Below are 115,343 nucleotides of genomic sequence, written 5' to 3' on the forward strand. Positions count from 1 at the left end.
AAAAAAAAAAAAAAATGGATAAAATAATACAACGTATTATTTACAGAGTAAGGGTCTGAATATATAATCGGAGAATTACGTTAGCGTTAACTCTAATTGGTACAATCATGACCCACTCCGACAAAAAACATACGGCAATATCCAAACTCATCCTCACAGCAGCAGCCACAGGAATCGGCATATCCGCCGTGCCATACGCTCAGGCTGACGACAATAAGGTAACGACGGTTGGAAAGCTGGTTATAAACCCAATAACTGATGCTGACAATAAAAAAAATGTTGGCAATTGGAATTCGGGTACATATAAAATTGAGGAGACCATCATCGGCTATGACGGCGGTGGCACCTTGATTACCGAGATTGCAAATGGTGAGATTGGTTTTGAATCGACTGATGCGGTTACCGGAGGTCAACTGTATTCCTACGTACCTGAAAAGATTGAGGAAAAGCTTAAGGAATTTATTCAAGGTTTACCTGATAAAGTTGAGTCTGGATCAGACGTTAAAATTAAATATTCAGATGAACGACTAACCCTAACCCTTTCCGAAGATTTGAAAGAGAAAATCAACAATATGTCCAACTCCGGAGGGAAAGGCGAAAACGGCAAATCCGCCTACGAAATCTGGAAAGAACAGAACACAACCCTCGCCGACACATCCGAAGCCGCCTTCCTGAAATCCCTTAAAGGCGAAAAAGGTGAGGCAGGTGCACAAGGTGAAAAAGGTGAGAAAGGCGATAAAGGCGAAAACGGCAAATCCGCCTACGAAATTTGGAAATCTCTAGATACTGGAAAACGTGCTAATAAAACAGAACGAGACTTTATCGACTTCCTCAAAGCGGAAGCCGATACTGCATTTACCCGAACCGAAGAATCGGACGGTACTATGCTGACCGCCAAAGGTAAAATTACTAATGAACGCCCCAATGGCGAAGTCCGTATAAGCGGCTTGGCGGCAGGCAGGATTTCTCCATCAAGCTCAGACGCAGTCAACGGCGCACAGTTGTTTGAGGTGCATGAACGGATTTCCTCTATAGAGCAAAAAGTCGACAAGTTGGATAAATCAATGAACGGCGGTATCGCCAAAGCAGGAGCGATCGCACTCCTTCCTCAACCGACTTATGCGGGACACTCGATGGTATCCGCCTCTACGGCACACTACAACGGTGAACAGGCTCTTGCAATCGGTTACTCCAGCCTCTCAGATAACGGCAAAGTAATCCTGAAGGCAGGTGCTTCGTTCAATTTCTCCGGCAACAATACCAAAAAACCGTTATTTGGAGCGGCTGTCGGCTATCAATGGTGATCTTCCGCCATTAATACGGCTGTGTTTTATTGATTCCGGCTGTTTGTAACGGAAACCGATTATTTTTTATTTAGATAGAAATCTATTCTTTTGAATAAAAGCTATCTCTTAACCGATAAGACGTTGCATCAATACCTATTGGAACACAGCCTATAGTAAAAATGCCGCACTTGCAGATAAGTGCGGCATTTTGGATTTTGTATGCAGGCCATATCCTAAAGTTGCCCATCTGCATACTTCGCCTTTTACAACAAATTAAGGATTCAGATGTACTCCAACGATAAAGCAACCTCCGATAATCTACCCAGTATCAGCTTCATCCTGCCCGTCTATAATGTTGCATCCTATATCCCCCGCGCGCTCGAAAGCATATTGCGTCAAACGGTTCGCAAAGAAATTATTCTGATAGATGACGGTTCGACAGATGGCAGTGCGGAAATCTTGGCGAAATATATGCACCAATATCCCTTTATTACCGTTGTCAGCAGCCAAAACAGGGGCGTGGCGGCGGCACGCAATGCCGGATTAAAACTTGCAACGGGGGATTTCATTATGTTCTTAGACCCCGATGACGAACTTTACCCCATAGATTTCGGTTTGTGGGCAAGACTTGCTCAAGATAACGGACTTCAAGCGATTAAAGGCGTATATCTCCGTCCTCCTTATGAAGAGGGGAAAAATATGTTGAGGTGTAAGCCCGTTTTTCAATTTAAAGAACAGCACAATGGGAAAATCTCATCTATGCCGGGGATATTGATGCAGAGTCTGCCTCATCACTGGCCTCTACACAATATGTGCTTTATGATTGACCGTCGCCACCTTGTCGCTACGGGTGTTACCTATCGCAACGGTATGCGTTTTGGGGAAGATATGGTTTTCATCTCTGAATTTCTGATTGCAGGCGGAAAAGTCTTGGAGGTTGACATTCCCTTTTTTATTTACCACCGCAGAGAAGGAAGTCTGACAACCGCCCTAGCCGACCACAGGCTGACCGATTACCTTCACAATCTGCTTACCTACCTCGTACCGCTGATGGAAAGGCAGACCGATTCAAGATACGCAGAAACTGTCCGTCAAATCCTACTGATTGAATTCGATAAAATTGGCAGAATTGTCAAAAATATCCCTGAACTGAAGAAAGAATATGACTGCCTCTTTGCACAACTGCCGGATAAAAAATATCTCTGACCATATGAGGGCAAATGCCGTCTGAATGCCTGAGAAGCTATTTCAGACGGCATTGTTTTATTTGGTAAGCGACTGTCTGCGTTGTATAATTGCCCGCTTTAGAATCGATAATAAACAATAGGAACCGCTATGACCGAATCCATCACCCGCGACAGTATGCAATACGATGTCGTGATTGTCGGCGCAGGCCCGTCGGGTTTGTCCGCCGCCATCAAACTCAAGCAGCTTGCCGAACAAAACGGGCGCGAAATCAGCGTTTGCGTGGTGGAGAAAGGTTCTGAAGCGGGGGCGCATTCGCTGGCGGGTGCGGTTATCGATCCGATTGCGCTGAATGAGTTGATTCCCGACTGGAAAGAAAAAGGCGCACCGCTGACGCGTGCGGTAACACAGGACAAAGTGTTGTTCCTGACTAAGAAAAAGGCGTTTAATCTGCCCGTTACCCCCAATTTCGACAATCACGGCAACTACATCGCCAGCTTGGGCGAAGTCGTGCGCTGGTTGGCGGAGCAGGCGGAAAATATGGGTGTGGAAATCTATCCGGGCTTTGCCGCCGCCGAAGTGCTGTATCACGAAGACGGTTCGGTCAAAGGCATTGCGACCGGCAATATGGGCGTGGGCAAAGACGGCGAGCCGACCGATTCATTCCAGCCCGGCATGGAGCTTTGGGCGCGGCAAACCCTGTTTGCCGAAGGTTGTCGCGGTTCGCTTTCCAAGCAAATCATCGAACACTTCAAACTCGACCAAAACAGCCAGCCGCAAACTTACGGCTTGGGCATTAAAGAAGTTTGGGAAGTGCCGTCTGAACAGTATCAGCCCGGTTTGGTGGTGCATAGCGCAGGCTGGCCGCTGGACAGCAAAACCTACGGCGGTGCGTTTGTTTACCATTTCGACGACAACAAAGTCGCCGTCGGCTTCGTGGTCGGTTTGGACTATCAAAACCCGTATCTGTCGCCGTTTGAAGAGTTCCAACGCTTCAAAACCCATCCCGAAATCCGCAAAACCTTTGAAGGCGGCCGCCGCATTGCTTACGGCGCGCGTTCGCTGATTGAAGGCGGTCTGCAAAGTTTGCCGAAGCTCTCGTTCAAGGGGGGCGTTTTAATCGGCGACGCGGCGGGTTTCCTGAATATGCCGCGCATCAAAGGCATCCATACCGCGATGAAATCCGCTATGATTGCCGCCGAAGCCGTGTTCCCCTTGTTGGAAAACCTTGAAGAAGTGGAGGGTTTCGACAGCGGCAAAGAGGCGGAGGATTATCAGCAACGTTTTGAACAAAGCTGGCTGTATCAAGAGCTTTATGCCGCGCGCAATGTCCGTCCGTCATTCAAATGGGGCGTTTACCTCGGCTCACTTTATACCGGCATCGATCAGATGATTTTCAAAGGCAAAGCCCCGTGGACCTTGAAACATCACGGTAAAGACAACGAGCAGCTCAAAAAAGCCGCCGCGTGCAAACCGATTGATTATCCGAAACCCGACGGCGTGTTGACCTTCGACCGCTTAAGCAGCGTCTTTCTCGCCAATCTCGCGCACGAAGAAAACCAGCCCGACCATTTGGTGCTGAAAAATCCGCAAACGATGATAGACGTGAACTACAAAGAATACGCCTCGCCCGAAACGCGCTATTGTCCGGCCGGCGTGTATGAAATCGTCGAAGAAAACGGCAGCCCGCGCCTGCAAATCAACGCGGCAAACTGCGTGCACTGCAAAACGTGCGACATCAAAGACCCGACGCAAAACATCACTTGGATTTGTCCCGAAGGCGCGAGCGGGCCGAATTACGGCGGGATGTGAACCTTATTCCGCCGTTACGCCCGGTCAGGAATAAGGAATGGGGCCGTTGTTCAAACCTGCCCCGTTTGAACCCGTAACAAAAAAATGCCGTCTGAACCTTGGCTTCAACGTTCAGACGGCATTTTTGTTTGGATTTACTTGAAAATGTAAGCATCGGGCATATCGTCGAAACCGACGACCTTTCCACCTTTATCCTTTGCAAATTTTTCAGCCTGCTCCTTGTTGCCGAACGGCAGCGCGTCTTCCGCACCCATACCGCCGATAAAGCCGCTGTCAATGACATAAAAGGCTTTTTTCGCATCTATCCACTCCGTGTCGGCATTGGGATTCGTCCAATCGGTAACATTGCCCATATCGGTAACGTAAATCACGCGGATGCCTTTGGGTTCTTCGGGCAGCTTGGTATAGCCGAACATCTGCTTGATGGTGGAGAACCAAACGGGCTGATCGGGTTTGCCGTTCAAAAAAATCTGGGCTTTGGGGCCGTTGTGTTCGGTCAGATTCATACTGCAATAGTGTCCGACCGAACGGTCGCTAATCTGCTGGGGTAAAGGCGGCGGTCCCTCTTCCGCCTGCCGGCAGGCACTTAAGGCAAAAACGGCAACAATTGCCAACAGGGTTTTTTTCATATTTGTCGCTTTCTAAAAATTCCGGCTGCCAAAACAAGCGGAATGATAACCCATAAAACCTGCGCGGTCAGCAAAACGGGGACAGTCAGGCTGATTTGTCCGCTCAAACCCGCCATACCCGCATACATAGCCGTATTTTCGTAACCGGTCAGGTTGAGCAGGCGGTAAATATCGGTGGGATTGAACAGCAGCACCGTTTCAACAACGGGCGCGGTGATAACCTGTTTCGAGTCGGCAACCAGAATACCCAAAAGCGCCATATCGAAGATGACGACGAAAAACAACCACACGCCGATGGAAATACCGGCCGCCGTACCCCGTTCTTTGACTTTTGCACTGATTAAGTAACCCATAGACAGAAAAGCCGCACCGAGGATGACGCTGGCGGCAATCAACAGCGCAAAGGGTTTCCAAGCGGCGATGTCGAAACTGCCGTTGGCAAGTTGCAGCGTAATGCCTGCCAATCCGTAACCTGCCGTGGTGGCGAGGGCGAGGATGATGAGGTGTCCGACAAACTTGCCGGCAAGTATTTGATTGCGCGAAATGGGATAACTCAACAGCAACGCCATCGTACCGCGTTCGATTTCGCCGATCAGTGCGTCATAAGAAAGCAGCATCGCAATCAGCGGAATCAGGAAAATAGACAGGCTCGACAGGCTGACGACGGTAACGGTCAGCGGGTCGACCTTGACCGAACCGGTGGGCGAGCTGCCGAGAAAACCCAAAGAAAGGGCGAGTGCGGCAAGCAGGAGGGCGGCGGCAAGCACCCAGCGGTTACGCAGGCTGTCGCGGACTTCTTTACCGGTAATAATCCAAACAGGGTTCATACGTCCTCCCTTTTCAAGAACTGTGCATACATTTCGTCAAGCGTCGGGGTGTGGATATCGAGATAGGCAAGGTCGGACAGGCTGCCCAACTCGCCCAAAAGGTTCATACGTTCTTCCGCCTGACATTGTGCCCGGTAAGAAATGCCGTCTGAAAGCGGCTGCCAGCGGCTGCTCAAGGTGCGCGGTGCATTGAGGCGGATATTGACGGTCAGCGGCAGTCCGCTTTGAACGTGCAATTCGTCCATACTACCATCGGCAACCTTAACGCCGTTTTTCATCACGATAATGCGGTCGGCGTGTCCGTCCAACTCGGCAAGGGCGTGGGTACTGAGCAATACGGTCGCGCCGCGCCCGTTGAGTTCGCGCACGACTTCGTAAAACATTTGTCGTGATGCAGGGTCAAGACCGGTTGTCGGTTCGTCAAACAGCAGGACTTTGGGCTCGCCCAGCAGGGCTTGTGCCAAGGCAAGGCGTTGGCGCATCCCTTTAGAATAAGTGCCGACGCGGCGGTGTGCCGCCTGTGAAATACCGACGCGCTCAAGCAGTCCCCGGTTCTGGGTAAGCGGCTGTTTCTTAAGTTTCGCGTAAAAGTCCAGCGTTTCGATGCCGGTCAGCGAAGGGTGCAGCGCAACAGTTTCGGGCAGGTAGCCGATTTGACTGCGCAGCTGCGCCCCCGCTTTGCTGCCGGTACGTTCGCCCAAAAGCATCACTTCGCCTTCGGTCGGGGTAATCAGCCCGAGTATCAGCTTCATAATGGTGGACTTGCCCGCACCGTTGTGTCCGGCAAGCCCGACGCTTTCTCCTGCCTTCAAAACCAAATCGACTTGGTTGACCGCTTTTTGCGCCCCGAACCGTTTGGTTACCTTCCTCAATTCGACATGATGTGTGGTCATGGTTGTTCCTTTTGTGTTTTCAGACGGCATTTGGATCCGGATGCCGTCTGAAGCAGACTAGTTCAAAGAACCGTTTTCCGCCCTGCCCCATTCCGACTGCCGCGTTTCGGCTTCTTTGAGCAGTTCGTCCTTCATCGCCTGATAACGGGTTTGAATTTTGGGGGCATAAGGCTTCATCAGCGGTTTGCTGTCCACCACGCCGCCGGGCAGAACGGCGGGAAACTGCGCCTGCGCCCATTTGACGATGCTGATTGCAGGACTGTTCATCAGAAGGCGTGCAACCGGTGCGCGCCAGATGATTTGGTCGATAATGCCGTTGGGGCGGTACGCGCTGTCGCCAAAGCCGTCGCCGTCAAGATCAAATGCGCTATTGTCGCTCCAGTAGTTGCCGTGTCCGCCCTCGCTCCAGTCGAGAAAACGCGTGCTGACATATTTGACCTGGCTTTCGTTGTTGATGAAGGAATTGTCATGCAGGATCGTACCTTCGATGGCGGCGGTAAAGTGTATGCCGATTTGACAGTTTTCAAAATGATTGGCGAAAAGTTTATCGTAGTTGGCATTGTAGGCGAATACGCACTTGCCCGCCTTGTTGATAATGTTGTCGTGAATATCGGAATAGTTGACATAGTTGAGCATGATGCCCTGGTCGCGGCTGCCGACGGCAATATTGTCGAATACTTTGAGCCGCTCGGAAAACATCAGCACATAGCCCATATTGTTGCCCACGGAAATATTGCCGCTGACTTCGCTGTCGTTGGTGTACATATAGTGGACGGCGAAACGCAAATCGCTGAAGCGGTTGTTTTTATAGGTGTTGTGCGTGCTGGTGTTGGAAAAAATGCCGTCCCGCCCTTTGGAAATGTCGTTGCCGACGACCTGCGCGCCGGGCGCGTTCCAAACGGTAACGCCGTTGCCGCGCTCGTTCACGCGCAAAGTCGCATCGCCGACAATTTTGTTCTCGCGCACCATCGCATCGGCAGAACCGTGCAGATAGACGCCGACCGAATTATCCAAAATATTGTTGTGTTCAATCAGGGCGCGCGGGGCGGTTTCTTCGAGATAAATACCAGCATCCATTGCAGGCAGACTCATACCGGAACGGGTAACGGTCAGGTTGCGGAGCGTTACGTCCGGCGCGTGTATGGCTATGGTACGCCCGCTCCTGTCCCCTTCGATGGTTGCAGAACGGTCGGCAGGTCCTTCAATCGTAATCGGTTTGTCGATATAAAGTTTGGTTTGATATACGCCGGAAGCCAGTTTGAGCGTATCGCCCGCCTGGGCGCGGGCAAAAATTTCGGCAAGGTTGTCTTGCGGGGAAACGTGGACGACGGCTGCCGATGCCGTCTGAAAAATGCTGCCGGCGGCAAGTATCAGCACGGCCTTCAGCCATATACGGAGCGCGGATGTGTGCATAGTGTCCCTCTGTTTCGTTCGGTATGGCCGAACAAAATAAAGCATCATTCAAATGTGCCTGTTTTTATAGCGAAACCGCCTGAAACGGTACGGCAAGCGGTTTGGCTATAAATGCCGTCTGAAGACCTGTTGCCTTCAGACGGCATTCTCAATATTCAGCCGTCAGGCCGCATTATTTGGGATGAACAATCATCTGACCGGACATTTCCATATGCAATGCGTGGCAGAACCATTGGCAGTAGTACCAGTGCACGCCCGGACGGACGGCTTTGAAGGTTACGGAAGAAGTGGCTTGCGGGCCGATTTCCATAGCGATGCCGTAGCCTTCCAAAGTGAAGCCGTGGGTCAGGTCCTCGATGGTTTCGACGTTGGTAACGTAAACGGTTACTTCGTCGCCTTGGTTCACTTCAAACTGCGGAATGCTGAATGCAGGCGCAACGGCAGTCATGTACACGCGTACTTTGTTGCCTTCGCGTACGACTTTGGCGGCTTTTTCCAGCTCGACACCGTCTTTTTTCGCCTGTTCCAAAGCATCCTGCCAGAACCAAGGGTCTTTACGGTCCCAAGTTTTGCCCGGGTTCAGTTTGGACGCGGCAACCAAACACAAGTCGTGCGGTTCAGCAAAAGTCGGGTTGTCGTGTACCAGACGCATTTCGTCGCCGGAGATGTCGATCAATTGGTCGCACTCGGGTTTCAACGGGCCGGCATTCAAGAAGCGGTCTTTGGAGAATTTGTTCAAAGACACCAGCCATTGACCGTCGGCTTCTTTGGTTTCGCCCATGGTCGTATGGTTGTGGCCCGGTTGGTAGTGAACGTCGAGTTTTTGTTTGATCGGATCGACTTTATCGCCTTTGTAGGCTTTGATTGCGTCGTCGATGTTCCATTTCACCATTTGGCTGTCGATAAACAATGTCGTATAAGCATTGCCGCGACCGTCAAATGCAGTGTGTAAGGGACCGAGACCCAGTTGCGGTTCGGCTACGACCACATCGCGCTCTTTGATTTTGCCGGCGAACAAATCGTCCAGCTTGCTGACATCCAATACGGTAACGGTCGGAGACAGCTTGCCGTTGAGCATAATGTATTTGCCGTCGGGAGAAGCATTACAGCCGTGCGGAGAGTTCGGCACGGGGATATAACGCGTGTATTTGGATTTGGCTTCAGCGCGGCCGTCCAGCATTTTCACGCCGTTCACTTCTTTGAAGTCGCCCGCTTTGATGCCTTCCTCGATGGCTTTCAGGTCGAAAACGACGCACCAGTCCTGCTCGTTGGAAGACGCACCTTGCACGGTCAGCGCGCGCTCGGAGTTGTAGCAGGTGGAAAAAGAATATTTGCCTTGGTAATCGGCATCGCCGTTGTCCAAGTTGCCGTCAACCAATACCTGCCATGCGATTTCCATGGTTTCGCCGTCGATGGCGGTATAAACGGCATTCCAGGTTTTCGCATCATCCAGTTTGCCTACGCCGCTGACGGGGGTGATGTGTTCGCCGTTGGCAAAGATATAACCGGTTTTCGGATAACGTTGCGGACGCAGACCGTGAATACCCGAGGCATTGGGGATGTCGATGATTTTGTCGGCCTTCATCACATCCAAACGCACGCGGCAGACGCGGTTGTTTGCCTTGTCGTTGGCATAGGCATAGCGGCCGTCATAAGTTTGGTCGGTAAACGACAAGTGCGGGTGGTGAAGGTCGCCGTTGGGGTAGCAGCGCAGGCCGCTGTCTTTTAAGAATTTACGGGTTTCTTCAGTAATATTGCCGTTGAGGACTTTCAAGCTCTCATTGGTACGTCCCCAACCGGTCGCACTGTCCATATTGAACACGGGGATACGCATCAGTTCGCGCATGGAAGGCAGACCAATCAGGCGCATCTCGCCGGACTGACCGCCGGAAAGGAAGCCGTAATATTGGTCGAGTTCGCCCGGACCGACTTCGGAAGACAGTTGACCTGGTTTGGCTTCACCATGCTCCTTGGCGACAGGGGCGGCGCCAGAAGCAGCAGCCTGTTCGCCGTCTTTAGAGCAACCCGCCAAACCCAACAGGCCCGCACCGGCAATACCTGCACCGGAAGCGGCGGCCGTACCTAAGAATGAACGACGGCTCAAGCCGTTTTGTTCTAATTTTTCGTCTGACATACAACACTCCTTGGATAAAATACGGCAAACCGGTTTTCAGACGGCAAGCCGATGGGAAAAAATTTTATTATCCTTCCGGGGAAACCCTGCCTGCCTGACACTTTGGCTTCAGACTTCCCCCGTATGCTTATTTTTCAGATTGCGCCGTTTCGGGTTTGACAAAACGGACGACCTGTTCCTGCGGCTGCTTGGAGACACTCTCCAATTCCCCTGATTTTGCAGCAGCCTGTTTTTGTTTTTTCTTATTCACTGCCACAACTTGCGGACAGCGCGTATCGTGGTGGTACATGACTTGGCAGTGCAGGCACTGGATACATTCGTTCGGATGGATGTCGCCCTCGGGCGCGATTGCCTGAACGGGGCATTCGTGCGTACAGATTTGGCAGGGGTTGCCGCACATTTTGTAGCGGCGCAGCCAGTCGAACACGCGGAATCTGCCCGGCAGCGCGATGCCCGCACCCAAAGGACACAGATAACGGCAGAAGAAGCGTTCGATAAACAGCCCCGCAATCAAAAGTGCCACGGCAAAGGCGACAAACCACCAATCGCGCATGAATTTCAAAATAATTGCGGTTTTGAACGGTTCGACTTCGGCAAATTTTTCCGCCGTACCCAAATCATACAGCGAAATTGCCAAAAGTCCGAAGAAAATCAGATATTTGATAACGCTCAAACGGGTATGCAGCATATGCGGCACGATAATCTGTTTCACACCCAGTTTTTTGGCAATCCTGTTGGTCAATTCCTGTAATGAGCCGAACGGACACAGCCAACCGCAAAACGTCCCCCTGTTCCACAACAGCATAGTCGCGGCGGTAAACAGCCAAAGGATGAACACAATCGGATCCATCAGGAAGAATTCCCAATGAAATTCGGTAAGGATGGCGGAAAACAGCGTCAACGTATTGACAACCGAAAGCTGCGCCTGTGCATACCAGCCGATATAGAAGAGCGTGAAGGTCAAAAAGGCGAGGCGGAAGCGGTCGTACCATTTTTCGTAACGCACAATCCAGTCTTGGAACAAAAACACCAGTAACAATATGGTCAGCGCAATGCCGACGACGACAATCTGCCCCTGTTTCGCTTTCCAAATCTGTTTCCATAATTGGTCGGATACACCGTTTTCAGCTGACGCATCTTCGGCAATGCCGTCTGAAGCAGTATCGGATGCCGCGGCAGGTACGGCTTCGACAGGCGCGCTGATTTCTACGGGCGGTGCTTTGGGATCGTCGACGTAATAAGCTTGGGGCAGTTCGTAATCCAAATCGGCGGTAACGAAGGCTTTATCGTTCACGCTCAAGACGCGCTGAACCATTAATTGCAGCCGCCACGGCTCCGCACCGTCAAACTCTACGCCTTCAGGGATGGTAAACCAAGAAACTTCTTTAAAGCGCGGCGCACCGGCGGCGGACAGCGCGACGACGCGTTCGTGTTGGGCATCGGTAAAACGGAAGCTGTTCTCTCCCTGAATCATCTCGATACGGTCGAAAATACCGCCGCGCACATAACCCGAACCTTTCCAAGAATAACGACCCTCCCCGGCAACCAAAACCGCCTGCTGCCCGGGTTTCAGCCGTTTTTGCAGATGTACCCAGCCGTCCTCTCCCAGCAGGCTTTTACCGATGGAGGGCTGGCTGACCAAAGCAACATATAAATCGATAAAGGTATCGTCAGGATCGCCCTGTTCGGCGTGTTCGGCCACGCCGACCTTGCCGCCTTTCTCAAACAGTTTGTTGATTTGATCCAGCGTGATATGCAGATGGCCGACGGCCTTTTGTTTCAAAAGTTCGTCCCAAGACAAAATATCCTGCTTGTCGGGATTTGCCATACGGCGCGGACGGGTTTTTACCGCAGGCGCGGCTTCCTGAACATCGGAAGCGGATGCCGTCTGAAGAGCCTTATCCGAACCCAAACGGTATTGGTTGGCAATGACCTTGTACGAACGCTGGATACTGTCGTTAATCACCATCAGCGTAACAGTCGCACCGCTGATAATGTCGCCCGGCGCCACGCCCGGAGTCGGCGGATTTTTAATAAAGTTCAGACCGATATATTTGTCGATGAATTTATCGACACGCGACTGCGGGATACCGATCAGCATAATCGGCTCGTGATGATCGACCAGTTTCGCCCCTGCTATCGTGCCGTCGTTTGCCAACGCCATCAGCGTATCAATCGGCTTGCTCGAATAACCGCGCGTATTGACCACATCGGTTGTGATATAGACCAAACCGAGCTGCTCATCGCCTTTGTAAACGCGGGCGACCATAGGCTTGCCTTCCGGCTTGCCGTAACGATCCGCTCCCGGGAAGATTTCCGAAGGTTGGATTTTCGCCAAAAAATCAGGCAGACGCTCCGCATAGGCGGGCAATGCCGCCGTCAAAAAGACAAAGGCGGCAAAAAACGCCGTTATCCGCGCCCGAAACACGGACATACGCCGGATTGAAAAACAGGACATAGCCATCACCGATATACCGATACTCTTTAATATGGATATTATATGAATCATCTATCGGCGATTTTTTGATGCAAATCAAATTTACAAATCTTAAAACCAATCTGCATACGGGATAATACTTTGTAATTACATCGATATATAGTGGATTAACAAAAATCAGGACAAGGCGACGAAGCCGCAGACAGTACAAACAGTACGGAACCGATTCACTTGGTGCTTCAGCACCTTAGAGAATCGTTCTCTTTGAGCTAAGGCGAGGCAACGCCGTACTGGTTTTTGTTAATCCACTATAATGTGGGATTTCACGATGTTGTCAGACAGCACAAAAATATGCCGTCTGAAACCCCTTCAGACGGCATCCTTTTCCGGCGCACCGTTATTTGTCCAAATGATAAATCTGCGCGACAGCATGAACCAAATCTTTATCTTCTTCCCCCGCCTTATTCAAGGTTTGAGTTGGAGAATGCAGCAGCTTGTTGGTCAGTTGGACGGACAGCCGTTCCAAAACCTCTTCTGCCGTTGCGCCTTTGGCAAGCTGTTTCATCGCATTTTCCAACACCTGTTTGCGCGCTTTCTCGCCCTCGTCCCGCAAGGCTTTAATCAAGGGGACACTCTGCCTGCCCTGCTGCTGCCGGACAAATTCGGCAACTTTCTCGGACACCAGCGTTTCGGCGGCGGCGGCGGCCTTCTGCCTTGCCTCCTTACCGCTTTGGACGATATTGACCATATCGTCCACCGTATAAAGATAGGCATCATTCAAATCGCCGACTTCCGCTTCAATATCGCGCGGCACTGCCAAATCAAGCATAAACAACGGCATACTCTGCCTTTGCTTCAATGCGCGCTCCACCATGCCTTTGCCGACTATCGGAAGCTGGCTCGCCGTTGAAGAAACCACCACGTCGTAATCGTGCAGAATGGCAGGCAGATCGGACAGCAGACACGGTTCGGCGTTAACACCGAGTTTGTCGCACAACTCCTGTGCACGCGCCAGCGTCCGGTTGGCAACCGTCATCAATCTGGGGTTTTTAGCAGCAAAATAAGTAGCAACCAGCTCAATCATCTCACCCGCACCGATGAATAAAACATTAAGGTCGCCTATATCGGGGAAAATCTGCTCTGCCAATTTGACGGAAGCTGAAGCCATGGAAACCGAGTTTTCGCCGACAGCGGTATCGGTACGGACCTCTTTAGCAACAGAAAAGGTTTTTTGGAACAGGGCATTGAGTTTCTTACCCATACTTTCCTGCTCTTGAGCAACTCTGACCGCATCCTTAATCTGTCCTAAAATCTGCGGCTCGCCCAACACCATCGAATCCAGCCCGCAGGCAACGCGGAAAGCATGGCGCACGGTTTCCTGCATATCCAGCGTGTACAGATACGGACGGATTTCTTCAATCGGCAAACTGTGGTAATCGGCAAGCCATCGGATAATTTCTTCCGAATCGCCGACACAGTAAAGCTCGGTGCGGTTGCAGGTAGAAAGGATTACCGCCTCCGTTGCCGCATTGCTTCGGGCAAGATTGCGGACGGCTTCGGGCAGGCAGGCAGCGGCAAACGCCAGCTTTTCCCGTATGCTTAAAGGTGCGGTTTGATGATTGAGTCCGACAGCGGTAAGTTGCATGAAAAAATCGGTGAAGATGGATATAGACCGTTATTATAGCCTAACTACTTCCTTAAAACACGGACAAAAAACTGCACCTCCGACCGCAGAAATGCCGTCTGAAAGTGCAGTTCCTTAAATAAGGCATCCTATTATCAGGATAGGAATTTAATCTACTTCGCCTGCGTATTGTTCAGCAGTCAAAAGACCGTCGTAGTCGGCAGGATTGGCAGGTTTGATTTTGAAGAACCAGCCTGCGCCGTAAGGGGCGCTGTTGGCAGTTTCCGGTGCGCTGGGCAAGTCATCGTTGACGGCAACGACTTCGCCCGCAATCGGGGCATACACGTCGGATGCGGCTTTTACAGACTCAACCACACCGGCTTGTTCTTCGGCGGCAAGGTTCGCGCCGACTTCGGGCAGCTCGACAAACACGATGTCGCCCAACAGCTCTTGCGCGTGGTGGGTAATGCCGACGGTGATGGTACCGTCTTCTTCAAGGCGCAGCCATTCATGGCTGGCAACGTATTTCAGTTCGGCTGGGATGTTGTTGCTCATGGTTTGATACTCCATTGATAGGGGTTATTTTCAGACGGCATCTGCATGAATCAATATCCACAGATACCTTGTTCAAGGCTTTCCACAAACGTCCGTATCGGACAACAATTAAAACCTGCTTTCAGACGGCATATGAAATGAAAATGCCGTCTGAACCGATATTAATCAAACTGTTTTTGACCGTTGCGGACGAACGGCAGCTTCAATACGCGCACGTCCGCTTCTTTGCCGCGAATCAGGACTTTGGCGGTATCGCCGTCAAAATCTTTCGGTACGCGGGCAATGGCGATGGATTGTTTCAGGCTTGGAGAGAATACGCCGCTGGTGGTTTCGCCTTTGCCTTTGTCGGTCAACACTTCCATATGCGCGCGCAGGATGCCGCCTTTGTCGAGCAGCAAACCGACTTGTTTGACGGCAACGCCTTTTTCTTTCAATGCCAGCAAGGCGGCTTTACCGACGAAATCGCGGCTTTCGTCTTTCAAATCGACCGTCCAACCCATGCCTGCTTCGAGCGGGCTGGTGTCGTCGTCCATATCGTTGCCGTAGAGGTTCATACCGGCTTCCATGCGCAGGGTGTCGCGTGCGCCGAGGCCGCAAGGCTGTACGCCGGCTTGTTGCAGGGCTTTGAAGAATGCGACGGCTTCAGTGCCCGGCAGAATCACTTCGACGCCGTCTTCGCCGGTATAGCCGGTGCGGGCGACAAACCAGTCGTTGCCCAAATCTGCACCTTGGAACGGTTTGAGGTTGTGGACGACATCCGCCCATTCGGGTTTGACGGTCAGGAGTTTTTCGATGGCTTTAGGACCTTGCACGGCAAGCATACCGAGGTCGTAGCGCGGGTTGAAGGCAACGCCGAACTCTCGTCCGACTTTGTGGAATTGCGCCGTGTCTTTTTCGCGGGTCGCGCCGTTGGACACGATGCGGTATTGGGTTTCGGCTTCATTGGTGCGGTAAACGATCAAGTCGTCAATCACGCCGCCGTTGTCGTTGAGCAGCGCGGAATAAAGGGCTTTGCCGACGAAGGCGAGTTTGGCAACGTCGTTGGCAATCAGTTTGCGGAAAAAGGCTTTGGCATTTGCGCCTGCTACGTCGGTAACGAGCATATGGGATACGTCAAACATACCGGCATCGGTGCGCACGGCTTCGTGTTCGGCGATTTGTGAACCATAATGGATGGGCAGCTCCCAGCCGGCAAAATCGACCAGCTTCGCGCCTGCATCTTGATGGGCTTGATGAAACGGGGTGGTTTTCAGAGCAGTCATTCTCAAGTTTCTCCGGATTTTTTGTTCAGATGCCGCCCGCGCACCTATGCGCGGATGACCCTATCTGTCCTTGAACCTGAGATTTTCGGCCGTATCCGCTTGACGGCAAACCAGTCTGCTCACTGCTTTGCGCGGTTGTCTGAATGGTGGTTCAGACGGCCTTCTCCCCTTCGGTGGGTGCGATTGCACCACTCTCCAGATGTTTTATTTCAATGTGCAGTCCCTGTTGCCTGAGCGATTTAAGGGCATCTGCGCCTTCGGCGGCTACGCGTAATCGGGTGTAGCTCTCTCCTGCACATGGCGCGATTATGGCTTGAAAAGGCAGTTTGGGCAAGCCGTCTTAAAGAGATGCAAACCGACCGCCTCTGTTTCCACATGATTTTCCGAAAACAAAATTTGTCCCGGATGACGGTATAACTTTTTATATGTTAATATGGCCTCCATCTGTGCGGATTGCCGCAAACATACGGACAGACAATCCGAATTCCTTAAAACGGAACGCAAATATGCCCCAACTCACTTTAGACAAAACCGATATTAAAATCTTACAGGTTCTCCAGGAAAACGGCAGGCTGACCAATGTCGAACTGTCCGAACGTGTCGCACTTTCTCCTTCTCCGTGCCTGCGCCGTCTGAAGCAGTTGGAAGATGCCGGCATCGTCCGCCAATATGCCGCGCTGCTGTCTCCGGAATCCGTCAACTTGGGGCTTCAGGCATTTATCCGCGTTTCCATCAGCAAAGCAAAAGACGCGCGGGAAGATTTTGCCGCATCGGTTCGAAAATGGCCGGAAGTCTTGAGCTGCTTCGCCCTGACAGGGGAAACCGACTACCTGCTTCAAGCATTTTTTACCGACATGAGCGCGTTCTCCCATTTCGTTCTTGACACTCTTTTATCCCACCACGGCGTACAGGATGCCCAATCAAGTTTCGTTTTAAAAGAAATCAAACATACCACATCCCTACCACTCAACCATCTGTTGTAGGAATAAGACCTTCCTCCCCATTTTCCCTACCGGCACGGCGGATAGAAACGGGCGGGATTCTTACAATACCTGTTTGTCTCCGATAAAGACCGGATTGGAAAATGATACGTTATCTATTGATTATTTGCGGCTGCATTTCCCTGCTGTTGGGTATCATCGGCATTTTTTTGCCGCTGTTGCCGACCACGCCGTTCGTACTGCTCTCCGCCGCCTGCTGGGCAAAGGCATCCCCGCGTTTTCACCGCTGGCTGCACCGGCACCGCTATTTCGGTCCGATGGTTCATAACTGGGAACAAAACGGCGCAGTGCCGCGCAAAGCCAAGATTTTCGCCATCAGTATGATGACCGCATCCTGTCTGATGATGTTTTGGCAGTTTCCCCAACGCTGGTGGGTCGGGGCGGTTTCATCGGTTTTTTGTTCCCTTGTCGCCATATGGATGTGGCGCAGGCCCGAATCTTGAATGCCGTCTGAAAGGGATAAGGGCAAACAAACGGGTGGGGCAAACCTGTTTCATTGCAAATATATGTTAAAATAAATTCATTTTTCGTTTTCGATAGATTATTTATTAAAGACATATATTTATTTGTTTTAAATAAAATTATTTATCAAAAAGAACATATATTCCCAAGCACGGCAATCCGCCTTCCCGCCGCCTTCCAGTTTGGGAAACTGGTTTATCCTGATTATTTACTTTACAATCAATCGGAAAACTTTTTTCAAAAACAAACAGGCAGCACAGTCCGCCTATGTCCGGGCGGCACGAAGCCTGTATCACTCCCGCGCGCCGCGCAAGGCAGCGCTTGAATCGAGGAAACACGATGCGCCACCTACCCCTGTTTTCACTAATGCTTTTCCCGGCATCGGTTTACGCCGCAGATTTGGACGGCGCAAACCTAAACCTGCTGTGGGGTCTGCCCTTTGCCCTGATTTTGCTGTCTATCGCATTGGGTCCCTTGTTTTTTTCGCATACCTGGCATCACCATTACGGCAAAATCACCGCCTTTTGGACATTGCTGTTCCTCATCCCGTTCAGTTTGGTTTTTGGCGCGTCCGCCGGTATCCATACCGTCGCACACGCACTCGTTGAAGAATACATCCCCTTCATCCTGCTGCTGCTTGCCCTGTACACCATTTCAGGCGGCATTTTGGTTTGGGGCGACTTGAACGGCACACCCAAGCTCAACACCGCCCTGCTTGCCGTCGGCACGGCACTTGCCTCTATCATGGGAACGACTGGCGCGGCAATGCTGATGATTCGTCCGCTGCTGAAAGCCAACCAAAACCGTGTCCACCGCGTGCACATCGTCATCTTCTTCATTTTCTTGGTTGCAAACATCGGCGGCGGTCTGACCCCTTTGGGCGACCCCCCACTCTTCCTCGGCTTCCTCAAAGGCGTAGATTTCATGTGGACGGTCAAACATATGTTCGCCCCTGTCCTGATCAGCACCGCTGTCCTGTTGACCGCCTTCTATTTCATCGACAACCGTTTCTTCAAACAGGAAAGCATTGCACAAGATACTCCGGCGCAACAGGAAAAACCCGAAAAAATCGCCATCTTCGGCAAATGGAACTTCCTCCTGCTGGCGGGCGTGGTTAGCGCGGTTCTAATGTCCGGCCTTTGGAAACCCGAACACCCGGGATTTGAAATCCTCGGCAGCCGTTACGCCCTGCAAAACCTCGTCCGCGATGTCATCCTGATTGCATTGACCGCCGTATCTATGGCAATCACGCCCAAACAAGTCCGCGCAGGCAACGAATTCAACTTTGAACCCATCGCCGAAGTGGGTAAACTCTTCCTCGGCATCTTCATCACCATCTTCCCCGTCCTGAGCATTCTGAAAGCAGGCGAGGCAGGCGCGCTGGGTGGGGTGGTATCGCTGGTTCACGATACGGCAGGTCATCCGATTAATACGATGTATTTTTGGATGAGCGGCATATTGTCGGCATTCTTGGATAACGCGCCCACTTATCTCGTGTTTTTCAATATGGCGGGCGGCGATGCCCAAGCCTTGATGACGGGGCCCCTGTTCCATACCCTGCTGGCGGTTTCTATGGGTTCGGTATTTATGGGCGCACTGACCTATATCGGCAACGCGCCGAACTTCATGGTCAAAGCCATTGCCGAACAGCGCGGCGTACCAATGCCGACTTTCTTCGGCTATATGATGTGGTCGGTCGCCTTCCTGATACCCGTCTTCATCGTACATACCCTTATCTTTTTCGTTTTCAAACTGCTGTAAACGCTATGCCGTCTGAACATTCAGACGGCATTTTAAATTTCAGCATAATCAAATCGATATTTTCCCCTTCCGACAATTAAAAACGGCTTCCGCAAGGAAAAAAGCGGCGAATCTGACAAACAGGTACAATTCCTGATAAAATCTAACACTTTGCTACATTAATTTATTCAATGCTTTTGATGCCTCGCGACACCGTATCAAAACACGCCGTTTTTACCTTAACCATCACAAGTAATGCAAATCTATGATTAAAATCAAAAAAGGCCTAAACCTGCCCATCGCGGGCAGACCGGAGCAAGTCATTTATGACGGCCCGGCCATTACCGAAGTCGCGTTGCTTGGCGAAGAATATGCCGGCATGCGCCCCTCGATGAAAATCAAGGAAGGCGAAGCCGTCAAAAAAGGCCAAGTGCTGTTTGAAGACAAAAAGAATCCGGGCGTAGTATTTACTGCTCCGGCTTCAGGCAAAATCGCCGCCATCCATCGTGGTGAAAAGCGCGTACTTCAGTCAGTCGTGATTGCCGTAGAAGGCAACGACGAAATCGAGTTTGAACGCTACGCACCTGAAGCACTGGCAAAATTGAGCAGCGAAGAAGTGCGCCGCAATCTGATTCAATCCGGTTTGTGGACTGCGCTGCGTACCCGTCCGTTCAGCAAAATCCCTGCCGTCGATGCCGAGCCGTTCGCCATTTTCGTCAATGCGATGGATACCAATCCGCTGGCGGCAGACCCTGTGGTCGTCATCAAAGAAGCCGCTGAGGATTTCAGACGAGGTTTGCTGGTGTTGAGCCGTCTGACCGAACGCAAAATCCATGTTTGTAAGGCAGCTGGTGCGGACGTGCCGTCTGAAAACGCCGCCAACATTGAAACACACGAATTCGGCGGCCCTCATCCCGCGGGTTTGAGCGGCACGCACATTCATTTCATCGAGCCGGTCGGTGCAAACAAAACTGTTTGGACCATCAATTATCAAGATGTAATTGCCATTGGCCGTTTGTTTGCAACAGGCCGTCTGAACACCGAGCGCGTGATTGCCTTGGGTGGCTCCCAAGTCAACAAACCCCGCCTCTTGCGTACCGTTTTGGGTGCGAAGGTGTCGCAAATTACTGCGGGCGAATTGGTTGATGCAGACAACCGCGTGATTTCCGGTTCGGTATTGAACGGCGCGATTGCACAAGGCGCGCATGATTATTTGGGACGCTACCACAATCAGATTTCCGTTATCGAAGAAGGCCGCAGTAAAGAGCTGTTCGGCTGGGTTGCGCCGCAGCCGGACAAATACTCGATCACGCGTACGACCCTCGGTCATTTCCTGAAAAACAAACTCTTCAAGTTCACGACAGCCGTCAACGGCGGTGACCGCGCCATGGTACCGATCGGCACTTACGAGCGCGTAATGCCCTTGGATATCCTGCCTACCTTGCTTTTGCGCGATTTAATCGTCGGCGATACCGACAGCGCGCAGGCCTTGGGTTGCTTGGAATTGGACGAAGAAGACCTCGCTTTGTGTAGCTTCGTCTGCCCGGGCAAATACGAATACGGCCCGCTGTTGCGCAAGGTGCTGGAAACCATTGAGAAGGAAGGCTGATTATGGGCTTGAAACATTTTCTGGAAAAAATCGAACCGCACTTCCTGCCGGGCGGCAAACATGAAAAATGGTATGCCCTCTACGAAGCTGCGGCGACGATTTTCTATACATCCGGCGCGGTAACGCGCAAAGCGGCGCACGTCCGCGACGCGCTCGACTCCAAACGCATGATGATTTTGGTGTGGCTGGCTTTGTTCCCCGCCATGTTTTACGGCATGTACAACGTCGGCGCGCAGGCATTTGGTGCCTTAACGCCCGATTTGCTGCAACAAAGCATCGCCAACGACTGGCATTACGCCCTTGCCAACGCTTTGGGCATCAATATGTCGTCTGAAGCGGGCGTGTTGGGCAAAATGCTGTTCGGCGCGATTTACTTCCTGCCGATTTACGCGACCGTATTTATTGTCGGCGGTTTCTGGGAAGTTTTGTTCGCCACCGTGCGCAAACATGAAATCAACGAAGGTTTCTTTGTTACCTCGATTCTGTTTGCCTTAATCGTTCCGCCCACGCTGCCGCTGTGGCAGGCGGCTTTGGGTATTTCTTTCGGCGTTGTGGTTGCGAAAGAAGTATTCGGCGGTACAGGTAAAAACTTCATGAACCCTGCGCTGGCAGGCCGTGCGTTTCTGTTCTTCGCCTACCCAGCCAACATTACCGGCGACACCGTTTGGACTGCGGTTGACGGCTATTCCGGTGCCACTGCTTTGGCGCAATGGGCGGCACACGGTGCAGACGGCCTGAAAAACGCTGTAACCGGTCAAACCATTTCTTGGATGGATGCATTTATCGGTAACGTGCCCGGCTCAATCGGAGAAGTATCCACTTTGGCGCTCTTAATCGGCGGCGCGTTTATCGTGTTCACCCGCATTGCCTCTTGGCGCATTATTGCCGGCGTGATGATCGGTATGATTGCGATGTCTTCGCTGTTCAACTTCATCGGTTCGGACACCAACGCTATGTTTGCTATGCCTTGGTACTGGCATTTGGTCGTCGGCGGCTTCGCCATCGGTATGCTGTTTATGGCGACCGACCCTGTTTCCGCTTCCTTTACCAATGTCGGCAAATGGTGGTACGGCGCGCTGATCGGCGTGATGTGCGTGTTGATCCGCGTGGTCAATCCGGCTTACCCCGAAGGCATGATGTTGGCGATTCTGTTTGCCAACCTGTTTGCCCCGATTTTCGACTATTTCGTCGCACAAGCGAACATCAAACGCAGAAAGGCGCGCAGCAATGGCTAAGAAATTCGATAAAGACAGCTTCAGCGGCACGCTGATTGTGGTATTGGCGGTCAGCCTGATTTGCTCGGTCATCGTTGCCGGTGCGGTCGTCGGCTTGAAACCCATCCAAGAAAAACAAAAACTCCAAGATAAACAAGGCTATATTTTGAGCGTGGCCGGTTTGATGGATAAAAACACCGACATCAGCAAAACCTTTGCCGAGCGTATCGAGCAACGCGTGGTCGATTTGGCGACCGGCGAATATGTGAAAGACGCGCCTAAAGACTTCAGCGCGCGCATCGCAGGCAAAGACCCCACGCAAAGCATCCGCATCAAACCCGAAGACGATTTGGCAGGCATCAAAAGCCGTGCCAAATACACTGAGGTTTACTTGGTAAAAGGTGAAGACGGCAAAATCGGGCAAATCATCCTGCCTATGCACGGCAACGGTTTGTGGTCGGTCATGTACGGCTTTGTCGCCATCCAACCCGACGGCAACACCATCAACGGCATTACCTACTACGAACAAGGCGAAACCCCGGGCTTGGGCGGCGAAATCGGCAATCCTTTGTGGCAGCAAAAATTCGTCGGCAAAAAACTGTTTGACGGACAAGGCAAACTCGCCCTGCACGTCGGCAAAGGCGCGGGTTCGGACAAAGAACACGGCGTAGATGCCCTCTCCGGCGCGTCACTGACATCCAAAGGCGTGCAAGGTTCGTTCGCCTACTGGTTTGGCGAAAACGGCTATATCCCCTACCTGAACAAATTGAAATCAGCAGGAGCGCAATAATGGCTGATATGAAACGCTTGAAACACTTAATGTTTTCACCCTTTATCGACAACAACCCGATTGCCTTGCAGGTTTTGGGTATTTGTTCGGCTTTGGCGGTTACCACCAAACTTCAGACGGCCATCGTGATGGGTATTTCCGTAGCTTTGGTAACCGGTTTTTCCAGCTTCTTCATTTCGCTGGTACGCAACTACATCCCCAACAGCATCCGCATCATCGTGCAAATGGCGATTATCGCGTCGCTGGTTACGCTGGTCGACCAACTCTTGCAGGCATTTGCCTACGAATTGTCCAAACAGCTTTCCGTATTCGTCGGTCTGATTATTACCAACTGTATCGTGATGGGCCGCGCCGAAGCATTTGCGATGAAAGAGCCGCCGCTGGAAAGCCTGATCGACGGCATCGGCAACGGCGCGGGCTACGGGATGATGCTGCTTGTCGTCGCCACCGTCCGCGAACTGATCGGCTCGGGCAAACTCTTGGGCTACACCGTTTTCCAAACCGTGCAGGACGGCGGCTGGTATCAGACCAACGGCTTGTTCCTGCTTGCCCCCAGCGCGTTCTTCATCATCGGCTTTTTGATTTGGGGGCTGCGTACTTGGAAACCCGAACAGGCGGAGGAATAAGCTATGGAACACTATTTGAGCCTCTTTATCAAATCCGTCTTCATTGAAAATATGGCGCTATCCTTCTTTTTGGGTATGTGCACGTTTTTAGCGGTATCCAAAAAAGTATCCACCGCATTCGGTTTGGGTGTGGCGGTAATTTTCGTACTCGGGCTGTCCGTCCCTGCCAACCAACTCGTTTACTCGCTGCTCAAAGACGGCGCGATTGTCGAAGGCGTGGATTTGACCTTTTTGAAATTCATCACCTTCATCGGCGTGATTGCCGCTTTGGTGCAGATTTTGGAAATGTTCTTGGACAAATTCGTCCCCGCCCTCTACAACGCATTGGGTATCTATCTGCCGCTGATTACCGTAAACTGCGCGATTTTCGGTGCCGTATCGTTTATGGCGCAACGCGAATACAACTTCGGCGAGTCCGTCGTGTACGGCTTCGGCGCAGGCCTGGGCTGGATGTTGGCGATTGTCGCTTTGGCGGGCATTACCGAAAAAATGAAATATTCGGACGCTCCCAAAGGCCTCAAAGGCTTGGGCATTACCTTTATCGCCGCCGGCCTGATGGCGATGGCGTTTATGTCGTTCTCCGGCATCCAGTTATAAGAAAGGGACCGGTATGGAGATTATTTTAGGTATCGTGATGTTTACCGTCATCGTTTTAGCTTTGGCACTGATGATTCTGTTTGCCAAATCCAAGTTGGTAAGCGAAGGCGACATCACCATCAAAGTCAATGATGAAAAAGAACTGACGATGCCCGCCGGCGGCAAACTCTTGGGCGCGCTTGCCAGCCAAGGCATCTTTGTTCCCTCCGCCTGCGGTGGCGGCGGTTCGTGCGGACAATGCCGCGTTGTCGTGAAAAGCGGCGGCGGCGACATTCTGCCGACCGAGTTGTCCCACATCAACAAACGCGAAGCACGCGAAGGCTGCCGTTTGTCTTGTCAGGTCAACGTCAAAACCGACATGGACATCGAAGTACCAGAAGAAGTGTTCGGCGTGAAAAAATGGGAATGCACCGTCATCTCCAATGACAACAAAGCAACGTTCATTAAAGAACTCAAGCTGGCCATTCCCGAAGGCGAAGAAGTTCCTTTCCGCGCCGGCGGCTACATTCAAATTGAAGCTCCTCCTCACACTGTTGCCTACAAAGACTTCGACATTCCTAAGGAATATCACGAAGACTGGGACAAATACAATCTGTGGCAATACGTTTCCAAAGTGGACGAGCCGATTTTGCGCGCTTACTCCATGGCTTCGTATCCTGAGGAAAAAGGCATCATTATGCTGAACGTGCGTATCGCTACACCGCCTCCGCGCGTACCCGATGCGCCTCCGGGACAAATGTCGTCTTACATCTGGTCGCTCAAACCCGGCGATAAAGTAACCATCTCCGGCCCGTTCGGCGAATTCTTCGCTAAAGACACCGATGCCGAAATGGTATTCATCGGCGGCGGTGCAGGTATGGCTCCGATGCGTTCCCATATTTTCGACCAGTTGAAACGTTTGAACTCCAAACGCAAAATCACCTTCTGGTACGGCGCACGTTCCAAACGCGAGATGTTCTATGTCGAAGACTTCGACCAACTCGCGGCAGAATTCCCGAACTTCACGTGGCACGTCGCCCTGTCCGACCCGTTGCCCGAAGACAACTGGGACGGTTACACAGGCTTCATTCACAACGTGGTTTACGAAAACCATCTGAAAAACCACGAAGCACCGGAAGACTGCGAATTTTATATGTGCGGCCCGCCAATCATGAACCAGTCCGTCATCAAAATGCTCAAAGACTTGGGCGTGGAAGACGAAAACATCCTCTTGGACGATTTCGGCGGTTAAATATTCGGCTTCAAATACAAAAGGAAGAAACCTCGGTTTCTTCCTTTTTCTATCCGATGCCGTCTGAAATCCTTCAGACGGCATCCGCCCATGCCCGTATCAATATCGTTGAACTTCCATTTTTACCCTGCGGCGGATGTGCGGTTAAATATTTTGGCGGAAAAGCAAAGAAGTATACTTCTTTTTAGTTATGGTTGATTCCATAACTAAAAAAGTATCGATAAACTCATTTTGCGAGGTACGGATAATGTCTGACAGCTTTGAAAACAGCCCCGAATACGATGATTGGATTGAATCGGGCGGTCGTGATGAAGATTACGAATACTACTACAACAAATGGCAACGCAGGACACGCTGACCATTAAACCCTGACAAACCGGTTTGTAAAACACCGGTTTGTTTTTTATTACCGCCCCTTAAACAACGGGCGATGCCGTCCGAACACCCTTCAGACGGCATCGGCATAGAAACATACCGGCCGTTTTGCGATATAATTCAAGCCATTTGCCAAAACCGTCAAACACTATGCCGTCTGAAACACGCCTGCCGAACTTTATCCGCGCCTTGATATTTGCCCTGAGTTTCATCTTCCTGAACGCCTGTTCGGAACAAACCGCGCAAACCGTTACCCTGCAAGGCGAAACAATGGGTACGACCTATACCGTCAAATACCTTTCAAATAATCGGGACAAACTCCCCTCCCCTGCCGAAATACAAAAGCGCATCGATGACGCGCTTAAAGAAGTCAATCGGCAGATGTCCACCTATCAGCCTGATTCCGAAATCAGCCGGTTCAACCAACACACAGCCGGCAAGCCCCTCCGCATTTCAAGCGACTTCGCACACGTTACCGCCGAAGCCTTCCGCCTGAACCGCCTGACACACGGCGCGCTGGACGTAACCGTCGGCCCTTTGGTCAACCTTTGGGGATTCGGCCCCGACAAATCCGTTACCCGAGAACCGTCGCCGGAACAAATCAAACAGGCGGCATCTTATACAGGCATAGACAAAATCATTTTGAAACAAGGCAAAGATTACGCTTCCTTAAGCAAAACCCACCCCAAGGCCTATTTGGATTTATCTTCGATTGCCAAAGGCTTCGGCGTTGATAAAGTTGCGGGCGAACTGGAAAAATACGGCATTCAAAATTATCTGGTCGAAATCGGCGGCGAGTTGCACGGCAAAGGCAAAAACGCGCGCGGCGAACCGTGGCGCATCGGTATCGAGCAGCCCAATATCATCCAAGGCGGCAATACGCAGATTATCGTCCCGCTGAACAACCGTTCGCTTGCCACTTCCGGCGATTACCGTATTTTCCACGTCGATAAAAACGGCAAACGCCTCTCCCACATCATCAATCCCAACAACAAACGCCCCATCAGCCACAATCTCGCCTCCATCAGTGTTGTCGCAGACAGCGCGATGACGGCGGACGGCTTGTCCACAGGCTTATTCGTATTGGGCGAAACCGAAGCCTTAAAGCTGGCAGAACAAGAAAAACTCGCTGTTTTCCTGATTGTCCGGGATAAGGACGGCTACCGCACCGCCATGTCTTCCGAATTTGAAAAACTGCTCCGCTAAACATACAAACCGATTAGGAAACACCATGAAAACCCTGCTCCTCACCTTCGGCATCTTCCTGACCGTCATCATCGGTATGGCGGTCGGCTATATTTTCTCCAAACGCACCATCAAAGGCAGTTGCGGCGGCATTACCGCCTTGGGTATGAAAAAAATGTGCGACTGCGACACGCCTTGCGACACCCTGCAAAAGAAACTGGATGAAGAAAAACAGGCAGGCGGCATACGGGTTGACCGTTAACGCCGAAATATAGTGGATTAAATTTAAACCAGTACGGCGTTGCCTCGCCTTGCCGTACTATTTGTACTGTCTGCGGCTTCGTCGCCTTGTCCTGATTTTTGTTAATCCACTATAAAATGCCGTCTGAAGCCCGACAGGCGGGTTCAGACGGCATTGCCGTTTTACTTCGATCGGTTTATACGCAAAACGCGCTTCAGGAAATAAATCAGATTATTCCCCAGACGCCTTCAGGCTTCCTTCTGCGCCACCGTAACCATAGCCGGGCGCAACACACGGTCGGACAGGGTATAGCCCTTCTTCATCACACCAACCACGGTATTGGGTTCCTGCTCGCTGGCCACCGCCTGCATTGCCTGATGAATATTGGGATCAAGCTTATCGCCCGCTTTAGGATTGATTTCCTTGATTTGCGTGGCATCAAACGCCTTCTGCAACTCGTTCAAAGTCATCTGCACGCCCATTTTCAGCGCATCGAAATTGCCGCTCTGATCCAAAAGCGCCATTTCCAGATAATCCTTGACCGGCAACATTTCCACGGCAAACTTCTGTCCGGCGAACTTGTGCGTATCGGCAATTTCCTGCTGGTGGCGGCGGCGCAGGTTTTGCTCGTTTGCCAAAGCGCGCAGTTGTTCGTCTTTCAACTGCGCCTCCAGCTCGGCAATCCTCGCCTGCAAATCCTCATAAGTCGGCCCAGCGGCAGCCTGTTCCTGCACACCGTCCGCATTTCCTACTGTCTCGACGGTTTCCACCGCCTCCACATTTTCAACCGCTTCTTCACTGTTTTGCTGTTGCTGCGTCTGTTCGCTCATATCGTATCCCTTAAAACAAATTGGAAATCAAAATCCGGTTATTACCCGCGCAAGATAAGGACATTTTCAAGAAACTTCAAGCAAAGGCAGGAAATTTCACATCCGCCGCCGAATACCCTACCGCAAAAACCATATAAACGGTAAGATACCGCCGACCTTATGCTTTTCAGACGGCATCCATTATGAAAAAAAACCATTTGAACACAAACGGTTTCGACCTCTGGCACACCATCCGCGAAGAAACCGCGGCCGCAGCCGCCGCCGAACCGATGCTGGCAAGTTTTTTGCACCAAACCGTGTTGCGCCACGAGTCCCTCGGCTCCGTCCTTGCCTACCACCTTTCCAGCAAACTCGGCAGCCCGATTATGGACGTGCGCGCGCTGTTTGAAATCTACCAGCAGGCGTTGGGCAGCGACACCCAAATCGGCAAATGTGTCGAAGCAGACTTGAAAGCCATCTACGAACGCGATCCCGCCTGCGACGAATATTCGCTGCCGCTTTTATATTTCAAAGGATTCCACGCGATTCAGGCACACCGCATCAACCACCGGCTGTATCTTGACGGGCGCAAAACGCTGGCGTATTTCCTGCAAAACCGTATGTCCGAAGTATTCGGCGTGGACATCCATCCCGCCGCCCGTTTCGGATACGGGCTGATGCTCGACCACGCCACAGGCTTTGTTGCCGGCGAAACCGCCGTGTTGGGCAACAATATTTCGATTTTGCACGGTGTAACGCTCGGCGGCTCGGGCAAAGAAGGCGGCGACCGCCACCCCAAAATCGGCGACGGCGTGATGATCGGCGCAAACGCCTCGATATTGGGCAATATCCGCATCGGCAGCAATGCCAAAATCGGCGCGGGCAGCGTCGTGGTTTCAGACGTGCCGCCGTCCATCACGGTTGTCGGCGTACCCGCCAAACCCGTGGCGCGATCGCTCAAAACCCCGTCGGCGGATATGGATCAAAATATCCAGTTTGCCGAAATCGACTTTATGATTTGAATATCCGCACCAATGCCGTCTGAAACGCCAAACGGGCTTCAGACGGCATTGCCCGCTTCAAGCTTGTGCCTTGATATGCCGCCGATACCGGCACTTGCCAGTCGGACAAAATGCCTTTTATTCGATACACCCGATTCCCACGCAACCGGAAATATAGTGGATTAACAAAAATCAGGACAAGGCGACGAAGCCGCAGACAGTACAGATAGTACGGAACCGATTCACTTGGTGCTTCAGCACCTTAGAGAATCGTTCTCTTTGAGCTAAGGCGAGGCAACGCCGTACTGGTTTTTGTTAATCCACTATAACCGGTTTCCTTGTAAATGGGCGGAGTCGGGCGATGATTCGGACAAAGCCTATTTCAAAAGCAAAATCAGCAGCAAAACAACCGCTATCGCCGCCAGCCACAGGCTTTGCCGCTGCTGCACTTTGACCAAATGAATATAGGCATCGCGCATTTCCTGCCGGCGCGCCTCATCGACCAAGGCATTGATTTTGCGTGGCAATGAAGGAATGATTTGCGCCCAGTCGGGGGCTTCGTTTTTAAGGTTGCGCCAAAGGGCTTTGGGGCCGACCTGCCCGCTCATCCATTTCACCAAAAACGGTTTGGCGGTTTTCCACAAGTCCAAATCGGGATCGAGTTGGCGGCCCAGACCTTCGATGTTGAGCAGCGTTTTTTGCAGCAATACAAGCTGCGGTTGGATTTCGACATTGAAGCGGCGGCTGACTTCAAACAGGCGCATCAGCACCAAGCCGAAGGAAATCTGCGAAATCGGCTTGTTGAACACCGGTTCGCACACGGCGCGGACGGCGGCTTCCAATTCTTCCGCACGCGTGTCGGCAGGCACCCATCCCGATTCGATGTGGGCGGTGGCGACACGGTGGTAATCGCGGTTGAAAAAAGCGAGGAAGTTGATGGCGAGATAACGTTTGTCGTAATCGGTCAGCGTGCCGACGATGCCGAAATCGAGGGCGATGTAGCGGTTGTCGGCGGCAACCAAAATATTGCCGGGGTGCATATCCGCGTGGAAAAAGCCGTCGCGGAAAACTTGCATGAAAAAGATTTCCACGCCGTAATCGGCGAGTTTGTGCAAATCGATGCCGTCTGCTTTGAGTTTGGCGATGTCGGCAACCGGCGTGCCGTCCATCCATTCAATCGTCAGCACGTCGCTTGTGCAGTAGTCGTAAAACACCTTGGGCACAATCAGCATATTGCTGTTTTGGAAATTGCGACCGAGCTGTCCGGCATTGGCGGCTTCGCGCATCAAATCCAACTCGTCGTGCAGATATTTGTCGAACTCCGCCACCACTTCGCGCGGCTTCAGACGCTTGCCGTCTGAAAACAAGCGTTCGACCCAAGCCGCGCCGAAACGCATCAGCGACAAGTCCTGTTCGATAAGGGGCAAGAGGTTGGGGCGCAAAACTTTGACCGCCACTCGTTCGCCCGAATGCAGGCGGGCTTTGTGTACTTGGGCGATGGACGCGCTGGCGACGGGCTCGGTTTCAAATTCCGCATACAGCTTTTCGATGGGCTGACCCAACGATTTTTCGATTTGTTCACGCGAAAGCCGCGCATCAAAAGGCGGCACTTTGTCTTGCAGCTTTGCCAGTTCGACGGCGTAATCGTGCGGAATCAAATCGGGGCGTGTGGACAAAACCTGCCCGAACTTGATGAAAATCGGCCCCAGGCTTTCCAAGGCAAGGCGCAGGCGGACGGCAGGCGGTTCGTTTTTCAATTTGGACGACTGCGGCATCATTTTCAGCAGAGCGCATATCCAACCGCTACCCATCAGCGAAGCGCACAGGCCTGCCAGCCGATAGCGGTAAAAAGTCCCGACAATGACCGTCAGGCGTTTCAACCATTTCATATATAAAATCCCGAATACAGCATTTATCGGACAATCAAAAAATCTTACCGAGCAGATAGCCCAAAAAGGCAATCAGCAGCCCAAAAACCAGCGGTTTGATATTGCGGGGCGGAGGTTCGGGTTGCGAAGGTGTGGGAATATCATCTTCCCGCCCGCCGTGAAGTTCAAGATATTCGGGTATTTCCCCATCCGCGCCTTCTCCTTTGCCCTCCCCTTCCTCTGGAGGCACAACCGTTTCCAACTCCATATATCTCCGGGTAATAATATCCAAACCCAAATAGCTGAAATAATCGTGCAACTCTTCCCGTTTCTCCCAAGTGCATTTTTCCTCAACCAGCACTTGCGGTTTGGAATCGAGGGACGCAATCAACCCTTCCGCCTTTTCTTCGCCGAGATTCTCCTTAAGGCACTCCCGGATAAGCCCGCGATCCACTTGGGGCGGGTAGGAAACATATACATCGTACAAATCGTTTCGGTAATCTTTACTCATCTCAATCATAAGGGAACAAATACGCCTGATACCGTTCCGCCCGTTCCTTCCGGGAAACCCGATTCATCTTCAAACAATCGGATTATATGTGAATTCATCCCGATAATATATTTTCCAAAAGTAAAAATGCCGTCTGAACGTTCAGACGGCATCACACGAACCAAGCGGTCATACGGAAAACGACGATCCGCAACCGCAGGTCGTTTCCGCATTGGGATTGCGGATGACAAATTGCGAACCCTGCAAACTTTCCGTATAGTCGATTTCCGCACCGACCAGATATTGATAGCTCATCGGATCGACCAAAAAGACCAAACCGTTTTTCTCAATTTCAAAATCGTCGTCGTTTTTGATTTCGTCAAAAGTAAATCCGTACTGGAAACCAGAGCAACCGCCGCCGTTGACAAAAACCCGCAATTTCAAATCGGGATTGTTTTCTTCGGCAATCAAATCGGCAACTTTGGCACAGCAGCTGTCAGTAAAAATAATGGGGCTTTCATCCGACATGGTGTTATTCCTTAATATAGTATTTTCTGCATTCTCTCTCAAACCCCCTTCAAAGGCAAGCAGGCTTCGCCTTTGAAAAAGGAATTGTTCCAATAGATAAGTTTGACCGCCTGCAATTTCAAGCCCCAAACTCAAATCGTCCTGCCGAACCACTCGACACGCCCGATAATCTCCACATCATCGGTTAAGTCGTTCAAATTGATTTCAAAAGCAGGGTAAGCCTCGTTGGCGGAAATGACATTGATAATCCCGCCGGGGACGATTTGCAGGCGTTTGACCAACAGGTTTTCATTAATCCGCAACACATACAGTCCGTCCTTCGGCGTATTCTCGCTATGGTTGACCAAAATTGAATCCCCGTCATTCAAAACCCCCTCCATCGAATCCCCCTTGACGGAAATTACGGACAGGTTTTTCACATCACGGGTAACATAATTCTCAATCCAATGCCGTCTGAACGCCATTGTAAATACCGGTTCCTCATGATCGACAAACTGCCCGTATCCTGCAGCCGCCCGAATATCATATCTCGGCACGAAGACAAACTCGTCCGTATCAACTTCATTGCCCAAGGTATCGTAAGCAAGGGATTTTTTTGGGGCTTCATCCGGAAACGGATTACCCTCCCCCGTCAGCAGCCAATCGATACTACACCCCTTCAACTGCTTGATTTTTTTCAATGTTTCAGACTTCGGCAGACCGCCTTCATTCCATATCCTGCTGAAGCCCGCAATCGTCATTTCAATATCGGATGCGATTTTTGCCTGCTTCGCTTCGCTTTTCCATAAAAAAACCAGTCTGTCTTTAAAGGTTTCCATAAATATCCTTCCGCTCCCCTTCATTCAATCATCTAAAGTAAACATAAAATATATTTTACCTTAGCTATCCAAAAAACGGAATAACTATGATAAACTAAATTTAAGTTATGATTTTTCTTACTCAATGCATAATTTTTCAGATTTTCCATAGGTTTGATCCTGAATTGACAGAAAAAGGATAAAAAAATGAAGAAAACCGGCAAATATCTTATCTATACTGCGGCATTTACCGCATTCTGCTTTGCCTTCCAAGAAAACCGTTCTGAAGCCAAACAGCCCGACATCACTTTATCCGCATCCCTGTGCGAACAATTCAATATGCTGAACGCCAAAGATATGGATGCAGAACAAGTCTCCCTTTCCAAAGAATGCGACATCATCGAGTCTTCACACGACTGGGAAAAAGAGTACGGCAACTTGAACGAACAGGAAATGCTCGCCGGCATCGTCTATGAATAAACCTGCCTGCCATTTGAAATACTATGCTGGAATGCATTGGAGCCAAATGTATTAAATCAAATATAAAACCAATATATTCATAAAGTTACATACTTACACCCGTACTGCGGCTTGAAACAGCCCGCCGCCCGCCCTATTTACAGCCCATCGGGACAAAATGTTCCAACATATTTCGCAAAATAAGCAAAATCAAATAGGAGTATCCACATGGCAAAAGTAATCGGTATCGACTTAGGTACAACCAACTCTTGTGTATCCATTTCTGAAAACGGTCAAACCAAAGTCATTGAAAACGCAGAAGGCGCACGCACCACGCCGTCCGTTATCGCTTATTTGGACGGCGGTGAAATCCTCGTCGGCGCACCGGCAAAACGCCAAGCCGTAACCAACGCTAAAAACACTATTTACGCCGCCAAACGTTTGATTGGTCACAAATTTGAAGACAAAGAAGTCCAACGCGACATCGAATCTATGCCTTTTGAAATCATCAAAGCCAACAACGGCGATGCGTGGGTGAAAGCACAAGGCAAAGAGCTGTCTCCTCCCCAAATTTCCGCAGAAGTCCTGCGTAAAATGAAAGAAGCCGCCGAAGCTTACTTGGGCGAAAAAGTAACCGAAGCCGTGATTACCGTTCCGGCCTACTTCAACGACAGCCAACGTCAAGCGACTAAAGACGCAGGCCGCATCGCCGGTTTGGACGTAAAACGTATCATCAACGAACCGACCGCAGCCGCTTTGGCATTCGGTATGGACAAAGGCGACAACAAAGACCGCAAAGTAGCCGTATATGACTTGGGCGGCGGTACTTTCGATATCTCCATCATCGAAATCGCCAACCTTGACGGCGACAAACAATTTGAAGTTTTGGCAACCAACGGCGACACCTTCTTGGGCGGCGAAGACTTCGACCAACGCTTGATTGACCACATCATCGCCGAGTTCAAAAAAGAACAAGGCATTGATTTGAAACAAGACGTGATGGCATTGCAACGCCTGAAAGAAGCTGCCGAAAAAGCCAAAATCGAATTGTCCAGCGGTCAGCAAACCGAAATCAACCTGCCGTACATCACCATGGACGCAACCGGTCCGAAACACTTGGCGATGAAAATTACCCGCGCCAAATTCGAGAGCTTGGTTGAAGACCTGATTGCCCGCTCTATCGAGCCTTGCCGCACCGCATTGAAAGATGCCGGCTTGAGCACCGGCGACATCGACGACGTGATTTTGGTTGGCGGTCAAAGCCGTATGCCGAAAGTACAAGAAGCCGTGAGAGACTTCTTCGGCAAAGAACCGCGCAAAGACGTGAACCCTGACGAAGCCGTTGCCGTAGGCGCAGCGATCCAAGGCGAAGTATTGAGCGGCGGCCGCAGCGACGTATTGCTGCTGGACGTAACCCCTCTGTCCTTGGGTATCGAAACCATGGGCGGCGTGATGACCAAGCTGATTCAAAAGAACACGACTATTCCGACTAAAGCGTCTCAAGTGTTCTCTACCGCCGAAGACAACCAAAGTGCAGTAACCATCCACGTACTGCAAGGCGAACGCGAACGTGCTTCTGCCAACAAATCTTTGGGTCAGTTCAACTTGGGCGACATTGCACCCGCACCGCGCGGCATGCCGCAAATTGAAGTTACTTTCGACATCGACGCCAACGGTATCTTGCACGTTTCTGCCAAAGACAAAGGTACTGGCAAAGCGGCCAACATTACCATCCAAGGTTCTTCAGGTTTGAGCGAAGAAGAAATCGAACGCATGGTAAAAGATGCCGAAGCCAATGCTGAGGAAGATAAAAAACTGCATGAGCTGGTACAAAGCCGCAACCAAGCCGAAGCCCTGATTCACTCCGTGAAAAAATCTTTGGCGGACTACGGCGACAAACTCGACGCTGCCGAGAAAGAAAAAATCGAAGCCGCGCTGAAAGAAGCCGAAGAAGCCGTTAAAGGCGACGACAAAGCAGCTATCGATGCCAAAGCCGAAGCTTTGGGTGCAGCCAGCCAAAAACTGGGCGAAATGGTTTACGCGCAAGCGCAAGCCGAAGCCCAAGCCAGCGAGGGTCCACAAGCGGACGCATCATCCCAAAAAGACGATGACGTGGTCGATGCGGACTTTACCGAAGTAAAAGACGACAAAAAATAATTGATGCCGTCTGAAAAAAGCGCGAACCGTTTGGTTCGCGCTTTTTTAGGCTGTGTTTTAATATAGTGCCGACAGGCATACTCGGCTTCAAGGTATTTAATAGGATAGGTTTCTACCCAACCGAAAAAATAATTTTCTTTTCCCTGACAAATAGTTGTAATCAACGGATTATTAAAATACAGCCTTTTTTATCAGCCGCTGCAAAAACGATAGTATGGCAACAGTTCCAAATCAATCTGCCGAAACGCTCCAAAAATCAAGTTTCAACCGATGTATCATGCTCTAGGCGTTTTTATATCATTTTCTTGTTTACTTAAAATATTTTTAATAGGATAATAAATAATAATTATTATCAAAGGATGGAAAATGAAACCGAATCCGCTCCTATGGGCCTTAATGACCGTTCTTTCCGTTGCTCCATCTTGGGCAGAACAACTGGCAAATACTGAAGAAATACAATCCGTCAAAACCTTCTCCCCTCCCAAACCGATTGCACCGACCGCAGCGCAAGGCTATTTCCCCGAAAACCAATTCGACCGCACCGACCGCAGCGATTATTACTTTGTTACCGAAAACATAGACCAAGCCTTCCGTCCGCTGAAAGCAAACAGCGGCTTCTACGGCAAAAGCTTTTACAACTCCATTACCGCGCAAGCGCGTGGGGCAAAGGTATACGGCGTAGCCAACCTCAATCACACCAAGGCAAACGGCTACAAAGATGGCGGCGGGCGCGACACCGATTGGAAATACAGCCGCTTCAATCAGGCTTTGGTACTCGGTTTCGTGCCGTCTGAAAATCAAGAATACCGCCTCACTTATCTGCACGACGACATCAACAACGACCGCCAACCACAGTTCGTCAACGACGCATTGGACACCGAACGCCACATCTCCAAATTCAACGCACGTTGGGGCAATGCCGATTTAAGCAATACGGTCAGCGCGGAAGCAGCCGTAATCAAACTCAGACGCCGCGCCGACAATTACTCCCTGCGTCAAAACAATACGCAACAGAAAATGTTCGTAGAACTTGACCGCAAAGTGTACGACTTCTCGCTCAAACACGATGCGGACTTCGGCAAATTCCACAACACCGCCGCCGTCAGCTACCGCAACGACAGCCAAAACGGTGAGCGCAACGCCCACACCGCCATGCGCGATTTCCTCAACGGCTACCGTTTCGCTGATGTACACCTCGACCGCTGGCGCATAGCCGATACCCTGTCTTACAAGTTTGATGACCAACACAAACTGGGCTTGGGCTTAAGCTACGAGCTCAACGAAGCGGACGTACGCAAAAATACGGCACAGCCTGAAAACCCAATAAAACCCGGTTTCCCCTTCGCCTCATCACAACAAATCTGGAAAACCCATTACGGCTACGACTTCAACGGCAAAGTGCGCCGTCATGCTTTGTCGGGCGAATTCAAATACGATTTCACGCCGTCTGAAACACAAAAATACAGCGTCTCCCTTGCTCACTTAGAACGAATCGGCGACAACACCGAACGCTTCAACTCGCTTGCCGCCATCATGCAAAACCGTACGAACGGCGCGTTAACAGATTCCAAACCGGCCGCCGCTATCGTGGGCAATCCCCTGCTGAAAAACGAAAAACACAACCGCATCAAGCTCACCGCCGACAGCCGCAACGACTACTACAACGGCTATATGAACTCGCTCGCAGGCGCGGGATGGAACGTGGGCGGCACGCTTGTGGCGGACAAAGTCAAAGACCTGATTATTTTTGACCGCGCACACGGACAAAGCGGTATTTCATCCAACGGCGGCGGCATTATCACACGCAACGTGGACGCACGCCTCATTACCGCGCAGGCCTACGCGCGTTACAACTTCAATCCGCATTGGGCCGCAGGCATCAAAGCCACCTACAACTACGGACACAACGAAACCGATGGCAGGCCGCTCTATCAAATCCGTCCGTTTGAAGCCGCCGTCCAAGCCGACTACAAAAACTACTTTGTCCACGGCAGCTACAACATCGGCGCGGCAACACGCTTTGTCGCCAAACAAACGCGCGGCGATTTTGACGCGGCAAGCGGTCTGGGCATAGACAAACGCGAAGCCGCCAAAGGCTTTACCGTTGCCGACGTGTACGCAGGCGTAAACTTCAAAGACAAATACGGCTTGCGCCTGGGCGTAAACAACGTGTTCAACAAAAAATACACCGAACACATCAGCGGCGACCACGTCCTCGCCCTATCCCCCGGTGTCGTGTATGCACCGGGCAGGACATATTGGTTGAGTTTACACGCGGCTTTTTAAAATCAGGCCGTCTGAAAGAATGCCTGCATTGGCTTATTAAGAATTAGGAGATAAAAAATGGAACTGAAAAGACGCGATTTCTTAAAAATGACCGCCGCGCTGGCAGCCGCAGGCGTTTCGCCTTCATTGTTGGCAGCCGGTAAAGAACAATTTACCGTGTACGGCGCACCGGCAATGCCCAGCGTAACCATTGCCGTAGCAGCGTTGCAAGGCAAGCTGGCGAAGCAGGCGGATGTGTCGCTCAAGGTTTGGCGTTCGCCCGACCAGCTTCGCGCGGGCGTGGCGAGCGGGCAATTTAAAGTGATGATGAGTCCGAGCAATGTCGGCGTAAACCTGCGCAACCAAGGGCAGAAAGTCGGCATGGTGAATATTTTGACCAACGGCATCACGCAGTTGGTCTGCAAAGGCAGCGCGATTGCCTCGCCGCAGGATTTGGTCGGCAAAAAAATCCTTGTGCCGTTTAAAAACGACATGCCCGACATCGTGCTGCAAGCCTTGTTGAAAAAACTGAAAATCGACGCGCACAAAGTCGGCATCACCTACACCGCCACGCCACCCGAAGCGGTGGGACTGTTTTTGAGCAAGGACTACCACGCTGCCATCCTGCCCGAACCGATGGCGAGCGCGGGTATGCTCAAAGGCAAAACTATGGGTGTGAACGTCGTGCGCGGTTTTGATTTGGTGAAAGCATGGGGGCAGGCGTTTGACACCAAACCGCTGATTCCGATGGCAGGCATCATCGCCAACGAAGAATATTTCCACGTGCACAAAGCGCAGTTCGACCTCTTCCATCAGGATTTGAAAAACGCGCTCAACTGGATACTCGCCAACCGCCAAAGCGCGGCGAAAATCGGCAAAAACTACCTCCCCGCCCCAGAACCCGCCCTAGTCATGGGCTTGGACGGCGCGCGGCTGACGGTAAGCAAAGGCAGCGAAGTGAAGAACGAGATTTTGAAGTTTTACGAAATCCTAATGCAGTTCAACCCGAAACTTCTAGGAGGCAAGCTGCCGGATAACGGGTTCTTCTTGGCTTAAACGAGGAGGGAGGCCGTCTGAAAAGGGTAGGGTGGTCGTGAATACCTGATTTATCATTTTTCAGACGACTTGTTAGGACATTATCAGCAGCGTGGGTCGGATTCTTGAATCCGACATTTCGGCTCTTTTCAGACGACCTATCAGATAACAGTCAGAACAGTACACAAAAAGCCGTCATTCCCGCGCAGGCGGGAATCCAGTCTCTGATATTGCAGGAATGTTTTAAAATTGTAGCGACATCAAATCTCTGGATTCCCACCTACGCGGGAATGACGGCGGGTGGGTTTCTATTTGCACCAAGAGCTTTGTTTGAAAAAATAACGGATAAACCATCCGCAAGAACGCGTCGTGGTTATAGTGGCGTAGGTCGGATTCTTGAATCCGACATTTCGGTTAAACGGGGCTGTCGGATACGAGTATCCGACCTTGTATATCGGAACTCCCGTATCATAGCAACAAACCGCCCTGCCGCCACCCGCATCTGACCAAGGCAGTAGCTACTTTTTTCAGACGACCTATCAGATAACAGTCGGAACAATACACCAAAAGCAGTCATTCCCGCGTAGGCAGGAATCCAGAGGTTTAATGTTGCTGCAATTTAAAACATTCCTGCAGTATCTACGACTGGATTCCCGCCTGCGCGGGAATGACGGCGGGTGGTAACCGTGGGTCAGACTCCGGCATCCGACTTTACGGCATAGCTGAACAAACTGTCGGATACAAATATCCTGATAACTGATTTTTCAGACGGCCTATCATTTCCAAACCATCCCCATCAACCAACACCCCAAACCATGATTAAAACCGACAAAATCCGCAAACCGCAGCCTGCGGTGTTTTACATCATCGACTACCTTTGGAGCGGCTTTGCCGGTCTGAGCGTGGCGATGGTTGTGGTGGCGTTGTGGGCGTGGGGCAGTGCCGTGTTCGGCGGGTTTATGCTGCCCGCGCCGGTGGAGGTGTTTCAAAAGTCTTTGGATTTATTGAAACATTTTCAGGAAAACGAAATCGGGATTTCGCTGTGGCGGTCGGTAGTGGGTATTTCGGTTGCGCTGACGGCGGGATTGGCGGCGGGGCTGGTAGCGGGCAGTTTTAAGACGGCGATGGCGTTGCTTAAGCCTGTGATTACGGTTTTGTTGGCGATGCCGCCGATTATTTGGGTGGTAATGGCTCTGTTTTGGTTCGGTTTCGGCAATCCGAGCGTGTTGTTTACCATCATTGTGTTGGTTGCACCGCTGACGTTTGCGAGTGCGGCAGTCGGGATGGCGAGCGTGAACAGGCAGCATGAGGAGTTGTTTGACGCTTACAAATTAGGCCGTCTGAAAAAAATCCGTTATCTGTATATCCCGCATCTGACGGGCTATGTGATTTCCAGCATCGGCGTGGCGGTGGCGATGGGGGTAAAGGTGGTGATTATGGCGGAACTCTTGGGCGCGAGCGAAGGCGTGGGTGCGCGGATTGCGGACGCGAGGGCGATGCTGGAGACTTCGACGGTGATGGCTTATGTGGTGTTGGTCATCGTGTTTGTGTCACTGTTTGAATACCTGATTACCAAGCCTTTGGAAATTTTGTTTATGCCGTGGAGAAGATGATGCTCTGTCTTGAAAACGTGCGTTTTGAAATTCTCCGCGACCCCATCGTGCGCGATTTCAGTTTGAACCTGCAACATGGCGAAGTGAAAGCCTTGTTCGGGCCGAGCGGCTGCGGCAAGACGACGGTTTTGCGGCTGATTGCGGGCTTGGAAACGCCAAAATCGGGCACGATACGCAATACTTTCCGCAAAACGGGTTTTCTGTTTCAGGAAAACCGCCTGCCGGAAAACTTGACCGCGATGCAGAATATCGCCATTTTTATGGACAAACCCGATGAAGGCAAAATCGTCGCGCTGGCGGCGAAAGTCGGGCTGACTGCGGGCGATTTGAACAAATATCCGACCGAATTGTCCGGCGGTATGGCGAAACGGGTGGCGTTTTTGCGCCTGCTGCTGTGCGGCTGCGACCTTGCTTTACTGGACGAGCCGTTTGTCGGTTTGGACCGCGATTTGCGCGATATTTTGGTTGCCATGCTGGTGGAGAAAATCGAGCGGCAGGGCATGGCTTGTATGCTGGTAACGCACGACCGCTTCGAAGCCGCGCGCCTGAGCCGCGAGATTATGTTGCTCTCCCCGAAAGGCATGAACGTGCAAAACGTGATAACCCTGCCCACGCCGCTGTCCGAACGCGATTCGGCTTTTGAAGAAGGCGTGGTGGCAAGGGAGTTTCGGGGGATTCATTATTATGAGTGATGGGATTTGAGTATCTGACGAACCTTGCGGTTCGTTACCCTCTCCCTAACCCTCTCCCACAGGGAGAGGGAATCAGGTTGCTGAAAATCAGAGGGCGCGTAGGATTGGGAATCAGATGGCAGGTAAACCGGAGAATGTTCGGGCTCGACAGCCTAATTTCCTCTCCCCGTGGGAGAGGGCTAGGGAGAGGGCAGGCAAACCGCAGGCTTGCCTCTTTAGCGAAAGATACGAATCTGTTATCCGAACGCGATTCGGTTTTTGAAAAAGCCGTGGTGCCAAGGGGGCAGGGGATTCATTATGAGGTGCTTTATGTTTTCGACTGTGATTACTGCTGCTGTTTTATATATTGCTACAGCAGTAGATTTGTTGGTAATACTATTAATATTTTTTGCTAGAGCAAATACTAGAAAAGAATATCGAGATATTTATATCGGACAATATTTAGGTTCTGTAATTTTAATATTAGTTAGTTTATTTCTAGCTTTTGTTTTGAATTATGTTCCGGAAAAATGGGTGTTGGGTTTATTAGGTTTAATACCGATTTACTTAGGTATTAAAGTTGCTATTTACGACGATTGTGAGGGCGAAAAAAGAGCTAAAAAAGAATTGGATGAAAAAGGGTTGTCAAAATTAGTCGGTATTGTTGCTTTGGTTACAGTTGCTAGTTGTGGTGCAGATAATATTGGACTTTTTGTTCCTTACTTTGTGACTTTAGATCTTGTCGACTTATTAGTTACTCTTCTTGTATTTTTAATATTGATTTTTGTTTTAGTATATACAGCACAAAGATTGGCTAATATTTCAGGTGTTGGTGAACTCGTAGAGAAGTTTAGTCGTTGGATAATGGCTGTTATTTATATTGGTTTAGGGTTATTTATTATTATTGAAAATAATACAATTCGAACAATAATATCAATAATATGAATGATACGGGCATTTGAGTATCTGACGAACCTTGCGGTTCGTTGCCCTCTCCCTAACTCTCTCCCACAGGGAGAGGGGAGCAGGTTGCTGAAAATCAGAGGGTGCAGGATTGGGAATCAGATGGAAGGTAAACCTGAAAATGTTCGGGCTCGACAGCCCGATTCCCTCTCCCCGTGGGAGAGGGTTAGGGAGAGGGCAAGCAAACCGCAGGCTTGCCTCTTCAACAAAAGATACAGTCCTGTCCGCCCAATAAATCCATACCCGAAAGCATCTTCATACAGAATCAAGCCAAGCCATGAATAAATTTTTTACCCACCCCATGCGGCCGTTTTTCGTCGGCGCGGCGGTGCTTGCCGTACTCGGCGCGTTGGTGTTTTTCATCAGCCCTGCCGCCGTTGTCCTGCACCGCCAAATTTTCTTGGAACTTATGCTGCCGGCGGCATACGGAGGTTTTTTGACTGCGGCTTTGTTGGACTGGACGGGTTTTTCGGGCAACCTGAAACCTGCCGCTACTTTGATGGCGGTGTTGTTGCTTGTTGCGGCTGTTTTATTGCCGTTTTTACCGCAACTTGCCGCATTCTTTGTAGCGGCTTATTGGCTGGTTTTATTGCTGTTCTGCGCTTGGTTGATTTGGCTGGCCCGCAACACCGACAACTTCGCCCTGCTGATGCTGCTTGCCGCGTTCACAGTTTTTCAGACGGCCTATGCCGTCAGCGGCGATTTGAACCTGTTGCGTGCACAAGTACATCTGAATATGGCGGCGGTGATGTTTGTTTCCATACGCGTGAGTGTTTTGCTGGGTGCAGAAGCTCTCAAAGAATGCCGTCTGAAAGACCCCGTATTCATCCCTAACGTCGTCTATAAAAACATCGCCATCACCTTCCTGCTGCTGCACGCCGCCGCCGAACTTTGGTTGCCCGCGCAGACCGCCGGTTTTACCGCGCTTGCCGTCGGCTTCATCCTGCTCGCTAAGCTGCGCGAACTGCATCATCACGAACTCCTGCGCAAACACTACGTCCGCACTTATTACCTGCTCCAACTCTTTGCCGCCGCAGGCTATTTGTGGACAGGCGCGGCGAAACTGCAAAACCTGCCCGCCTCCGCGCCCCTGCACCTGATTACCCTCGGCGGCATAATGGGCGGCGTGATGATGGTGTGGCTGACTGCCGGACTGTGGCACAGCGGCTTTACCAAGCTCGACTACCCGAAACTCTGCCGCATTGCCGTCCCCATCCTTTTCGCCGCCGCCGTTTCGCGCGCTGTTTTAATGAACGTGAACCCGATATTCTTCATCACCGTCCCCGCGATTCTGACCGTCGCCGTGTTTGTGCTTTATCTCTTTACGTTCGTACCGATCTTTCGGGCGAATGCGTTTACGGGCGACCCAGAATAAAAATGCCGTCTGAAACGGTTTTCAGACGGCATCAGATTGCCAATAATCAAGCCTCCTGCGGATCGACATCCACCGACCATCGGATTTTGCCGTCCCTGTTTTGCTGCAACACCTGCACCCACAAACTCACGGCGCGGTGCAAATCCTGTCGGGATGTTGATTCGAGGAAGATTTGCGCGCGTTCGCGTTCGGCGAGGCGCACCATCAGCATCGGGGCGGCGCCGAACTGTGAAACGCTTTCGGGCAAAAGCGGGGCGAGGGTTTCTTTGGCGGCGTTGAGAAATTCCATCGCATCGGCAACACGCGGCGCGTCCGCGCGGACGGCCGTCTGAAAACCGAAGGGCGGCATGGCGAACATTTGCCGCTCGTTCAATTCGTTTTCGGCAAACACGGCGTAGTCCTGCGCTTTGACGGCGGCGAAGACGGGATGTTCGGGCAGCTGGGTCTGTATCAGCACCTTGCCGGGCTTGTCGGCGCGCCCAGCCCTGCCTGACACTTGCATCAGCTCGGCAAACAGCCTTTCCGGCGCGCGAAAGTCCGCGCTGTACAGGCTGCCGTCGGCGTTCAACACGATAACGAGGTTGAGCCGCGCGAAATCATGGCCTTTGGCGAGCATCTGCGTGCCGACCAGAATGTCGATTTCGTTGTCGGCAATGCGGCGGTACAAATCCGCCCAGTCGTTTTTGTGCGCCGTGCTGTCCCTGTCGACGCGGACGACGGCAGCCTTGGGCAGGAAGGCGCGCAGGGTTTCTTCGACGCGCTGCGTGCCGTGTCCGACGGCGGTCAGGTCTTGATTGCCACAGTCGGGGCATTTGAACGGGACGGGTTCGCGGTGGTCGCAGTGGTGGCAGCGCAATTGGCGGGCGCGTTGGTGCAGCACCATTTTGGCGGAGCAGTTCGGGCAGCCGAAGGTATGGCCGCAGTCGCCGCAAAACAGCGCGGGCGCGAAGCCGCGCCGGTTGAGGTACACCAGCGACATGCCGCCCGCTTCAAAATTCTGTTTCAAAAGCTGCAAGGCTTGCGGTGAGAAGCCGTTGTCGAGTTTCAGACGGCCTACGTTGAGGATGTCCACTTGAGGCAGTTGCGCGGCGGTATGGGCGCGTTCGGTCAGTTGCAGCAGGCGGTACGCGCCGCTTTGCGCCTTGTGCCAGCTTTCCAAACTCGGGGTCGCGCTGCCCAACACGACGGGGCAGCCGCTCTGCTTCGCCCGCCACACCGCCAAATCGCGGGCGTGGTAGCGCAATTCGTTGTCTTGTTTGAACGAGCCGTCGTGTTCCTCATCAACCACAATCAGCCCGACATCATCCATCGGCGTGAACACCGCCAGCCGCGTACCGATGACCAATTTCGCCTGCCCCAACATCGCGCGCAAATAATCCTGCGTGCGCTTGCCTGCCGCCATCTGGCTGTGCAACACGGCGGTCGGTACGTCGGCAAAACGGTTTTCCACCCGTTTCAAAAGCTGCGGCGTGAGGTTGATTTCAGGCAACAAAAACAACACTTGCCGCCCCTGCGCCAACACTTTCGCCATCGCATCGAAATACACCTCGGTCTTGCCGCTGCCGGTAATGCCGTACAGCAGAAACGGCTGAAAGCTGCCGAAGGCCGTCTGAATTTCATCGGAAGCTTGTTGCTGGTTGGCGTTGAGCTGAAATTCAGACGGCCTTAAGATAGGCTTCTCCGCTTCCGTCGTTTCAATCCAACCCTGTTCCGCCCAATCCTCAATTAATTTCGCCGCCTGCGCGTTCACCTGCTTCAACGCCGCCATCGTCATCCCGTCCGACAGCAGCGCGTCCCACAAAGCCGCTTTTTTATTGAACCGCGCCGGCGGCGGCGTTTGCGCCCTGCCCGCTTCGTTCAGCGCGTAAAACAACGGCGGCTGCGGCATTTCCACCGCGCGCGTTTCCTTCAAACCCTGCGGCAGTGCGGCAAACACCGCCTGCCCCGTCGGATAGTGGTAATAACGCGACGTAAACGCCAACAAATCACGCCAGCTTTGAGGCAACGGCGGTTCATCCGAAAAGGCCGTCTGAACACTCAAAATCCGCGCCGCATCCATATCCGGCGCAATATCCGTTTCCCACACAATCCCGACCACGGTTTTATTGCGGAAAGGCACAAGCACCCGCGTTCCCTGCGGCAACGGCTCGGAATGGGAATAAGTCAAAAGGCCGTCTGAAAGCGGCACGTTTACGGCGATACGGTGGTAGATCATGGTGTGTAAAAAATGTTTGGGCCCGTCTGAAAAACGGAAGCTATTTGCACAAATACAAACAGTCTTTACCTAAAGTAAAGCCGTAACCCTGTTTCCACAAATCGAAATAAGGACGGAGAAAATCGCTGTCAGGCTTGTTGCGGTAAAGCGGATATTGCAGATAGGCGGACAGGTAATAATCACAACTTACGGAATAATAGGCTTCTGCCAACACTTGTTCGGGGCTGTTGTCATCTGTATTGCCCATCTGCCATTCGCCAAATACCTCTCCCAACAAGTCCCGAGTATCGTCAAACTCTTCCGCAGGCTCGCCCAAACGTATCTGTTTAATCGCTGCCAAGGCTGCAATCAGCTCTTCGTCTTCAACAAAGCGGGCAAATTCGCGCAACCCTTCCAACAAACGCTCACCCGTCTCTCTCACTTCTGCCTCATCTTGCACAGGCGGGCAGAAATAGCCGGGAATATAGCCGCCGTCGAGGATTTCTTGGTGGTGTTCGGCAGTGTTTTGATACACAGGCATAATGCGCGCCAGCAATTCCTGTCCCTTTTCCAAAGGTTCAAACACCGCAGCCACGCCTTCTCCGTCGGGCATAAAACCTTGAAACAAACCGTAGAAATAATCTTCCCAGCCATTATATTTATCTGCTGCCTGCGGCTCTTCGCCCAGCAGCTTAAACAGATATTCAGCGTATTCTTGTTGGTTCATCATTTTTCTCAAAGTGTCGGTAAAATCTTTCAGTTGCCCGCAGCAAATCTTTCAGACGACCTCAAGCGGCACTAAAGTCCGCTCAGCCATCTGTTTACGGCGATGCGGTGGTAGATCATACAGGCAGGCAAATCATTTTTTGCGTATTTTAACAGCCGGAAGCTATTTTCAGACGATAAATTGAGCCTCGGCGCAATGCAGGCGCAACAGAGGTTTGATACAATGCCCTCTTTTCCAACACGCGCAATCATCTTTATATGAAAACCAAGTTAATCAAAATCTTAACCCCCTTTACCGTCCTCCCGCTGCTGGCGTGCGGGCAAACGCCCGTTTCCAACGCCAACGCCGAACCCGCCGTCAAAGCCGAGTCCGCCGCCCCCGTACAAGGAAAAGTCGGCGAAGCCTTGAAAGCACGCCTCGAAAAAATTTACGAATCCCAAGACCTGAAAGTCATCAGCGTCAGCGAAACACCGGTCAGAGGCATTTACGAAGTCGTCATCAGCGGAAGGCAGATTATCTACACCGATGCAAACGCCGATTATCTATTTTCCGGCGAACTTCTTGACATCAACAACCGGAAAAACCTCACCGAACAGCGTATGGCAGATTTGAACAAAATCGACTTCGCCTCCCTGCCTTTGGACAAAGCCATCAAAGAAGTACGCGGCAACGGCAAGCTGAAAGTCGCCGTCTTCTCCGACCCGGATTGTCCGTTCTGCAAACGCTTGGAACACGAGTTTGAAAAAATGACCGACGTGACGGTTTACAGCTTTATGATGCCCATTGCCGGCCTGCACCCCGATGCCGCACGCAAAGCGCAAATCTTATGGTGCCAGCACGACCGCGCCAAAGCGTGGACGGAATGGATGCGTAAAGGCAAATTCCCGGCCGGCGGCAGCATCTGCGACAACCCCGTCGCGGAAACCACTTCCTTGGGCGAACAGTTCGGATTCAACGGCACACCGACCCTCGTCTTCCCCAACGGGCGCACCCAAAGCGGCTACAGCCCGATGCCCCAACTGGAGGAAATCATCCGCAAAAATCAATAATCCATCCGCAAAACAAAAGGCTTGGAACCGTGTTCCAAGCCTTTTTCAAATGCCGTCTGAAGCCTGCCCGGCAGCTTCAGACGGCATCTTTGTGCCAACCTCAATCCTGCGCCAATGCGTCTATCGGATTGAGTTTGGCTGCTTTATTGGCGGGCATAAAGCCGAACGCGATGCCGATTCCGGTCGAACAGGCGACCGCGCCGATGACGGACATGGCGGAAATGTCCATCGGGAAGTCGGTTACAAAATGATTGAACACGAGGCTGACGGCGGCGGACAAACCTACGCCGACCAAGCCTCCGATGATGCAGATTAACACTGCTTCAATCAAAAACTGCTGCAAAATATTGCCACGCCGCGCGCCGATTGCCATCCGTATGCCGATTTCTTTGGTGCGCTCGGTAACGGACACCAGCATAATGTTCATCACGCCGATGCCGCCGACTACCAATGAAATCAGGGCGATAGAAGAAATCAGCAGCTTCATCGTACCGGTGGTGCTTTCGACCATCTGCCTGATGCTGTCGCTGTTGTTCATAAAGAAATCTTCCGTGCCGTGCCGCGCTTTGAGCAGCTCGGTCAACCCTTTTTCGGCAACCTGGGTATTGGCATTGTCTTTGATTTTCACGGTAATGGAATTGGTATGGCTCTCTCCGGTAATTTGATGCATCACCGTCGTATAGGGCGACCAAAGCATCAGCACATCGGAATTTCCGAAAGCGTTTTCGTCTTTTTTCATCACGCCGATGACGGTCAAGGGGCGTTTCCTGAACAAAATGGTTTTACCCAACGGATCCGAATCCGCAAAGAGTTTGTCTTTGACATTTTGGTCGATGACGACGACTTGCGCGTCTTCTTTCACATCGTTCTCATCAAACAGCCGCCCCGTTTCCAGCTTCAGCCCGCGCACGTCGAAATATTGTTCGCCCACGCCGTAAAGCGAGGCGGTCAGGTCGGTGTTGCGGTAGGTCAGCGTGCCGCCGCTCGAAGTCATCGGCGTGGCGGAAGCAACGTAGCTTTGTTTGGCGATGATTTTTGCGTCGTCTATGGTCAGGGTTTTGATTTTGCCGCTGCGCCTGTCGCCGAAGCCGCGCCCGGGGAAGATGCTGATGGTGTTCGTCCCCATCGAACTGATGTCTTCAAGGATTTTTTTCTGCGAACCGTTTCCCAATGCAACGACGGAGACAACCGAAGCGATACCGATAATGATGCCCAGCATCGTCAGCAGCGAACGCATTTTGTGCGCCAATACTGCTTGCACCGACATTCTGAAGGCTTCGACAAACTGGTCGTAATAAAACGACCACGAGGCTTTTTCCTGAATCCTCCCGACCTTGCTTGTGGGGATTTCGGGATTTTTCGAGGTGTCGGAAATGATTTCGCCGTCCCGGATTTCGATGACGCGGTTGGCGTTGGCAGCGATGCCGGGGTCGTGCGTTACCATAATGACGGTATGCCCAGCTTCGTGCAGCCTGCGGATGATTTCCATCACGTTTTTGCCGCTGGCAGTATCGAGTGCGCCGGTCGGCTCGTCGGCGAAAATGATTTCGCCGCCGTTCATCAGGGCGCGGGCGATGGAGACGCGCTGCTGCTGTCCGCCCGAGAGTTCGCCGGGCTTGTTGCCCTCTTTGCTTGCCAAACCCAAATCCTGCAAGAGTTTGTCCGCCCGCGCGGAACGCTCTTTGCCGCCCATACCCATATACACGGCTGGCAGCGCGACGTTGTCCCTTGCGGTCAGCGAGCTTAAGAGGTTGTAGCGTTGGAAGATGAAACCGAAGCGTTCGCGGCGCAATGCCGCCAGTTCGTCAGGCTGCATTTTGGCAGTTTCGATGCCGTCGATTCGGTACGAACCGGAACCGGCGGTATCCAAACAACCGAGTATGTTCATCAGCGTGGACTTGCCCGAACCGGACTGCCCGATGATGGCGACAAAATCGCCCTTCTCTATCGACAGGCTGATGTCTTTCAAAATATGGACGCGGTTCTCGCCGCTGCCGAAATAGCGGTTGATGTTTTTACATTCGATCAAGCTCATAATATTCCGTAAATCAATAACAAATGCCGTCTGAAACCGTTTCCGTGTTCAGACGGCATATTCGTTTATCGGCGCGGCGGGCCGCCTAGGGCGCGTTCGCTGCTTTCCTGTTGCTCGGCGGCGGTCATTTCGGAGATGACCACTTTGTCCCCCTCTTTCAAACCGCTTTTCACTTCGATATTCATACTGTCTTTCATACCGGTTCGGATTTCGCGTTCCACTGCTTTGCCGTCTGCACCCAACACGCGCACAAACGCCTTGCCGCCGCGATTTTTCACCGTCAGCGACGGAATAAGCAGCACATTTTTCACACCGTCGATTTCAATCGTATTCTGCGTCGTCATCCCCGTGGCGAGTTTGCCGTCCGGATTCGGCACAAACGAACGGGCATAATAATAGACCGCATTGGAAGCCGTATCCGTACTGCTGTTGTAGCCGCCCGACGACATCGTGGTCAGCCCGGGGTCGACGCTGTCGAGCTTCGCCTTAATCGGCGTATCCGGTTCGGACAAAATCGTAAACGAAATATCCTGCCCCGCCTTCACCTTGGTAATATCGCCCTCGGCAATCTGCATTTTGTTCAACATCATATCCAGATTCGCCAATTGGACAATCGTCGGCGTAGACTGCGCCGCGTTCACGGTTTGCCCTTCTTCCACGGGAATCGCCACCACCGTGCCGTCCATCGTTGCGGTAATGCGCGTGTAGCCCAATTCCGACTCGGCGGTATTGATGGAAATTTTGCTCTGTCTGATTAGAGCCTTCAGCTCGGCAACATTGGCTTTGGCGGCGGCAAGCGCATCCTGCGCGCTTTCCAAATCTTCTTTAGAGGTTGCATCATCTTTCCACAACGCCGCCTGGCGTTTGTATTTCTTCTCCGCGCTGCCCAATGCAATCTGTGCCGACACCAGCTTCGCCTGATACGTTTCCAATTTGGATTTTTCCGTATTGAGCGTATTGGTCTGCGTGGTCGAATTGATTTCCGCAATCAAATCGCCCTTTTTGACCTGTTGCCCGAGTTTGACATAAAGCTTCTTAATCTGCCCCGAAGCCTGCGCGCCGACCGATACCAGATTCGACGGCGAAATCTCACCTGTTGCAGAAACCGTCCGGCTGATGTCGCCGCGCCTGACCGTTTCCGTAATATAAGAAGCCTGCGGCTCGGGCTTCAGATAAGACCATCCGCCCCAAACCGCTGCTGCCGCGACTGCCGCAACAGCCGCCCATTTCATCATTTTTGCCATATTTTCAATTCTCTGTATGCGCCAATCCCATAAACCGGAAGCGGATTCTACCGCAAGTCCCTGCCCCATCCAAGGCGGCAAACCGCCGACAATAAAAATAACCATTTGTTTTAAATGGCTTATACTATCTGCTTTCCCGAAAATTTCAATCCGTTTACATATTCCGCCATTTCCGATACGGCGTTATAATGCCGCCCACAAACAACCAAATGGAAACACATTGCTATGAAAAACGTTCAAAAAGGCTTCACGCTGACCGAGCTGCTGATTGCCGTCGCCATCCTCAGCATCCTGACGCTCATCGCCTACCCTTCCTATAAAACCTACACCCGCCGCATCCGCCTGTCGGAAGTCAAATCCACCCTGCTGATGAACGCGCAAAACTTGGAGCGTTACTACCGCCAAAAAGGGACGTTTGACAACTACAACAAAACCAAACTGAAACAAAACAAATATTTCGACATTACCTTAAGCAAAGTCAGCCCCGACCACTTTACCCTTCAGGCCGCCCCCAATCCGGCGACCAACGAAGGCGAAACCTGCATCGTTACGCTCAACGACGGCGGCACACTTTCCGCCGCCGGCAGCGGGCAGGACTGCCCGGACTTCGACTGATCCTCCGCCGAAGTCCCCAAACCCGTAAAAATGCCGTCCGGACACAGCTTCAGACGGCATTTTTACGGGTTTGCCCATCCGTTTTTTTCAAACTTGAAACCTGCCGCCCCGCATCCGGCAACCGCCACGATGCCGCGCCTCCCTAACTGTTATAATATAACATATAACCCATATTTTTCAACAACATACCGTTTGACCCGCAAGATGCGGAAGCGTATGCTTACCCTTATATCGGACAACATTCCGTTTACAGGTTTTTTACCGTAACTAAGGAGCGCAATCATGAAAATGCAGGCAGTTGTTGTGAATAAAAATGTAGCGGGCGATGTGGAAGTAATCGAACGCGAGGTTCGCCCGTTGGAATACGGCGAGGCATTGGTCGAAGTCGAATATTGCGGCGTGTGCCACACCGACCTGCACGTTGCGGCAGGCGACTACGGCGAAAAACCGGGCCGCGTGTTGGGACACGAGGGCATCGGTTTGGTTAAAGAAGTTGCCGACGGTGTGAAAAATCTGAAAGTCGGCGACCGCGTCAGCATCGCCTGGCTGTTCCAAAGCTGCGGCTCGTGCGAATACTGCAATACCGGTCGCGAAACCCTGTGCCGTTCCGTATTGAACGCGGGCTACACCGCCGACGGCGGTATGGCGACCCACTGCATCGTCAATGCGGATTATGCGGTCAAAGTCCCCGACGGTCTCGACCCCGCCCAAGCGTCCAGCATCACTTGCGCCGGCGTTACCTGTTACAAAGCCGTGAAAGTGTCCGGCGTGCGTCCGGGACAGTGGATTGCCATCTACGGCGCGGGCGGTTTGGGCAACTTGGGTGTCCAATACGCGAAAAAAGTATTCGGCGCGCACGTTGTCGCCATCGACATCAACGATGAAAAACTGGCGTTTGCCAAAGAAACCGGCGCGGATTTGGTTGTCAACGCCGCCAAAGAAGACGCTGCCAAAGTGATTCAGGAAAAAACCGGCGGCGCACACGCTGCGGTCGTAACCGCCGTATCTGCTGCCGCATTCAACTCTGCCGTGGATTGCGTCCGCGCGGGCGGACGTGTGGTTGCCGTCGGGCTGCCGCCGGAATCGATGGATTTGTCCATCCCGCGTTTGGTTTTGGACGGCATCGAAGTGGTCGGCTCTTTGGTCGGCACGCGCAAAGATTTGGAAGAAGCCTTCCAATTCGGCGCGGAAGGTTTGGTTGTTCCGAAAGTCCAACTGCGTGCTTTGGATGAAGCACCCGCCATTTTCCAAGAAATGCGCGAAGGCAAAATCACCGGCCGTATGGTGATCGATATGAAAAAAGAATGCGGCTGCGGTCATCACCACTGATTTGACGTGGCAGTACACATCGAAATGCCGTCTGAACGCTGTTCAGACGGCATTTTTTATGGATTTGGATTTGATTTTAATCTGTTCTGTTTGAAATATAGTAAATTAACAAAAATCAGGACAAGGCGGCGAGCCGCAGACAGTACAAATAGTACGAAACCGATTCACTTGGTGCTTCAGCACCTTAGAGAATCGTTCTCTTTGAGCTAAGGCGAGCCAACGCTGTACCGGTTTAAATTTAATTCACTATACCGTCTGAAAACCCGTATCGCAACACGTCATTAAAAACGGCAAGATTCAGCCGTTCTGCAACCCGTTCAAACGGCTTCCGCCATTTCCAACGCCTGTTTGATGTCCACAGCAACAACGCGTGATACGCCTTTTTCCTGCATGGTTACGCCGACGAGCTGCTCTGCCATTTCCATGGTCAGGCGGTTGTGGGAGATGTAGAGAAACTGGGTTTGCGCCGACATTTCTTTGACCAGCTTGCAGAAACGCGAGGTGTTGGCGTCGTCCAGCGGGGCGTCGACTTCGTCCAAAAGGCAGAACGGAGCGGGGTTGAGGCTGAACAGGGCGAACACGAGACTCATGGCGGTGAGGGCTTTTTCGCCGCCGGAGAGAAGGTGGATGGTGCTGTTTTTCTTGCCAGGCGGGCGCGCCATGATGGACACACCGGCGGTCAGTAGGTCGTCGCCTATCATTTTGAGGGTGGCTTCGCCGCCGCCGAACAGGGTCGGGAAGAAGGTTTGGACTTTGCCGTTGACGGCGTCGAAGGTTTCTTTGAACCGCGCTTTGGTTTTGTCGTCGATTTGGGCGATGGCTTCTTCCAAAAGTGCGATGGCGGCCTGCACGTCTTCGCTTTGGCTGCGGTAGTAGCCGTCGCGTTCGCGCGCTTCTTCGAGTTCTTGCAGGGCGGCGAGGTTGACGGCGCCGAGGGCTTCGATTTGTTGCGAGAGGATGCCTATGCTGCTGTTCAATACTTTTGGCGATTCTTTCGCCAAGGCTTCGAGCGCGTCCAAATCGGCGGCACGTTCGGTCAGGTTTTGATGGTAGCGTTTGGCGTTAATCAAGGCTTCCTGCTGCTGCAACAGGGCGGTTTGGGTGGCTGCCTGAAGCTGCGGCAGCTTGGTTTGCAGGGTTTGTACGCGGGTGTATTGCTCCCTGCCCTGCTCCTGAATCTGCGCGAGTTTTTCCTGCGCGGCGATGTATTCTTCGTCCAGCGTGTGCACGGCTTCGGTCAATTCGTCGAGCTTGATGTGCTGCTCGTCGTTTTGGAACTCGGTTTCATAGGCAAGGGCAAGCTCTTGCTGGCGTTCCTGCCAATCGAGGGTTTGCTGTTCGAGCCGGGCGATTTGCTGCCGGTAGTTTTGTTTTTGCTGGTTGAGTTTGTGGACGGCGACTTCGGCAAGCCCGTATTGGCGGTTGGCTTCCAACAGGGCAAGCTGCGCCTGTTTCAGACGGCCTTGCTGCTCTTGGCGGCTGTGTGCGGTGGTTTGCTGCTGGTGTTCGAGTTCGGCGGCGGCTTCCTGCAAAGTGGCGATGTCGTCTGAAAGCCCATCGGACGTGTGTTGCAACACGGTCTGTTCTTCCGCCAACTGCGCCAGTTCGCGCTCGATGTGTTCGCGGCGGATTTGTCCTTGGTTGGTGCGCGCCAAGAGTTCGGCGGCGCGTTGCTGCGCCTGGCTGTATTGGCGCGTGTGCTGCTGTTGCTGCTGCATCAGGTTTTTATGTTGCACTTCGGACGAGCGCGCGGCAACCTCCGCCTGTTTGAACGCGGCTTCGGCGGCGGAGAGTTCGGGGGCGAGGTTTTCCAGTTTGGACGCAATGCCGTCAAGGCGCGCTTTTTGGGCAATCAGGCTTTCCTGCGCGGGCTTGGCATAGAGTAGGACGCTGACTTTATCGACCTGATGACCTTCGGGCGTGAGCCAGATTTGGTGTGCGCCCAAATCGCTTTGATGCGCGAGGGCGTAGCTCAAATCGGGCGCGCACAATACGCCGTCGAGCCAGTGGTGCAATGCCGTCTGAAACGGCGGCTGCGCTTGGATTTGGTTCAGCAATGCCTGTACGGGCAGCGATTTTTTGATGCCGCCGGAGAGGTCGTCTGAAAGCCATGCTGCCTGCCCCTGCGGCAACGGCACGGGGGGAACGAAGCCGTTCGATACGGCGCGGGCGTGCAGGCGTTCGGCCAGGATGACGGACAAGGCGTGCTGCCACTCGGCGGGGGCGGTGATGCGTTGCCACAGTTGCGGCGCGGCGGCGTGGTCGGTTGCCTGCCAGAAGTCGGCGGCTTCCTGCTGTTGCGACAGGATTTGCGACAACGCCTGCTGCTGCGCCTGCAAGGTAATGTGTTGCTGCTTCAGGCTTTGGAAGCGGTTTGAGGCCGTCTGAAACGCCTCGCGGGCGGTGTGTAAGGCTTCTTCGGCGGCAATGATTTGTTCTTCGTAATGCTCTTGCTGGCTTTGCAACAAGGCAGCTGCTTCCTGCGCGGCGGCGGTTTCGGCTTCGTCAGGCAGGTTCAGGGCTTGGTTTTCCTGTTTCAGACGACCTTTGCGCTCTTCGTGCTTGGCAACGGTTTGTTCGGCATGGGCAAGCTGCTGCTGCTTCAACGCCAGTTCGCGGCGGATGCGGTTTGCCTCGTCCTGCTGGGTTTGGAAGGCGGCGTTGAGCGTGGCTTGGGCTTCTTCCAATTCGGGCAGACGCTCTTCGTGTTCAGCAACCTGCATCGCCCACTCTGCCAGCTCGGTTTGCTTTTCTTCGGCCTGCAACTCGTTTTCTTCAAGCTGCACGCGGATTTGCTGCTGCTCTTGATGAATGCGTTGCATCTGCGCCTGCGCTGCCTGCTTGTCGCGTTCGATGCGTTGATGCAGGTTTTGCCGGTGGCGGATTTGTTCTTCCAAACGGGCAATCTGCTCGCGCAACACGCCGCGTTTGTTGCCCAATTCGTGTACTGCCTGCTGCTGCGACTGTTCGGCGGTCTGCAAGGCGTGTACTTCGTCATTTAACGCCTGAACCTGCGCGGCGGTTTCATCCTGCTGCGCCTGCAAAGACTGATGCTGCGCGGTCGCCTTGTCGGCGGCGGCAAGCGATTGCTGCCATTGGGCGTAATCGAGCAAATCCTGCTGGCGGTTCAACTGCGCAGTCAGGAATTTGTAGCGTTCGGCAGTTTCCGCCTGTTTCTCCAGCTTTTCCACCTGACGCGCCAATTCGTTCTGCAAATCGCCCAAACGCTGCAAATGCTCGCGCGTGTCTTTCAGACGGCCTTCCGTCTCCTTGCGGCGTTCCTTATATTTGGACACGCCCGCCGCCTCCTCAATATAGGCGCGCAACTCCTCCGGCCGCGCTTCGATGATGCGCGAAATCATCCCCTGTTCGATAACGGCATAACCGCGCGCGCCCACGCCCGTACCCAGAAACAAATCAGTAATGTCACGGCGGCGCACGGTCTGATTGTTGATGAAATAAGTCGATTCGCCCTGACGCGTCAGCTGCCGCTTGATGCTCACCTCGGCATACTGTCCCCACGCCCCCTGCAAACCGTGGTCGCTGTTGTCAAACACCAGCTCCACCGAAGCCCTCGGCGCAGGACGGCGCGTCGCCGCACCGTTAAAAATCACGTCCTGCATACTCTCGCCGCGAAGCTGCTTCGCCGAAGCCTCGCCCAACACCCAGCGCACCGCGTCAATCACATTCGACTTGCCGCAGCCGTTCGGCCCGATAACCGCAACAAGCTGCCCCGGCACATGAATCGTGGTCGGGTCGGTAAAAGATTTGAAGCCGGAGAGTTTGATGTGGGTCAGGCGCATAATGGTCGGGAAAAATAAAAAAGAAGCGTATTTTAACGGAAATCTCGCCGCCACACCCCATATCTTTCCGGCAAAACCTTACCGCATCCCGCCCCCGCGATGCCGTCTGAAGCCTTCAGACGGCATTTTTAACGCGCTCGAACCCCAGTTCCGCCAATGCCCGATGCTTGGCGCGGCATTTGCCGTATTGCCCCGCCGCCGGGCGCGTTATAATCCGCCACGACATCCGCCCGATTGGAAACCTGCCTATGCGACCCTCCTATTTCATTTCCGACCTGCATTTGAGCGAAAAGCATCCCGAACTGACCGCGCTGTTGCTGCTTTTTTTACGTTCTTCCGCCGCCGGACAGGCGCGGGCGGTTTATATTTTGGGCGATTTGTTTGATTTTTGGGTGGGCGATGACGAAGTTTCCGAGTTGAATACTTCGGTTGCGCGTGAAATCAGGAAATTGTCCGACAAAGGCGTTGCCGTGTTCTTTGTCAGGGGTAACCGCGACTTCCTAATCGGTCAGGATTTTTGCCGGCGTGCGGGCATGACGCTACTGCCGGATTACTCGGTTTTGGACTTGTTCGGCTGCAAAACCCTCATCTGCCACGGCGACACTCTGTGTACGGATGACAGGGCATACCAACGTTTCCGCAAAATCGTGCATCGGAAGCGGCTGCAAAAACTGTTCCTAATGCTGCCTCTGAAGTGGCGCACACGCCTTGCCGCCAAAATCAGGCGTGTCAGCAAAATGGAAAAACAGGTCAAGCCCGCCGATATTATGGATGTCAATGCCGCCTTTACCGCGCGGCAGGTTCGCGCCTTTAACGCGGAAAGGCTGATACACGGACACACCCACCGCGAGCATATCCATCACGAAAACGGCTTTACCCGCATCGTTTTGGGCGACTGGCATAACGACTATGCTTCAATCCTCCGCGTGGACGGGGACGGCGCGGTATTCGTGCCGCTGGAAAAATGCTGAAAATGCCGTCTGAAGCCTTTCGGGCGGCTTTTTTTACACGCCCCTTTCCCACACTCCCTCCGCCGCATCATCACCATCCTTAACCCGCATTAAGGGGCGTTATCGATAAAATGCTTGACCGATTACATAAGATTACGTAAAGTGTGCAAACGCATAATAATTGGTCTTACCAATTTATCTTTTAACCAAAATATCGGGTGTGCGGGATTTGAACGTCTTTCCAAACCTCAACGCGCCTTATGATGCAAATGCCTAAAAAGGATTCGTTATGGCACTTTTCCTCAGCATATTCCCCATCGTCCTGCTGATTTGGCTGATGGTGAAAAAAAACAGTATGCCTTCCTACGTCGCGCTGCCGATTACCGCAGTGCTGATTTACGCCATCAAACTTTTCTACTTCGGCGATGCGGGAATGCTGCTCAACGCCACCGCCGCTTCCGGCCTCGTCAAAACGCTCACGCCGATTACCGTGATTTTCGGCGCGATTATGTTCAACCGTATGATGGAAACCACGGGCTGCATCGATGTCATCCGCAAATGGCTGGCGACCATCAGCCCGAACCCCGTAGCGCAACTGATGATTATCGGCTGGTCGTTTGCCTTTATGATTGAAGGCGCGTCCGGCTTCGGTACGCCTGCCGCGATTGCCGCGCCGATTCTGATGAGCTTGGGCTTCAACCCGTTGAAAGTGGCGATTTTCACTTTGGTGATGAACTCCGTGCCGGTATCATTCGGCGCGGTCGGTACGCCGACCTGGTTCGGTTTCGCACCGCTGAACCTGAGTGCCGAAGACATCCTCGCCATCGGCAGACAGACCGGCGTGATGCACTTCTTCGCGGGTTTCATCATCCCCGTCATCGGCTTGAGTTTTATCGTGCCTTGGTCTGAAATCCGCAAAAACTTGGGCTTCGTCGCCATTGCCGTTTTCTCCTGTACCCTTCCCTATGTCGCATTGGCAATGGTCAACGAAGAATTTCCTTCTTTGGTTGCCGGCGCAATCGGCCTGATGTTTTCCGTATTTGCAGCTAATAAAGGCTGGGGCTTGAGCAAAGACCACGCCAAAGACCCGAATGCCGAAAAAGTGCCGTTCGCCCAAGTCGCCAAAGCACTCGCCCCTTTGGGTATGCTGATCGGTATGCTGGTGGTTACGCGCATCAAACAACTTGGCATCAAAGGCATTTTGACCAGCAAAGAAGAATGGTTCAGCTTCCAACTGCCGTTTGATTTGTCCAAAATCACCGTCAGCGACTCCCTGACAATTACCTTCGGCAATATTTTCGGACAAGATGTCAGCGCGTCTTACCAAACGCTGTACGTCCCGGCTTGGATTCCGTTTGTCTTTACCGTTTGGATCTGCATCCTGCTGTATAAGACCAAATTCAAAGATGCTTGGACAATTTATGCCGTAACCTTCAATCAAACCAAAAAACCGCTGCTTGCCCTGATGGGCGCGCTGATTATGGTTCAGCTGATGCTGGTCGGCGGCGACAATTCGATGGTGAAAATCATCGGTAAGGAATTTGCCGCAATGGCGGGCGAACACTGGGTTTACTTCTCGCCGTATTTGGGCGCAATCGGTGCGTTCTTCTCCGGCTCCAACACCGTGTCCAACCTGACCTTCGGCCCGATTCAGCAGCAAATCGCCTTGGATACCGGCCTGTCCGTTACCCTGATTCTGGCGTTGCAGTCCGTCGGCGGCGCGATGGGCAATATGGTGTGCCTCAACAACATCATCGCCGTATGTACCGTATTGGACGTGAAAAATTCCGAAGGTGCGATTATCAAGAAAACCGTTATCCCGATGGCGATTTACGGCGTGATTGCCGTCGTCGTGGCAATGATTTTCTTCCTCTAGGCGAAACGCCGCCATCCATAGCAGCAGCACGCGGAGAACGGAAACCTCCTCTCCCCGTCCGGGCGGCGCGTCGGGCAGAATACCCGTGCCGGAACAGCCCGCCCCGCCAAACAAATGCCGTCTGAAACCGGAAAAGGCTTCAGACGGCATTTTTCCGCCGTTTGCATTCAGGCGTAATGATGATGCGGCATCTTTCCGTCAAGGCGGTAGCGCGTGCCGCAATACGGGCAGGCAACGCTGCCCAACTCTCCTTCGCCCAAAGGCAAAAACACCCTCGGATGTCCGTTCCACTGCTCGTTGTCCGGTCCCGAGCAATACAGCGGCAGATTTTCCGGCAACACGGAAATTTCCTGCGGATTCAGATTGTCCATTCGATTTTCCTTCACGTGGTTGGTGTACGCCTATTTTACGCCATCGGCAAGATAAAGGATATTTCCGACCCGAAGGTGCAATCCGCTATAATCCCCACTTTTCAGACGGCATACCATGACTGCGCTTACCCTTCCGGAAGACATCCGCCAACAAGAACCATCCGTTCTGCTCTATACCCTCGTTTCCGCCTACCTCGAACACACCGCCCAAACCAGCGACGAATCCCTCTCCTGCCTGTCCAACGACCAACACACGCTGACCGCATTCTGCTACCTCGACAGCCAAGTCGAAGAAGGCGGCTTCGTACAGCTTATCGCCTCTGGCTACGGCGAATACATTTTCCGCAACCCGCTTGCCGACAGCCTGCGCCGCTGGAAAATCAAAGCCGTGCCGAAAGTCTTGGACAAAGCCAAAGCCCTCTACGAACAACACGGGGAAACCATCGAAACGCTCGCCGACGGAGGCGCAGACATCGAATCCCTGCGCAAACAGTTCCCCGACTTTGAAGAATGGGACGGCGCATACTACGAAGCCGCCGAACAAGACCTGCCCCTGCTTGCAGAACACATACGGTCAAACTGGGAAACCTTCGCCCATATCGGGCAGGCGTGATTACGTCTGTTTCCAGCCCGTGTAAAACAGCGTAAAATCGGCAAACCCGAATTATCTTCCGTCCCCATCAAGGAGCAAGCCATGTTCTTCAAGCACATCGAAGCCGCCCCCGCCGATCCGATTCTCGGTTTGGGCGAAGCGTTCAAAGCCGAAACCCGCCCCGAAAAAGTCAACCTCGGCATCGGCGTTTATAAAGACGCATCCGGCGCGACACCCATTGTCAAAGCCGTCAAAGAAGCCGAAAAACGCCTGTTGGAAAGTGAAACAACCAAAAACTACCTGACCATCGACGGCGTTGCCGACTACAACGCGCAAACCCAAATCCTGCTGTTCGGCAAAGACCACGAAATCATCGCCAGCCGCCGCGCCAAAACAGCGCAAAGCCTTGGCGGTACAGGCGCATTGCGTATTGCGACCGAGTTTGCCAAACGTCAGTTGAACGCGCAAACCATCTGGATTTCCAATCCGACCTGGCCAAACCACAACGCCATCGCCAAAGCGGTCGGTATCCAAGACAAACCTTATCGCTACTATGATGCCGCCAAACACGGTTTGGATTGGGACGGCATGATTGAAGACTTGAGCCAAGCGCAAAAAGGCGACATCGTCCTGCTGCACGGCTGCTGCCACAACCCTACCGGCATCGACCCTACGCCCGAACAATGGGAAACTCTGGCAAAACTTTCTGCCGAAAAAGGCTGGCTGCCGCTGTTTGACTTTGCCTACCAAGGCTTCGGCAACGGTCTGGAAGAAGATGCCTACGGCTTGCGCGTGTTCTTGAAACACAATACAGAATTGCTGATTGCCAGCTCTTATTCCAAAAACTTCGGCATGTACAACGAGCGCGTCGGCGCGTTCACTTTGGTGGCCGAAGACGAAGCAACCGCCGCCCGCGCCCACAGCCAAGTCAAAACCATCATCCGTACCTTGTATTCCAATCCGGCTTCACACGGCGCGAACACCATTGCGCTGGTGTTAAAAAATGATGATTTGAAAGCCCAATGGATTGCCGAACTCGATGAAATGCGCGACCGCATCAAAGCCATGCGCCAAAAATTTGTCGAGTTGCTCAAAGCCAAAGGTGCAACCCAAGACTTTGATTTCATTATTGAACAAAACGGCATGTTCTCTTTCAGCGGCTTGACTCCCGAACAAGTCGACCGCCTGAAAAACGAGTTTGCCATTTATGCCGTCCGTTCCGGCCGTATCAACGTCGCCGGCATTACCGACGACAACATCGATTATCTGTGCGAAAGCATCGTGAAAGTACTGTAAAAGCACAGCCATATGAAAATGCCGTCTGAACCTTAACCAGTTCAGACGGCATCTGTTTTTTGTTAAAAAACAATAAACTATAACAATTTCAAACAAGCTAAAAACATCTACAAAATCAACCCAATATGATGAACTCAAATAAAAAATACGAATATCATCATTCTCAAATTCAAAATTTGAACGCCACAGTATAGTGGATTAACTTTAAACCAGTACGGCGTTGTCTCGCCTTGTCGTACTATCTGTACTGTCTGCGGCTTCGTCGCCTTGTCCTGATTTTTGTTAATCCACTATATTATCCGAAGCCACAAAAACCTTTCCGCCGTCATTCCCGCGCAGGCGGGAATCCAGGAACCCAATGCTGCAAGAATTGATTAGAAACAACTGAAACCGAGCAAACTGGATTCCCGCCTGCGCGGGAATGACGAAATAAGGCGAGTAAAACTGATGAAATAAATTAATTAAAAACAATAACTTATATTATTTTCTTTATAGTGGATTAACAAAAATCAGGACAAGGCGACGAAGCCGCAGACAGTACAGATAATAGTACGACAAGGCGAGGCAACGCCGTACTGATTTTTGTTAATCCACTATAAATTTTCGATAAAATCAATTTTCCGTATTCAATACTGCTCCAATCAATTCCTGCGCACCGTCGTCCGCCAGTTTTTTGGCAACTGCGCGTCCGAGCGCGTCGGCGTATTCGGCAGGTGCTTGCGCGTCCGCCTGCAACACAACCGAACCGTCGGGGTGTCCGACCAGTCCGCGCAAGGTCAGCAAGCCGTTTTCTTCCGTGCAATATGCGGCCAGCGGCACTTGGCAGCTTCCGCCCAAAGCGCGCGCCAACGCGCGTTCGGCCGTCACGCAGGCATGTGTGGTATCGTGATTCAAAGGCTTCAAGACTTCGTACAAATCTTCGCGATGCGCGGCAATTTCAATACCCAATGCGCCTTGTCCGGCTGCAGGCAGGCTGTCGGATTCCGACAAAATCATGCGGATGCGTTCATCCAATTCCAGACGCTGCAAACCGGCGGCAGCCAAGATAATTGCGTCGTATTCGCCATTATCGAGTTTGGACAAACGGGTTTGCACATTGCCGCGCAGAGGTTTGATAAGCAAATGCGGATAGCGCGCGCGCAACTGGGCTTCGCGGCGCAGGCTGGATGTGCCTACGACGGCACCTTTGGGCATTTCTTCCAAACGCGCGTATTGGTTGGACACAAACGCGTCAAACGGATTGGCGCGTTCGCCGATGGCCGCAAGCGCGAAACCTTCAGGCAAATCCATCGGTACGTCTTTAATCGAATGCACGGCCAAATCAGCGCGCCCGTCATATAAAGCCTGTTCCAACTCTTTGACAAACAAGCCTTTACCTCCGACTTTTGACAAAGTTCTGTCCAAAATCTGGTCGCCGCGCGTGGTCATACCCAAAATCTCGACTTCGCAATCGGGATACAGGGCTTTCAGACGGCCTTGGATATGCTTTGCCTGCCACATGGCAAGCAAGCTTTCGCGACTGGCGATAACGAGTTTTTTCGGGTTCATAATGGTTGCCTGAAAGATGGAAAACGGCATGAAGTCTATCATATTTTGGGCGTTTTTTCAGACGGCATGAGGGTGAATATGTTATATTTACGCCTAAAAACCAAATTTTCCGGACAACATGAAACGCGCCAAACAATATCCTTTTTTATCCTTACAGCGGCAACGTTTTCATCTGAACTTTGAAAACGCTTCTTCCGCCGCCAACCTTCCGAGCAAACGCGATTTCTACCGCTGGGCGTGGTCGGCCTTAAAAAACGAATACCGCCGCGCCGACATCAGCCTGATTCTTCTGGACGAAGAAGAAGCCCGCGCCTACAACCGTGACTATCGAGGCAAAGATTACGCCACCAATGTATTGAGTTTCGCGCTCAACGAAGGCGAAATCCTGCCCGACCAGTTTTCAGACGGCCTGTATGGTGATTTGGTGATTTGTCCGCAAGTGGTTTTGAAAGAAGCCGCCGAACAAGGCAAAACACCCGAGCAGCATTTTGCCCACCTGACCATACACGGTACTTTACACCTGATGGGCTACGACCACATCGAAGACGATGAAGCCGAAATAATGGAAGCCGAAGAAATCCGCCTGATGCTGGCGGCGGGCTTCCCCAACCCCTACCAAGAGGACGAATATTAAAATGGACGGTACGCAGTCGAAACCCAAGTTTTTCGAACGCCTAATCTCCCGACTTGCCGGCGAGCCCGACTCCGCCGAAGACGTATTGACCCTGCTGCGCCAAGCACACGAGCAGGAAGTTTTTGATGCCGACACACTGACCCGACTGGAAAAAGTATTGGACTTTGCCGAGCTGGAAGTGCGCGACGCGATGATTACGCGCAGCCGTATGAACGTTTTAAAAGAAAACGACAGCATCGAACGCATCACCGCCTACATCATCGATACCGCCCATTCGCGCTTCCCCGTCATCGGCGAAGACAAAGACGAAGTTTTGGGCATTTTGCACGCCAAAGACCTGCTCAAATATATGTTCAACCCCGAGCAGTTCCACCTCAAATCCGTCTTGCGCCCCGCCGTCTTCGTCCCCGAAGGCAAATCGCTGAACGCACTGCTCAAAGAGTTCCGCGAACAGCGCAACCATATGGCGATTGTCATCGACGAATACGGCGGCACGTCGGGTTTAGTCACTTTTGAAGACATCATCGAGCAAATCGTCGGCGACATCGAAGACGAGTTTGACGAAGACGAAAGCGCCGACAACATCCACGCCGTTTCCGCCGAACGCTGGCGTATCCACGCGGCTACCGAAATCGAAGACATCAACGCCTTTTTCGGCACGGAATACAGCAGCGAAGAAGCCGACACCATCGGCGGTCTGGTCATTCAGGAATTGGGACACCTGCCCGTACGCGGCGAAAAAGTCATCATCGGCAACCTGCAATTTACCGTCGCACGCGCCGACAACCGCCGCCTGCACACGCTGATGGCGACCCGCGTGAAGTAAGCAGAGCCTGCCCGCACCGCCGTTTCTGTACAGTTTAGGATGACTGTACGGGTGTTTTCTGTTTCAATCCGCCCCATCCGACAAACATAGTAGGGATTTTTTGAATTATTTTATTGAAGAAACAAAATGGAACTATGGAAAGCTATTTGGCACACTGTCTTTGATTTTTTTAGTGAACTTTTTGATGAAAAACCGTGGCAAGAGAAAGATACAAAAAGTAAATTAAAAATACTAGGTGCATTATTGCTAGGTGCTATATTAACTTTTGGTGGTGTGGTGAACAGCAAGGGTTACAAAGTTCTGGACAGCCATATTGGTGCGATTTATGGCGACAGCATTACATATCAACGTATGATGGAAATCTTTGAACGTTTGGAACGTAAAAGTTTTGCTTCATCAAACGTGGTGTTTGGTATCGGCAGTTATACTTACCAATATGTTACCCGAGATGTACTTGGCTTTGCTGTGAAATGCACTGCGGTTACGATTGGTGGTGATGAGCACATCGTGTTTAAAGCACCGAAAACCGACAGTAAAAAGAAAAGCCAGCGCGGACGTGTGAAAGTGGTAAACAATGGCGATAGCTATATGGATAACCTGTATTCGGACAGTGATTACTCTGATGACGTGATGCAGACTATCTTTAAGGATGGCAAATTGTTGGTGGAAGACAATTTCCAAACACTGCGTGAACGTGCAGTTGAGGATATTCAAGAACACTAATTGATTTGGTACGGAAAGGAGACCTATGATGGGTCTCCTTTTAAATTGAATTGAAATGAAAGCAAAAACCGCCTTTAATAGGCGGTTTAAAATTAGTGTTTAAAAAATCGGTCAAGTTCTCTGATGCGTTGGCGCATCAGATTGTTTTTAACCGGCGACGCAATGTAAGGCTCACCGTTCGGTTGATAACCACTTGCTACTGTTTGTTCGGACACACAACCAATACCTTTTGTGCAGTAGACCCATTTTCCATCTTGTCGGGTTACATAATTGTTTGCCCTGTCAATCCACAAGTGGAACTCTTTGTATTGTGGTTCTGCTTGTCTTGGATGATTGGATTTGGCAAAGACAGGAGATGCAGCCAACACACAAACAGCAAGAACGAAAACTTTCTTCAACATGATTTTCCCCAAAATTCATTTCCAATGAGATTATTATACCTAGTTTTTCATGTATCTTTTATATTTTATAAAAGCCCCCGCTAACAAGCAGGGGCTTTAAATTTGAGTAAGTGCAACCTTGGGTAAACTTAGTTCCAACGCCAAAATGCCGTCTGAAACCGGAAAACAGGTTCAGACGGCATTTCGCTTATCCGCTTATTTTTTGCTCAAGGTCAGCCCCGTCCAGCCGAACAGAAGCGTCAAAGCCAAACTCAAATAGCAGAAAAAGGCATAAGGCAGATATTCCCAAACGGGTACGCCGAGGGCGTGGCTGATAAATACGCCGCACACGCTCCACGGAACAAGCGGGTTAATCACCGTCCCCGCATCTTCGAGCGTGCGCGACAGGTTGCGCGAATGGAGGCCGAGCTTATCGTAAACAGGTTTGAACGTTTCACCCGACAACAAAATACTCAAATATTGCTCTCCAATCAGGAAATTAACCCCGACCGAAGTCATGGCAACGCTGAACGTCGCGCGTCCGGCATTCGTCAAAAAGCTGCGGACGGCATCCAGCAGGGAAGGAATTACACCGAGCGCAAACAGCAGCCCGCCAAGGCTCATACCGAGAATCACGATGGTCTGCGTGAAAAACATACTTTCCAAACCGCCGCGCGAAATGAGTTTGGCGATGTCTTTAAACGCTTCGCCTTCGAGTTTGTAGCCGCCGTAAAACCACGCGCCGAGCTGACGCAGATCGGGCGTGCTGTGCAGATACGTTACAGCAACGGCAACCATGACGGTAAAGAGCATGGCAACGACGGCGTTGACGCGCATCAGCGCAAGAACGACCAACAGCGCAAACGGAATCAGCGAATAGCCGTGCACCAATCCCGTGGCTTCAAGCTGGCTGCGGAAGGATTCGACGCTGTTCAAATCCTGCGCGGCAACGCTGGGAAGAAGCCAAAGCATCAGTGCCGCGCTGATGAGCCACGCGGGGATGGTGGTGTACATCATGTTTTTGATGTGTTCAAACAGGTCGATACCGACGATAGAGGCGGAAATGCCCGTGGTGTCGGAAAGCGGGGACATTTTATCGCCGAAAAACGCACCGGAAACAATCGCGCCCGCCGTCATCGCCATATCAGCCTGAAACGCCGCCGCCATACCCATAAAGGCAACGCCGACCGTAGCGCAGGTGGTCAGGCTGCTGCCGATGGACACGCCGATGACGGAACACAGCGCGAAGGCGGAAAAGTAGAAATAAGTCGGGGAAATCAGTCCGAAACCGTAATACATCAGCGTCGGAATCGCGCCGCTCATCATCAGCGCGCTGACCATCAGCCCGATGAAGAAAAACAGGTAAATCGCGCCCATACCCTGATTCAACGCGCCAACCATCCCCGCCTGCATATCGTTGTATTTCAAACCGCGCGCCAAGCCGTACAAAATCAGCACGACGATAGCGGCAATAATGGACATATGCGGCAGCCACTCCAATGAAATGATGGTATAGCCCATCGCGGCAATCAGAGCGACGACGACGGCAAGTGCCTCACCGCGCGGCATATCGAGTAAGGATTTGAAAGCAAACATGATTCTTTGCCCGATTTGATATAAAGTTAACGGATTCTAACACACCATACCGAATCCGCCCGACGTCTTCAGACGGCATTTTAGCGTTTTACAAAAGCCGGACAGAAACAAAACGGCAATTTTCTCGATTTAAATTAATTTTTTTGAAATATAATTTTTTATTTTTTTGTTTGTTGGCATATAAGACTTTTATGGATTGAAGTATTAAAACCTCGGCACACACGCCGCAAACACCGGTACGCAAAAATGCCGTCTGAAAGATGTTCAGACGGCATTTCTCAAGAAAAAGATTATTCGTCCGCCCGATACCCGTACACCGCAAAAAACACGATATACAGGTAACAGATTACGGAAACGACAAACGAAGACATCAGGGTATAAGTATCTGCCGCCCAGCCCTGTACGACAGGAACGACCGCACCGCCGACAATCGCGGTACACAGCACACCGGAAGCCGCGTTGGTGAATTTGCCCAACCCTTTGGTTGCCAAAGAGAAAATCGTCGGGAACATAATCGAGTTGAAAAAACCGATGGCAAGCAGCGACCACATCGCCACATCCGCATTGCCGCTGCCCGTCGCCATCGCGACGGCAAGCAGCACGACCGCAGCCGATGCGTTAAACGCCAAATAACGGTTGGGCGCGAATTTCGCCATCACCGCCGAACCGAGGAAACGTCCGACCATCGCGCCGCCCCAATAAAACGACAGGTAATGCGCGGCAGAAGCATGATCCAGCCCTTTCAGATAACCCAACACATTGACCATCAGCGAACCGATGGAGACTTCCGCACCGACGTAGCAGAAAATGCCTGCCGCACCGAACACGAGATGTTTGTACTGCCACACGCCGGTTTTGCCGTCGTGGTTGTGCGCGCTTTCCTCGGCGGCAATTTTTTGCGCGTCGGGCAGACGGATCAGTTTGACAAATACGGCAAGGATAATCAGCAGCCCCGCCAGCCCCAAATAGGGAATCTGTACGGAAGAAATCTGTTCCGCCTTGCTGACGGTTTGGGTTGCGTCCGCCAAAATCAGGAATGCGCCGATTTGCGGCGCAATGGTCGTACCCAAAGAATTGAACGCCTGAACCAGCGTCAGCGTTGCCGATTCCTTGCCGGGTTTCGCCAGCAGGGTTACATAAGGATTACCGGCAACCTGAAGCAGCGTTACGCCGGAAGCCAAAATAAACAACGCGCCCAAAAATACCGCGTAAGAATGGCTGCCCGCAGCAGGATAAAACAGCAGGCATCCGACCGCCGTCAGCAGAAAGCCGCCGATAACGCCGTTTTTGTAGCCGACTTTGCCGACAAAAGCCCCCATCGGGATGGACATCACCGCATAGGCGGTAAAAAAGCAAAATTGAACCAGCATCGCCTGAACATAAGTCAGGTCGAAAATTTCTTTCAAATGAGGGATAAGGATGTCGTTCATGCAGGTAATAAAACCCATCATGAAGAACAGCGTAGTCAAGACGACCAACGGGGATGTATGGTTGTTTTGTGATTGCGCAGACATGATTTGCCTTTCATTTTATTGGAATACATTGCACGGTTCGGACGGCAAAAATTGACATTCTTCAAGGGCGGCGTGAATCATACTGACATTTCACAAATTTGCAAGCCGCCGGCATATCCTCGCCGGACAATATCCGTTATTATCCCGACAAGCACGCCGACGCTGTATTTTTTCAATCCTCATTTTGATTTACCACAAACCGTACATGACCGTCTTTTACGCCTACGCCGCACTCGCCTTTTCCGCCTTCACTTCCGCCACCCTCCTGCCCGGCACATCGGAAGCCGCCTTTGCCCTATTCGTCCACCGCTTTTCCGAACATGCATACGGCGCGTTGCTGTGCGCCGGCCTTGCCAACGGATTGGGCAGTATGGTTTCCTATTGGATGGGGCGTTTGCTGCCTTCCCGAAAAATGCCGTCTGAAAAAACAATCAGGATAATGAAGCGTTACGGCGTATGGCTGCTTGCGTTTGCCTGGCTGCCCGTCATCGGCGACGCACTGCCGCTTGCCGCTGGCTGGCTGCGGTTGAATCCGTGGACAAGCGGGCTGATGCTGGTTATCGGCAAAACGGCGCGTTACGCCTTCATTCTGTGGGGAATGCAATATTACGCCGCCTGAACCATACGTTATAATGCCGAACACACAAACCCACCGTATAAAAAAATGAACAGACACATCCGCCAAGAAATTTTCGAACGCTTCCGCGCCGCCAACCCCCATCCGACCACCGAGCTGAATTTCAACTCCCCTTTCGAGCTTTTAATCGCCGTTCTGCTTTCGGCGCAGGCGACCGACGTCGGCGTGAACAAGGCGACGGCGAAACTGTTTCCGGTTGCCGATACGCCGCAGGCGATGCTGGATTTGGGCTTGGACGGCGTGATGGAATACACGAAAACCATCGGGTTATATAAAACCAAGTCCAAGCACATCATGCAGACCTGCCGCATCCTGCTGGAAAAATACAACGGCGAAGTGCCGGAAGACCGCGAGGCTTTGGAATCGTTGCCGGGCGTGGGGCGCAAAACGGCAAACGTGGTATTGAACACGGCGTTCGGCCATCCCGTTATGGCGGTCGATACGCATATTTTCCGCGTGTCCAACCGAACCAAAATCGCCCCCGGGAAAGATGTGCGCGAAGTCGAAGACAAACTGATGCGCTTCATTCCTAAAGAGTTCCTGATGGACGCGCACCACTGGCTGATTTTGCACGGACGCTACACCTGCAAGGCACTCAAACCGCAATGCCAAACCTGCATCATCAACGACCTGTGCGAATATCCCGCCAAAGCCTGACGGGTCTCCCCTTTAATAATGAAATGCTTGAAAATTCAGACAACCGTTGTAAAATTTCACTCTATGCCGTCTGAAGCCGACAAAATGCGCTTCAGACGGCATTGAAGTCAATATCGGCACAACACAAAGGACGAAACGTGTTCAAAAAATACCAATACCTCGCTTTGGCAGCACTGTGTGCCGCCTCGCTGGCAGGCTGCGACAAGGCAGGCAGCTTTTTCGGTGCGGACAAAAAAGAAGCATCCTTCGTAGAACGCATCGAACACACCAAAGACGACGGCAGCGTCAGTATGCTGCTGCCCGACTTTGCCCAACTGGTGCAAAGCGAAGGTCCGGCAGTCGTCAATATTCAGGCAGCCCCCGCCCCGCGCACCCAAAACGGCAGCGGCAATGCCGAAACCGATTCCGACCCGCTTGCCGACAGCGACCCGTTCTACGAATTTTTCAAACGCCTCGTCCCGAATATGCCCGAAATCCCCCAAGAAGAAGCAGACGACGGCGGATTGAACTTCGGTTCGGGCTTCATCATCAGCAAAGACGGCTACATCCTGACCAATACCCACGTCGTTGCCGGTATGGGCAGCATCAAAGTCCTGCTCAACGACAAGCGCGAATATACCGCCAAACTCGTCGGCTCGGATGTCCAATCCGATGTCGCCCTTCTGAAAATCGACGCAACGGAAGAGCTGCCCGTCGTCAAAATCGGCAATCCCAAAGATTTGAAACCGGGCGAATGGGTCGCCGCCATCGGCGCACCCTTCGGTTTCGACAACAGTGTTACCTCCGGCATCGTCTCCGCCAAAGGCAGAAGCCTGCCCAACGAAAGCTACACACCCTTCATCCAAACCGACGTTGCCATCAATCCGGGCAACTCCGGCGGCCCGCTGTTCAACCTGAAAGGACAGGTCGTCGGCATCAATTCGCAAATATACAGCCGCAGCGGCGGATTTATGGGCATTTCCTTCGCCATCCCGATTGACGTTGCCATGAATGTTGCCGAACAACTGAAAAACACCGGCAAAGTCCAACGCGGGCAACTGGGTGTCATCATTCAGGAAGTATCCTACGGTTTGGCACAGTCGTTCGGTCTGGATAAAGCCAGCGGCGCATTGATTACCAAAGTCCTGCCCGGCAGCCCCGCAGAACGTGCCGGCCTGCAGGCGGGCGACATCGTCCTCAGCCTCGACGGTGGAGAAATACGTTCTTCCGGAGACCTTCCCGTTATGGTCGGTGCCATTACACCGGGAAAAGAAGTCAGCCTCGGCGTATGGCGCAAAGGCGAAGAAATCACAATCAAAATCAAGCTGGGCAACGCCGCCGAGCATACCGGCGCATCATCCAAAACAGATGAAGCCCCCTACACCGAACAGCAATCCGGTACGTTCTCGGTCGAATCCGCAGGCATTACCCTTCAGACACATACCGACAGCAGCGGCGGACACCTCGTCGTCGTACGGGTTTCCGACGCGGCAGAACGCGCAGGCTTGAGGCGCGGCGACGAAATTCTTGCCGTCGGGCAAGTCCCCGTCAATGACGAAGACGGTTTCCGCAAAGCTATGGACAAGGCGGGCAAAAACGTCCCCTTGCTGGTCATGCGCCGTGGCAACACGCTGTTTATCGCATTAAACCTGCAATAACACACATAATTTAACCAAAATATTTTTTAAATGATAAAATGCCCATCAATATCGATTAATGGGCATTTTAAAAAATCGGTTGTTTGATTTTAAACAAATATTTTTTACGACAAAAATATTTCCGCCCATTTTGCCAACAAAACCCAAACCGGAGGCGGACAGATACCCTCCCATCCGGACGCTTAACACCCCCATAAACCATGCAGCTGATCGACTATTCACATTCATTTTTCTCGGTTGTGCCACCCTTTTTGGCACTGGCACTTGCCGTCATTACCCGCCGCGTACTGCTGTCTTTAGGCATCGGTATTTTGGTCGGCGTTGCTTTTTTGGTCGGCGGCAACCCCGTCGACGGTCTGACACACCTGAAAGACATGGTCGTCGGCTTGGCTTGGGCAGACGGCGATTGGTCGCTGGGCAAACCAAAAATCTTGGTTTTCCTGATACTTTTGGGCATTTTCACTTCCCTGCTGACCTACTCCGGCAGCAATCAGGCGTTTGCCGACTGGGCAAAACGGCACATTAAAAACCGGCGCGGCGCGAAAATGCTGACCGCCTGCCTTGTGTTCGTAACCTTTATCGACGACTATTTCCACAGCCTCGCCGTCGGTGCGATTGCCCGTCCCGTTACCGACAAGTTTAAAGTTTCCCGCGCCAAACTCGCCTACATTCTCGACTCCACTGCCGCGCCCATGTGCGTGCTGATGCCCGTTTCAAGCTGGGGCGCGTCGATTATCGCCACGCTTGCCGGATTGCTCGTTACCTACAAAATCACCGAATACACGCCGATGGGGACGTTTGTCGCCATGAGCCTGATGAACTATTACGCGCTGTTTGCCCTGATTATGGTATTCGTCGTCGCATGGTTTTCCTTCGACATCGGCTCGATGGCGCGTTTCGAACAGGCGGCGTTGAACGAAGCCCACGATGAAACTGCCGCTTCAGACGCTACCAAAGGTCGTGTTTACGCACTGATTATTCCCGTTTTGGCCTTAATCGCCTCAACGGTTTCCGCCATGATCTACACCGGCACGCAGGCAAGCGAAACCTTCAGCATTTTGGGGGCATTTGAAAATACCGATGTAAACACTTCGCTGGTATTCGGCGGCACTTGCGGCGTGCTTGCCGTCATCCTCTGCACGCTCGGCACGATTAAAACCGCCGATTATCCCAAAGCCGTTTGGCAGGGTGCGAAATCTATGTTCGGCGCAATCGCCATTTTAATCCTCGCCTGGCTCATCAGTACGGTTGTCGGCGAAATGCACACGGGCGACTACCTCTCCACGCTGGTTGCGGGCAACATCCATCCCGGCTTCCTGCCCGTCATCCTCTTCCTGCTCGCCAGCGTGATGGCGTTTGCCACCGGCACAAGCTGGGGGACGTTCGGCATTATGCTGCCGATTGCCGCCGCCATGGCGGTCAAAGTCGATCCCTCACTGATTATCCCGTGTATGTCCGCCGTGATGGCGGGGGCGGTATGCGGCGACCACTGTTCGCCCATCTCCGATACGACCATCCTGTCTTCCACCGGCGCGCGCTGCAACCATATCGACCACGTTACCTCGCAACTGCCCTATGCCCTGACGGTTGCAGCCGCAGCCGCAGCCGGTTACCTTGCCTTGGGCATGACCAAGTCCGCGCTGCTCGGCTTCGGCACGACCGGCATTGTATTGGCGGTGCTGATTTTTCTGTTGAAAGATAAAAAACGCGCCAACGCCTGACCCCTTTCCCTGTTCAGACGGCATATGCCGTCTGAAGCTTTTTGGAGCAAACCGCAATGACCGTCCCCCATATTCCGCGCGGCCCCGTCATGGCAGACATTGCCGCCTTCCGCCTGACCGAAGAGGAAAAGCAACGCCTTCTCGATCCCGCCGTCGGCGGAGTCATCCTGTTCCGCCGCAACTTCCAAAACATCGAACAGCTCAAAGAACTTACCGCCGAAATCAAAGCCCTGCGCACACCCGAACTCATTATCGCCGTCGATCACGAAGGCGGCAGGGTTCAACGGTTTATCGAAGGATTTACCCGCTTGCCCGCAATGAACGTCTTAGGGCAAATTTGGGACAGTGAAAGCGCGTCCGCCGCCGAAACCGCAGCACTGCAGATAGGCTGGGTTTTGGCAACCGAGCTTTCCGCCTGCGGCATCGACTTGTCCTTCACTCCCGTCTTGGATTTGGACTGGGGAAACTGCCCCGTCATCGGCAACCGCAGTTTCCACCGTAACCCCGAAGCCGTAACCCGCCTTGCCCTCGCCCTTCAAAAAGGTTTGGAAAAAGGCGGCATGAAATCATGCGGCAAACATTTTCCCGGACACGGATTTGTCGAAGGAGACAGCCATCTGGTCTTGCCGGAAGACAGGCGCAGCCTGTCCGAACTCGAAACCGCCGACCTTATCCCCTTCCGCGGCATGAGCCGCGAAGGTATGGCGGCGGTCATGCCCGCCCACGTCGTTTATCCACAAGTGGACACAAAGCCCGCAGGGTTTTCCGAAATCTGGCTCAAACAAATTTTGCGCCGCGATATCGGATTCAAAGGCGTGATTTTCTCGGACGATTTGACCATGGAAGGCGCGTGCGGGGCAGGCGGTATCAAAGAACGCGCCCGACTGTCGTTTGAAGCAGGTTGCGACATCATATTGGTCTGCAACCGTCCCGACTTGGTCGATGAATTGCGCGACGGCTTCACCATTCCCGACAACCCGGATTTGGCCGGACGTTGGCAATACATGGAAAACTCGCTCGGTCATGAGGCAGCACAAGCCGTTATGCAGACAACGGATTTCCAAGCGGCACAAGCCTTGACCTCCCGTTTGACTTCGCCGCAAGACACGGCGGGCGGCGTGAAAGTCGGGGAAGCCTTTTAAATTCGTCCGATACGCGGCAAACAGGCAAAACGGTATAGGCATGCCGCTCTTTTTACGTTATAATCCCGTTCCAGTTAATTCGGAATGTAGCGCAGCCCGGTAGCGCACTTCGTTCGGGACGAAGGGGTCGGAGGTTCGAATCCTCTCATTCCGACCAAATCCAAACCGCCTCAGCATCGATTGCCGGGGCGGTTTTTCCTTTTGGCGGCAACAAAAAAATGCCGTCTGAAACAGAATGCTGTTTCAGACGGCATTTCGTTTTCCCTACCCCTACCATTTGCGCGCACTGGCACAGGGTATCGGCAACGTTCAAAAGACCATCGGAATTTAGGAAGCCGGGCGTGTACCCAACAGCGGCATCTTATTCAGTAAGGCTCCGCCCCAATCAGGCAGCGGAAATGCCGGCAGTTTCACGCGGAAGCGGTACACTTCCCGTATGTCGAACATCGGCAAAACGGTACGCCGACCCTTTGAGTTACACTACTTAAACTACTCTATCCCCGCCCATTTATGCGTCTGCACGCTCAACTGCCAATGGACGGACGCGTCAGGGCGGCTGTTTAAGAGACCGATTTGGCGGATGGTGTCGTAGATGTTCATTGCGCCGTTTTGTTCGCAGGGCGAAAGGTAGTAATGATGCGCGCGGATTTTGCGTTCCATATTTTCGCAGAACCCGACGACATCGCCGTCGGCAACAATCCGCACTTCGTCGGCGGTTTCGATACAGCTTTTTTCGTATTTGGCGGCATAGCAGGCTTTGGGGCTGGTGGCGGTGTAGTCGATTTGCGGCGGCGCGGGCTTGAGGCCGTTGGTTTCGATACAGAGGAAATAACCTTCGGCTTTGAGCGCGTTCAAGAGGGTGTCGAGATGCGGCTGGATGGTCGGTTCGCCGCCGGTGATGATGATGTTGCGCGCGGTGTAGGTTTTCAGACGGCCTAAAATATCAGACAGGCTCATCATACCGAATGTCAAATAATCGGTATCACACCAGCCGCACGCCAGATTGCATTTGCCCAAGCGGACGAAAACGGCAGGCATGCCCGTGTGCCAGCCCTCGCCTTGCAGGCTTTCAAAGATTTCAACGATGCGGTATTGCGGATTTTCGGGGGCGACGCTGATTTTTTTCATACCGCCAATACCGCCGCCGCTGCCAAAAATGCGGGCAACCCCTGTTTGACGAGTATGCCTTTGTTGCCTGTGGTAAACGCGCCCCACGCGGCGGCAATCAGGACGAAGCCGAGAAACAGTATCGTCGCGCCGTAAACGGCATTGTCCGGCACGGCAAACCGCGACCACACCAGCCCGATGCCGAGAAAGCCGTTATACAGCCCTTGATTGCCAAACAGGGTCTGCACGCGCTTTTGTTCCATAAATTCATAAGGCAGCTTGAACGTTTCCGCCGCCTTTTCGCTGGGAATCTGCGTCATTTCAAGCCAGGCGATGTAGAAATGTTCGGCGGCGACGAGGAGAACGAGAATGGTGGAGAGGAGTTTCATGGGTGTTCCTTTTAATGGGTACGTTTGAGATGGAATGCCGTTTGAAAAGACGGGGAATCCGTGCAGGAGAAAAAACCGTTTTACAGCAGATTCAAATAAGGACGCCCCACACTGTCATTCCCGCGCAGGCGGGAATCCAGAGATTTGGAATTGCTGCAATTTTTAAATATTCCTGATAAATCAAGGTCTGGATTCCCGCCTGCGCGGGAATGACGCGGTTGGGCATGTCTTATTTGAATTTACTATATCGATACGTTCAAACTATCCCCTACCCCCCTTCATATTCCGCGCACGATGTCGGCGTTTCCCACAATTTGACGCGGCACACGTTCAGCCCCGCGTTTTTCAGACGGCAGTACATTTCGACCGCCATATTTTCGGCAGTGGTGCGGCAGGGCAGGCGCAGGGTTTTCATATTCCAGCCTTCCAAAAGCGCGGCGATTTGAGATTCGCGCCCGTTGTCGCCGTGGTAGATGAAGGCGTGGTCGAAGGGGTCGGTAATATGTTGTTTCACAATGGCTTTCAAGTCGGTAAAGTCCATTACCATACCGTCTTTCGCGCCGCCTTTGATGATGCCGTCTGAAACGGTGATTTCGAGTTTGTAGGTATGCCCATGCAGGTTTTGGCATTTGCCGTCATGCCCGTCGAGCATATGCGAAGAGTCGAAGGTGAAGATTTTGGTGATTTTCATGGGTTCTCAAATGGGCAAATAGCCTTGAAAGCCGATTTCGGCGGGTTTGCCGTGCGGATTCGGGGTCAGGCGGATATGGAAATTGCCGATGCGGTCGAGCGCAAGCAGGTTGTCCACGTCTTTCAAGTTGTCTTTATGCTGCTGAACATAGTCGGTCAGCAGGGTTCGTAGGGCTTTTTGTTTGGCTTCGGCAGGCGTGGCGGCGGCGAACAGTCCGAAAGCATGCGCTTCTACAAGCTGACCCGCGCGATAACCGCCGACATTGGCGAAATACAGGCGCGGGGCGTGTTCAGACGGCATTTCCGTTTTGGGCGTTTCGGATACGGCGATGTCGTAACCGTCCGCCCATTCGACAACCTGCCAACCGTCGATGTGGATTTTGTCCGCATCGCCGAACCATGCGGCTTTGAGCGCGGGGACGGCTTCGCGGTAATCGTCGCACACGGCAAATTGGATGTCGTGCACTTCGATATTGGAGCGGCCGGCATTGCCGCCGAGGTAAAACATATGAAGCTTGGGCATATCGTATTCCTTATGGTTTGCGCGCGTTCAGACGGCCTTTTTACTTTCCAAATATTCCGCCAATCCGCGCTCGCGCAACACGCAGCTCGGGCATTCGTGGCAGCCGCCGACGATGCCGTTGTAGCAAGTGTGGGTCTGCTCGCGGATGTAGTCCAGCGTGTCCATTTCATCCGCCAACGCCCAAGTTTGCGCCTTGGTCAGGTACATCAGCGGCGTATGGATTTGGAAATCATAGTCCATCGCCAGATTAAGGGTAACGTTCATCGATTTGACAAACACGTCGCGGCAGTCGGGATAGCCGGAAAAATCGGTTTCGCACACGCCTGCGATGATATGCCGTATCCCCTGCCCTTTGGCGTAAATCGCGGCGTAGAGCAGGAAAAGCGCGTTGCGGCCGTCTACAAAGGTATTCGGAACGCCGTTTTCGGCAGTTTCGATGGCGGCGGCTTCGTCCATCAGGGCGTTGTGCGTAATCTGCCGCATCAGGCTCAAATCGAGTACGGTTTGACTGACACACAAATCCTGCGCGATCCACTCTGCGCGTTCCAGCTCGACGGCGTGGCGTTGCCCGTATCGGAAGGTGATGGCTTGGACGTTTTCGCGCCCGTAGGTTTGGATTGCCTGAATCAGGCAGGTGGTCGAATCCTGACCGCCCGAGAAGATGACCAAGGCTTTTTGGTTTGACATATCGAATCCTAGTTTTGGTAACGCGGGAGGTTTGCGAACCGCGAAGTTGGACAGTAAAGACGCGGATTATACAGGCAAACGCGTTCAGACGGCATCTGAGTCCGAACACGCGGCTTATGCCGACTTGACGGCGAGTTCCGCCAAGCGTCTGCCTTGTGCGAAGGCGGTGTCGTTTTCTTCGGCGGTCGGGACGGAGCCGCTGTCGGGAATATCTTTTTCGACGGCTTCGCAGACGGAGGACACTTGGGAACAGTAAGCAATACGGCTTCGCAACCTTCAACGCTGTCGATGCCGCGAGCGATTCGGCGGGCGGGATTGCGGGTGCTGCTGTTTTGGGAACAGTAGAGGACGAGGATTTTGAGGGGGATTTGGGTTCATAGGCGGATTCCGTTAAAATGGTTCGGTCTTCAGACGGCATGACGGTTGTCCCGATGCCGTCTGAAACAGCCGCAGTTCAGGCATTTGTTCCTGACGGCAAAACTGGCTATAACATCGGGCATCAACGCCCAACCTACTGACCGGGCAAGGAATTATGACCTTTTTACAACGTTTGCAAGGTTTGGCGGACAATAAAATCTGTGCGTTTGCATGGTTCGTCGTCCGCCGCTTTGATGAAGAACGCGTACCGCAGGCGGCGGCAAGCATGACGTTTACGACGCTGCTGGCACTCGTCCCCGTGCTGACCGTGATGGTGGCGGTCGCTTCGATTTTCCCCGTGTTCGACCGCTGGTCGGATTCGTTCGTCTCCTTCGTCAACCAGACCATTGTGCCGCAGGGCGCGGACATGGTGTTCGACTATATCAATGCGTTCCGCGAGCAGGCGAACCGGCTGACGGCAATCGGCAGCGTGATGCTGGTCGTTACCTCGCTGATGCTGATTCGGACGATAGACAATACGTTCAACCGCATCTGGCGGGTCAATTCCCAGCGTCCGTGGATGATGCAGTTCCTCGTTTATTGGGCTTTACTGACGTTCGGGCCGCTGTCTTTGGGCGTGGGCATTTCCTTTATGGTCGGCTCGGTACAGGATGCCGCGCTTGCCTCAGGTGCGCCGCAGTGGTCGGGCGCGTTGCGGACGGCGGCGACGCTGACCTTCATGACGCTTTTGCTGTGGGGGCTGTACCGCTTCGTGCCAAACCGCTTCGTTCCCGCGCGGCAGGCGTTTGTCGGGGCTTTGATTACAGCATTCTGCCTAGAGACGGCACGTTTCCTCTTCACTTGGTATATGGGCAATTTCGACGGCTACCGCTCGATTTACGGCGCATTTGCCGCCGTGCCGTTTTTCCTGTTGTGGCTGAACCTGCTGTGGACGCTGGTCTTAGGCGGCGCGGTGCTGACTTCGTCGCTGTCTTATTGGCAGGGCGAGGCCTTCCGCAGGGGTTTCGACTCGCGCGGACGGTTTGACGACGTGTTGAAAATCCTGCTGCTTCTGGATGCGGCGCAAAAAGAAGGTCGAACCCTGTCCGTTCAAGAGTTCAGAAGGCATATCAATATGGGCTACGACGAATTGGGCGAGCTTCTGGAAAAGCTGGCGCGGTACGGCTATATCTATTCCGGCAGACAGGGTTGGGTGTTAAAAACCGGCGCAGATTCCATCGCACTGGACGAACTCTTCAAACTCTTCGTGTACCGCCCCGCCGCCCAAAACAAAGACAAAGCCAACCGAACCGTCGATGCCGTCATGCAGCCCTGTCTGCAGACGCTCAACATGACACTGGCGGAATTTGACGCGCAAACCGGGCAAACCGTTTCCCCCGATTCCCCCGCAACATCCGGAGGATAAACCATGTTACGCAAAACCTTCCTCATCCTTTCCGTAACCCTCGCCTTCGCGCACGCACACGCCGATGTGCCCGACGGCATTTTCGCCGTCAATTTCCAATCCCCCAGCGGCAACATCGTCTGCGGCGGCGACACCGGACCGCCGGAAGACGAAGAACCGTGGCACGGCGTATCCTGCTTCATCCGCGAAACCGACAATACCAAACCCGCCATGCCGAAACCCAAAGGATGCGGATTCGACTGGGGCAATGTGTTCAACATCGACAACAAAGGGAAAGCCTACATGAGCTGTTACAGCGACTATCCGTACAGCCCCGAACCGCCCGTCCTCACCTACGGACACACCGCCAAAGGCAAAGGCTGGCAGTGCGGCAGCCTTGAAAACGGCGTACTCTGCACCAACTCGGCAGGACACGGCTTCCTGCTCAACCGCAAATGGCAGCGTATGTTTTAAAACAGAATGCCGTCCGAACCGCAGTTTTGCAGCGTTCGGACGGCATACCCGCCAACCACACAAAGGAAAAACCATGAGCAAAAAAATCAAAGCCGGCATTGTCGGCGCGACGGGCTACACGGGCGTGGAACTGCTGCGCCTGCTTGCCGCCCATCCCGATGTCGAAGTTGCCGCCGTAACCAGCCGCAGCGAAGCGGGGACCGCAGTTGCCGATTACTTTCCGAGTCTGCGCGGCGTGTACGGCCTCGCCTTTCAAACGCCCGACGAGGCAGGTTTGGAACAATGCGACATCGTCTTCTTCGCCACGCCCAACGGCATCGCCATGAAAGACGCGCCGCGCCTTTTGGAACAGGGCGTGCGCGTCATCGACCTCTCCGCCGACTTCCGCATACGCGACATTCCGACTTGGGAACACTGGTACGGCATGACCCACGCCGCCCCCGGCCTCGTTCCCCAAGCCGTGTACGGATTGAGCGAACTCAACCGCGAAGCCGTCGCACAGGCACGCCTCGTCGCCAACCCCGGCTGCTACCCGACCTGCGTTTCCCTGCCGCTCGTGCCGCTGTTGCGGCAATGCCGTCTGAAAGCCGGTATGCCGCTGATTGCCGACTGCAAATCCGGCGTGTCCGGCGCGGGCAGGAAAGGCAATGTCGGTTCGCTGCTGTGCGAAGCCGGCGACAACTTCAAAGCCTACGGCATAGCCGGACACCGCCACCTGCCCGAAATCAGGCAGACCATCGCCGGGCTTCAGGACGGCATCGCCGAAGGATTCGTGTTCACGCCGCACCTCGCGCCGATGATACGCGGCATGCACGCCACCGTTTACCTCCACCTTTCAGACGGCAGCGACCCCGAAACCGTCCTGCGCGACTACTACCGCGACAGCCCGTTCGTGGACATCCTGCCTGCCGGTTCGACACCCGAAACCCGCAGCGTGCGCGGAAGCAACATCTGCCGCATCAGCATCCGTCAGGCGGCGCAATCCGATGTGTGGGTCGTCCTTTCCGTCATCGACAACCTCGTCAAAGGCGCGGCGGGTCAGGCGGTGCAAAATATGAACATTATGTTCGGACTGGAGGAAACACACGGCTTGGGCGGCATCCCCCTGCTCCCCTGAAGCGCAAACGGCAAACCGCAGGCATCGTGCCTGCGGTTCTTGATGCCGTCTGAAAGCGACGGTTTTTTTGGGTCCGGACGGCTTTCGGCTCATCATTCCGCGAAAACAACAATCTGAAATCCCGTCATTCCCGCAAAAGCGGGAATCTATAGTGGATTAAATTTAAACCAGTACAGCGTTGCCTCGCCTTGCCGTACTATCTGTACTGTCTGCGGCTTCGTCGCCTTGTCCTGATTTAAATTTAATCCACTATAGTTTATCCGGTTTCAGCAATTTCCGACACATTTCCACACGCTTCGATTCCGTCATTTCTCCGGTTTCAATCATTTCCGATAACACCGTGGTTTTTCATTTCTAGATTCCCGCCTGTGCGGGAATGATAGCGGAGGGCTTGCCGTTTTCCCGATAAGTCTCTGCGGCTTCCCATTGCCGGATTTCCACCCATTTGGGAATAACGGGATTTAAAATCATGAAAATGTGTCAAAAATAATATAGTGGATTAACAAAAACCGGTACGGCGTTACCTCGCCTTAGCTCAAAGAGAACGATTCTCTAAGGTGCTGAAGCACCAAGTGAATCGGTTCCGTACTATTTGTACTGTCTGCGGCTTCGTCGCCTTGTCCTGATTTTTGTTAATCCACTATAAAAAATCAGATTTCTGTTACACTTTTTTCTAATATTTCAGACGGCATTTTGCTTCACACGCCCAAATACCCTTCCCTGCCGGAAAGCCACCGCGCCAGATGCGCTTCGACGATTTCGGGGTTTTGCTCAATCAACATGGGGGCGATTTCGCGCGCCTGTTCCAAGAGGTGCAGGTCTTCTTCGAGCTTGGCGAAGCGCAGCATGGGGACGCCGCTTTGGCGCGCGCCGAGAAATTCGCCGGGGCCACGGATGTTGAGGTCTTGGCGGGCGATTTCGAATCCGTCGGTGTGTTCGTAGATGACTTTCAGCCGCGCTTTGGCGAGTTCGCTCAAGGGTTCGGCAAACAGGAGGACGCACACGCTTTCCGCCGCGCCGCGCCCGACCCGACCGCGCAATTGGTGCAGCTGCGCCAAGCCCATGCGCTCGGCGTGTTCGATCACCATCAGGGCGGCGTTGGACACATCTACGCCAACTTCGATGACAGTGGTGGCAACCAAGACGTTCAGACGGCCTGCGGCAAATTCCGCCATGACTTCGGCTTTTTCGGCGGCCTTCATGCGTCCGTGTACCAAGCCGATGTTGAGTTCGGGCAGGGCTGCCTGAAGCTGCTCGAGGGTTTCGGTGGCGGTTTGCAGTTGCAGGGTTTCGCTTTCTTCAATCAGCGGGCAGACCCAGTATGCCTGCTGCCCTTTGCGGCAGATGTTGAGGACGAAGCCTTCGACTTCGGCGCGGCGGACGTTGTTGACGAGGCGGGTTTTAATCGGGGTGCGCCCGGGCGGCAATTCGTCGATGACGGACACATCCAAGTCGGCGAAAAAACTCATGGCGAGCGTGCGCGGGATGGGGGTGGCGGACATCATTAGCTGGTGGACGTCGCGTCCTTTGTTTTTGAGGGCGAGGCGTTGGGCGACGCCGAAGCGGTGTTGTTCGTCCACAATCACCAAGCCGAGATTTTGGAACTCGACGTCGTCTGAAAACAGGGCGTGCGTGCCGACGGCGATTTTGACGGTACCGTCGGCCAGTTTGGCTTTGGCTTCGTCTTTGGCTTTTTTGCGCTGGCTGCCGGAAAGCCAGACGACTTCGAGACCCAACGGCTCAAGCCATTGTTTGAACTTGATGAAATGCTGTTCGGCAAGGATTTCGGTCGGCGCCATTACAGCCACCTGCGCACCGGATTCAATGGCGGTCAACGCGGACAGGGCGGCGACGATGGTTTTGCCGCTGCCGACATCGCCTTGCAGCAGGCGGTGCATGGGGTGAGTTTGTGCCATATCGCGGCGGATTTCGGACACGGCTTTTTCTTGTGCATCGGTCAGGGCAAACGGCAGGGCTTGGCGCAGAGCTTGGGTCAGCGTACCGTCGCCGCCTAATGCCGCCGCCGTACCGCTGACACGCTTCTGCCGCGCCAGCCGCATGGAAAGCTGTTGCGCCAAAAGTTCGTCGAATTTGAGCCGCTGCCATGCGGGCAGCGCGCCGTCGGAAAGCTGGTGGATGGTAAAACTCGGCGGCGGCGAATGCAAAAGGCGCAGGCTTTCAGCAAGGTGCGGCAGTTTCAGACGGCCTAATAAAGCATCAGGCAAAGTATCGTGTAACGGCGTAACGTCCAACGCCGTCTGAATAATACGGCGCAAAGTGGGCTGATTCAAACCGTTTACAGTCGGATAGACAGGCGTGAGGCTTTCCGCCAAACCACTGCTCTCGGCATCGCGGATTTTGGGATGAATCATCTCGTCGCCGTAAAACCCGTGTTTGATTTCGCCCACGGCGCGGATGCGTTTGCCGACCGCCGTCTGTTTCTGATGGCTGGCGTAAAAGTGGATGAAGCGCAGGAAAAGGACGCTGCCGGAACCGTCGGCGATTTGGACAATCAGCTGCTTGCGCGGTTTGAACGTTACTTCCTGATGGATGACTTCGCCCTCGACCTGACACGGCACGCCGATCGGCGCATCCTTAATCGGCATGATGTGCGTCTCGTCTTCGTAACGCAGCGGCAGGTGCAACACCAAATCCCACGCGGTATGGAGGTTGAGTTTGTCGAGCTTCTTGGCGGAAACGTCGGTGATTTTCAGCTGTTTTCGGGTTTCGGGCGACATCATAGGCAGATTCCTTTGGACGCGCCTATTTTATCCGAAAACAAAAATGCCGTCTGAAACGGATTCAGACGGCATCGGACAGGCAGGAATCAAGCCCCGGCGGCTTCGGCTTCCTGCTGTTGTTGGTAAATCGCCTCAAAATTAATCGGCGCAAGCAGGACGGGCGGGAAGCCGGCGCGCGTTACCGTACTGGAAACGGCTTCGCGCGCGTAAGGGAAGAGGATGTTCGGACACGCCACGCCAAGCAGCAGGTCGGCATCTTCTTCGGGGATGTTTTCCAGACGGAAAATACCGCTTTGGGTTACTTCGTTCAAAAACATCGTACGCTCGTTATCCAATTTGGCGGTAACGGTTACGGTAACGTCCACGTTGTAGTAGCCGTCTTCCAGCTTTTGGCTGCCGGTGGAAACGCGCATATCCACTTCAGGCTCGCCCTGTTCCAAAAAGATTTGCGGCGCGTGCGGCACTTCCAAAGACAAGTCTTTGACATACAGTCGCTCGATGCTGAATACGGGTTGCAGTTCTTCGCTCATTTTGTTTTCCTAGTTGGGGGTTAAGGGTTCAGCAGCCCGTCCAGCCCGCCTTCCTGCTGGAGGCGGTAGAGGTCGGTAAATCCGCCGACGTGCGTTTCGCCGATGAAAATCTGCGGCACGCTGCGCTGTCCCGAAAGCTGCTGCATTTCGGCAAAGGCTTCGGGGCTTGCATCGACACGGATTTCGTCGATATGTCCGACACCTGCCGCGTGCAGCAGCCTTTTCGCCATCGTGCAGTAGGGACAAAACGGACCTGTGTACATGGTAACGGTCTGCATATTGGGTTTCCGAAAGTTTTGCAATGATAATCAATATAGGGGCATTTCCCCCGTTTGGCAAGTGCGGAACAGATGCACGTTCAGACGGCATGTGCGGAATGTGTCAAAGTTTCTTTTTTAAAGTATGATAGGAATTGTGAAAAATATTTTTGCACCCGCGCTGCGCGGCGGAACGGGTGCAAAAATATTTTTATTACATTTTCAGGAAAAACCATGTTGTCAGGACTCCCTATCCCCAAAGACATCGCGCGCCCGCCCGAAACGATATTGGTCAACATCACGCCGCAGGAAACGCGCGTGGCGGTGTTGGAGGAAAACAATATCTGCGAGCTGCACATCGAGCGCAACAGCGGGCACAGCCTGGTCGGCAATATCTATCTGGGCGTGGTGCGCCGCGTGCTGCCCGGCATGCAGAGCGCGTTTATCGACATCGGTTTGGAACGCGCGGCATTTTTACACATCGTCGATGTCCTCGAACAACGCCGCAACCCCGAAGAAACCCAACGCATCGAACATATGCTGTTTGAAGGGCAGTCGGTTTTGGTGCAGGTCATCAAAGACCCGATCAACACCAAAGGGGCACGCCTTTCCACACAAATCTCGCTGGCAGGGCGTTTCCTCGTCCACCTTCCGCAGGAAGAACATATCGGCGTATCCCAGCGTATCGAAGACGATACGGAACGAAGCAACCTGCGCGAGCGTCTCAACAAGCTCCTGCCGGAAAAGGCATGCCACGGCTACATCATCCGCACCAACGCCGAAAACGCCACCGACGAACAGCTACAATCCGACATCGACTACCTGACCAAAGTGTGGGAACACATCCAAGAACAGGCAAAAATCCAACCGCCGGAAACCCTGCTTTATCAGGACTTGCCTTTAAGCCTGCGCGTGTTGCGCGATATGGTCGGCTGCGACACGCAAAAAATCCTCGTCGATTCCACCGTAAACCACGGGCGCATGACGCGTTTTGCCGAACAATACGTCCACGGCGCATTGGGCAGGATAGAGCTATTCAAAGGCGAACGCCCGCTGTTTGAAACCCACAACGTCGAACAGGAAATTGGCCGCGCCCTGCAACCGCGCGTCAACCTCAACTTCGGCAGCTACCTGATTATCGAGTCCACCGAAGCGATGACCACGATAGACGTGAACACCGGCGGCTTTGTCGGCGCGCGCAACTTCGACGAAACCATCTTCCGCACCAACCTCGAAGCCTGCCACACCATCGCCCGCGAATTGAGGCTGCGCAACCTCGGCGGCATCATCATCATCGACTTCATCGATATGGCGCAGGAAAGCCACCGCGAAGCCGTGTTGCAAGAGCTTGCCAAAGCCCTCGCCTTCGACCGCACGCGCATCACCCTGCACGGCTTTACCCATTTGGGACTGGTCGAGCTGACGCGCAAACGTTCGCGCGAAAACTTAAACCAAGTCCTCTGCGAACCCTGCCCTTCCTGCCAAGGCAGAGGCCGTCTGAAAACGCCGCAAACCGTGTGTTATGAGATCCAGCGCGAAATCGTCCGCGAAGCGCGCCGTTACGATGCCGAAAGTTTCCGCATCCTCGCCGCCCCCAACGTCATAGACCTGTTTTTGGACGAAGAATCGCAATCCTTGGCAATGCTGATAGATTTCATCGGCAAACCGATTTCTTTGGCGGTCGAAACCGCTTACACGCAGGAACAATACGATATAGTGCTGATGTAAAAAAAATGCCGTCTGAAGCCTTCAGACGGCATCTGTCTATTTCAGGGTTTCCTTGTCCAACAAGGCGCGTATCAGCAGGCCGTGTCCGAACCTGCGGCTGTCGGACAATTCCAAATGTCCGCCGTATTTTGTGGCAAGCGTGTCGGCGATGGACAGACCCAGCCCCGTCCCCTGCTGCTCCGTTCCCAAAATACGGTAAAACGGATCGAGGACACGGGCGCGTTCGGATTCGGGAATGCCGTTCCCGTTATCTTCCACCCACACGGCGAGATATTTCCCTTCATCCGTGAAACCCAAATCTATCCTGCCCCCGTTCGGCGTGTAACGTACCGCGTTGTCGGCAAAGGTTTTAATCAGCGTATAGATTTCCGTTTCGTCGGCAGACACTTCGACATCGCCTTCGACCGCCACACCGATGTCCTGACGTTTTTCCAAAGCCAGCGGCATCAGTTCCTGCAACACTTGGCGGAAACGGCTTTGCAGACCGAATGTTGTTTTCGTCAGAGGGGTTTCGTCCGACTGCGAACGCGCCAGTGCCAAAAGCTGTTCGAGCAGGTGTTTGTTGCGCCTGATGCTCTGCTGCAAAACGGCAGACTGCCGCGCCGCTTCGGGCGGGAGCGGCATATTGTTGAGCCGTTCCGCCTGAAGGGAAAGGGCGGTCATCGGCGTACGCAATTCGTGTGCCGCGTCGGCGACAAACCGCTGACGGTGGCGGATGTCTTCATCCGCACGCTTCAAAAGCAGGTTGATGGCAGTTACGAAACCTCTGATTTCACTGGGAATATTGTCCACGCTCAAGGCAGACAGGTCATTGATTCGGCGTTGTTCGAGACTTTGCGACAATTTGCGGACGGGGCGCATGGCTTTGTGCGTAATCCACACGGTCAGCAGTATCATCAGCGGCAGTGCCGCCAGCAGGGGCAACACGCTTTGCCGTGCCGCATCCGCCGCCAAATCTTCACGGTATTCGTTTTCCTGCATGACTGCAATCCGTCCCTGTTCGGTCGTGCGGATATAGACGCGGTAATAATCATCGTCATCGTCCGCCTGAAGCGTGTGCAGACCGTCCGCCAGATGCGCGGGCAGGCTGACAACAGGGTCTTCCTGCTGCGGCATCTGCACGAAAATGCGCGTATCGCCGTCGCCCTCGGGCAAAGTTTCGGGTTTGGAATCGGGGGCGACATACAATGCTGCCTGACGGAGCAGGTCGTCCTGCAACTCTTCCGTTTCGTGGAAGGTTTCGTAGTAGGAAAACATACCTGCAAGCATTGCCAGCGGAACAAACATCCAAATCAGGGCAAGGCTGATTCTGACCTGAAGCGAATGTTTTAAAATTTTAAAAAAACGGTCCGGCATCTTCGTTCCTGTTCAGACGGCATCTTGACGCGGCATCAGCCAGCCGACACCGCGCACATTTTGTATGCTTTCCTTACCCAGTTTCTTACGCAGCGCGTGAATCAGAAAATCCACCGCATTGCTTTCGACTTCCTCGCCCCAACCGTAAACCTTGTCCTCCAAATCCGAGCGCGACAGAATGACACCCGGCCTCGCCAACAAAGCCTGCAATACCGAAAACTCCTTATTGCTCAACGCGACCTGCCGCCCTTCGGCAACAATTTCCGCCTGATACGTTGCCGGATTCAGCGAAATCACGCCATTGGACAGGCAAACCTGTCCCTGACCGCCGCCGCGCCGCAACACTGCCCGCATCCGCGCCTTAAGCTCCGCCATATCGAACGGCTTGACGATATAGTCGTCCGCACCGCCGTCCAAACCGTTCAGCCGGCTGTACAAATCATCACGCGCCGTAACGATCAGCACGGGGACGGCGCAGCCTGCCGCGCGTATTTCCGACAAAACATCCAAACCATCGCGCCCCGGCAAACCCAAATCCAGCAGCATCAGGTCATAAGGCTGGGCAGCGGCCGCCGCTGCAACCTGCGCGCCGTTTTTGACCCAATCCACCGCATAGCCGCCGTCTTTCAAATTTGCCGACACCGCTTCCGCAATCATCGCATCGTCTTCCACCAGCAAAACACGCATCAACTTTCCCTTCAAAATAAACCGTGCCTATTCTAACACCCTAAAATTAGCCGCAATTTAGCGGCAGCAAAAAACCGCAGAACCAAGATTCTGCGGTTTCTGTCCTTGTTCAAACTACTTGGCGTGTTTTTCCACCAAAGCGGCAAACTGGTCGATATAGCCTTGGACAAACGCCCTTGCCGAGTCAATCAATTTGCCTTTTTCATCAAACAGCGTCGGCGAATTGCCCAAAAACACCTCAGGCTGCCCTGTCAGCGGCATATCGAAATAAGACAAAGCAAGACGCAGGTTTTTTTGAGAACTGTAGCCCCCCATCTTGCCGACGGAATGGCTGATGATGCCGGCAGGTTTGTTTTTCCACGCCACGTCGGCATTCGGTTTAGAACCGATGTCCACCGCATTTTTCAAACAGGCGGGAACGGTGCGGTTGTTTTCGGACGTAACGAACAAAATGCCGTCTGAAGCCTTAATCGTTTCGCGGAAAGCCGTGTAGCTTTCGGGCAGCGGCACATCTTCCACCGCAGGGTCGTCATAATCGAAATTGTAAAGCGGCAGATGTCCGATTTCGACGATTTCCGCCTGCCAGCCTTCGGGGAACATCTCCGCCGCATTCAATGCCACTTTGCGCGCAAACGAAGCACGGCGCAGGCTGCCCACCAAAATACTGATTTTCTTAGCCACAATCATTCCTCCTGAATATTAAGTTTGTGCGTTTCAATCATTTCATAATGATAACGATTATTATATATATGATTTCCCCTGCAAACAAGCCAGTCCGCCGCCCCGGCGTTCCCACTTATCCGGCTTTGCCTTATAATTGCTTTTTTTATGTAACAGATTCACCTATGAATTTCCCCAAAACAGCGGCCTCCCTGCTGCTGCTTCTCGCCTCCCTCGCCACACACGCGCTCAATATCGGCCGCATTCCGCAAAACAAAATCGCCGTATATGTCCAAGAACTCGGCAGCGGCAGGGTCGTCATCGACCATCGCGCGGATGTCCCCGTCAATCCCGCGTCCACGATGAAACTCGTTACCGCGTTTGCCGCCTTCAAAACCTTCGGCAGCAATTACCGCTGGGCGACCGAGTTTAAAAGCAACGGCAAAGTGAGTAACGGCACGCTGGATGGCGATTTGTATTGGGCAGGCAGCGGCGACCCCGTTTTCAATCAGGAAAACCTGCTTGATGTTCAAAAACAGTTGCGCGACAAAGGCATACGCAATATCACGGGGCACCTGATGCTCGACCACAAGCTGTGGGGCGAAGTCGGCAGTCCCGACGATTTCGAAGCCGACAGCGGTTCGCCGTTTATGACGCCCCCCAATCCGACTATGCTGTCTGCCGGTATGGTTATGGTGCGCGCCGAACGCAATGCCGCCGGCAGTACCGACATCCTCACCGATCCGCCTTTGCCGCATATTTTCGCCCAAAACAACTTGAAAATTACCGCCTCCCAAGCTGCCTGCCCTTCGGTCAAAAAACTGATGCGTGCATCTTTTTCGGACAATACGCTGAAATTGCGCGGCAATATTCCCGAAAGCTGTTTGGGCAAGCCTGTCGGTGTCCGGATGTTCGTACTTGACGAACTGATCCGGCAAAGTTTTACCAACCACTGGCTGCTCGGCGGCGGACGGATTTCAGACGGCATCGGCATAGCCGACACACCGGAAGGCGCGCAGACGCTTGCCGTTGCACACTCCAAACCGATGAAGGAAATTTTGACGGACATGAACAAGCGTTCGGACAATCTGATTGCGCGTTCCGTCTTCCTCAAACTCGGCGGCAACGGCAAACTGCCCGCCATTTCCGAACAGGCGGCGTCTGCCGTCCGGCGTGAACTTGCCGTGTCGGGCATCGATGTTGCGGATTTGGTTTTGGAAAACGGTTCAGGTCTGTCCAGAAAAGAAAGGGTAACGGCGAGAATGATGGCGCAAATGTTGGAAACGGCTTATTTCAGCCCGTTTGCACAAGATTTCATCGACACGCTACCCATCGCCGGCACAGACGGAACTTTACGCAACCGCTTCAAACAAAGCGGCGGGCTGTTGCGCTTAAAAACCGGCACGCTCAACAATGTCCGCGCCCTTGCAGGTTATTGGCTGGGCGACAAACCGATGGTGGTGGTCGTCATCATCAACAGCGGCCGCGCCGTTTCCCTGCTGCCCGACTTGGACAACTTCGTTGCCAACAACATCATCTCCGGCGGCGATGGCTGGCTGGATGCGAAACTGATGTGCAAAGAACGCCAAGCCTGAACGGACAAAATATAGTGAATTAACAGGTTACCGCATTGCCGTACAGTTTGCAGTTTCACCGCCTTGTTCCGATTTCTGCCGACCCACGATAAAATGCCGTCTGAACTTGCACTGCCCCAACTTATAGGGTGCAATCAAGTCCAGACGGCATTTTTATTTCCCCATCAAATCATAGCTCCAATCCAACAGCATCAATATAGTGGATTAAATTTAAATCAGGACAAGGCGACGAAGCCGCAGACAGTACAAATAGTACGGCAAGGCGAGGCAACGCTGTACTGGTTTAAATTTAATCCACTATATTTCATCCGTTTCCGCACCATAATCCAACACGATACCGACCCAATGCTGCTTGTTCATATGGTATGCAGGTAAAAAATTTTCTCACCACCTCAAAACGGAAACCATATCAGGATTACTCTTCACATTAATGGATGTTACCCCCCATCCCCTGCAAACCCAAACGGCTTTTGGCGATCCTCCCGATTAGGGCATACCATTTCCCCCTATTCCCACCATGCCTCAACACGGCAGAATCGGGATATTTTATCCACAAATACTTAAGAACCGTGCCGCATTGCTTCTCTACGTATTCTAAAATCCGCCTTGATTGGGTAACAACTTTCCCTCCATAAAAGGATGCCGTACCGGATTCTCTGACAAAAACAAAACCCTCTAAGAAAATACTTAGAGGGTTTTGGAATTTGGCTCCCCGACCTGGGCTCGAACCAGGGACCTGCGGATTAACAGTCCGTCGCTCTACCGACTGAGCTATCGGGGAATAGCTTTAAATATTAATTCAAAATGCAGACTATGTCAACATATATTTACAACTGATTGTACTCCGCCTTTGAATGTACAACCCTTATATACTTTCTGCAATATGCCTTGCCGCCCGTTTGGCATCCAATAGGATTAAACCAAGTTTGCCGGTTTCTTTTGCCATCAGCACCAACACGGCATCCTTACCCGCCTGACTTAAAAGGATATAGCCTGATTTTCCTTTAATCATCACTTGTTCCAATTCCCCGCAGGCGAGTTCTTGCACCGAGCGGCTGCCTAAAGCAAGCAAAGTGGCAGAAATCGCCCCTACCCTGTCTGAATTCAAATGTGAAGGAAGCATTGTCGCCATCGGCAATCCGTCGGTTGAGATAACGGCAGATGCGACAATATCCGGAGATGTGTTGTTCAAGTCTTCCAAAACCGAAATTAATAATTGCTGCATAAACCCTCCTATCCCAAGTTTTACACACGGTTACTGTAACGGCGGTATAAAATCCTGACCAAAGTAACAAATGCCTCTTTGCCCAAATCGGGTATGCCGCCGATGACCAAAATAAATTTGGTTGAACCGATATACAATGGGAAAAATGTCAATTCGCTCTGACCGGAAGGGTCGCAAACGCCCCAAGCGTTATTGTTGATATACAGGTTGTTCTTAATCAGCAGCCGGTGTTTCTTTTCCATCTGTGCAACTTCTGCCGCCAACAACCCCAACTCTTCCGCCGCCTCATGATGGAAATTGGCATTGGCAAGATACAGACCATTCCGATCGACCAATAATGCCTTACCGCTGCCGGACAACTGCTCCATCAACAGCGGCAATTGCTCGTCCGACAGATTGATGCCGTCTGAATGACCGTTTTCATCGCCATAGAGGAATTCGAGTTTTTGCAAACGGTACAACAGGTTCAAAGCGGTATCGATGTCGGCGGTGTCCGCCCAGGCGAGCAGCTTCTCACTGCTGACCACTTCGTCTGCATCCGCTTTCAACAGGCTGTGCAATAAGGTTTTACCGGCACTGGGGGTATCGCTGGATACGGCATAAAATGCACCGGCAGGAGTCAGGCGGGGATATAAATTTGCTTGTAGTGAAAGTGTTGATTCCATATTAAACCTCCAGTCCCGGATCAATAGAAAATAACATTGCGCTAACCAATTGCTTTACGTCATCTTCCTTACGGGCGTCAATTTCAAAAACCGGAACATTAAGATTATGTTTTGCAAGATATTTGTGATACACGTCGATACCGGGCTGAGAGCGTATATCCATCTTGGTAATACCGACAACGACGGGTGCCTTCTCCAGCAGCCCTCGAAACGAATGCAAAAAGAATTCCAAATCTTTCAATGGGTTGGTTCGGGCATTATCTAAAAGCAAGACCAAACCCATACTGCCTTGGCTTAAGATTTCCCACATAAAGTTGAACCGTTCCTGACCGGGCGTACCATATAAATGGACTTTGGTATCCTCATCCAAGCTGATGACCCCGTAGTCCATCGCCACTGTCGTATTCCTTTTCCTATCCAAAGTCATATCGGATGCGGAAGCATCGGTCTGGACGGGTGCTTCATCCGAAATAGCCGCAATGGCAGTGGTTTTCCCTACGCCGACAGGTCCTGTGAAAATAATTTTATTTTCTCTCATCTCTCCACCTCTTAGCTGCCCAACAGTTTTTTCATCAGCCTTTGCAGAAGGCCGCGCGGCTGGGATTGGGATGGTGTCGTGATTTTTTCCGCTTTTTTCACCATTTCACTATCAGAGGCAGAATCGGCCCCGATATTTATTTTATCCGCCATATCGGAGTATGCCTGTTGTGAAACCGTTTTTAAATCTACCGACAAAAACCCGGTTGTATAGGTTGCCGCAAGATAATTCAGAATATCATTGAGGTTTAAAGGCATCACTTTATACAACACGTTAAGGTTGACGGATGCCTTGGTCAGAAATGCCGACAAGCGTATCGATCCCGGCACATTTGCCAACCGGGTCAGGTTTGGCCAAGATTTCAACGTAAACGGAGTATCGGGAGAAATCGGATAAATCAACCTGCCTTGCGCCGTCCAAATGGAAAATTGCCACATACAGGACATAATGCCTACTTTAGCCTTTTCGCGCCATTGCGGGTTATCGGGAACAGTCTTGCAACTGACCTGCAAATTTTCGTCTTTGCACAACGCTTCGAGTTTTTGCACACTTTCTGTCAGCAAAACCCGTTGTATCGAGGGGAAAACAATAAGAACCGGCTTATTTCCATGCAAGATAGCGATGTCCCGCCTGTTCTTTTCCGCAAACCGCAACGCCCCCAATAATCCTTTATTCGGGTTAAACCGGCGTATCGTAACCGTACGCTGTACGTTCCCGTTGTTTTTCGCCGACCGATCTGCGGGTGCAATAAACGATTTCCCATAAACATTCTCGCCCTGCAACAACTTGCGGAGCATAGGAAACAATGTTTCAAACCGAATCGGTTTGGGCAGGTAGGGAACTTCAGAATCGGGAACTTTCTCCGAGCAGACGGCGACAGGTATATCCTTATAACGCTCGGCAAGCTCTTTCCAAAGCTCAAAACCACCCTCGGCATCGGTATCCGCCAAAACCAAATCGGGCACGGCACTGCCGTCTGAAGGGGATACCGTTTCATAACGGGTGGTATTGTGCATTTTGAATGCCATTTTGAAAACGGATTCCTGCTGCGCCGTCATCCCCGCCAACATTACGCGTACTGTTTTAATTTTCGGCAGTTGAACTTCCATTTTTATTTTCCGTACCGTTTTATTTTTTTATATTTTGATTCATACGCTGCAGCAGCCGGCTCATCAGCATAACGACTTCTTCAGGAAGCCTGTCCGCACGTTCCCTCAATACCCTTAAAAACTGCCCCAACCTATCCCAATCTTCAGTACGTTCATAAATATCGATCAACGTAATATAAAGCTGGGACTCGTCGGGATATTTCAATACCGCCTGCTCCAACACATCCATTGCCGCCTCAATCTGACCATACATCAGCAACGACTCTACTTCCTTAACCGCATCGTCTGCCGGAGACGAACCGGTGTTAATCAACGAAGAATCTTGAAGCACCAAATCCCGATGTTGCGCTTTGAATTTCTGTATATTTTTCGGCAGATATCCGTGCCCCATACCGATGTCTTTGATTTGCTGGTCGTTCGGCCCCTTTTCCAAATCATCGAAAACTTCATGGTAACCCAAGCTGTACCCCCACCCCAGCATCCGCTCTTTAACCTGCCTGCCGTAGTTGCCCAACGTTTGGTAAAGTTTCCACAAATGTCCGGCAAAACGGTCTATGTCCGCGTGTTGGTAATCGAGTTTCAATGCATCGATAATCAGGTTTGCAGGTTTTTCGGAAGTTTGGATGGCACGGTCGTATTGTTTCGATGCCGTTTCGTAGCTGACTTTGTCTTTAAGGATTTTCGCACCTTGATCGGCACGAACCAGACCGGCAATCGCACCGATTTCCTCTTGGCTGATTCCGGACACGTCTTTTTTGCCCCGCACAATCGGGATGCGCTTGATTTCTTCGGCTCCATAAGCCTTACCGCCGGCATCCGGCGGGGGCGATGCGGAAGCTGCCGTCGCAGAACCGCCTTCCGCACGTTTTTCAATCTCCTGAATGCCCCATCCCAAACCTTCTTCCGCCAAGACGCGGATACGCAAATGGTTTGAATCGCGCTGTAATGCCTGTTCGATATATTTTGCCAAAAGTTCGGAAGGAATCAGTTTGCCGTATTTTTGCAGATTGTCTGCCAAAACATCGACATCCCCCACTTCGAGATTGATATCGAGCAGCTCGCGGATAAGGTTTTCAGGTTTCGCTTCACCATCCGGAATACCGTCCAGATAGGCAGCCAAAGACTCGGCAGCCTTGCCCTGATAACCGAACTGCTTATAAACCTGATATTCCGTCAGCGGATCGACTTCTTGCGCGGATACTGCCGCAGATGCGTTTTCGGCACTCTCATTCCAAGAAAATCCCGTCTGCGTGCCGTCTGAAACCGATTGGTCAACCTGATCAACCCAGTCCGAATCATTGCTTCCAGGCGGCTGCCCCTGCGTATTGCCGACACCTTGGGATTTGCGCTTCGGTGTTTTCTTACCCTGCTTCGCACGCATAACCAAAAGCACCAGCAATACCGCCAGTGCCAGACCGATAATTAATGAGTTTTCCAAAGGATACTCCCGATACCGTAACGAGCGGATAGCTGACTGCCTGCAACGGCAATTGTCCGCTTTTATTATTAACGATTTACTGAAATAGACTTGTAAGTTTCAAATCATACCATAATTTAACGTTTGACAATATGCCTTCTGCACAAGCCTTGCCATATGACCTTTCTTGGATTTGTTGTTCATATTTACGAGCTTTTGAAGTTGCTTTACCACAATCCAATCCAAATGGGTCAATTTCTGTATTGGGGTCGAAAACATATCCGTATAGCGTAGGATTAGCCCCTGCCAATCTTATTGGGTCTTGAGAAATATAGGTACCCGTCTCGGGCAAGTAGTATCTGTACCTGTTGTAGTACAGTCCCGTTTCCCCATCCTCGTATTGACCTTGGAAACGGAAAGGTATGAAGTCTCGCTCTCCTCTCAGTCTGAACACTTCTCCGTAGATGTCGAGGACACAGTCCTATACTACCTCGCCCTTGCTGTCTAGAGCTTGTATGGGCGTACCCAGATAGTCCTGCACGATGGTGTAGCTGTCCTCCTCGGCAAGCCTTGCCACTGGGGTGTAGCTACCACCGTCATACACCCACGTTCCGAGGTTTTGCACTAGCTCTGCTTGTCAAAAGATACTTCGCCTAACTTATTAACAACTCGGCGTGGGGCGTTTTCTTTTTCATATTCCCATTCGTGTAAAAGAACGTTGCCGTCCCAATATTATTAATTTTTCTTTTTCCAATTTTCATAGCGAATTTGTAAATTTTCTCGCCATTCTTCACTTGGACATTTATCTATAAGTTTTTGATATTCTTCCTCTGATGCACTTAAAATACAAGTTTCAAAAAGATGCAATAATCCCCAATGCATATCATAGAAAAAACCATCTGGAAAAAGAGATACTAATACCTCTGCTTCTTCAAGTGTAATAGGTTTTTCTATACTTGATATAAGCTCATTATATTGTTCTATCAATTCATCTATTTTTTCATCATTGTCATCTGCATCTGATTCTGTTGGCATTCTACCAATTGCTTTCAACTTCAAAATTTGTTCTCTCATTATTTACAAGCTTCTTTAATTTTACTTAGTGTCAATTCTCCCTTTTTAAGCATTCCTAAATCTTCATATTCCTTGATAATTTGCTTAATAGGATTATCATATTTACTTCCTCTTATGTTTTATACGTTTAAATGTATTTGTCGGGCACTATCTGTTTGCACCCCTTCCTTAATTATTCTTTGCCTTTGATTTTCAAAAAGTTATTTTCCTGTTTGCGGCAACAAATCGAATACGGCGACAGACTCGGTATGAGATGTCTGGGCAAACATATTCATTATCCCTGCCTGGCTGAGTATATAGCCTTTTTCAACCAACACGCCCGCATCCCGTGCTAAAGTGGAAGGGTTGCAGGATACATAAACGATTTTTTGCGGAAGGTAGGGTGTATGCAGCGATTTGACGACTTCATACGCACCGCTTCTGGGAGGGTCTATCAGCATTTTGTCAAACCTTCCCCAAGAGGCGACTGTCTTTTCGGTGCAATCAAAGAGGTTGGCGGCAATAAAGTCTGTCTGTCCGTCGCAACCGTTCAACCGGGCATTTTGCCGGGCGCGCCTGACCAGGTTTTCCGCACCTTCGATGCCGACGACATCCGCCCCGCTTTTTGCCATCGGCAGACTGAAATTGCCCAAACCGCAAAACAGGTCGGCAATCCTTTCGCCCTGCCGTATGTTGAGCATTTTCACGACGCGTGAAACCATCAGCCGGTTGGTATCGGTATTGATTTGTGTAAAATCTCCCGGACGGAATGGCATTTCGATGCCGAATTCAGGTAATGTATATTTTAATGTTTTGTCTGTTTTGGGATAAAACGGTTGCGATACGCCCCCTTCGATTTGCAGCCAAACCTGCCAGCCGTCCGACAATTCCGAATCAAACCACTGCCGAATCCGGTTTTCTTCGTTCTGCCGAAGTTTGCTTTTGAACGCGATGTTCAATACGGTGATTTCACTGCCGCGATAAAACTCGGCAAAACGGGCAACACTTCCCTCTTCCGCCAAATCCTGCAAAAGCCCCCTGATGGCGGACAGTTTGTCCGAAACCGGCTTCGGAAGAAGCATACATGACGAAATACCCACCACATCATTCGTTTTCTTTGCCTGAAACCCCAGTTTCAGACGGCATGATTTGTCTAATGACACACTGAACCGCGCCCTGTCCCGATAATGCCATACATGTCCGTAAATCGGCGGCAATATCTGCTGCGGCCTGACCTTGCCGATACGCTCGAGCTGCTCTTCCATCATCCTTTGTTTGAACGCCACCTGCGCCGCCGGGGAAATATGTTGCAGGGAACAACCGCCGCAGCGTTCAAAATAACGGCACTGCGGGACGGTACGCTCATCTGAAACTTTGAATATCGCCACCGCCTCCGCTTCGTCAAACTGCTTTTTCTGTCTGACAATCCGAAAACCAACCCTTTCAGACGGCAATGCCCCTTTAATAAAAACCGTTTTGCCGCCAACCTTTGCCACACCCCTGCCTTCATAATCCAAGGCGGAAATTTCCGCGACATTTACTTCCGTCTCCACTCCCAAATCCGTCCGTACTGTACCGAAACGCATATTTTCGCACAAAACCGCACGGTTTCAGGTATGATTTGCCAAAACACCATCGAACGCACACTACATTTTGATATGAATAAAACAATCTGCCTCACCGCCGTACTGTCTATAACCAGTTTTTCATACGCGCATACAGTTATTCCCGATGTTTCCCCTATTGCGCAAGGTCAACATGTCTTCATCAACATCCCTCAACAACGCCTGTTTCTCTACACCGACGGCAAACTGACCAAGGTTTATCCCGTTGCAGTAGGTCGGGCGATGACGCAAACCAATCTAGGCGAACATAAAATCGGTGCAAAAGCCTACAACCCCGTTTGGCACATCCCCAAATCCATACAAAAAGAACGCGGCGACGGCGTGAAAACCATAGCCGCCGGCCCGGACAACCCTTTGGGGCCGGTTTTTGTCCGCTTAGGCGACCCGAAACTCGGTTTGGGCATACACGGAACCAATGCGCCGGCCAGCGTCCCCGGGGTTCGGAGTCACGGCTGCGTCCGCATGAAATCGCCCGACGCGCTCGAGTTTGCCAAAACCATCGCCAGCGGCTCGCCCGCCTCCGTCATCTATCAAATGGCCGGTCTTAACGAAGACGCAGGAAACAACCTTTGGCTTGCAGCCTTCCACGACCCTTACGGTAAGAACAACCTTGACATCGCTTCTCTGAAAAAAAGTATTGCACAATGGGCAAAAACACAGGGTAAAACCATCGCATCCGGTAAAATCGATGCCGTACTTAAAGCACGTACCGGCGCGCCCGTCTGCCTGACCTGCGGAAAAAACGGCAAGCTAAAGATGCCGCTCAAATCGCTGGCGTGGATACAGGGTTCTTCCTCATACAGCCAAGCTGAAGCACCTAAGCCGAAAATTACCCGGGTTAACCCTGTCGAACAGCCGGTTCCCCAAGCTGCCGAACAACCTCCGGTTCAAATCGTCCACCCCATTCCCGCCCTGCCGCCGGCCGATGTCGAACCGGTTACCGAATCCGTACCTCAGGCAGAAACTGAAACTTTTAAAAACACTGCTTCCGAACCGTTTGATTCGCTGTTCTAAACCTGTCTCCCCGCCGGAAAACAAAATGCCGTCTGAACGCTTCAGACGGCATTTTGGTTCATCTTTCCATCAAAGGAATCAGCGATCGAGCTGCTCTTTGATGATTTTCAGGTCGGGGTAAGACAACACGATGTCGTATTCGCGGCCGTCTTTATAGGCTTCCACTTCCAAAACAGGTTTGCCCAAGTGGTCGTCGGCATCGACATCGTGAACCTGATAACCGCGCTGTTCCAACATTTTCACGGCTTTCGTGCGGTTTTGTTCAAAATGGGGATCGCCGTAAATCTGACGCTCGGCAGAGTCGCCGGAAAATGCGGTTGTGGCACTCAGGGAAACAACGGCAGCCAATAACAGTTTTTTCATTTTCAGTCCTTTCTTAATCGACTTATTGAACAAGGGGTGTTTTTCAATGCCGCCATTAAAACACAGTAAAATTAGGTTTGAATTAGAGGGAAGTTAAGAAGCGTAAATGCCGTCTGAAAGAAACAGAGCCGTCAAACGGCTCTGTTTTCCTTATGCTTCTTTCGTTTCGGCCGCCTTCTGGCGCAAACGCAAACTCAATTCACGCAACTGCTTGTCGTCCACGCTGTTGGGCGCGTTGGTCAGCAGGCATTGGGCACGTTGTGTTTTCGGGAAGGCAATCACGTCGCGGATAGATTCGGCACCGGTCATCAGCGTTACCAGACGGTCGAGGCCGAATGCCAAACCGCCGTGAGGAGGCGCACCGAATTTCAGGTTGTCCAAGAGGAAGCCGAATTTCTCTTGTTGCTCTTCAGGGCTGATTTTCAGCGCGGCAAACACTTTCTCTTGTACGTCTGCACGGTGGATACGGATAGAGCCGCCGCCGATTTCCCAGCCGTTCAATACCATATCGTAGGCGCGCGCCAAACAATTTGCCGGGTCGGAAACCATCAGGTCTTCATGACCTTCTTTAGGCGCGGTAAACGGATGGTGTACGGCTACGTAGCGGTCGGCTTCTTCGTCGTATTCAAACATTGGGAAATCGACAACCCACAAAGGTTTCCATTCGTCTGTGAAGTAGCCGTTGTCTTTGCCGTGTTCCAAGCCGACTTTAATACGCAATGCGCCGATGGCTTCGTTCACGACTTTGGTTTTGTCTGCGCCGAAGAAGATGATGTCGCCGTTTTGCGCGCCGGTACGCTCGATGATTTCTTTCAGGGCGTTTTCGGACAGGAATTTCACGATTGGAGATTGCAGGCCGCTGTCTTCGCCGTTTGAGAGGTTGCTGACATCGTTCACTTTGATGTACGCCAAACCTTTTGCGCCGTAGATGCCGACAAATTTGGTGTATTCGTCGATTTCTTTGCGGCTGAATTTCGCGCCGTTCGGTACGTGCAGAGCGACTACGCGGCCGCCTTTCATGTCGGCTGCGCCACGGAAGACTTTGAATTCTTCCGTTTTCATCAGGTCGGTCAACTCGGTGAATTTCAGGCTGATGCGCATATCGGGTTTGTCGGAGCCGTAGTAGAACATGGCTTCAGAGTAAGGCATACGCGGGAAATCGCCCAAGTCCACGCCCAGCGCATCTTTGAAGACTTGTTTGGCCATGCCTTCGGTGATGTCCATGATTTCATCCTCGTTCAAGAACGAGGTTTCCAAGTCGATTTGAGTGAATTCAGGTTGACGGTCGGCACGCAAGTCTTCGTCACGGAAACATTTGGTGATTTGGTAGTAACGGTCGAAACCCGCCACCATCAACAGTTGTTTGAACAATTGCGGAGATTGCGGCAGAGCGAAGAATTCGCCCGGATGAACGCGGCTCGGCACGAGGTAGTCGCGCGCGCCTTCCGGAGTGGAGCGGGTCAGCATCGGCGTTTCAATGTCGATGAAGCCTTGCGCATCCAGATAACGGCGAACGCCCATAGCGACTTGATAACGCAGGCGCAGGTTGCGCTGCATCACAGGGCGGCGCAGGTCGATAACGCGGTTGGTCAGGCGCACGTTTTCGCTGATGTTTTCATCGTCGATTTGGAACGGAGGCGTAGCGGCAGCGTTCAAGACTTCGATTTCTTTGGCGAGGATTTCGATTTTGCCGGAAATCATTTTGTCGTTGGTTGTACCTTCAGGACGGTTGCGTACGCGACCGGTAATGCTCAAAACGTATTCGTTGCGGGAGGAATCGGCAGCGGCAAACGCTTCCGGAGTGTCGGGGTCAATCACGATTTGGACGATGCCTTCGCGGTCGCGCAGGTCGATAAAAATCACACCGCCGTGGTCGCGCCGGCGGTGTACCCAGCCTTTGACGGTAACGGTTTGGTCTAAGTATTGCTCGCTGATCAGGCCGCAATAGTTGGTACGCATAAAATCACCTTTTATTGATTTAAACTGAAAACAGAAAATGCCGTCTGAACGGCGGCTTTATTGTTGTTCGGGCAACTCCGCCTTTTCAGGCGGCATAGGTCTTGCCAATATCTTGACGGGCAGGTCGTCAGGGATGACCATACCCAGCGAAATCACATATTTCAACGCTTCGTCCACGCTCATATCGAGTTCGCGCACATCACTTTTCTTAACCATAATATAGTAACCGCCGGTCGGGTTGGGCGTGGTCGGGACATACACGGAAAGATAATCGCCATCCTGCGGCAATGCGGCCTTAACCGCATTCGACACCTGACCGGACACGAAAGCAATCGTCCAAATACCGGGCTGGGGAAACGGTACGAGTACCGGTGTTTTAAACGAACGGCTGCTGTCGGACAGCAGCGATTCGGATACTTTTTTCACACTCGAATAGATGGATTTGACAACCGGAATCCGCCCCAACAGGCTGTCCCACGCGGCGAGTATCTGCCGGCCCAATACGTTGGCGGCAAACAATCCGGTTACGAACAATACGGCAATGGCAACGATAACGCCCAGCCCCGGGATATTGAAGCCCAAAACATATTGCGGCCGCCATTGCTTCGGCAGCAGGTTGACGAGCTGGTCGGACGCGGAAACGATATAGGAAATCACCCAAACCGTTACCGCAATCGGCAGCCAGACCAAAATGCCCGTAATCAGATATTTTTTTAACGCCTTGGCAGCTTTGCCGCCTTCGGCCGCAGGTTCCGTCATCTTGCTTGATTCCGACAAAGTCCGTACAAACCGCACATTATACGCGTTTGCCCGGATTCAAACGAGCTTTTTATCTCATACTCCGTAAAGCCCCCGATGGCTTCAGACGGCACGGCAACTTGATAGGCCGTCTGAAACAGCATTCAGATGCCGTCCCAGTCGTTGAACATCAACCCAATACCGATACCGTTTTGCTTGTGGTTGTAATCGATCAGGCTTTCCCCGTAGCCGTGGAATCCGCGTACCACGCCTTTGAGTTTGCCCTTAATCGGAAACGTGTAGGCGGCTTCAATCGCGCCGTAGCCCGTTTTGGGGTTGTAACGCAGCACTGAATACACATTCTTCCTGTCATTCAAACGGTACTGAACCTTCACATCGCCATAACCCATATAGTCGGCAATATCCGGGTTGTCGTTTTGATCGCCTCCTTGATCAAATACGCGCATCCACACACGCGGCACCACGGTCAACTTTCCCCATTCCATCCCCGCCACAGCATAAATCCTATTCCACGAACGAGACTCCGGACGGCTTTGCCCGTTGGACTGGTGAACAAAACCTGTACCAAGCATACGCAGCCTGCCGCCCCAAGGCAAGTCAGCCTTCACAGGCTGGGTCAGGAAGATTTCAGGCTTATAATCCGTATTTCGGAACGGTGCGGATTTCCTGCCCTGATTGAAAATCTGCCAGTCTGATTTCTGCGTATAACCGAACCACAAATCCGCACGGCTTTTGAACAAATCCTCAGCGATTTTGCTTTTAAACGAAATCTGAAGTTTGGTTTCCGCACGCTTTTGCTGCCCGAATCTCTCTTGTTCGGTTATGCCGCGCGTTGGTGAACTCGGAGAATAGTTTGGCGAACTGTTGTACCAAAACGGCATAAGGTACATTGGATTATGCTCGCGTACACTCAGAAGCCCTCGCGTATCGTTTCTATCTAAATCATACATCAGGCTCAACGGCGTATATGTAGCTTCTGTAGCTCCTGCTTGATCGCCGGACGGCACATCTTCGTCAACCACGATGACAGCCTCTTTCTTATCTAAGCTGCTTCGTACGGTTTCAGTAAGATTAAGTACAGGTTTTGCCTCATGCTGCCCGGATTTTCCCGGCATATCCAGAAACCGTACCGCAAATATTCTGTCATAACACGCCAAGCGTAAAGCATCGTCTTCCAAATTATGACATTGCACCGCAGTCTCGGCGAAGGCAGACGCAACCGGTAGCAAACCTATCAAAAAAATATAACGCATATTCTGTTTATTCATCTCCATCCCCATTGCCGACACATTGTTTTAAGACGGTATTTTATAGCGTGTTCAAATAAAAAACCGTACATTTTCCGATATTTTAAGCTTTGGCCTTCCCAATACGAAAAACCCCGAAACCGTCAGGCCTCAGGGTTTTTTGCTTATTACATATAAAAAACCGCCTTGGCGGTTCTGCAAAAATCAAGCCAGGGCTTTTACTTTTGCAGACAAACGGCTTTTGTGACGTGCCGCTTTGTTTTTATGGAATACGCCTTTATCGGCGATACGGTCGATAATTTTAACAGACTCTTTGTAAACCGCTTGTGCAGCTGCCTTATCGCCTGCTTCGACTGCTTTCAATACTTTTTTCACTGCGGTGCGGAATGCGGTACGCAGGCTAGCGTTGTGGGCGCGTTGTTTGACGGACTGGCGGGCACGTTTGCGTGCTTGTGCGCTGTTTGCCATATTGGAATCTCCTGAAAGAAAAATAAATTCTGTAAACGCGCAATTTTAAAGGGGGTTTACATTATATGCAAGCCTTTTCTCTCTATCCGCCCGTCGGACACCCTGACAGCGCAAAAAAACGGCAAAATCGGGCGGACGTTTTTCTCCCCTTTTGGAAACAGGATAATTTTTTAGGAAAATCAGTCCAATATCGCTTTGAGTTTGCACAAATTTACTTTACAATGCCCAAACCTTGCGCCGGGGTGTTTATGGGGCGCGGGGTTTTCTTTTTTTCCAACCTCTTTCATCAGGAATCTGCCCGTATGAAAAAATCCGTATTAGCCGTTTTGGCCGCGCTGTCTCTGGCAGCCTGCGGCGGCAGCGAAAAAAACGCCGTGCAACCTCAAGCAGACGCTGCGTCTGCTGCCAATGCCGAAGCCGCTGCCACCGATACTCTGAACATCTACAACTGGTCGAACTATGTTGACGAGAGTACGGTCGAAGACTTTAAAAAAGCCAACAATCTGAAGCTGACTTACGACTTGTACGAAAACAATGAAACGCTGGAAGCCAAAATGCTGACCGGCAAATCCGGTTACGATTTGGTTGTGCCGGGCATCGCCTTCCTACCGCGCCAAATCGAAGCAGGCGCGTATCAAAAAGTCAACAAAGACCTGATTCCCAACTATAAGAACATCGATCCCGAACTCTTGAAAATGCTGGAAACCGCCGACCCGGGCAACCAATACGCCGTCCCCTATTTCTCCGGCGTGAACACGATTGCGATTACGGCGAAGGGCAAAAAACTTTTGGGCGGCAAGCTGCCCGAAAACGGCTGGGATTTGCTGTTCAAACCCGAATACACCCACAAGCTGAAATCCTGCGGCATCGCCCTGTGGGACACCCCGAGCGAAATGTTCCCGATTTTGCTGAACTACTTGGGCAAAGACCCCAAAGGCTCGAATCCTGAAGATTTGAAGGCGGCGGCGGAAGTGTTGAAGTCTATCCGTCCTGATGTCAAACGTTTCAGCCCGTCCATCATCGACGAGCTGGCGCGCGGCGACATCTGCTTGGCGGCAGGTAACGGCGGCGACTTGAACTTGGCGAAAGCACGTTCCGAAGAAGTGAAAAACAACGTCGGCATCGAAGTGCTGACACCGAAAGGTATGGGCTTTTGGATTGAGTCTTGGCTGATTCCCGCCGATGCGAAAAACGTCGCCAATGCCCACAAATACATCAACTACACGCTCGACCCCGAAATCGCGGCGAAAAACGGCATCGCCGTAACCTTCGCCCCCGCCAGCAAACCGGCGCGCGAAAAAATGCCTGCCGAACTGGTGAACACCCGTTCCATCTTCCCGAACGAGCAGGATATGAAAGACGGTTTCGTGATGCCGCAAATGAGCGCGGATGCGAAAAAACTGTCAGTCAGCCTGTGGCAGAAAATCAAAGTCGGCACCAACTGATTTGAAGCATTAAAAATGCCGTCCGAACATCGTTCGGACGGCATTTTATATTGGATTCAAATAGAAAATATTTATACCGTTATGCCGGCGACCAGAATTTCAGGTTGCGGACAGTTGTCAGGAAAAACAAAAAACCTTCCGCCGCCGCGCAGGCGAAAATCCGGTTCGTTGAAATTCGGTTGTTTTAAATAAATCCTCGCAGCTTTGATTTTCTGTTTTTCCGATAACGCCGTAACTTTGAAACGCGAAAGCGGGAATCCGGTCCGTTGGGATTTTGCAACTTCAAATCAATCCGCAAACTGAAATCCCGTCATTCCCACGAAAGTGGGAATCTAGAACACGTCCGCACAGAAACCTACATCCCGTCATTCCCGCGCAGGCGGGAATCTAGAACGTAAAATCTAAAGAAACCGTTTTATCCGATAAGTTTCCGCACCGACAAACTTAGATTCCCGCCTGCGCGGGAATGACGAAATTTCAGCGAGGCGTAGGGTGGGCTGTAGGGTGGGCTTCAGCCCACCAACCCCACCAATTTCACCGCATCAAAGGTTTTTGGGGAATAGGCGTGATTCGGCGGTTTCGGTTTTCGGTGGGATTGGGCAAGATGGATAACATTGACGGAGTTGGAGGGATAGGTGGAAACGGTGGGATTGGTGGGCTGAAGCCCACCCTACAGCCAGCCCTACACCTGCCTTGCAGCCTGCCCTATGCCCACGCTGCACATCCTACGCCCGCCTTTTTCGCAGGAATGACGGGTTTCAGGATTACGGTGTATCGGGGATGATGGGAAACGGTAGGAATTGTGTAAAAAATGCCGTCTGAAGCCTTTCAGACGGCATTTGCGGCGTTTGGACGTTTAAAACTTCATTTCCAAGCTAAATGTGTAGTTGCGACCGGGGGCGGCATATCGGTTGTAAACGCCGACATTTTTGTGTTGATTGACTGCGCCGCCGGCAGTTTGCCGCACATTTTCCCAAGTAACATAGCGGTGGTTGAGGAGGTTGTACACGCCCGCACGAAGGGTAAAGTGTTTTTTAATCGTGTAATAACCGGACACGTCCACAATATACCAAGGGCGGGTACGGCGCGCGGTGGCTTTTGTATTGCGGCTGTTGCCGTTGAGCAAAGCCCGGCTACCCAACAACTCTGTGATTTCCTTGGCTTTGGAATAAGTCAGCATACCGTTCACACCCCATTTGCCTTCCGGTTGGTCATAGCCCAAGCCGACGACATAGCGCGAAGGTTGGATGGCATCAAACAGATGTGATTGAATATCGGTGCGGTCTGCGCGTTTTTTGATGTCGCGGACACGGACACGATTATAGGCAAATGTAGAATACCAACCTTCGGGCAATTTATCCCATACGCCGTTCCAATCGATTTTGCCCAAAACATTGATGCCGGTAATCCGCGCGCTTTGGGCATTGAGGTAAGCCGGGTCACCTTTGGCTTCTTCTTTGCCGTTTTTAATTTGCGCTTCATAACCCCGGACAATCAAATCGCGGTAGGCATTGTTGAACCAACTTGCCTCCAAGTTGCCGAAATCGCCTTTAAACACGATGCCGACTTCTTTGTTGAACGATTTTTCCGGATCGATTTTGACGGCTTTTATTTTATCGCCCGACCGCCAGCCGTACATTTCCGCAAACGAAGGCAGGCGGAAGCCGGTTGAAGTGCGGTAAGTCAAATCCAGCCAGTCGGCAGGTTTGAGGACGATGCCGGCGTTCCAGGACAGGGTGCGGTGCGTGCCGGTGGAAACGCTGCCGTCGTCCGAATGCGTGCTGCGGTAGTCGTAGCGCAAGCCCGCGCCAACATCCGCCCACCTGCCCAAACGGACATTGTCCCGAACTGCCGCGTAATAGCTTTTGCCGTTGATGCTGCGCGGCGTGCAGTCCGCATAATTATTGCTGCTCGAGAGGCAGAGTTCCTTCTTTTTGACATTTCCCCCGCCTATGCTGACCCAATAGGGTTTGTCTTGGCTGCCGTTGAGGCTGATTTTTGGATTGTCGGGATGGGTCGTTTTCGGCAAATAGGCGCGGTCGGCACTTTGAGAATAATAATCCTGATGGCGGAGATTAGAGCCAAAGCGGTCAAAACCGAGATTCACGCTCAGGTTGTGGCGGATTTTGGCGGTATCAAAGGATTTTTTGAATGCCGCCTGCAAGAGCTTATGGCTTTCCCCATAAATCACGCGGTCGGATTTGTAGTAGGAAGACGGCTTGTCGGCACTCGGGCGGCAATATTTGTCCGAACCGTCGGCAGAACAGTGCGTCTGCTGAAAATGGTTGTCCAAACCGATGTCCTGCCGGTCGTAAGAGAGGCGGGCATAATCCGCCCAAGTGTCTTTATCGGCATTGGTATAGACATATTCCAAACCGTAGCGGCTTTTGGTGTGCGTCTCGTCGTAAAACACGCCCGTACCGTATTCCGCGCCCACCTCCGCATCGTTTTCAACTTTGGTAAACAGTCCGCCGTATTTGTGGTTGCCCGCGTATTTGCCGTAGCCGGGTAAAGGATTTTTATTTGCATCAAAAACCTCCTTGGTCAGGAATGCCGGAACCGTCATATCGCGCGTGTCGAAAGTTTGTTGCGTGCGTTCGAGTATGCCGCCGATGTAGTGCCGCTTATTCTCAAAACGAAAACCCGGGCGGAACAGCCACGACCGGCTTTCGTATGAAAGCGGATCGGCGAGAAAGCGGTTGGGGCCTGTGTAGTCTCGGGTAGAAACCGTTTGGCGTTCGTCTTTGCCGACAACATCTTTTTTCGGATTCGCTTTACACGTTTCGTAATTTCTGCTTTCGCATTCTTCTTCGACCACGAAATGAGCGTATTGGTTGTCATCTTCAACCGGCACCAGCCTGTTAAAGCTCTGAACGCCGCGTCCGGCGGCTTCGTGGGCGCGGATTTCCCCCGCGCGCCGGCCGGTGTGGATCAGCAAAGCCTCCGCACCGCCGATGCGCCCCGCCAGCGCGATGGATTGGGTAAGCCCCCGGTTTTTGCCGGAATAGGCGGTTTTACTCTGAATGCCCCACTGCCTGCCTTCCCCGATAACATCGTCGGCGGTTTTGGTTTGAAATGCGACCGAACCCGCCAATGCGCCGCTGCCTTGTTCGACCGAGTTTGAGCCTTTGCTGATTTCGACAGCTTTGACGTTTTCATACTCAATTTCATTGATTGCGCCGCTGCTGCCCGCCGTCCTCGTCCCGCCCAATGCCGCCTGCGCGGTGTAGGACTGTATTTGCGCCAAGCCGTCTACCGTCAAGGAAACGCGGTTTTTGTCCATACCGCGTATCGAGTAACCCGAGCTTGCGCCGCGCCCCTGTTCGACGACGGCGATGCCGGGGTCGTAACGCGTCAGGTCGCGGATATCGAGTACCTGTTCCTTGCTGAGGGTGTCGGCGGTTTTGACCAATTTGCCCAAACCGGTTACTTCGTTATCGCGGCGGGTTTTCTGTTTTTTGGCTTTTACCTGTATGGTATCCAACTGTTTTTCCTGTGCTTGTCCGGCTTGCACATTTTCTGCATAAACGGGCAGCGCAGTCATTAAAGACAGGCATAAAATATTTAATCGGAACAAATGTTGCTGTTGCATAGTGTTTCCCTACTCTTCGCTTTCAGACGGCATCGGAAGGAGCGATGCCGTCTGAAGCCTTATTCTCGATTGTTCGGCAGCCGTGCTTATTGCACAAGCTGTTGGCGTTTCGCACCGAATACCACGGTCGCGCTGTTGGCGGCTGATGCGCCCGACCCCGAAGCGGACGGCTGCGCCTGCTTGTCGCCCGGATAGGCAAACCATCCGCCCAACTCTTCGGCTTTAGGCCCGTAAAAACCGCCCTGCACCTTGGCGTTTGTGATATATGCCTTAGGCGTGCGGGTGGTATTGCTTTGATCGAGATCAAAACCTAAGTCAGCAGTTTTCGCCGTACCTTCAAAGCCGTTGTCCTTAATATCGCCCTCAATGGTAAAGGTTGCCGCCTGCCTGTTTTCAGCGGTTAACGTGCCGGTAATTTTTTTCTCGCCAAAATTCACGGTAAAGTCCGCCCTGTTGCCACTCGTTGCATTGGAAGCATTGCCGCTCCAGCTTGTGCCGTTGGCAATATGTCCGTACCAAGACCCCCGATAAACGACGTTTTGCTCGTTTGGAATCTCTTTTTCATCGGTGCGCTCGCCTTGAAGGAACATACTCTGCGCGCCCGTTTGGGCGGCGGTTGGGCTGCCGTTGCCGCCTTCCCCCGTATTGCCGGCAGTTTTGCGCGTCAGCAACCCGTATTTCAGATAATTGAGGTTGGAACAGCAGACTTCGACTTCATAGGTTTTTGTTCCTGCCTGCCCGCCGTTAACGTCCGCCTTACCCAAATCGGTTTGTGCGCCGCTAGAGCCTGCCGCACCTGTTTGGGCTTTGGTATCTTTGTCATCGTTTTTCGGCGTGTAGGTCGTTTTATAGATAAAGGCTGTTCCGCCGTTTTTACCTTTATCTGCCTGATTGTTCCCGCTTTCGGAATCCTTGGGCAGGAGCGGAATCATAATGCCGTCGACAACCAGTTGGGCGGCATTGCTGAAGTTGTCGAGATTTTTGATTGCTGTGCCGCCGTGCGTCAGCTCGACCGCATCCAAAACCGTGGTCAGCTTACCGTTTTCAGACGGCATATCTGCCACACCGCCCGATGCTGCCGCACCTGTGCCGCCTGAAGCCGCCTCAGTATTGCCATTTGCGTCTTTGTCTTTGGTTTTCGCGCTGCCGACAACGGCAACTTTTTTATCGTCGCTCAAAAAGCGGAAACCCAATTCCTCACCCTTCGGGCCGAAAAAGCCGCCGCTCAAAGAAGACGAGTCGGAAACAAAGGGATGTTCCTTGGTTTCGCCGTTTTTGGGTTTGTCGGTTGCTTCCGCTTTTCCGCTAAAGCGGTTTCCCTTAAGCGTCGCATCAAGGCTGTAGTATTGGGTGGTATGTTTGTCATTATTAGTATTATTTTGGTTCGCATTATTGCGTATTAATTTACCTGTCAATTTCTTATTGTCGAAATCCACTTGTAAATTCGAGGTAAAACCATAACCCTCTTGACCATCTTTCAGCGTGGATTCGTTTTTGTTGGAATATTCTTCGCCGTCATCACCCGAAAATCCGCTATACCTGTCGCCTTGATTTTTTGAAGGTTGGATAATTTCACGAAATTTTTGACCCTTTTTTGTATCGGTCGCAAAATGCCACACACCTTTATAGGTAACTGTTCCAGAAGCGGGAAGTTGTCGGGAAGGTTCTTGACCGTGATAAAAGATATAGCCGTCGTCGCCGCTCTTTGCCTTAATTGAGCCGTTTTCTCTTATGATTTCGCTTTTAGCGTGTTTGTAAAACCAACCGGAATAAACATATTTGAAATTTTTGTAATCTGTTGCTTCGTTTTTTGGTTGGTTTGCACCGCCATTAGTGTTGCCGTTTTGATGGTTTGATGGCGCGAGATAGGGGGAAGAATAAATATTGCTGTCGTCGTCTGTTTCTACTTTTTCAATAACCGATTTTTGCCGTTTAGGGAGTTCCTTGGGTGCTGTCGGCAATCCTGTCGCCTCCCAATCACTCTCGTTCAGTTTAACCTCGTTTACTTTTGCCGACGGATACCAATTCCTCCGTTTCAACCTCATCGCAAAACCGTATCCGCCTTGGTCTTTTTGGGCTTGCGGTTTTTCGGAAGAAATATCTTGATACTTTGGCGCGGGACGCGGGGCTTCGGTATCGACAGAATCAAGATCGAAACTGCCGCCGCCTCCGCCCAGACAAGCACTCAACAAAAACACCGGCAGCACCATAGCAGCCTGATTCACCAATGGATTGTTCATATAAACCTAATTCAATTAAAGAATGATAAAGATTATTATTTTATTTATTTTTAACAAATTTGCAAATGCTTTTTTATTTTTTTTAGGGAATACACCAAAATCCCGTCATTCCCGCGCAGTCGTGAATCCGAACGCGTCCGCACGGAAACCTATATCCCGTCATTCCCACGTATATCCCGTCATTCCCACGTATATCCCGTCATTCCCGCGCAGGCGGGAATCCAGTGCGTTGAGTTTCAGCTATTTAGAATAAATTTTGAAACTCTAATCGCGTCATTCCCACGAAAGTGGGAATCCAAGACGCAAAATCTCAAGAAACCGTTTTACCCGATAAGTTTCCGCACCGACAGACCTAGATTCCCACCTGCGCGGGAATGACGGCGGAGCGGTTTCTGTTTTTTCCGGTAAATACCCACAAGCTAAAATCCTGTTATTTTCACAAAAACAGAAAACCAAAAACAGCAACCTGAAATTCGTCATTCCCGCTCAGGCGGGAATCCAGTGCGTTGAGTTTCAGTCATTTCCGATAAATTGCCTTAGCATTGAATGTCTAGATTCCCGCCTGCGCGGGAATGACGGGATTTGAGATTACAGTGTATCGGGAAGGATGGGAAACGGTGGGAATTATGTAAAAAATGCCGTCTGAAGCCTTTCAGACGGCATTTGCGGCGACGGGGCGTTTAATACGGCAGGGCGTTGCGGGTGCGTATGCGGATGGCGCGGATGGGGACGGTTTCCGTCCGTACCTGCCGCTAACCCAAAGACACCATTTCAATCTGCTCCATCGTCCTGCCCAGAAAACGCTCGCCGATGGTTCTGAATTTCAAAGGAATATCGCTGACGTAAAAACGGTAGTCGGGATTGTTGTTGTCGGTATTGAGCAATCCTTCCTGAGCAAGGACGCGTGCGGTTTCTTCGGCCGTCGTAATTGCAGAATCAACCAACGCGACATTACCCGCCTCCCTGCCGATTAAGGGCTTGAGCAAGGGAAAGTGCGTGCAGCCCAACACCAGCGTATCGATGCCGTCTGCAAGCAATGGTTTGAGGTATTCGCATACGGTCAGGCGGGTAACTTCGTGTTCCAACCAACCTTCCTCCACCAAAGGGACAAGCAGCGGCGCGGCCTGCGTGCGGACGAGCGTGTCGGGGTTGTTCCTATGGATGGCGCGCGCATAGGCGTTGCTGTTGACTGTGGTATTGGTGGCGATAATGCCGATTTTGTTGTTGCGCGTGGTTGCTAGCGCGGCTTTCGCGCCGGCGGAAATCACGTCCAACACAGGCATATTGCCCGTCTTTTGACGGATTTTCTGCCCCGCCACCGCCGCAATCGTATTGCACGCGATAACCATCGCCTTGACATCGTGTTCCAATAAAAAATCGACAATCTGCATCGAGAAATTTTCGATGGTCGCCTTAGATTTCGTCCCGTAAGGCACACGCGCCGTGTCGCCGAAATAAATGATGTTCTCCATCGGCAGCCGCTCCATCAGTGCGCGCACATTGGTCAAACCGCCGATTCCCGAGTCAAAAACGCCGATGGGTCTCTGCCTGCCGATATTTTCCATCCTTCTTCCAATCTGTCCTAAACATACAATCCGCGTATTGTACACGCGCCGCTTTTTCTTGACAGCCATGCCGTCTGAAAGCAGAACGCGTATTTGGCTGTTATAATACTCGGACAGGAAGCATCCGCCCCTCGGGTGCAAAGTTTGCAAAACCTGCAAAACTGCCCATAATACCCCAAACCTTACAACAAACCGTTTCCATGTCTGATTTACCCTCCATCTCCCGATTCCTTGCCGATGAAGCCGCCACACTCGATTTGGGTGAAGCATGGTCTTCCCGTTTAAACGCACCCCTGGTCATTTATCTCGAGGGAGACTTGGGCGCGGGCAAAACCACGCTGACACGCGGCATCCTGCGCGGATTGGGTCATCAGGGCGCAGTCAAAAGCCCGACCTACGCCATCGTCGAATCTTATCCGCTGGAACGCTTCACCTTGCACCATTTCGACCTCTACCGCTTCTCGTTCCCCGAAGAATGGGAAGACGCGGGGCTTGACGAACTGTTTGCCGCAAACAGCGTCTGCCTGATCGAATGGCCGCAACAGGGCGGGGAATTTACGCCGCCTGCCGACATCACCGCAACATTGACACACGACGGCGGCGGCAGAAAATGCCTGCTGACCGCCCATACCGAACGAGGACGTGAAAGCCTGCCGCTATGACCAAACTGACACGAAGACAAATCATCCGCCGCACCGCCGGCACACTGTTCGCCCTGACCCCTATCGCATCCGCCGTTGCCAAAACCGTACGCGCCCCGCAGTTTACCGCCGCACGGATATGGCCGTCGCACACCTACACCCGCCTGACGCTGGAAAGCACCGCCGCGCTCAAATACCAACACTTCACGCTCGACAACCCGGGCAGGCTGGTCGTCGACATACAAAACGCGAACATCAATACCGTATTGCACGGGCTTTCCCAAAAAGTTATGGCGGACGACCCCTTTATCCGCAGCATACGCGCGGGTCAGAACACGCCGACCACCGTCCGCCTCGTCATCGATTTGAAACAGCCCACCCACGCACAAGTCTTCGCGCTTCCGCCCGTCGGCGGCTTTAAGAACCGCCTCGTTATCGACCTCTATCCGCATGGGATGGATCCTGACGATCCGATGATGGCGCTGCTCAACGGCAGCCTGAACAAAACTCGTCGCGGCTCCCCTGAAGCCGACCTCGCTCAAAACACTCCCGCACAAACCGAACGCGGCAGAAACGGGCGCAGGCCCGTCATTATGATCGACCCCGGACACGGCGGTGAAGACCCCGGTGCCATCAGCCCGGGCGGCCTACAGGAAAAACATGTTGTCCTATCCATCGCCCGCGAAACCAAAAATCAGTTGGAAGCATTAGGTTACAATGTATTTATGACGCGCAACGAAGACGTGTTCATCCCTTTGGGCGTGCGTGTCGCCAAAGGGCGCGCACGGCGGGCGGATGTATTCGTCTCCATCCACGCCGACGCTTTCACCAGCCCCTCCGCGCGCGGCACAGGGGTTTATATGTTGAACACCAAAGGCGCGACCAGCTCTGCCGCCAAATTCTTGGAACAAACCCAAAACAATGCTGACGCGGTCGGCGGCGTACCGACCAGCGGCAACCGCAATGTCGATACCGCCCTGCTCGACATGACGCAAACCGCCACACTGCGCGACAGCCGCAAACTCGGCAACCTGGTGCTTGAAGAATTGGGCAGGCTCAACCACTTGCATAAAGGCAGGGTGGACGAAGCCAATTTCGCCGTTTTGCGCGCACCCGATATGCCGTCTATCCTGGTCGAAACCGCCTTCCTGTCCAACCCTGCCGAAGAGAAGCTGCTGGGCAGCGAATCCTTCCGCAGGCAGTGCGCTCAATCCATTGCCTCAGGTGTCCAACGCTACATCAATACATCCGTATTAAAACGGGGTTGATTGAAAAAGCGGTGTTTCAAAATATAGTTGTCGGATGAAGGCAGGCATAAACCTACTTCCGCCCCAAACCGCGTTTTTATGATGAAAGGTATGGATAAATTGAGATACCAACAGGATTTTTTAAATATCCGCCCCATTTTTACAGCCGGCGAACAAGAATACCTTACCGAATTGTCCGATCAGCTTCCTTTATCTGTTTTAACGGACTCCGTGCGTAATATTGAAGAAATCGGTATCGATTTTGTGTACAGTTCTGCCAAATTGGAAGGAAACACTTATAATCAATACGATACGCAGGCATTGCTTAAACTCGGGCAAACCGCAGGCGGGAAGTTATATTCGGATGCCGTAATGTTAATCAACCTGAGGGAAAGTTACCGGCACCTGCTGTCCGGTTTGGACAGCCCCGATCCGTTTGACTGGTTGGATTTCTTAAAAACCACCCACAGCCTGATTTCGGAAAACTTACTGGAAAAAGGCTCCGGCGGCGTAGTCCGCCGCGACAGCGTTACCATAAGCGGGACAGACTACACCCCTTTATCCAACCCGCAAAGTTTGGATACGGAATTAAAATGGTTGCTTCAAGAAGCCC

General features: G+C 52.3%; 100 protein-coding genes, 2 tRNA genes, 3 pseudogenes and 1 riboswitch (1 of these 106 running past the window's edge). Of the genes and pseudogenes, 50 read left to right on the top strand and 55 right to left on the bottom strand.

From position 1 onward, the window contains the following. Positions 1 to 107: 107 nt before the first annotated feature. From Q9J80_RS05510 to Q9J80_RS05520, 3 genes are all read left to right on the top strand, one after another. A complete protein-coding gene (locus tag Q9J80_RS05510; protein WP_304672734.1) occupies positions 108 to 1,304 on the top strand; it encodes a YadA family autotransporter adhesin in 1,197 nt (398 codons plus the stop codon). Between the two features lie 267 nt (positions 1,305 to 1,571). Further along, complete coding sequence (locus tag Q9J80_RS05515) at positions 1,572 to 2,492, top strand: glycosyltransferase family 2 protein (RefSeq protein WP_304672735.1); 921 nt, start codon at positions 1,572 to 1,574, stop codon at positions 2,490 to 2,492. A gap of 129 nt (positions 2,493 to 2,621) precedes the next feature. Further along, positions 2,622 to 4,283 (top strand): electron transfer flavoprotein-ubiquinone oxidoreductase, encoded by a 1,662-nt coding sequence (locus tag Q9J80_RS05520; RefSeq protein WP_304672736.1) that lies wholly within the window; start codon positions 2,622 to 2,624, stop codon positions 4,281 to 4,283. 134 nt (positions 4,284 to 4,417) lie between these two features. Here the strand turns inward: Q9J80_RS05520 and Q9J80_RS05525 are convergent, their stop codons facing one another. The 9 genes from Q9J80_RS05525 to gcvT all read right to left on the bottom strand — a co-directional run bounded on the left by Q9J80_RS05525 (position 4,418) and on the right by gcvT (position 16,057). Continuing rightward, positions 4,418 to 4,912 (bottom strand): nitrous oxide reductase accessory protein NosL, encoded by a 495-nt coding sequence (locus tag Q9J80_RS05525; RefSeq protein WP_118787254.1) that lies wholly within the window; start codon positions 4,910 to 4,912, stop codon positions 4,418 to 4,420. Beyond that, positions 4,909 to 5,739 carry an ABC transporter permease gene (locus Q9J80_RS05530; RefSeq protein ID WP_003709598.1) on the bottom strand — a complete coding sequence of 277 codons (831 nt, stop codon included), beginning with the start codon at positions 5,737 to 5,739 and terminating at the stop codon, positions 4,909 to 4,911. Before Q9J80_RS05530 ends, Q9J80_RS05525 begins: the two co-directional genes overlap by 4 nt. Continuing rightward, positions 5,736 to 6,632, bottom strand: a complete 897-nt coding sequence (locus tag Q9J80_RS05535) for an ABC transporter ATP-binding protein (protein ID WP_301673740.1) — start codon at positions 6,630 to 6,632, stop codon at positions 5,736 to 5,738. Before Q9J80_RS05535 ends, Q9J80_RS05530 begins: the two co-directional genes overlap by 4 nt. Positions 6,633 to 6,689: 57 nt before the next feature. Beyond that, complete coding sequence (locus tag Q9J80_RS05540) at positions 6,690 to 8,045, bottom strand: nitrous oxide reductase family maturation protein NosD (RefSeq protein WP_301673460.1); 1,356 nt, start codon at positions 8,043 to 8,045, stop codon at positions 6,690 to 6,692. A 172-nt stretch (positions 8,046 to 8,217) separates the two neighbouring features. Beyond that, positions 8,218 to 10,179: a TAT-dependent nitrous-oxide reductase gene (nosZ, locus tag Q9J80_RS05545; RefSeq protein ID WP_301673459.1), complete on the bottom strand. Its 1,962-nt coding sequence runs from the start codon at positions 10,177 to 10,179 to the stop codon at positions 8,218 to 8,220. A gap of 127 nt (positions 10,180 to 10,306) precedes the next feature. Further along, on the bottom strand, positions 10,307 to 12,613 hold the full coding sequence (locus tag Q9J80_RS05550) for a NosR/NirI family protein (protein WP_301673458.1): 2,307 nt from the start codon (positions 12,611 to 12,613) through the stop codon (positions 10,307 to 10,309). Between the two features lie 400 nt (positions 12,614 to 13,013). Then, a complete protein-coding gene (gene hemA / locus Q9J80_RS05555) occupies positions 13,014 to 14,261 on the bottom strand; it encodes a glutamyl-tRNA reductase (RefSeq protein WP_107862672.1) in 1,248 nt (415 codons plus the stop codon). 147 nt (positions 14,262 to 14,408) lie between these two features. Beyond that, on the bottom strand, positions 14,409 to 14,795 hold the full coding sequence (gcvH, locus tag Q9J80_RS05560; RefSeq protein WP_301673457.1) for a glycine cleavage system protein GcvH: 387 nt from the start codon (positions 14,793 to 14,795) through the stop codon (positions 14,409 to 14,411). Positions 14,796 to 14,956: 161 nt separating this feature from the next. Further along, positions 14,957 to 16,057: a glycine cleavage system aminomethyltransferase GcvT gene (gcvT, locus tag Q9J80_RS05565; RefSeq protein WP_301673456.1), complete on the bottom strand. Its 1,101-nt coding sequence runs from the start codon at positions 16,055 to 16,057 to the stop codon at positions 14,957 to 14,959. 207 nt (positions 16,058 to 16,264) lie between these two features. After that, positions 16,265 to 16,361: riboswitch (glycine riboswitch) on the bottom strand. A 202-nt stretch (positions 16,362 to 16,563) separates the two neighbouring features. Between gcvT and Q9J80_RS05570 the strand changes: the two genes are divergently transcribed. The 11 genes from Q9J80_RS05570 to nqrM all read left to right on the top strand — a co-directional run bounded on the left by Q9J80_RS05570 (position 16,564) and on the right by nqrM (position 27,149). After that, the gene (locus tag Q9J80_RS05570) at positions 16,564 to 17,040 is read left to right on the top strand and encodes an Lrp/AsnC family transcriptional regulator (protein WP_003753890.1); all 477 of its coding nucleotides are present in this window, start codon (positions 16,564 to 16,566) and stop codon (positions 17,038 to 17,040) included. A 101-nt stretch (positions 17,041 to 17,141) separates the two neighbouring features. Then, positions 17,142 to 17,501, top strand: a complete 360-nt coding sequence (locus tag Q9J80_RS05575; RefSeq protein WP_003753889.1) for a YbaN family protein — start codon at positions 17,142 to 17,144, stop codon at positions 17,499 to 17,501. Positions 17,502 to 17,859: 358 nt separating this feature from the next. Further along, positions 17,860 to 19,281, top strand: a complete 1,422-nt coding sequence (locus Q9J80_RS05580) for a sodium:proton antiporter (protein ID WP_118997709.1) — start codon at positions 17,860 to 17,862, stop codon at positions 19,279 to 19,281. Positions 19,282 to 19,525: 244 nt separating this feature from the next. After that, complete coding sequence (locus Q9J80_RS05585; RefSeq protein ID WP_304672737.1) at positions 19,526 to 20,869, top strand: Na(+)-translocating NADH-quinone reductase subunit A; 1,344 nt, start codon at positions 19,526 to 19,528, stop codon at positions 20,867 to 20,869. A 2-nt stretch (positions 20,870 to 20,871) separates the two neighbouring features. Continuing rightward, positions 20,872 to 22,104 (top strand): NADH:ubiquinone reductase (Na(+)-transporting) subunit B, encoded by a 1,233-nt coding sequence (locus Q9J80_RS05590; RefSeq protein WP_304672738.1) that lies wholly within the window; start codon positions 20,872 to 20,874, stop codon positions 22,102 to 22,104. Beyond that, the gene (locus tag Q9J80_RS05595) at positions 22,097 to 22,873 is read left to right on the top strand and encodes a Na(+)-translocating NADH-quinone reductase subunit C (RefSeq protein ID WP_304672739.1); all 777 of its coding nucleotides are present in this window, start codon (positions 22,097 to 22,099) and stop codon (positions 22,871 to 22,873) included. Before Q9J80_RS05590 ends, Q9J80_RS05595 begins: the two co-directional genes overlap by 8 nt. Further along, complete coding sequence (locus Q9J80_RS05600) at positions 22,873 to 23,499, top strand: NADH:ubiquinone reductase (Na(+)-transporting) subunit D (protein ID WP_002214361.1); 627 nt, start codon at positions 22,873 to 22,875, stop codon at positions 23,497 to 23,499. The genes Q9J80_RS05595 and Q9J80_RS05600 overlap by 1 nt, the downstream gene beginning before the upstream one ends. A gap of 3 nt (positions 23,500 to 23,502) precedes the next feature. After that, positions 23,503 to 24,096 (top strand): NADH:ubiquinone reductase (Na(+)-transporting) subunit E, encoded by a 594-nt coding sequence (gene nqrE / locus Q9J80_RS05605; RefSeq protein WP_002223986.1) that lies wholly within the window; start codon positions 23,503 to 23,505, stop codon positions 24,094 to 24,096. 13 nt (positions 24,097 to 24,109) lie between these two features. Then, on the top strand, positions 24,110 to 25,327 hold the full coding sequence (nqrF, locus tag Q9J80_RS05610) for an NADH:ubiquinone reductase (Na(+)-transporting) subunit F (RefSeq protein ID WP_304671349.1): 1,218 nt from the start codon (positions 24,110 to 24,112) through the stop codon (positions 25,325 to 25,327). Between the two features lie 525 nt (positions 25,328 to 25,852). Next, complete coding sequence (locus Q9J80_RS05615; RefSeq protein ID WP_301673453.1) at positions 25,853 to 26,908, top strand: FAD:protein FMN transferase; 1,056 nt, start codon at positions 25,853 to 25,855, stop codon at positions 26,906 to 26,908. 25 nt (positions 26,909 to 26,933) lie between these two features. Further along, entirely contained in the window at positions 26,934 to 27,149 is a 216-nt protein-coding gene (gene nqrM / locus Q9J80_RS05620; protein WP_002214367.1) for a (Na+)-NQR maturation NqrM, read from the top strand. Between the two features lie 227 nt (positions 27,150 to 27,376). Here nqrM and grpE read toward each other — a convergent pair whose 3' ends face one another. After that, on the bottom strand, positions 27,377 to 27,958 hold the full coding sequence (gene grpE, locus Q9J80_RS05625) for a nucleotide exchange factor GrpE (RefSeq protein ID WP_301673452.1): 582 nt from the start codon (positions 27,956 to 27,958) through the stop codon (positions 27,377 to 27,379). 182 nt (positions 27,959 to 28,140) lie between these two features. Here grpE and cysE point away from each other — a divergent pair, with 182 nt between their 5' ends. After that, positions 28,141 to 28,959 carry a serine O-acetyltransferase gene (cysE, locus tag Q9J80_RS05630; protein WP_003712488.1) on the top strand — a complete coding sequence of 273 codons (819 nt, stop codon included), beginning with the start codon at positions 28,141 to 28,143 and terminating at the stop codon, positions 28,957 to 28,959. Between the two features lie 356 nt (positions 28,960 to 29,315). Here cysE and ubiB read toward each other — a convergent pair whose 3' ends face one another. The 5 genes from ubiB to Q9J80_RS05655 all read right to left on the bottom strand — a co-directional run bounded on the left by ubiB (position 29,316) and on the right by Q9J80_RS05655 (position 32,642). Then, entirely contained in the window at positions 29,316 to 30,827 is a 1,512-nt protein-coding gene (gene ubiB / locus Q9J80_RS05635) for a ubiquinone biosynthesis regulatory protein kinase UbiB (RefSeq protein ID WP_301673451.1), read from the bottom strand. A gap of 34 nt (positions 30,828 to 30,861) precedes the next feature. Further along, positions 30,862 to 31,326 (bottom strand): peptidase, encoded by a 465-nt coding sequence (locus tag Q9J80_RS05640; RefSeq protein WP_301669221.1) that lies wholly within the window; start codon positions 31,324 to 31,326, stop codon positions 30,862 to 30,864. Then, positions 31,323 to 31,469 carry a hypothetical protein gene (locus tag Q9J80_RS05645; RefSeq protein WP_167435405.1) on the bottom strand — a complete coding sequence of 49 codons (147 nt, stop codon included), beginning with the start codon at positions 31,467 to 31,469 and terminating at the stop codon, positions 31,323 to 31,325. Before Q9J80_RS05645 ends, Q9J80_RS05640 begins: the two co-directional genes overlap by 4 nt. A gap of 16 nt (positions 31,470 to 31,485) precedes the next feature. Then, the gene (erpA, locus tag Q9J80_RS05650; protein WP_002219692.1) at positions 31,486 to 31,824 is read right to left on the bottom strand and encodes an iron-sulfur cluster insertion protein ErpA; all 339 of its coding nucleotides are present in this window, start codon (positions 31,822 to 31,824) and stop codon (positions 31,486 to 31,488) included. Between the two features lie 131 nt (positions 31,825 to 31,955). Continuing rightward, positions 31,956 to 32,642: a S24 family peptidase gene (locus Q9J80_RS05655; protein WP_301673450.1), complete on the bottom strand. Its 687-nt coding sequence runs from the start codon at positions 32,640 to 32,642 to the stop codon at positions 31,956 to 31,958. Between the two features lie 186 nt (positions 32,643 to 32,828). On the opposite strand from Q9J80_RS05655, the gene Q9J80_RS05660 reads away from it, so the two are divergent. From Q9J80_RS05660 to Q9J80_RS05695, 8 genes are all read left to right on the top strand, one after another. Next, positions 32,829 to 33,101, top strand: a complete 273-nt coding sequence (locus Q9J80_RS05660) for a hypothetical protein (protein WP_003709535.1) — start codon at positions 32,829 to 32,831, stop codon at positions 33,099 to 33,101. A 207-nt stretch (positions 33,102 to 33,308) separates the two neighbouring features. After that, entirely contained in the window at positions 33,309 to 35,237 is a 1,929-nt protein-coding gene (gene dnaK / locus Q9J80_RS05665; protein WP_301673449.1) for a molecular chaperone DnaK, read from the top strand. Between the two features lie 366 nt (positions 35,238 to 35,603). Next, a complete protein-coding gene (locus Q9J80_RS05670) occupies positions 35,604 to 37,523 on the top strand; it encodes a TonB-dependent receptor (RefSeq protein ID WP_304672740.1) in 1,920 nt (639 codons plus the stop codon). Positions 37,524 to 37,580: 57 nt separating this feature from the next. Next, complete coding sequence (locus tag Q9J80_RS05675) at positions 37,581 to 38,558, top strand: ABC transporter substrate-binding protein (protein ID WP_304672741.1); 978 nt, start codon at positions 37,581 to 37,583, stop codon at positions 38,556 to 38,558. A 794-nt stretch (positions 38,559 to 39,352) separates the two neighbouring features. Continuing rightward, positions 39,353 to 40,150 carry an ABC transporter permease gene (locus tag Q9J80_RS05680; RefSeq protein ID WP_301673446.1) on the top strand — a complete coding sequence of 266 codons (798 nt, stop codon included), beginning with the start codon at positions 39,353 to 39,355 and terminating at the stop codon, positions 40,148 to 40,150. Then, positions 40,150 to 40,842 (top strand): ATP-binding cassette domain-containing protein, encoded by a 693-nt coding sequence (locus tag Q9J80_RS05685; protein ID WP_304671373.1) that lies wholly within the window; start codon positions 40,150 to 40,152, stop codon positions 40,840 to 40,842. Before Q9J80_RS05680 ends, Q9J80_RS05685 begins: the two co-directional genes overlap by 1 nt. A gap of 309 nt (positions 40,843 to 41,151) precedes the next feature. After that, on the top strand, positions 41,152 to 41,766 hold the full coding sequence (locus Q9J80_RS05690; protein ID WP_304671374.1) for a CadD family cadmium resistance transporter: 615 nt from the start codon (positions 41,152 to 41,154) through the stop codon (positions 41,764 to 41,766). A 295-nt stretch (positions 41,767 to 42,061) separates the two neighbouring features. Then, positions 42,062 to 43,159 carry an NnrS family protein gene (locus Q9J80_RS05695; protein ID WP_304672742.1) on the top strand — a complete coding sequence of 366 codons (1,098 nt, stop codon included), beginning with the start codon at positions 42,062 to 42,064 and terminating at the stop codon, positions 43,157 to 43,159. Positions 43,160 to 43,205: 46 nt separating this feature from the next. On the opposite strand, the gene Q9J80_RS05700 is transcribed toward Q9J80_RS05695, so the two are convergent. Together Q9J80_RS05700 and Q9J80_RS05705 are read right to left on the bottom strand one after the other, a co-directional pair. Further along, complete coding sequence (locus Q9J80_RS05700) at positions 43,206 to 45,374, bottom strand: primosomal protein N' (protein ID WP_304671354.1); 2,169 nt, start codon at positions 45,372 to 45,374, stop codon at positions 43,206 to 43,208. Between the two features lie 40 nt (positions 45,375 to 45,414). After that, on the bottom strand, positions 45,415 to 46,083 hold the full coding sequence (locus tag Q9J80_RS05705) for a hypothetical protein (protein WP_301673443.1): 669 nt from the start codon (positions 46,081 to 46,083) through the stop codon (positions 45,415 to 45,417). A gap of 254 nt (positions 46,084 to 46,337) precedes the next feature. Here Q9J80_RS05705 and Q9J80_RS05710 point away from each other — a divergent pair, with 254 nt between their 5' ends. After that, positions 46,338 to 47,129: a DsbC family protein gene (locus Q9J80_RS05710; RefSeq protein ID WP_107818840.1), complete on the top strand. Its 792-nt coding sequence runs from the start codon at positions 46,338 to 46,340 to the stop codon at positions 47,127 to 47,129. A 100-nt stretch (positions 47,130 to 47,229) separates the two neighbouring features. On the opposite strand, the gene Q9J80_RS05715 is transcribed toward Q9J80_RS05710, so the two are convergent. After that, positions 47,230 to 49,164: a MacB family efflux pump subunit gene (locus Q9J80_RS05715; protein ID WP_304672744.1), complete on the bottom strand. Its 1,935-nt coding sequence runs from the start codon at positions 49,162 to 49,164 to the stop codon at positions 47,230 to 47,232. A gap of 65 nt (positions 49,165 to 49,229) precedes the next feature. After that, the gene (locus Q9J80_RS05720) at positions 49,230 to 50,408 is read right to left on the bottom strand and encodes a MacA family efflux pump subunit (protein WP_301673737.1); all 1,179 of its coding nucleotides are present in this window, start codon (positions 50,406 to 50,408) and stop codon (positions 49,230 to 49,232) included. Between the two features lie 225 nt (positions 50,409 to 50,633). On the opposite strand from Q9J80_RS05720, the gene Q9J80_RS05725 reads away from it, so the two are divergent. Both Q9J80_RS05725 and adhP read left to right on the top strand, forming a co-directional pair. After that, on the top strand, positions 50,634 to 51,023 hold the full coding sequence (locus Q9J80_RS05725; RefSeq protein ID WP_301673441.1) for a type IV pilin protein: 390 nt from the start codon (positions 50,634 to 50,636) through the stop codon (positions 51,021 to 51,023). A 282-nt stretch (positions 51,024 to 51,305) separates the two neighbouring features. Then, positions 51,306 to 52,352 carry an alcohol dehydrogenase AdhP gene (gene adhP / locus Q9J80_RS05730; RefSeq protein ID WP_199904180.1) on the top strand — a complete coding sequence of 349 codons (1,047 nt, stop codon included), beginning with the start codon at positions 51,306 to 51,308 and terminating at the stop codon, positions 52,350 to 52,352. A gap of 317 nt (positions 52,353 to 52,669) precedes the next feature. On the opposite strand, the gene smc is transcribed toward adhP, so the two are convergent. After that, entirely contained in the window at positions 52,670 to 56,155 is a 3,486-nt protein-coding gene (gene smc, locus Q9J80_RS05735; protein ID WP_304671375.1) for a chromosome segregation protein SMC, read from the bottom strand. Between the two features lie 248 nt (positions 56,156 to 56,403). On the opposite strand from smc, the gene lpxH reads away from it, so the two are divergent. Next, positions 56,404 to 57,126: a UDP-2,3-diacylglucosamine diphosphatase gene (lpxH, locus tag Q9J80_RS05740; RefSeq protein WP_301673440.1), complete on the top strand. Its 723-nt coding sequence runs from the start codon at positions 56,404 to 56,406 to the stop codon at positions 57,124 to 57,126. 268 nt (positions 57,127 to 57,394) lie between these two features. Next, a complete protein-coding gene (locus Q9J80_RS05745; protein ID WP_301673439.1) occupies positions 57,395 to 58,981 on the top strand; it encodes an L-lactate permease in 1,587 nt (528 codons plus the stop codon). A 167-nt stretch (positions 58,982 to 59,148) separates the two neighbouring features. On the opposite strand, the gene Q9J80_RS05750 is transcribed toward Q9J80_RS05745, so the two are convergent. Next, positions 59,149 to 59,352, bottom strand: coding sequence for a zinc-finger domain-containing protein (locus tag Q9J80_RS05750; RefSeq protein ID WP_301673438.1), 204 nt, complete (start codon positions 59,350 to 59,352; stop codon positions 59,149 to 59,151). A 115-nt stretch (positions 59,353 to 59,467) separates the two neighbouring features. Between Q9J80_RS05750 and Q9J80_RS05755 the strand changes: the two genes are divergently transcribed. Both Q9J80_RS05755 and Q9J80_RS05760 read left to right on the top strand, forming a co-directional pair. Next, on the top strand, positions 59,468 to 59,965 hold the full coding sequence (locus tag Q9J80_RS05755) for a DNA-mimic protein DMP19 (RefSeq protein WP_301673437.1): 498 nt from the start codon (positions 59,468 to 59,470) through the stop codon (positions 59,963 to 59,965). Between the two features lie 81 nt (positions 59,966 to 60,046). Next, positions 60,047 to 61,240, top strand: coding sequence for an amino acid aminotransferase (locus Q9J80_RS05760; RefSeq protein WP_304671355.1), 1,194 nt, complete (start codon positions 60,047 to 60,049; stop codon positions 61,238 to 61,240). A gap of 612 nt (positions 61,241 to 61,852) precedes the next feature. Here the strand turns inward: Q9J80_RS05760 and hemC are convergent. Then, complete coding sequence (hemC, locus tag Q9J80_RS05765; RefSeq protein ID WP_301669337.1) at positions 61,853 to 62,788, bottom strand: hydroxymethylbilane synthase; 936 nt, start codon at positions 62,786 to 62,788, stop codon at positions 61,853 to 61,855. A gap of 118 nt (positions 62,789 to 62,906) precedes the next feature. Between hemC and ybeY the strand changes: the two genes are divergently transcribed. From ybeY to Q9J80_RS05780, 3 genes are all read left to right on the top strand, one after another. Next, a complete protein-coding gene (gene ybeY / locus Q9J80_RS05770) occupies positions 62,907 to 63,422 on the top strand; it encodes an rRNA maturation RNase YbeY (RefSeq protein WP_304671356.1) in 516 nt (171 codons plus the stop codon). Between the two features lies 1 nt (position 63,423). Continuing rightward, entirely contained in the window at positions 63,424 to 64,248 is an 825-nt protein-coding gene (locus Q9J80_RS05775) for a CorC family transporter (RefSeq protein ID WP_301673435.1), read from the top strand. 126 nt (positions 64,249 to 64,374) lie between these two features. Continuing rightward, complete coding sequence (locus Q9J80_RS05780) at positions 64,375 to 64,971, top strand: hypothetical protein (protein WP_301673434.1); 597 nt, start codon at positions 64,375 to 64,377, stop codon at positions 64,969 to 64,971. A 92-nt stretch (positions 64,972 to 65,063) separates the two neighbouring features. Here the strand turns inward: Q9J80_RS05780 and Q9J80_RS05785 are convergent, their stop codons facing one another. From Q9J80_RS05785 to Q9J80_RS05795, 3 genes are all read right to left on the bottom strand, one after another. Next, positions 65,064 to 65,372 carry a hypothetical protein gene (locus tag Q9J80_RS05785; protein WP_301673433.1) on the bottom strand — a complete coding sequence of 103 codons (309 nt, stop codon included), beginning with the start codon at positions 65,370 to 65,372 and terminating at the stop codon, positions 65,064 to 65,066. 195 nt (positions 65,373 to 65,567) lie between these two features. Continuing rightward, on the bottom strand, positions 65,568 to 66,947 hold the full coding sequence (gene nhaC, locus Q9J80_RS05790) for a Na+/H+ antiporter NhaC (protein ID WP_301673432.1): 1,380 nt from the start codon (positions 66,945 to 66,947) through the stop codon (positions 65,568 to 65,570). A 290-nt stretch (positions 66,948 to 67,237) separates the two neighbouring features. Next, positions 67,238 to 68,461, bottom strand: coding sequence for a sugar MFS transporter (locus Q9J80_RS05795; protein WP_301673431.1), 1,224 nt, complete (start codon positions 68,459 to 68,461; stop codon positions 67,238 to 67,240). Between the two features lie 205 nt (positions 68,462 to 68,666). Here Q9J80_RS05795 and Q9J80_RS05800 point away from each other — a divergent pair, with 205 nt between their 5' ends. The 6 genes from Q9J80_RS05800 to Q9J80_RS05825 all read left to right on the top strand — a co-directional run bounded on the left by Q9J80_RS05800 (position 68,667) and on the right by Q9J80_RS05825 (position 74,412). Beyond that, positions 68,667 to 69,080: a YqaA family protein gene (locus Q9J80_RS05800; protein ID WP_301673430.1), complete on the top strand. Its 414-nt coding sequence runs from the start codon at positions 68,667 to 68,669 to the stop codon at positions 69,078 to 69,080. Between the two features lie 45 nt (positions 69,081 to 69,125). Next, positions 69,126 to 69,755 carry an endonuclease III gene (nth, locus tag Q9J80_RS05805; protein ID WP_002217860.1) on the top strand — a complete coding sequence of 210 codons (630 nt, stop codon included), beginning with the start codon at positions 69,126 to 69,128 and terminating at the stop codon, positions 69,753 to 69,755. Between the two features lie 137 nt (positions 69,756 to 69,892). Beyond that, complete coding sequence (locus Q9J80_RS05810) at positions 69,893 to 71,392, top strand: DegQ family serine endoprotease (RefSeq protein ID WP_118792005.1); 1,500 nt, start codon at positions 69,893 to 69,895, stop codon at positions 71,390 to 71,392. A 200-nt stretch (positions 71,393 to 71,592) separates the two neighbouring features. Then, complete coding sequence (locus Q9J80_RS05815) at positions 71,593 to 73,113, top strand: Na+/H+ antiporter NhaC family protein (RefSeq protein ID WP_301673429.1); 1,521 nt, start codon at positions 71,593 to 71,595, stop codon at positions 73,111 to 73,113. Between the two features lie 56 nt (positions 73,114 to 73,169). After that, positions 73,170 to 74,255, top strand: coding sequence for a beta-N-acetylhexosaminidase (nagZ, locus tag Q9J80_RS05820; protein ID WP_301673428.1), 1,086 nt, complete (start codon positions 73,170 to 73,172; stop codon positions 74,253 to 74,255). A gap of 80 nt (positions 74,256 to 74,335) precedes the next feature. Then, positions 74,336 to 74,412, top strand: a tRNA-Pro gene (locus Q9J80_RS05825). A gap of 332 nt (positions 74,413 to 74,744) precedes the next feature. Here Q9J80_RS05825 and Q9J80_RS05830 read toward each other — a convergent pair. From Q9J80_RS05830 to Q9J80_RS05855, 6 genes and pseudogenes are all read right to left on the bottom strand, one after another. Then, complete coding sequence (locus Q9J80_RS05830; RefSeq protein WP_301673427.1) at positions 74,745 to 75,383, bottom strand: 7-carboxy-7-deazaguanine synthase QueE; 639 nt, start codon at positions 75,381 to 75,383, stop codon at positions 74,745 to 74,747. Further along, the gene (locus Q9J80_RS05835; protein ID WP_301673426.1) at positions 75,380 to 75,751 is read right to left on the bottom strand and encodes a DUF1304 domain-containing protein; all 372 of its coding nucleotides are present in this window, start codon (positions 75,749 to 75,751) and stop codon (positions 75,380 to 75,382) included. The genes Q9J80_RS05830 and Q9J80_RS05835 overlap by 4 nt, the downstream gene beginning before the upstream one ends. Before the next feature lie 268 nt (positions 75,752 to 76,019). Next, positions 76,020 to 76,442, bottom strand: coding sequence for a 6-carboxytetrahydropterin synthase QueD (gene queD / locus Q9J80_RS05840; RefSeq protein WP_301673425.1), 423 nt, complete (start codon positions 76,440 to 76,442; stop codon positions 76,020 to 76,022). 6 nt (positions 76,443 to 76,448) lie between these two features. Beyond that, positions 76,449 to 76,964 carry a DUF1543 domain-containing protein gene (locus tag Q9J80_RS05845; RefSeq protein ID WP_301673424.1) on the bottom strand — a complete coding sequence of 172 codons (516 nt, stop codon included), beginning with the start codon at positions 76,962 to 76,964 and terminating at the stop codon, positions 76,449 to 76,451. Positions 76,965 to 76,991: 27 nt separating this feature from the next. Continuing rightward, positions 76,992 to 77,651, bottom strand: a complete 660-nt coding sequence (gene queC, locus Q9J80_RS05850) for a 7-cyano-7-deazaguanine synthase QueC (RefSeq protein ID WP_301673423.1) — start codon at positions 77,649 to 77,651, stop codon at positions 76,992 to 76,994. Positions 77,652 to 77,807: 156 nt separating this feature from the next. Beyond that, a pseudogene (locus Q9J80_RS05855) lies at positions 77,808 to 78,029 on the bottom strand (NAD(P)H:quinone oxidoreductase); the annotation flags it as partial. A 154-nt stretch (positions 78,030 to 78,183) separates the two neighbouring features. Here Q9J80_RS05855 and Q9J80_RS05860 point away from each other — a divergent pair. From Q9J80_RS05860 to argC, 3 genes are all read left to right on the top strand, one after another. Next, entirely contained in the window at positions 78,184 to 79,434 is a 1,251-nt protein-coding gene (locus Q9J80_RS05860) for a YihY family inner membrane protein (RefSeq protein ID WP_301673422.1), read from the top strand. A 3-nt stretch (positions 79,435 to 79,437) separates the two neighbouring features. Then, positions 79,438 to 79,887: a DUF6636 domain-containing protein gene (locus Q9J80_RS05865; RefSeq protein WP_301673421.1), complete on the top strand. Its 450-nt coding sequence runs from the start codon at positions 79,438 to 79,440 to the stop codon at positions 79,885 to 79,887. Positions 79,888 to 79,960: 73 nt separating this feature from the next. Beyond that, positions 79,961 to 81,004, top strand: coding sequence for an N-acetyl-gamma-glutamyl-phosphate reductase (argC, locus tag Q9J80_RS05870; RefSeq protein ID WP_301673420.1), 1,044 nt, complete (start codon positions 79,961 to 79,963; stop codon positions 81,002 to 81,004). 149 nt (positions 81,005 to 81,153) lie between these two features. Here the strand turns inward: argC and Q9J80_RS05875 are convergent. The 4 genes and pseudogenes from Q9J80_RS05875 to grxC form a co-directional block, all read right to left on the bottom strand. Beyond that, positions 81,154 to 81,270 (bottom strand): annotated as a pseudogene (locus Q9J80_RS05875) (IS5/IS1182 family transposase); the annotation flags it as partial. 432 nt (positions 81,271 to 81,702) lie between these two features. Next, the gene (gene recG / locus Q9J80_RS05880; protein WP_301673419.1) at positions 81,703 to 83,745 is read right to left on the bottom strand and encodes an ATP-dependent DNA helicase RecG; all 2,043 of its coding nucleotides are present in this window, start codon (positions 83,743 to 83,745) and stop codon (positions 81,703 to 81,705) included. Between the two features lie 86 nt (positions 83,746 to 83,831). Beyond that, on the bottom strand, positions 83,832 to 84,275 hold the full coding sequence (secB, locus tag Q9J80_RS05885) for a protein-export chaperone SecB (protein WP_003754271.1): 444 nt from the start codon (positions 84,273 to 84,275) through the stop codon (positions 83,832 to 83,834). Between the two features lie 20 nt (positions 84,276 to 84,295). Beyond that, positions 84,296 to 84,553, bottom strand: coding sequence for a glutaredoxin 3 (gene grxC, locus Q9J80_RS05890; RefSeq protein WP_002214462.1), 258 nt, complete (start codon positions 84,551 to 84,553; stop codon positions 84,296 to 84,298). A 213-nt stretch (positions 84,554 to 84,766) separates the two neighbouring features. Between grxC and rng the strand changes: the two genes are divergently transcribed. After that, complete coding sequence (gene rng, locus Q9J80_RS05895; protein ID WP_301673418.1) at positions 84,767 to 86,260, top strand: ribonuclease G; 1,494 nt, start codon at positions 84,767 to 84,769, stop codon at positions 86,258 to 86,260. Between the two features lie 36 nt (positions 86,261 to 86,296). On the opposite strand, the gene Q9J80_RS05900 is transcribed toward rng, so the two are convergent. The 3 genes from Q9J80_RS05900 to Q9J80_RS05910 all read right to left on the bottom strand — a co-directional run bounded on the left by Q9J80_RS05900 (position 86,297) and on the right by Q9J80_RS05910 (position 88,990). After that, a complete protein-coding gene (locus tag Q9J80_RS05900) occupies positions 86,297 to 87,547 on the bottom strand; it encodes an ATP-binding protein (protein ID WP_301673735.1) in 1,251 nt (416 codons plus the stop codon). An 81-nt stretch (positions 87,548 to 87,628) separates the two neighbouring features. After that, entirely contained in the window at positions 87,629 to 88,303 is a 675-nt protein-coding gene (locus Q9J80_RS05905; RefSeq protein ID WP_301673417.1) for a response regulator transcription factor, read from the bottom strand. Positions 88,304 to 88,417: 114 nt separating this feature from the next. Continuing rightward, positions 88,418 to 88,990 carry an NADPH-dependent FMN reductase gene (locus Q9J80_RS05910; protein WP_301673416.1) on the bottom strand — a complete coding sequence of 191 codons (573 nt, stop codon included), beginning with the start codon at positions 88,988 to 88,990 and terminating at the stop codon, positions 88,418 to 88,420. 158 nt (positions 88,991 to 89,148) lie between these two features. Here Q9J80_RS05910 and dacB point away from each other — a divergent pair, with 158 nt between their 5' ends. Both dacB and Q9J80_RS05920 read left to right on the top strand, forming a co-directional pair. Continuing rightward, positions 89,149 to 90,558 (top strand): D-alanyl-D-alanine carboxypeptidase/D-alanyl-D-alanine endopeptidase, encoded by a 1,410-nt coding sequence (gene dacB, locus Q9J80_RS05915; RefSeq protein WP_304674130.1) that lies wholly within the window; start codon positions 89,149 to 89,151, stop codon positions 90,556 to 90,558. 192 nt (positions 90,559 to 90,750) lie between these two features. Continuing rightward, positions 90,751 to 90,867: pseudogene (locus Q9J80_RS05920) on the top strand (IS5/IS1182 family transposase); the annotation flags it as partial. Positions 90,868 to 91,263: 396 nt separating this feature from the next. On the opposite strand, the gene Q9J80_RS05925 reads toward Q9J80_RS05920, so the two are convergent. The 9 genes from Q9J80_RS05925 to rlmD all read right to left on the bottom strand — a co-directional run bounded on the left by Q9J80_RS05925 (position 91,264) and on the right by rlmD (position 98,151). Then, positions 91,264 to 91,339, bottom strand: a tRNA-Asn gene (locus Q9J80_RS05925). A gap of 84 nt (positions 91,340 to 91,423) precedes the next feature. After that, positions 91,424 to 91,783 (bottom strand): roadblock/LC7 domain-containing protein, encoded by a 360-nt coding sequence (locus tag Q9J80_RS05930; RefSeq protein WP_019272530.1) that lies wholly within the window; start codon positions 91,781 to 91,783, stop codon positions 91,424 to 91,426. Between the two features lie 20 nt (positions 91,784 to 91,803). Then, entirely contained in the window at positions 91,804 to 92,448 is a 645-nt protein-coding gene (locus Q9J80_RS05935; protein WP_115119530.1) for a peptidase M23, read from the bottom strand. A gap of 1 nt (position 92,449) precedes the next feature. Continuing rightward, a complete protein-coding gene (locus tag Q9J80_RS05940; RefSeq protein WP_003710372.1) occupies positions 92,450 to 92,986 on the bottom strand; it encodes a GTP-binding protein in 537 nt (178 codons plus the stop codon). Between the two features lie 11 nt (positions 92,987 to 92,997). Beyond that, the gene (locus Q9J80_RS05945) at positions 92,998 to 94,095 is read right to left on the bottom strand and encodes a DNA-binding transcriptional response regulator (protein ID WP_304671359.1); all 1,098 of its coding nucleotides are present in this window, start codon (positions 94,093 to 94,095) and stop codon (positions 92,998 to 93,000) included. A gap of 19 nt (positions 94,096 to 94,114) precedes the next feature. Beyond that, a complete protein-coding gene (locus Q9J80_RS05950) occupies positions 94,115 to 95,533 on the bottom strand; it encodes a tetratricopeptide repeat protein (protein ID WP_304671360.1) in 1,419 nt (472 codons plus the stop codon). Positions 95,534 to 95,609: 76 nt separating this feature from the next. Next, positions 95,610 to 95,966 (bottom strand): RHS repeat domain-containing protein, encoded by a 357-nt coding sequence (locus Q9J80_RS05955; RefSeq protein WP_301673413.1) that lies wholly within the window; start codon positions 95,964 to 95,966, stop codon positions 95,610 to 95,612. 281 nt (positions 95,967 to 96,247) lie between these two features. Then, positions 96,248 to 96,586, bottom strand: a complete 339-nt coding sequence (locus Q9J80_RS05960) for a hypothetical protein (protein ID WP_118787478.1) — start codon at positions 96,584 to 96,586, stop codon at positions 96,248 to 96,250. A 200-nt stretch (positions 96,587 to 96,786) separates the two neighbouring features. Next, the gene (gene rlmD, locus Q9J80_RS05965) at positions 96,787 to 98,151 is read right to left on the bottom strand and encodes a 23S rRNA (uracil(1939)-C(5))-methyltransferase RlmD (protein ID WP_301673412.1); all 1,365 of its coding nucleotides are present in this window, start codon (positions 98,149 to 98,151) and stop codon (positions 96,787 to 96,789) included. 72 nt (positions 98,152 to 98,223) lie between these two features. On the opposite strand from rlmD, the gene Q9J80_RS05970 reads away from it, so the two are divergent. Continuing rightward, positions 98,224 to 99,204 carry a L,D-transpeptidase gene (locus Q9J80_RS05970; RefSeq protein ID WP_373325240.1) on the top strand — a complete coding sequence of 327 codons (981 nt, stop codon included), beginning with the start codon at positions 98,224 to 98,226 and terminating at the stop codon, positions 99,202 to 99,204. 78 nt (positions 99,205 to 99,282) lie between these two features. Here the strand turns inward: Q9J80_RS05970 and Q9J80_RS05975 are convergent, their stop codons facing one another. From Q9J80_RS05975 to rpsT, 5 genes are all read right to left on the bottom strand, one after another. Next, positions 99,283 to 99,567 carry a PepSY domain-containing protein gene (locus tag Q9J80_RS05975; protein WP_301673410.1) on the bottom strand — a complete coding sequence of 95 codons (285 nt, stop codon included), beginning with the start codon at positions 99,565 to 99,567 and terminating at the stop codon, positions 99,283 to 99,285. A gap of 150 nt (positions 99,568 to 99,717) precedes the next feature. After that, complete coding sequence (gene aspS / locus Q9J80_RS05980; protein ID WP_301673409.1) at positions 99,718 to 101,526, bottom strand: aspartate--tRNA ligase; 1,809 nt, start codon at positions 101,524 to 101,526, stop codon at positions 99,718 to 99,720. Between the two features lie 57 nt (positions 101,527 to 101,583). After that, positions 101,584 to 102,285, bottom strand: coding sequence for a DUF502 domain-containing protein (locus tag Q9J80_RS05985; RefSeq protein ID WP_301673408.1), 702 nt, complete (start codon positions 102,283 to 102,285; stop codon positions 101,584 to 101,586). Positions 102,286 to 102,428: 143 nt separating this feature from the next. Then, positions 102,429 to 103,565 (bottom strand): phospholipase A, encoded by a 1,137-nt coding sequence (locus Q9J80_RS05990; protein ID WP_301673407.1) that lies wholly within the window; start codon positions 103,563 to 103,565, stop codon positions 102,429 to 102,431. A 171-nt stretch (positions 103,566 to 103,736) separates the two neighbouring features. After that, entirely contained in the window at positions 103,737 to 104,000 is a 264-nt protein-coding gene (rpsT, locus tag Q9J80_RS05995; protein ID WP_003676672.1) for a 30S ribosomal protein S20, read from the bottom strand. A gap of 302 nt (positions 104,001 to 104,302) precedes the next feature. On the opposite strand from rpsT, the gene Q9J80_RS06000 reads away from it, so the two are divergent. Then, entirely contained in the window at positions 104,303 to 105,445 is a 1,143-nt protein-coding gene (locus Q9J80_RS06000) for an extracellular solute-binding protein (protein WP_304671361.1), read from the top strand. An 856-nt stretch (positions 105,446 to 106,301) separates the two neighbouring features. Here Q9J80_RS06000 and Q9J80_RS06005 read toward each other — a convergent pair. The 3 genes from Q9J80_RS06005 to murI all read right to left on the bottom strand — a co-directional run bounded on the left by Q9J80_RS06005 (position 106,302) and on the right by murI (position 112,842). After that, entirely contained in the window at positions 106,302 to 109,037 is a 2,736-nt protein-coding gene (locus Q9J80_RS06005; protein ID WP_304672746.1) for a lactoferrin/transferrin family TonB-dependent receptor, read from the bottom strand. An 86-nt stretch (positions 109,038 to 109,123) separates the two neighbouring features. Continuing rightward, entirely contained in the window at positions 109,124 to 111,277 is a 2,154-nt protein-coding gene (locus Q9J80_RS06010) for a transferrin-binding protein-like solute binding protein (protein ID WP_304674129.1), read from the bottom strand. A 752-nt stretch (positions 111,278 to 112,029) separates the two neighbouring features. Further along, positions 112,030 to 112,842 carry a glutamate racemase gene (gene murI, locus Q9J80_RS06015; RefSeq protein ID WP_002223465.1) on the bottom strand — a complete coding sequence of 271 codons (813 nt, stop codon included), beginning with the start codon at positions 112,840 to 112,842 and terminating at the stop codon, positions 112,030 to 112,032. Positions 112,843 to 113,042: 200 nt separating this feature from the next. On the opposite strand from murI, the gene tsaE reads away from it, so the two are divergent. The 3 genes from tsaE to Q9J80_RS06030 form a co-directional block, all read left to right on the top strand. After that, the gene (tsaE, locus tag Q9J80_RS06020) at positions 113,043 to 113,504 is read left to right on the top strand and encodes a tRNA (adenosine(37)-N6)-threonylcarbamoyltransferase complex ATPase subunit type 1 TsaE (protein ID WP_025459494.1); all 462 of its coding nucleotides are present in this window, start codon (positions 113,043 to 113,045) and stop codon (positions 113,502 to 113,504) included. Next, a complete protein-coding gene (locus Q9J80_RS06025; RefSeq protein WP_304672747.1) occupies positions 113,501 to 114,751 on the top strand; it encodes an N-acetylmuramoyl-L-alanine amidase in 1,251 nt (416 codons plus the stop codon). Before tsaE ends, Q9J80_RS06025 begins: the two co-directional genes overlap by 4 nt. 81 nt (positions 114,752 to 114,832) lie before the next feature. After that, positions 114,833 to 115,343, top strand: partial view of a Fic family protein gene (locus tag Q9J80_RS06030; protein ID WP_301673734.1) — the 5' portion only. 308 nt of this gene lie beyond the right edge of the window; 511 of the gene's 819 nt are visible here — the first part of the coding sequence; it begins with the start codon at positions 114,833 to 114,835; its stop codon lies beyond the right edge, outside the window.

Source organism: Neisseria blantyrii (assembly GCF_962747855.1).
In the GTDB taxonomy this organism is placed as follows: Bacteria; Pseudomonadota; Gammaproteobacteria; order Burkholderiales; family Neisseriaceae; genus Neisseria; species Neisseria viridiae.

Bases quoted from the DNA above. Each gene is read 5' to 3' on its own strand.
- Q9J80_RS05510 (WP_304672734.1), top strand. From the start codon at position 108: ATGACCCACTCCGACAAAAAACATACGGCAATATCCAAACTCATCCTC.
- Q9J80_RS05515 (WP_304672735.1), top strand. From the start codon at position 1,572: ATGTACTCCAACGATAAAGCAACCTCCGATAATCTACCCAGTATCAGC.
- Q9J80_RS05520 (WP_304672736.1), top strand. From the start codon at position 2,622: ATGACCGAATCCATCACCCGCGACAGTATGCAATACGATGTCGTGATT.
- Q9J80_RS05525 (WP_118787254.1), bottom strand. From the start codon at position 4,912: ATGAAAAAAACCCTGTTGGCAATTGTTGCCGTTTTTGCCTTAAGTGCC.
- Q9J80_RS05530 (WP_003709598.1), bottom strand. From the start codon at position 5,739: ATGAACCCTGTTTGGATTATTACCGGTAAAGAAGTCCGCGACAGCCTG.
- Q9J80_RS05535 (WP_301673740.1), bottom strand. From the start codon at position 6,632: ATGACCACACATCATGTCGAATTGAGGAAGGTAACCAAACGGTTCGGG.
- Q9J80_RS05540 (WP_301673460.1), bottom strand. From the start codon at position 8,045: ATGCACACATCCGCGCTCCGTATATGGCTGAAGGCCGTGCTGATACTT.
- nosZ (WP_301673459.1), bottom strand. From the start codon at position 10,179: ATGTCAGACGAAAAATTAGAACAAAACGGCTTGAGCCGTCGTTCATTC.
- Q9J80_RS05550 (WP_301673458.1), bottom strand. From the start codon at position 12,613: ATGTCCGTGTTTCGGGCGCGGATAACGGCGTTTTTTGCCGCCTTTGTC.
- hemA (WP_107862672.1), bottom strand. From the start codon at position 14,261: ATGCAACTTACCGCTGTCGGACTCAATCATCAAACCGCACCTTTAAGC.
- gcvH (WP_301673457.1), bottom strand. From the start codon at position 14,795: ATGAGCAACAACATCCCAGCCGAACTGAAATACGTTGCCAGCCATGAA.
- gcvT (WP_301673456.1), bottom strand. From the start codon at position 16,057: ATGACTGCTCTGAAAACCACCCCGTTTCATCAAGCCCATCAAGATGCA.
- Q9J80_RS05570 (WP_003753890.1), top strand. From the start codon at position 16,564: ATGCCCCAACTCACTTTAGACAAAACCGATATTAAAATCTTACAGGTT.
- Q9J80_RS05575 (WP_003753889.1), top strand. From the start codon at position 17,142: ATGATACGTTATCTATTGATTATTTGCGGCTGCATTTCCCTGCTGTTG.
- Q9J80_RS05580 (WP_118997709.1), top strand. From the start codon at position 17,860: ATGCGCCACCTACCCCTGTTTTCACTAATGCTTTTCCCGGCATCGGTT.
- Q9J80_RS05585 (WP_304672737.1), top strand. From the start codon at position 19,526: ATGATTAAAATCAAAAAAGGCCTAAACCTGCCCATCGCGGGCAGACCG.
- Q9J80_RS05590 (WP_304672738.1), top strand. From the start codon at position 20,872: ATGGGCTTGAAACATTTTCTGGAAAAAATCGAACCGCACTTCCTGCCG.
- Q9J80_RS05595 (WP_304672739.1), top strand. From the start codon at position 22,097: ATGGCTAAGAAATTCGATAAAGACAGCTTCAGCGGCACGCTGATTGTG.
- Q9J80_RS05600 (WP_002214361.1), top strand. From the start codon at position 22,873: ATGGCTGATATGAAACGCTTGAAACACTTAATGTTTTCACCCTTTATC.
- nqrE (WP_002223986.1), top strand. From the start codon at position 23,503: ATGGAACACTATTTGAGCCTCTTTATCAAATCCGTCTTCATTGAAAAT.
- nqrF (WP_304671349.1), top strand. From the start codon at position 24,110: ATGGAGATTATTTTAGGTATCGTGATGTTTACCGTCATCGTTTTAGCT.
- Q9J80_RS05615 (WP_301673453.1), top strand. From the start codon at position 25,853: ATGCCGTCTGAAACACGCCTGCCGAACTTTATCCGCGCCTTGATATTT.
- nqrM (WP_002214367.1), top strand. From the start codon at position 26,934: ATGAAAACCCTGCTCCTCACCTTCGGCATCTTCCTGACCGTCATCATC.
- grpE (WP_301673452.1), bottom strand. From the start codon at position 27,958: ATGAGCGAACAGACGCAGCAACAGCAAAACAGTGAAGAAGCGGTTGAA.
- cysE (WP_003712488.1), top strand. From the start codon at position 28,141: ATGAAAAAAAACCATTTGAACACAAACGGTTTCGACCTCTGGCACACC.
- ubiB (WP_301673451.1), bottom strand. From the start codon at position 30,827: ATGAAATGGTTGAAACGCCTGACGGTCATTGTCGGGACTTTTTACCGC.
- Q9J80_RS05640 (WP_301669221.1), bottom strand. From the start codon at position 31,326: ATGATTGAGATGAGTAAAGATTACCGAAACGATTTGTACGATGTATAT.
- Q9J80_RS05645 (WP_167435405.1), bottom strand. From the start codon at position 31,469: ATGCCGTCTGAACGTTCAGACGGCATTTTTACTTTTGGAAAATATATT.
- erpA (WP_002219692.1), bottom strand. From the start codon at position 31,824: ATGTCGGATGAAAGCCCCATTATTTTTACTGACAGCTGCTGTGCCAAA.
- Q9J80_RS05655 (WP_301673450.1), bottom strand. From the start codon at position 32,642: ATGGAAACCTTTAAAGACAGACTGGTTTTTTTATGGAAAAGCGAAGCG.
- Q9J80_RS05660 (WP_003709535.1), top strand. From the start codon at position 32,829: ATGAAGAAAACCGGCAAATATCTTATCTATACTGCGGCATTTACCGCA.
- dnaK (WP_301673449.1), top strand. From the start codon at position 33,309: ATGGCAAAAGTAATCGGTATCGACTTAGGTACAACCAACTCTTGTGTA.
- Q9J80_RS05670 (WP_304672740.1), top strand. From the start codon at position 35,604: ATGAAACCGAATCCGCTCCTATGGGCCTTAATGACCGTTCTTTCCGTT.
- Q9J80_RS05675 (WP_304672741.1), top strand. From the start codon at position 37,581: ATGGAACTGAAAAGACGCGATTTCTTAAAAATGACCGCCGCGCTGGCA.
- Q9J80_RS05680 (WP_301673446.1), top strand. From the start codon at position 39,353: ATGATTAAAACCGACAAAATCCGCAAACCGCAGCCTGCGGTGTTTTAC.
- Q9J80_RS05685 (WP_304671373.1), top strand. From the start codon at position 40,150: ATGCTCTGTCTTGAAAACGTGCGTTTTGAAATTCTCCGCGACCCCATC.
- Q9J80_RS05690 (WP_304671374.1), top strand. From the start codon at position 41,152: ATGTTTTCGACTGTGATTACTGCTGCTGTTTTATATATTGCTACAGCA.
- Q9J80_RS05695 (WP_304672742.1), top strand. From the start codon at position 42,062: ATGAATAAATTTTTTACCCACCCCATGCGGCCGTTTTTCGTCGGCGCG.
- Q9J80_RS05700 (WP_304671354.1), bottom strand. From the start codon at position 45,374: ATGATCTACCACCGTATCGCCGTAAACGTGCCGCTTTCAGACGGCCTT.
- Q9J80_RS05705 (WP_301673443.1), bottom strand. From the start codon at position 46,083: ATGATGAACCAACAAGAATACGCTGAATATCTGTTTAAGCTGCTGGGC.
- Q9J80_RS05710 (WP_107818840.1), top strand. From the start codon at position 46,338: ATGAAAACCAAGTTAATCAAAATCTTAACCCCCTTTACCGTCCTCCCG.
- Q9J80_RS05715 (WP_304672744.1), bottom strand. From the start codon at position 49,164: ATGAGCTTGATCGAATGTAAAAACATCAACCGCTATTTCGGCAGCGGC.
- Q9J80_RS05720 (WP_301673737.1), bottom strand. From the start codon at position 50,408: ATGGCAAAAATGATGAAATGGGCGGCTGTTGCGGCAGTCGCGGCAGCA.
- Q9J80_RS05725 (WP_301673441.1), top strand. From the start codon at position 50,634: ATGAAAAACGTTCAAAAAGGCTTCACGCTGACCGAGCTGCTGATTGCC.
- adhP (WP_199904180.1), top strand. From the start codon at position 51,306: ATGAAAATGCAGGCAGTTGTTGTGAATAAAAATGTAGCGGGCGATGTG.
- smc (WP_304671375.1), bottom strand. From the start codon at position 56,155: ATGCGCCTGACCCACATCAAACTCTCCGGCTTCAAATCTTTTACCGAC.
- lpxH (WP_301673440.1), top strand. From the start codon at position 56,404: ATGCGACCCTCCTATTTCATTTCCGACCTGCATTTGAGCGAAAAGCAT.
- Q9J80_RS05745 (WP_301673439.1), top strand. From the start codon at position 57,395: ATGGCACTTTTCCTCAGCATATTCCCCATCGTCCTGCTGATTTGGCTG.
- Q9J80_RS05750 (WP_301673438.1), bottom strand. From the start codon at position 59,352: ATGGACAATCTGAATCCGCAGGAAATTTCCGTGTTGCCGGAAAATCTG.
- Q9J80_RS05755 (WP_301673437.1), top strand. From the start codon at position 59,468: ATGACTGCGCTTACCCTTCCGGAAGACATCCGCCAACAAGAACCATCC.
- Q9J80_RS05760 (WP_304671355.1), top strand. From the start codon at position 60,047: ATGTTCTTCAAGCACATCGAAGCCGCCCCCGCCGATCCGATTCTCGGT.
- hemC (WP_301669337.1), bottom strand. From the start codon at position 62,788: ATGAACCCGAAAAAACTCGTTATCGCCAGTCGCGAAAGCTTGCTTGCC.
- ybeY (WP_304671356.1), top strand. From the start codon at position 62,907: ATGAAACGCGCCAAACAATATCCTTTTTTATCCTTACAGCGGCAACGT.
- Q9J80_RS05775 (WP_301673435.1), top strand. From the start codon at position 63,424: ATGGACGGTACGCAGTCGAAACCCAAGTTTTTCGAACGCCTAATCTCC.
- Q9J80_RS05780 (WP_301673434.1), top strand. From the start codon at position 64,375: ATGGAACTATGGAAAGCTATTTGGCACACTGTCTTTGATTTTTTTAGT.
- Q9J80_RS05785 (WP_301673433.1), bottom strand. From the start codon at position 65,372: ATGTTGAAGAAAGTTTTCGTTCTTGCTGTTTGTGTGTTGGCTGCATCT.
- nhaC (WP_301673432.1), bottom strand. From the start codon at position 66,947: ATGTTTGCTTTCAAATCCTTACTCGATATGCCGCGCGGTGAGGCACTT.
- Q9J80_RS05795 (WP_301673431.1), bottom strand. From the start codon at position 68,461: ATGTCTGCGCAATCACAAAACAACCATACATCCCCGTTGGTCGTCTTG.
- Q9J80_RS05800 (WP_301673430.1), top strand. From the start codon at position 68,667: ATGACCGTCTTTTACGCCTACGCCGCACTCGCCTTTTCCGCCTTCACT.
- nth (WP_002217860.1), top strand. From the start codon at position 69,126: ATGAACAGACACATCCGCCAAGAAATTTTCGAACGCTTCCGCGCCGCC.
- Q9J80_RS05815 (WP_301673429.1), top strand. From the start codon at position 71,593: ATGCAGCTGATCGACTATTCACATTCATTTTTCTCGGTTGTGCCACCC.
- nagZ (WP_301673428.1), top strand. From the start codon at position 73,170: ATGACCGTCCCCCATATTCCGCGCGGCCCCGTCATGGCAGACATTGCC.
- Q9J80_RS05830 (WP_301673427.1), bottom strand. From the start codon at position 75,383: ATGAAAAAAATCAGCGTCGCCCCCGAAAATCCGCAATACCGCATCGTT.
- Q9J80_RS05835 (WP_301673426.1), bottom strand. From the start codon at position 75,751: ATGAAACTCCTCTCCACCATTCTCGTTCTCCTCGTCGCCGCCGAACAT.
- queD (WP_301673425.1), bottom strand. From the start codon at position 76,442: ATGAAAATCACCAAAATCTTCACCTTCGACTCTTCGCATATGCTCGAC.
- Q9J80_RS05845 (WP_301673424.1), bottom strand. From the start codon at position 76,964: ATGCCCAAGCTTCATATGTTTTACCTCGGCGGCAATGCCGGCCGCTCC.
- queC (WP_301673423.1), bottom strand. From the start codon at position 77,651: ATGTCAAACCAAAAAGCCTTGGTCATCTTCTCGGGCGGTCAGGATTCG.
- Q9J80_RS05860 (WP_301673422.1), top strand. From the start codon at position 78,184: ATGACCTTTTTACAACGTTTGCAAGGTTTGGCGGACAATAAAATCTGT.
- Q9J80_RS05865 (WP_301673421.1), top strand. From the start codon at position 79,438: ATGTTACGCAAAACCTTCCTCATCCTTTCCGTAACCCTCGCCTTCGCG.
- argC (WP_301673420.1), top strand. From the start codon at position 79,961: ATGAGCAAAAAAATCAAAGCCGGCATTGTCGGCGCGACGGGCTACACG.
- recG (WP_301673419.1), bottom strand. From the start codon at position 83,745: ATGATGTCGCCCGAAACCCGAAAACAGCTGAAAATCACCGACGTTTCC.
- secB (WP_003754271.1), bottom strand. From the start codon at position 84,275: ATGAGCGAAGAACTGCAACCCGTATTCAGCATCGAGCGACTGTATGTC.
- grxC (WP_002214462.1), bottom strand. From the start codon at position 84,553: ATGCAGACCGTTACCATGTACACAGGTCCGTTTTGTCCCTACTGCACG.
- rng (WP_301673418.1), top strand. From the start codon at position 84,767: ATGTTGTCAGGACTCCCTATCCCCAAAGACATCGCGCGCCCGCCCGAA.
- Q9J80_RS05900 (WP_301673735.1), bottom strand. From the start codon at position 87,547: ATGTTTGTTCCGCTGGCAATGCTTGCAGGTATGTTTTCCTACTACGAA.
- Q9J80_RS05905 (WP_301673417.1), bottom strand. From the start codon at position 88,303: ATGCGTGTTTTGCTGGTGGAAGACGATGCGATGATTGCGGAAGCGGTG.
- Q9J80_RS05910 (WP_301673416.1), bottom strand. From the start codon at position 88,990: ATGATTGTGGCTAAGAAAATCAGTATTTTGGTGGGCAGCCTGCGCCGT.
- dacB (WP_304674130.1), top strand. From the start codon at position 89,149: ATGAATTTCCCCAAAACAGCGGCCTCCCTGCTGCTGCTTCTCGCCTCC.
- Q9J80_RS05930 (WP_019272530.1), bottom strand. From the start codon at position 91,783: ATGCAGCAATTATTAATTTCGGTTTTGGAAGACTTGAACAACACATCT.
- Q9J80_RS05935 (WP_115119530.1), bottom strand. From the start codon at position 92,448: ATGGAATCAACACTTTCACTACAAGCAAATTTATATCCCCGCCTGACT.
- Q9J80_RS05940 (WP_003710372.1), bottom strand. From the start codon at position 92,986: ATGAGAGAAAATAAAATTATTTTCACAGGACCTGTCGGCGTAGGGAAA.
- Q9J80_RS05945 (WP_304671359.1), bottom strand. From the start codon at position 94,095: ATGGAAGTTCAACTGCCGAAAATTAAAACAGTACGCGTAATGTTGGCG.
- Q9J80_RS05960 (WP_118787478.1), bottom strand. From the start codon at position 96,586: ATGAGAGAACAAATTTTGAAGTTGAAAGCAATTGGTAGAATGCCAACA.
- rlmD (WP_301673412.1), bottom strand. From the start codon at position 98,151: ATGCGTTTCGGTACAGTACGGACGGATTTGGGAGTGGAGACGGAAGTA.
- Q9J80_RS05970 (WP_373325240.1), top strand. From the start codon at position 98,224: ATGAATAAAACAATCTGCCTCACCGCCGTACTGTCTATAACCAGTTTT.
- Q9J80_RS05975 (WP_301673410.1), bottom strand. From the start codon at position 99,567: ATGAAAAAACTGTTATTGGCTGCCGTTGTTTCCCTGAGTGCCACAACC.
- aspS (WP_301673409.1), bottom strand. From the start codon at position 101,526: ATGCGTACCAACTATTGCGGCCTGATCAGCGAGCAATACTTAGACCAA.
- Q9J80_RS05985 (WP_301673408.1), bottom strand. From the start codon at position 102,285: ATGACGGAACCTGCGGCCGAAGGCGGCAAAGCTGCCAAGGCGTTAAAA.
- Q9J80_RS05990 (WP_301673407.1), bottom strand. From the start codon at position 103,565: ATGGGGATGGAGATGAATAAACAGAATATGCGTTATATTTTTTTGATA.
- rpsT (WP_003676672.1), bottom strand. From the start codon at position 104,000: ATGGCAAACAGCGCACAAGCACGCAAACGTGCCCGCCAGTCCGTCAAA.
- Q9J80_RS06000 (WP_304671361.1), top strand. From the start codon at position 104,303: ATGAAAAAATCCGTATTAGCCGTTTTGGCCGCGCTGTCTCTGGCAGCC.
- Q9J80_RS06005 (WP_304672746.1), bottom strand. From the start codon at position 109,037: ATGCAACAGCAACATTTGTTCCGATTAAATATTTTATGCCTGTCTTTA.
- Q9J80_RS06010 (WP_304674129.1), bottom strand. From the start codon at position 111,277: ATGAACAATCCATTGGTGAATCAGGCTGCTATGGTGCTGCCGGTGTTT.
- murI (WP_002223465.1), bottom strand. From the start codon at position 112,842: ATGGAAAATATCGGCAGGCAGAGACCCATCGGCGTTTTTGACTCGGGA.
- tsaE (WP_025459494.1), top strand. From the start codon at position 113,043: ATGTCTGATTTACCCTCCATCTCCCGATTCCTTGCCGATGAAGCCGCC.
- Q9J80_RS06025 (WP_304672747.1), top strand. From the start codon at position 113,501: ATGACCAAACTGACACGAAGACAAATCATCCGCCGCACCGCCGGCACA.